Genomic DNA, 99694 nt, shown 5'->3' with positions numbered 1-99694 from the left:
GGCGGCGCCGCCGGTACCGGCCCCCGCGACGCCCACCAGCACCGGGTAGCAGAGCGTGTAGGGCCGCCAGGTCTGCGCGTGCGCCCACAACACCCGGCGCGTCGCCGCCCATCCGCCGCGCATCGCTACCGGTTCCGGTCGACGGACAGGTCGGCGATGGCCAGCATCAGGTCGACAGCCGCCGTGCCGGGCAACCCCGCGATGCTCTCGCGGGCTTCGAGGATCTCGTCCGCCGCGCGCGCCCGGCTCAGGTCCAGGGCCCCGGTGGTGACCAGCAGCTCCCGCATGACCTGGTGCGACTCCGCCGCGGGCATCCGGCCGGAGAGCGCCTCGACGAACTGCCGCCGGTCGGCCTGGTCGGCGGACTGGTAGCCGACCAGCACCGGGAACGTCGGGCGCATGTTGGCGACGTCGCTGGTGGCCGGTTTGCCCGTGGTGGGGGAGGCCGCCAGGTACGGCAGCAGGTCGTCGAAGATCTGGAAGCCCAGGCCGAGGTGCTCGGCGTACTGGGTGGCGGCCTCGACGTGGTCCCGCGTCGCACCGCTGAGGACCGCCCCGGCCCGGCAGGCACCGCGGAACAGCGCGCCGGTCTTGAGCCGCACCATCTCCCGGTAGTCCTCGACCGGGCAGTCCAGGTCGCCGACCAGCCCGGCCTCCCGGACCTGCCCCCGGCAGACGTCCGATCCGGCGGTGGCCAGGACCCGCGCCGCTTCGAGCACCGCCTCCGGTGGCACGGCGGTGCACTCGGCGAGTGTGCTGACCATGTTCAGGATCAGGAAGTCACCCGCCACCAGCGCGTCGGACGTGCCGTAGTGGGCGTGCACGGTGGGGCGGCCCCGGCGCAGCTCGTCGTCGTCGATGATGTCGTCGTGCACCAGCGTCGCCACGTGCAGGTACTCCACGGCCAGCGCGGCGGGGAGCAGGTGGGTGCTGTCGCCTCCGGTGGCCTCCGCCGAGGCGAGCAGCAGCATCGGCCGCAGTAGCTTGCCGGGCGCCAGCAGCGCGTACCCGGCCATCTGCTCGGTCCGCTCGGCGGCCGCCGACCACCGCTTGCGCATCTCGCCGCTGAGCAGCTCGGTCAGTTCGGGGGAGGTGAACCCGGCGCGGGTTTCGGTGTTGGTCATCGTCACGCCCGTTCGCCGGAGGCGGAGTGCTGCACCTGGGCTTCGTCGCCCGGTGGCGCGTCGCCGCGAAGGAAGCGCCGAGCCAGGTCCAGCACGGCATCGTTGGCCTCGCGGGTCCCGACCGTCACCCGGACCCCGGCGCCACCGGCCAGCGCGCGGACCTCGACGCCACCGGCCGCGCAGAACCGCACGAACGCGTCGTTGTCCTCACCGAGCGGCAGCCAGTGGAAGTTGGCGTGGCTCCTGGGCACCGGCAGGCCGAGCTCTCGCAGCTGCGCGTGCACCCGGTCCCGCTCGGCGGCGACCTGCGCGCACTGCTCCCGCATGACCTCCTCGGCCCGCAGCGCGGCGATCGCGGCGTCCTGAGCCACGGTGCTGACCCGGAAGAAGTAGGATCCGGGCTGCAGCTTCGCGACCACCGCCTCGTCGGCGACCAGGTAGCCGACGCGCAGCCCCAGCAGCCCGTGGGACTTGGAGAAGGTGCGCACCACGCACACCCGCGGGTCCGCGCCAGCGAGCCGGATGCCGTTGGCGGTGGCCGACGGGTCGGCGAAGTCGACGTAGGCCTCGTCGATCAGCACCAGGACGTCGTCGGGCAGGCGGTCAAGGAAGGCCCGCAGCTCGTCGTCGCTGACCACGGTCCCGGTCGGGTTGTTCGGGTTGCACAGCAGCACGACCCTGGTCCGCTCGGTGACCGCGTCGGCCATCGCGGGCAGGTCGTGGGAGTGCTCCCGGAGCGCCACCGGCACGGCCTCGGCGCCTGCCGCGCGCACCAGCAGCGGGTACATCTCGAACGACGGCCACGCGTGCACGACCTCCCCGCCGCCCGCGAAGGCGGTGAGGAACTGCTGCAGGAGCGCCCCCGACCCGGGACCGACGAACACCCGCGCGGCATCGACCCCGAGGTGCCCGGCGATGGCCTGCGTCAACCCGGTGGACATCGCGTCGAGCGTCAGGTTGACCCGACCGGCTCCGTCCACAATGGCCTCGCGCACGCCGGGCAGCTGCGCCGAGAAGTTCTCGTTCAGGGACAATTGGTGCCGGGCGGTAGTCACTGGCTGATCTCCGTTCATCACGTGCGCGCGCTCGTGGCCGCGCAGGTAGATCGGGTCCGGCTGCTGGCGCAGCGTTAGGCGAACAGGCTTGACCGCAACGGGGAACGTCGGGATCGCGGGTCAGTGGCGCTCGACGGGTCTGCGGTGGGTGGCGGCGAGCGCGACCGTGTCGAGAGCGGACAACCCGTGGCGTGCGATCTCCAAGTTCACTCCTTCCACCCGGGTGAACCGCCCGGATCCGGGCGCGCGTGCCCGTCCGGTCGATTCGGGGAGGGGTGGCCAATGTCCTGCTGCGGTGCGGGCCAGGGCGGACTCGTCTGGTCGTCGAGGACTTGTGATGGCGATCTTGATTACACCGGGCGGGTGCCACCGTGTCAACGAGTCGGCACCGGCTGGTGCGTGAACGAGCAGAGATGTTTCCCGAGCGACACCGGGGCTCAACAACCTGGAACTGCCCCTGACAGGGTGGGATGCGGCTGCCGGGTGGACGTGGTCCCGCGGGTCGGAGGTGCTCATTTGAGCGCAGGGAAGGGAATCCGGGTCACGCGGTACACGCCGCCCGGGTGGCAGTGGACGATTGGCGTGTTTTCGTCAGGGGCGAAAACACTGGCGGAACAAGGAAATCCGGACATGCGGCCGCGGGTCCGGTGCCGTGCGGAGGCTTGGCCGAGCCGGGGACTGCCGAGTATGGTGGGAAACGCACCAAGATCGATTGCGGCGCGGCGCGGTGCTTCCGGTGATCAGTGGCGTTGCACCGGATCGGTTGCGCCGCCACCCGAGGACGTTCCCCCTTCGGCTGCCGTGCCTCCACGGGCCGCCGAACACCACGACCGGGCTGGAGGAATCCGGATGACGACGGTGCAGGCCGACCCCGACCCGTTCACCGGCGCGCTCGACGCAGCGATCAGCGAAGGGGCGGAGGCGCTGTTCGTCGCTCAACGAGCTGACGGCGTGTTCGACTACAGCGAGGACAACCTGACCTCGACCCTCGGGACGGTCGGCGCGCTGTCCGCACTGCACTACGCCGACCCGGAGGGCAGCGCCGACCTGATCGCCGCGGGCGCGGGGTGGCTCCGGCGCACCCAGAACGACGACGGCGGCTGGGCGATGGTTCCCGGCTTGGCCAGCGAGGCCGGGCCGACGGCGGTCAGCTCGGCCGTGCTGCACCTCGTCGACCCGGAGGGCAGCGCCGAGTCGGTGCGCGCCGGGCGGCGCTGGATGGCCGACTTCGGCGGGTTGGACGCGATCCCGCACCCCGAGGTCGTCGCGTGGTGCCGGCAGTACTACGGGTTCGTGGGCTGGTTGGCCCCGGAGGAGATGCGCCGCTTCCCGCTGGAGGTGGCGCTGTGGCCGGGCCTGTACCGCAAGTTGTTCGACCTGCGCATCCCGATGGCGTTCGCGCTGGGCCTCGGCCAAGCCCGGCACAAGCCCCTCACGCGCTTCCAGCAGGTGCTGGCCCGCTTGGGGGAACCGGGTGCGCTGAAGGCGATCCGGCAGGTCTATGAGCACGAGGGCTCGACCGGGGCCTGGTGCGAGAACGCCTGGGTCACCGGCCTGGTGTGCACCGGCCTGGCCCGCGCGGACCTGGCTCCGGACATGGTCTCCGCCGCGGTCGGCTGGTTCCGCCGGACCATGCACCCCGACGGCTGGTGGCAGACCGGACCGCTCGACGCGGCGTGGACGATGTACGCCGCGCGCGGCCTCGCCGAGGCCGGGTTTGCCGAGGACCCGAGGCTGGCTGCGTCGGTGAGCTTGTTCGTGCGCCTCCAGCAGCACCGCCCGTTCCTCGCGTTCGGGTGCCCACCGGGCTACTGGGGTTGGGCGGGCACCGAGGGCTGGCCCTCGACGCTGGAGACGGGCGAGATCCTGTCCGTGCTCTGCCGCCTGCCCGGTCACGAGCAGGCGAAGGCGATCGAGCGGGGAGTGGACTGGCTGACCCGCGTGCAGGACACCCGCGGTTCCTGGGGGTTGTGCGTGCGCAACACCAAGGTCGCCAACAGCGGGCCGTGCCCGATGACCACGGTGCAGGCCGTCGACGCCCTGCTCGACGCGGGCGTCCGGCCGGATGACCGCCGGGTGCGCCGCGCACTGCGCTGGCTGGCCAAGGCCCAGCTCCCGGACGGTGCCTTCGAATCGGTGTGGTACCGGCACCACACGATGGCCACCGCCGCCGTGCTCGAAACCTTCTCCCGGGTCGGCGAGGCGAACGGCCCGACCGCCCGCCGCGCGAGGGCGTGGTTGGAACGCGCCCGGCTGTCCGACGGTTCGTGGGGCGACGGGCACGGCGCGCCCGCGACCGTCGAGGAGACCGGGTGGGCGATCTCGGGCCTGCTCGCCGCGGGCGCCGACCCGTCCGAGGTGCGCCCCGGGGTCGACTGGCTGCTGGAGCAGCGCAAGCCAGGAGGCGGGTGGCAGGCGGAGAGCGTCCACGAGTACGTGCGCCACGTGAGCCGCTACAGCAATCCGGCGTTCACCCAGGGCATGGCCCTCCGCGCACTCGGGCGCTACCGCGACGCGGTGCGCTGACCCCAGACCAGGGCACTTGGAGGAACGAAGAACCCATGACCGGTCCGACGCAAGAGGATTCCTTCACCGAGCACTACTGGCAGGACCCGCACGCGGCGCTGGCCAGCACGCGCGAGACCTGCCCGGTCCGCGAGGTCGACTTCGAGGGCGGCCGGACCTGGCTGGTCACCCGCTACGCCGACGTGCGCGCGGGGCTCGCCGACGCCCGGCTGGCCAAGGACTGGCGTTCCACGCTGCCCGCCGAGGAGCGAGCGTCCGCCCCACCCGGCCTGCCCGCCCCGATGTCGCACATGCTGACCTCGCTCGACCCGCCGGAGCACACCCGGCTGCGGAGCCTGGTCACCCAAGCGTTCACGGCCCGCCGGATCGCCGAGCTGCGCCCGCGAGTGAAGGCCGTGGCGGAGGAACTGCTGGCGGACCTGCCCGAGGACGAGCCGGTCGACCTGGTGGCGCGCTACGCGATCACGCTTCCGATGGTGGTGATCAGCGAGCTGCTCGGCGTCCCCGAGATCGACCGCGACGAGTTCGCCCGCCTGTCCACCATCCTCATCGACGAATGCCCCGAAGAGGAGCTGCAGCGCGCCTCCGCCCAGATGGCCACCTACCTGGAGGGCCTGGTCGCGGCGAAGCGCGAAGCCCCGGACGCGGCCCTGCTCTCCGCCCTGATCACGGCCTCCGACGAGGGCGACCGGCTCTCCGACCTGGAGATCGTGGCGATGGCGATGCTCCTGCTGATGGCCGGTCACGAGACCACCGCGGTGTTCATCACCAACAGCGTCCGCACCCTGGTGAAAGATGATGCCGCCCGCGAGCGCCTCACCAGACCGGCGGAGGTCCCGTCGCTGATCGAGGAGCTGCTGCGCTGGCTCTCCCCGGCCCTCAACGCCTCGCTGCGCTTCGCCACCGAGGACCTGGAGATAGGTGGCGTCGCGATTCCCCGTGGCGCCTCGGTCATGCTGTCGACGGGAGCGGCCAACCGCGACCCGTCCCGGTTCGAGGACCCGGACGTGCTGAACCCGGACCGCAACACCACAGGCCACCTGGCCTTCGGCTACGGCATCCACCGCTGCCTGGGCGCAGCCCTGGTGCGCCTGGAGGGGGAGGTGGGCCTGTCCGTGCTGTTCCACCGCTTCCCGAACCTCCGAGTCGTGGCGGACCCAGCCGACCTGACCTTCCGCCGCAGCGTCCACGTGCACGCCCCCCGCACCCTCCCGGTACTCCTCGGCCCCCGGGTCGGGGGCTGACCCCAGGCGACTCAGCCCCGGTGAGCGTTCGAATGCGGGCGCACCCATCAAGCGCCGACCAAGACCATCGAACCGGTCCAGACCGGTGAGACGCACACCGTGCGAGCGGCTCGGTTCAAGGTTGCCCCTGAGGAGCCGCTCGCAAGGGCGTTCGCCCAGGTCACCCACCCTGTGGTGATCGCCCGCCCAACCCGAACGCCGAAATCCCGATCTCCATTGCCCACCCCCTCGAAAAGATCTACAATCCCGCAGGTCACCACCCCCAAAAAACCAAGAGCGGTCGCCACAACCTCGCCCGACCACGGGCATAGAAACGTCCTCCCCCTCGATCATGATGTCTGCATGAATGGGAACGTCGCCACAACCTCGCCCGACCACGGGCATAGAAACGTCACTTCTGGCTCCCATGGGTCAACTCGGTGCCGGGGAGTCGCCACAACCTCGCCCGACCACGGGCATAGAAACTCGTCAGCCAACCAGTCCAGCGTCCGGTCGTCCAGCTCGTCGTCGCCACAACCTCGCCCGACCACGGGCATAGAAACATCGGGGATATCCTGGAGATTGCGTCCAGGAAGTACCGTCGCCACAACCTCGCCCGACCACGGGCATAGAAACGATTCGCTGCGGGCGGTGACGTTCTCGGGTTAGTGCACGGGTCGCCACAACCTCGCCCGACCACGGGCATAGAAACCGTCGGGCCACAGGTCGGTCCAGTTGTAGACGTTGCCGTGTCGCCACAACCTCGCCCGACCACGGGCATAGAAACTGGTCGTCTTGTTGGTGTAGCCGTAGTTGTTGGTGGTCCAGGTCGCCACAACCTCGCCCGACCACGGGCATAGAAACGTTGTCGGCGACTTCGAGCACCGAGCAGATCGCCGCGTCGCCACAACCTCGCCCGACCACGGGCATAGAAACCGCACCATCACCGGTTCCTGCTTGCCCGCGTCGAGCTGCAGGTCGCCACAACCTCGCCCGACCACGGGCATAGAAACAACACCACGCTCATAGCCATGTTGCCGAAGCTGTCAGCAGTCGCCACAACCTCGCCCGACCACGGGCATAGAAACTCGGGGCGTTCGTTGCGGTTCCAGGTGTTGTACTGAAGCCAGGTCGCCACAACCTCGCCCGACCACGGGCATAGAAACAGCTGGTGCTGGCAAGCAAGGCGGACCAGGTCAAGGCGCACGTCGCCACAACCTCGCCCGACCACGGGCATAGAAACGACAGCATGTACTCCGCGTCCGTGCTCAGCCCCAGCCGCGTCGCCACAACCTCGCCCGACCACGGGCATAGAAACGACAGCATGTACTCCGCGTCCGTGCTCAGCCCCAGCCGCGTCGCCACAACCTCGCCCGACCACGGGCATAGAAACCAGCTCGTCCTGGTGCTCGTCGACGAAGGCCTCCCGGGCACGTCGCCACAACCTCGCCCGACCACGGGCATAGAAACAGGTGCCAGGCCTGCAGGTAGGTGTCGTGGACGTCGATCGTGCGCGCTGGTCGCCACAACCTCGCCCGCCCACGGGCATAGAAACTTGCTGCTGTTCAGCGTCCGCGTCCGTCTCGGCGGCCTCGGTGGTCGCCACAACCTCGCCCGCCCACGGGCATAGAAACATGGGATGTCCGGCCGAGTGCGACTCAGGTGGTGAGCGTCGCCACAACCTCGCCCGCCCACGGGTATAGAAACGCCCGGACCAGCGCGGATGTCACGCCGTAGTCGCTGGCCAGTCGCCACAACCTCGCCTGACCACGCGCATAGCGCAGACTTGTCGGAACCGTTGGCCATAAGAGGCGAGTGCTCGGTGGGAGCGCTCGCCCGGTCAGTCCGGGAAGGGGTCGTCGACGTGGTCGGCTATGTCGGCGACGGATTCGATGATCTTGGTTGGTTGGTAGGGGAACTGTGTTGCTGTGTCGGCTTTGGAGAGGCCGGAGAGGACGAGGATGGTTTGCATCCCTGATTCCATGCCGCAGCGGATGTCGGTGTCCATGCGGTCGCCGAGCACGATGGTGTGCTCGGAGTGCGCTCCGAGGGCTCGCAGCGCGAAGCGCATCATGAGCGGGTTCGGCTTGCCGACGTAGTACGGCGTCTGCCCGGTCACCCGTTCAACCAGCGCCGCGACCGCCCCCGTCGCGGGCAGTGACCCTTCCCGCCCCGGCCCCTTCTCGTCGGGGTTGGTGGCCAGGAACCGAGCGCCGCCCTCCACGAGCCGGATGGCCGTGGTGATGGCGGCGAAGCTGTACGTTCGGGTCTCGCCGAGCACGACGTAGTCCGGGGCGTCGTCGGTGAGCTGGTAGCCGACGTCGGTCAGCGCCGCGGTCAGCCCGGCCTCGCCGACGACGTAGGCGGTGCCGCCGGGGCGCTGCTGGTCGAGGAACTGCGCGGTGGCCAGCGCCGAAGTCCAAATCGACTCCTCAGGCACGTCCAACCCGCAACCCAGCAACCGAGCCCGCTGGTCGTGCGGGGTCTCAACCGAGTCGTTGGTGAACACAAGGTGCGGAATTCCACGCGACCGCAAAGCGGCCAGGAACTCGCCCGCGCCCTCAACCACGTGCTCCTCGTCCCGCATGAGCACACCATTGAGGTCCATCAAGTAGGTCCAAGGCACCACATCGACCATGACCCCAATGATCCGCCACCCACCCCAAGTCGGCCCACCGATCAGGCTTGTTCGAACAGGTGTGCACCGCGGGCGCCGTCGTCGCCCACTCTCGGTACACTGCCGAGCTCGTAGTGGGCCAACCTGTACGCGCCCAGCGAGCGGCCCGGTTCGAACCAGGCTGTGAGGAGGCGCTCGAAACCGCATTTATGCAGGTCACATGGCCTACAATGATCCCCTGCCGGTTTTGGGGGCCGATATGACGATCTCCATTGCCCAACCGCTCGAAACGATCTATGATTCCGCAGGTCGCAGACCACGAAAAACGAGAGCGGTCGCCACAACCTCGCCCGGCCACGGGCATAGAAACCCGTGGTGTCGGTCAGCTTGACCAGGTCTTTTTCGGTCGCCACAACCTCGCCCGACCACGGGCATAGAAACGTCAAGGTCGTAGTTGAGGTTCACTGGGGGCCCCTCCGGGTCGCCACAACCTCGCCCGACCACGGGCATAGAAACACCGGGGCCGTGTCGAAGACCAGGTCGAGCAGCACGCGGGGGACGTCGCCACAACCTCGCCCGACCACGGGCATAGAAACCTCAACACGACAGACACAGGAGCGTCCTTTCGTCAGGGAGTCGCCACAACCTCGCCCGACCACGGGCATAGAAACCTCGCGGGTGCGGCCGTGACCACCGCCGTCGCCGCGAAGGTCGCCACAACCTCGCCCGACCACGGGCATAGAAACGCCCCGGCGTCCATGCGGATGACCATCGTCGCGTCGAAGTCGCCACAACCTCGCCCGCCCACGGGCATAGAAACCCCGTGCCCGAGTTGCGTTCACGTGCGCATACTCGGAGTGTCGCCACAACCTCGCCCGACCACGGGCATAGAAACGTTCTCAGTTGTGGAACACCTCAGCGGTGACGGTCGGGGGGGTCGCCACAACCTCGCCCGACCACGGGCATAGAAACCTCTCGTCGAGGGCGTTCCAGCATCGGAAGCAGTAGCCGAAGGTCGCCACAACCTCGCCCGACCACGGGCATAGAAACCCCGTGCCCGAGTTGCGTTCACGTGCGCATACTCGGAGTGTCGCCACAACCTCGCCCGACCACGGGCATAGAAACGTTCTCAGTTGTGGAACACCTCAGCGGTGACGGTCGGGGGGGTCGCCACAACCTCGCCCGACCACGGGCATAGAAACCTGTTTCGCCGATTTCTGAAGCTCCGATGTGCTAGCTCGTCGCCACAACCTCGCCCGCCCACGGGCATAGAAACGCCCCGGCGACGGTGCCACGTTGAGAGGAGATACCCTGGGGTCGCCACAACCTCGCCCGCCCACGGGCATAGAAACCCCAACGCGCGTGCACAGCGCCCGTCAATCTAGAAGTCGCCACAACCTCGCCCGCCCACGGGCATAGAAACTTGACGGTCCTGCTCGACTCGGATCCCACTGGGTCCGTCGCCACAACCTCGCCCGCCCACGGGCATAGAAACTTCCTCGTCGTCAGCGGCCTTACGCAGGTTGCCAACCGGTCGCCACAACCTCGCCCGCCCACGGGCATAGAAACCAGCGGTTCCCGATTGCGCTGGTAGAGGCGCTCCAGGTCGCCACAACCTCGCCCGCCCACGGGCATAGAAACAACGCACTTCGGGCCGGGAGCGTCACCTCCCGCCGTTGGTCGAGGCAGCAGTCTCGTAGGTGCCGGTCGCCACAACCTCGCCCGGCCCACGGGCATAGAAACACCGTTTCCCGCACGAAAACATTGTTTCTGACCCGCGTCGCCACAACCTCGCCCGCCCACGGGCATAGAAACCTCAAGGTCGTACTCATCGCACCCAAGGTTGTCAGCGACGTCGCCACAACCTCGCCCGACCACGGGCATAGAAACCACCAGATCCAGATCCGGGCGCACGAGCGTGAGCGTGACGTCGCCACAACCTCGCCCGACCACGGGCATAGAAACTTCGGCGATCGTGTGCGCGGTGAATCCGAGCGCGGACCCAGTCGCAACAACCTCGCCCGACCACGGGCATAGAAACCCGGACACCAGCTCGTCGCTCAGCGGCATCTCCTGCAGTCGCAACAACCTCGCCCGACCACGGGCATAGAAACGACATTTCTTGACCCGCCGCCTCCAGCAGTCGTGTTTGCGGTCGCCACAACCTCGCCCGGCCACGGGCATAGAAACGGCGTGTCCGTAGGCAATGCGGGTGGAGATCAGGTGTCGCCACAACCTCGCCCGGCCACAGGCATAGAAACATGATTGCCTTCGGGATCTAGTGCTCCCGCAGGCCGAACGTTGTCGCCACAACCTCGCCCGACCACGGGCATAGAAACGAGGACGGATTCGACAGGCTCCTGACCGAGTGAGAAGGAATCGCCACAACCTCGTCAACCACGGGCGTAGGACCTGGTTACTTCCGGTGTCGCTGCGCTCGTGGTGCAAGCCGGTCGCCCCAACGGTGCTCGGGTGTGGCGGTTGAAGCGGGATGGTCGTTTCAGGCGGGGTTTCCGTGGTTTTCGTCGTGTAGGCGGAAGGCGACCGCCAGTCGGGCCGCGTAGGTGGTGGGGACCACGATGGTCTCGCACATCGAGGTCGCGTTCTTGTGTTCCAAAGGGGACACTGTCTGGTCGAGGTCGAGGATGTCGATTCCGCGCAGGTGTGGGTCGTCGATGCTGATGAGGTCGTAGCGGTCCGATCGGGTGGGTTCCGGTGCAGGACCGCGCAGTTCTGGCTCGGTCTCCTCGGTGAGCGGGCAGGCATCGCGGACGGCGTCGGCGAATGCCTCGCGGATCACGGGGTGGTCCGGGATCAGGATGTTCGCCGGCAGGTGGTTTCCGGTCTCGCGTTCGGTTGTGGTCAGGCGCATCGCTCGCGCCATCATCTGGGACACGAACAGCGGGGCGACGATGTTCGAGGCGTAGGCAATGGTGGAAATCTGCGGGCAGTCGAAGCCTTCCGTGACCATGCGGACCGTGACGATCCCGCAGGACCGCGGTTCGTCACGGGCAGTGCGGAGTTTGGTGAGGGCGTCGGGTTCGTCGTAGACGACCAGGCGGGCGAAGTCGGTGCCGGTGACCTTGTTCAGCGCGCGTGCCGCGTGACGTGCCACGACGATGGTGGGTGCGACGAAGAGCAACTTCAGGTGCTCTACGTGGTCGAGAGCCTCGATCTGCTTCTCAAGCAACCGCACCGCTTCGGCTGCGAAGCGGTCGATCCACTCCGGAGATTCCAGTACCTGCGGGAGCAGCGCGGTGCGCTCGTGCTCCTCCAGGTCCGCGATCTGCTTGCTGGTGCCCGGAATTCTGTCAGACAGGTCGATGTACTCGGCTTGTCCTCCGTAGCGGTAGAGATCGGGTGCGCGGAGTTCGGTACCGATGAGATCGCGCGTGGACACGGCCCAGTCGTTGAGGGCCTGGAGCCTGGGCGTGCCATTGACGATCACCCGTCGATACCGAACGGTCGAGATGCGGCGGCGCGGGTCGGAGCGGAAGAGGGTTCCGGTCATGTTGAGCACAGCGCCCGCGCGGACCTCGCCCGCGGCGACATCGCCGACCATGCGGCGCACGGCCTTCCCCCACGATGCCTCATTCGCGACGTGGTGGACTTCGTCGAACACCAGCAGGGTCGTCCGCTGCCGCATCCGGGTCGCGTGCACGCGCGCGTAGGTGGGAAGGGATTGGTATGTGACGATCACGCCGACCAGTCCATCGGCCTCGAGCGCACCATCCGTCGGGTGTGGATCTAGGTGAATCCCCAGCCGCGCCAGCTCTGATCGCCACTGCCAGACCAGCGCGGTGTTGGGCACCACGACGATGATTCGCTCGATGAGCCCTGCGTCGAACAGTGCGCGGAACAGCAGTGCGGCGAAGATCGTCTTTCCTGCGCCCGGAGCGGCCTGGAGTGTGGCGGCGCCGTTCCGGAAGGTTCGGTCGGCGATCACGGGCAGCGCGGCGGCCTGCCAGGGCCGGAGCCGGAGGCCGGGGATCGGGGCCGCGTCGCGGTTTCCTAACCGGAGGTTGCACGTCGGGCACCACGCCTCCAGGTTCGGGAGGTCGGTGGCACCGCCGTGTGAATGGGCGATGAGGTGTGCTGCGTGGTAGTCGGGCCCGAGCTCGGCGCCGCACCGCTGACACCGGCCACCTGCCTCTTCGTACAGGTGCGCGCGTTGCTGCCGGTCGGCGCGGCGCTTCGGGTCACGTCCGTAGCTGGACATGAGGTTTTCCTTCTTGCTGGGTGGTTTCACTCGGTGTCGCTGTCGGTTTCACGGGAGGTGTCGTCGAGCTGGTTCTCGGGGTGGGCGTCGCGGTAGTTGCGAATGGTGTCGATGATGCCAAAGACGAACTTGCGGTCCTCCTCGGTGAGTTTCAGTGGGTCGATCTCGACGCCGAGGCTGAGCTTCCCCGCCCCTTCGGCGAGGGTGACGACCTCGGTGGGCCGCGACGTCGACTCGGGTGCGCTCGCCTGTTGCGGGATTCGCGGAGCGCGGGAGCGCCTCGGCCGCGACGGCGGGGCTTGCCGACTGATCTTGTCGGCGTTGCGCTCCCAGTTCTTGCTGACCTGGATCCCGGAGAACTTGACGGCCTGCATGAAGAACCGGATCGCCTTGCGCCGGGTTTCACCGCTCTGGCCGAAGGATTCGCGCCAGGTGTCGAGGAGTTGTTGCGCGGTGGAGTTGAGTGGCAGGTCGAGAACCGGTGCGTAGTGCTTGCGCACGAGCCTTTCGAGCACGGCCGGGCGCGCGTCCTGGTTGTAGACGACTTCGTGGAGCAGTTCCGTGGGAACATCATTCGAGTCGATGAGTCCTGCCTGCCGGAACAGGGCGAGGTAGTTCGACTGCACGGTTCCGGGCATCCAGTTCAGGTAGCTGCGGTCGATGACTGAGGGGAGCTCGTTGTCCTCTGCCATTCGATCGAGGCTGGACATGAACACGTTGAAGGTGAGGTTGTAGGGTGGGACGAAAGTGGTTGTGGTGACGTCGTTGTGCGTGGGCATGATTCCTTCCTCCCTCGCGAGTGAGATTCACACCACCCGCGCTCCCGTTGCGGGCATCGGTTGTCGACGTCCGAGGAACTCGAATCGGCTCGTGTCGTCGGGTTTCCCGAGGTCGACGATCAGAACCCGGTCTGCTGTCGCGTCGATGATCTGGCCGAGCGCCCAGGTCATGTCGGCGATGTCGGCGCGGGTGAGGTCGCACAGGAACACCGAGTACTGAGCCCTGTCGCCGAAGTCCTCCATCCGTTTGGCGACCCGGCGAAGCCGGTGGGGCGATCGGATGTCGTACGCGACCAGGTAGCGGCGTCGAAGCATCGTGATCACCTGCTGGTGAAAGCGGTGTAGTGGGAGATCTCGCGCATCAGGCAGGCTGCGAACAGCCGCGCCTGGATCTCGATGGCGCGTCGATAGGTGACCTGGTACCCGAAGACCGGATGGCGGATCTCGGTCGTCAGGCGGTTTTCGTAGGCATTGATGACCTCGTGTCGACCGGCCGTCGTGAGCGCTACGGAGATCGGGTGGACGTGGAACGTGGCTGGGCGGGCTTGGCGGTTGTTGACCAGGGTCAACGCCGTCGAGTCCGCGACCAGAGGACGGAACTCCTCGGCCAGGTCGAGGACGAGCGCGGGGCGACCGCGACGTGGCTGGTGGTAGCAACCCCAGTACGGGTCCAGGCCGAGCGCGTAGCAGGCGGTCATGACGTCCTTGGCCAGCAGACTGTAGAGGAAGGAGAGCAGGCAGCTCACGGCATCCTCCGGTGGCCTGCGGGTGCGTCCTGAGGCCTGGAACGATGGCCCCGGAAGGCGGTGATCGCTGCGCAACGAACGCGCGAAGCCGGTGAAGTAGGTGCGGGCCGCTGCCCCTTCGATGCCGAGCAGCGTGCTCAGCGTCGGAGCGCGCTGAGCACGGGCAGCATCGGCATCGAGCCGATCGAGAAGATCCTGGTCGTCAAGGTGTGGGTTGCGGCGGAGCATCGTGCGGCAGTTTCGGATCTTCCCGGCGATCATCCGGCGGGCGATGTCCAGTAGTTGGTCCGGTGAACTGGTGAACTGACGTCGGCGGAGCTCGACGTGCTTGCCGAGCGTCGGAACACCGACCACCTTGAGGCTGCCGCGGGTCGAGGTCCACACCAGCGGGCTGCCCTGATCGGCGAGCGCGTGCACGGCCTGGCTCGTGACGGTGACCGGGCCAGAGACGACGAGGTGTAACACCTCTCGAAGCCGGACGCTCATCAGCTTGTCCTGACCTTTGCTGACGACCAAGCGATCACTGCGAACTCCGACGGTGGAGCCCGGTTCTGCGACGTAGACCGGGTCTCGAGCGGGAGCACGAGCCAGCAGGCGTCTGGGTTTCTCCGCGGTCCGGTCTGTGAGCTCGTTGATCTCGTCCGGCATGCAGATCGGGAGCATCGCGCAGAGCGCGCACTTCGAGCTGTGCTGGAGCGGAGGTGGTGGCGTCGGCTGATCAACCAGCATCCGGGCCTCGTAGATGGTGCGGCGCAGTTCGGCCTCGGATTCTGGCGTCCACGGGACACGGACACGTCTGCGAACGGAGTCGTACCAGAGGTAGCCCTCGGCGCAGTCGTAGCCGCGCTGCCGCAGAAGCACGATCTGTGCCATGAGTTGTATGCGGTGGTCCGGCCAGGGAGTCCCATCGGGCCGTGGTGCTCCCTTGCGAACTTCCACGGGACGAACGCGCCCATCGACCGCTTCGACGACGTCGCAGACGGCCGTCAGCTTGGGCTCTGCAGAGGACAGAGCGCAAGAACGGGCCCTCCACCCGTCCGGGGTGATACGGTGAGCAGGTCGCTCCTGTCCGGTGGGAACATCTACGGAGGAGTGGACGTGACGCCCAAGTCTCATCTCCTCGGTGTCCAGTCGGTAGCCTGGGGCATACTGCAGGTGGAACAGGCGTTCGCAGAATCGGAAGTCACCGAGAGCACGAGCACCAAGGGGCAACAGGTCTTCCACACGATCACTTTCTTGCAGCCAGGTCCGGTTTTGCTCCCCGAACAAGCCGCAGGATGCGCCGCAAGCGGCAACTCTGGAAGTCCCCCGATGGTTCTCTCCTCCGCTACCGCAAGTGCCCGGCCGGGATAATCCTGTTGTCTCCGATGGGCCTGAGAATCGTGGTGTACCGGTAGGTGACGGAGACGGAAACCGCGGTCGTCTCACGAAGTGACGTCGGGTTCGCCCAGGTCCGTTGACACGGTGATAAGTCGGCCGTCCTGGGCTCGCCCAGCCCGAGAATTCACTCGTTGCGAGCGGCTCGGTTCGAGGTTGGCCGTGAGGAGGCGCTCGCAACGGTGTTCGCCCAGATCACGCGCCCTGCGGTGATCCATTGTCCGAGCTGGATGCCGAAATCTCGATCTCCATTGCCCAGGCGCGCGAAACGATCTACAATCCCGCAGGTCACCGCCTGCGCGAAACGCAAGCGGTCGCCACAACCTCGCCCGGCCACGGGCATAGAAACCAGCAGGCCTCGCTTCTCCCCCGCTGCTACCGCCTCCGGGTCGCCACAACCTCGCCCGGCCACGGGCATAGAAACTGCAAAACATCTTTGCACAGTTTGCACGGACGCGATAGTCGCCACAACCTCGCCCGGCCACGGGCATAGAAACCGGTCAGCGGACCCGGTGTTGTGTTGCGAGGAGTGCGGGTGGTCGCCACAACCTCGCCCGGCCACGGGCATAGAAACGCCCAGTTCTCCGCGCCGGGCAGGTGCGCGTAGTTCTCGCGGGTCGCCACAACCTCGCCCGGCCACGGGCATAGAAACCGCACCATCACCGGTTCCTGCTTGCCCGCGTCGAGCTGCGTCGCCACAACCTCGCCCGGCCACGGGCATAGAAACGGGAGTTCACCGTTGAGCTTGTCCTCCAGCCACTCCTGTCGCCACAACCTCGCCCGGCCACGGGCATAGAAACATGTGCAGACACCTTCACCTTCGTGGTGCACAACTGGGTAGGTCGCCACAACCTCGCCCGGCCACGGGCATAGAAACTCGGTCACCGCCTGGGCAGGCGGCGTCGGTCCACACGAGTCGCCACAACCTCGCCCGGCCACGGGCATAGAAACCCCCAGATCGGCGTTTCGTCCGGCCGCGAACCCAGACCAGGTCGCCACAACCTCGCCCGGCCCCGGGCATAGAAACCCCAAAACCGAGGCGCCCCGGCGCGAGGGCACCCCGCGCGTGTCGTCACAACCTCGCCCGGCCCCGGGCATAGAAACCTCACGATCGACCACATCAGCGCCCGCTCCACCAGGGCGGTCGCCACAACCTCGCCCGGCCCCGGGCATAGAAACCCCGGTCCGTCCACCGCTTGTAGTCGGCGGGGTTCAGCACGTGTCGCCACAACCTCGCCCGACCACGGGCATAGAAACCAGCGCAGCCCGCTCCGCCTCCAGCTCAGCCGGAGCGTCGCCACAACCTCGCCCGATCGCGGGCATAGAAACGTGGCGGTCATGAGGGCGATCGCCGTGTTGCGGTTCATGGTCGCCACAGCCTCGCCTGGCCGTGGGTATAGGGGTCCGCAGTTTTGGTGGCAAGTGCACCCGAATGGCCTAATGCACGGAAGGGGAACATTTCTCCTGGTCAGGACTCTGGGGGCGTTGGTTGGACGGGTGCCCTTGCGGATTGGGCGGCTCTTTTCCTGGGAAAGTTGGGGAGCTGGTGGGCGGCTCCTGCTAGCTTGATCGGCGGCAGCGAGCGCAGGGTTTGTGGAGGGTGTTGCGTGGGGCGCGCACGGCGCACTTTCCCCTGTTTTGGGGGAAACCGCATGTCAGGGTTTTCGACCACGGCTGGCTCGGGGACGCATTGGGCTGAGCGTGGTCCGCTGGGGGCGGTGTGAGCGATCCCGAGCGCGAGTCCGCTGTGCGGGGCGACTTGGTGATGTTGACCGTCGGCGGGGTGCAGCCGTTCATCAGCGAATCCCGGAAGACCGCCGACGCGGCGGGTGCGAGCACCGTGGTGAGGAAGGTCGTGGCCGCTGCGGCAGCGCGGGTGCGCGACGCCCTCTCCGGGCACGACGAGCCGTATGGCCTGGTCATGCCGCATCCGGATGCGCTGATCGATGATGGTCAGCGCGTGCCCGTCGGGATCAGCAACAAGATCGTGTACCTGGCACCGCTGAACACCGGTGCTGCGGTGGCGGAGGACGCTGTCGAGGAAGCTCATCGCGAATGGTCCTCGCTGGTGGAAGGGACTCACGGGTCCACCCCGCCCACCCCTGGCATGCCCGACCTGGCCTGGGTCAGCGTTGCGGGTGAGATCAGCGGCGATGCGTACCGGGAGCTGTGGTCGGCTGCGGCGCGTGCGCTGGACCAGCGGAAGCGGACTCGGTGGTTCGAGGTCAGCCGGACGACGAGCAGGGCGTTGTGCGCCCAGTCCCCGTTGTTGCCCTCGGTTCCCGTGCCGCGTGGTCCCGGTGCGATGAGCGTGCCCAAGCACGAACGCCGCGAGAAGTTGTCGGCCGCCGGGTGGGTGAAGCGGCACGTGGGGAACACGCTCTACGGGCCAGGCAATCGTTTCCCCGCCACCACGGTCATCGCCTCCAGTTGGTTCCGGGATCAGCTCATCCGGCGGGCGGAGGAAAGCCCGGAGCTGCGTGGCGAGCTCGTTCCGCTGGTGCGGCGGCTGTTGGAGCTGGCTCCGCCGGATGGCGTGAAGCATGCCGGCTTGCCGACTACCGTGCCACCGGACCTGGAAGCGCTGTCGACATCCCTCGGCACGTTGATCAGTCCGGACGCGTGGGAACCACGGGTGCTGCGGGAGGAGTACGGCGACAACGCCCACGAACCAGCATCGGCGGGGCGGAAGCTCGCTTCCCGGATCGGGAAACTCGCGCGTGAGCACGGTGTTCCCAAGATGACGCCGTACTTCGCGATCGTCGTGCAAGACCTGGACCGGCTGGGGAAGAAGCTCGGTGACCTCGGACTGGCGGATCAACGTGCCGCGTCACGGGCGTTGACGAAACTCGGCTCCGCCCAGCGTGAGCTGAGTGCGGCGACTGAGTACCTGGGGGTGCCGGTGTTCGCGGGTGGTGACGACTTCCTGGCCTTCGCCCCGGCGAGAACCGCGTTGTCCTTGGCCGCTGCGGTCCGCGCGCTCACCCATGCCCATCTGCAGAACACGCCCGCGCTGCGCGAGGTGACGGCGTCGACCGCGGTGGTGTTCAGCCACATGACCAGTCCGCTGCGCGAAGCGATCGCCACGGCCCAACGCGCACTCGACCAGACCAAGGACGCCGAAGGCGCAGCCGGCGAGCAGCGCAACGCACTGGGTGTGGTCGTGCTGCGCCGGGGTGGTGAGCGAGCTCGAACCGTTCAGCCGTGGTATCCGGGCGAAGGGCAGAACACCGCCGAGTTGCTGGACGCGATCGCTCCGGATGCCGACTTCTCCGGCAGGCTCGCCAGCCACCTGGAGCGAGATCACGACGAGCTGAACCGGCTCGCCGCGCATTCCCGCGCCGAGGTGCGGGAGACCGCTCATGCCGAGGTGCGTCGGCTGGTCACCAGGCAAGGGGGCTCCGATGCGGTCGCCGACGCCGTGATCAAGCTGGGGGAGCAGGAGCGCCGCGCACCGGGTGAGGCGCCCAGGTTCGACCCGGTGCCGTCGACGTTGGTCGCCCGTTTCCTCGCCCAGGAGTGCCGGTGAAGACGACATGGTTGGCGGTGGAACCGCTGGACACGCTCATGGTGCGCGACGGGCGGGCGTTCGACGCGGGCCAGACCGGACGCGGTGAGGCCGTCGCTCCGCCGCCCTCGACGCTCGGGGGCGTGGTTGGGCACGCGCTCGGTGGGAAGGTGAAGCACCGGATCGTCGGACCTGTCGTGGACGTCGCGGGGCGCCAGCGGTTTCCCGCACCGGCCGACCTGGTCCGCAACGACAACGGGGAGACGGCACGGCTTGACGTCATCGAACGGCCTGCTGGCGTGGTCAGCGACCTCGACGCGAAGCACCGGTTCAGCCACGTCCTCGACGGCGAGGGCAGTCCTGAGCGGAGCTGGATCACCGCCGAGGGCCTGCAAGCCTGGCTGTCGGGTGAGTTCGCCCCGGGTTCCGTGCTGGACTTCGACGACCAGGACGACTACCTGTGCTCGGAACCGTGGACGCAGGAGTCACGGCTCGGGTTGGCGCGGGAGTGGTTCGGCGAACACCGGGACACCGCGGCCGAAGGCATGCTCTACCTCGCGAACCACCTGCGCGTCGAGGACGGCACACGATTCCTCGTGGGCTGCCAGGACGACAAGGCGCTGACCGTGCGCAACGACCTGGCGCCCATCGGTGGGCGGGGACGGCTGGCACACGTGCGGGAACACGGCGGAAACCCGCTCCCCGCTGCCGCGGAGCGGTTCCCGGACGGGCGGCTGACCGCGTACCTGGCGACGCCAGCGCTGCTCAACGACGTCTTCTGGCACCCGCCGGAGGCCCGGCTGTGCGCGGTCGCGCTCACCGGCCCCGCGCCCATCGCCAGTGCGTCGCGACGCGGGAAGTTCGGGGATACGCGGCTGCTGCGCTGGGCGGTGCCCGCAGGAACCGTCTACTACCTGCAGTTCGACAGCGAAGCTGACGCTCGCCGGTGGTCCGGCCAATGGCACGGCACCCTGTTGCCGCCTGGCGCACAGGGAGAAAGCGGCAGCAACGGGGAATCACGCATCGCCACAGCGGGTTTCGGCACCTGCTTGACCGGGAGTTGGTAGTGGAACGACGTTTGTTGGTGCTGTTCGCGGAAACCCCCATCCACGCAGGGGGCAGCGAATCCACCGGGGTTGTGGACCTCCCCATCCAGCGGGAGGCGTCCACGGGCCTGCCCGTGGTGTGGGGGCAGAGCCTCAAGGGCGCGTTGCGCGACGCGGCCCGCGACGCCGGGTGGGACCCGTCGGGCCAGGAGAAGTTGGTCTTCGGCTCCCGGCCACCCGGCACGCCGGGCGACGACGGCCAAGCCGACGACGGCGACGGGACGGGTGAGCTGGTCAAGGGGCATGTGTCGTTCGGCGACGCCCAGCTGCTGCTGTTCCCGGCACCGACCCTGATCAACACCTACGCGTGGGCGACCTCCCCACAGCTGGTTTCGCGACTGATCCGGAAGGCCGCGCTGACCGCGCCCGACACCGATCTCCCGACGCCGCCGCCCAATCCCGGCGGAGGTGCCTTCGGGACGAAGGACTGGGAGGGCGGTCAGCAGGTCATCGGCCCGAACGTGCTTCGCGTGGAGAGGCGCGGTCTGGTCGAGCAGTGGGCTGCGGCACTGGCTAAGTTGAGCTGCCCGGAGAGCGCGGTCTTCGGCTACACCCAGGACAAGCTCTCACGCGACGTCCTCTACGTGGCGGATGGCGTGCTCAGCGAACTGTCGAGCACCGGGACCGACGTCGTGCCCCGGGTCCAGCTGGATCCAGACAAGAAGACGGCGAAGAACCTGTTCTACTCCGAGCACCTGCCGGCCGAGAGCGTCCTCACCGCATTGTTGGCCGGAACGTCGAAGGCGCTCGATTCGCTGACGGAGCTGCTCGACGGCAAGCCGTTGCAGCTCGGTGGCGACGAGACGATCGGCAAGGGCCTGTTCTGGTGCCGGGTCCACGACGCCGCGTCGCTGCGCAACGCCTTCGCCGCCGAGTTTTCGAAGGGGCCGCGCTGATGGTCCAGCGACTCGACCAGGGACTGGCGGTGGCGGCGGCCGACGTTCTCCCGCCGCAGGTGGATCGCGAGCTGTTGACCGTGTTGCGGTCTGTGCCGGTCCTGATCCACAACAACGGCTTGGCCATGGCCGCGACCTACCTGCTGTCCAAGGCCAAACAGGCGAACGCGGACGACCGGTACTGGAAGGTGGCTCACAAGCTGCTGGAGGAAGCGGCAGCGGTGATTCGGCTCGACCTCGAATCCGGTGACCCGCTGAGAGTTCTCGATGCCTTGATCAAGGCGCCCAACGAGAACTACGTGGTCGCGCAGCGTCGAGCGCAGGAGCTCGCGGTGTGGATGAGCCGCATCGGCTCAGCGCGCAAAGCGCCGGGAGACGACTGATGCCCGTTTACACGCGACTCCCCGCCTCGGCGCATGCCCGGGGCCGGGCTGATGGGGTCGACCAGTACCTGCCCGTCAAATGCCCGCGTGGTGGCCCGAACCCTGCGTTGGTGTTCACCGGCATGTGGGTCGGGAACCGCAGCAACGGTGGCACGCTGACGCCGGACCCCGACGGGCAGCTCAAGCACCTCAAGCAGGTCGTCGCCACCTCCGCCGAGCTGGACGACGCGATGTTGCCCGCCGTGCACCAGCGTCGACTCGCGGCCGCGCGCGCCCTGGCGGAGCGGTCCGGGCGCGTGGCGCAAGAGGTCGTGATCAAGCCAATGTGGCGTGTGGTGGTCGGTCACGGTGGGGATGACAACTACGAGATTGGGCTCACCTTCTCCCGCACCTACGGAGTGCCGATCTGGCCCGCGTCGGGGCTGAAGGGCCTCGCCGCGGCGCAGGCCGCCGACCCCGACGATCCTGCCGACACCGAGACCATGGTCAGGCTGTTCGGATCACCACGCCCGGTGGACCCCGACCAGGATGCCGAACAAGGAGGGGTGGTCGTCCTCGACGCGCTGCCCATGACCAAGCCGGATCTGGTCGTCGACGTGCTGACACCGCACCAGGTGCAGTACTACAAGGAGGTCAACGACCCGCACAAGGAGGTCGAGACCCAGCCAGCCGAGTACCACAGCCCGGTGCCGGTCCGGTTCCTGGCGGTGGGCACCACCAGCTTCAGCACCGTGTTGATCGGGAACACGACCGACGTCACCGACTTTCGGAAGTACCTGGAGGAAGGATTGGATGACCGCGGTCTCGGCGGCAAGACGGCGGCGGGTTATGGCTACTGCGAGGTGAAGAACCTGTCGTGACCAGTCGCCTGCACATCGTACCGGTGGGGATCTCACTGCTGAACCGCCTGGAGGGCAAGCCCAAGGGCAGCGGTGGCAGGGGGATCGGGCATCCTGTCCTCCGTGGCGTCCTCGGCAATCGGGATGTCTGGCGCGAGCTGCGGGCCGGGCCAGGGGAGGTCGTCGACGTACCTGACTCCGTCCTCGGCGCCGACCATGCGGCGGCGCGGCTGGCGCTGGAGGCCCTCGAACCGAAGGTGTGTGCGGAATGGTACGCGCTGGACCGGTACGCGGAGCAGTTCCCGGAAGCGGGGCAGGACACCTGGGTGTTCGTGGGCTCGGACACCGAAGAGGGATCACGCGCTGCCGTTCTCACCGCCCTTGGGCACTCCTACCGGCAGGAGGGCGTCCCAGTCCGCTACGTGGACGACCCGCACACCGCGGACGGTTTCCCGCTGCAGCCCGGCGGGTGTCACGTCGTCCGGATTCCCGGTCTGGACCTGTCATCCCGGGAGGGACTGCCCGAGGAGACGTGGTTGGGCCTCGGCGGTCTTGGCGGTCTGGTCGTGCGATACGCGCGTCAGCTGGAGCAACCGTCCTCGACCCCGCTACTCAACATCGTGTTCCACTTGTCCGGCGGGTACAAGGCAATGTTGCCGTACTACCTGACGATGGCCGAAGCGGTTCGCACCACTGTCCTGAAGAAGCAGTTGGTGCTGGTCGAAGCATTCTGCCTGTACGAGCAGAGCACGAACCTCGTCGCGCTGCCGGTCGCGCACTTCACGGGTGAGCTGCTCGAGCGGATCGAGAAGCTGGCCCGAGCCAGCCGCGGCGGTGAGGTCGACATCGACCCCCGAACGGTCAACGGCCTGGTGGGCTTGTACCTGTACGAGGAGCTGCGCGGTGGGCGGCGCGGCCTGACTCCGGCGGGCAAGATCATTGCGAGGACGTTGTGGGAGACGTGAGTGTGCTCGCGGAGCTGCTCCGTGAGTACGAGAACGCTGCTCTGGTACTGGACGATGCTCGGCGTTCGCCCGTCCGGCGGCCAGGGGACCTGAAGGATTGCGAGCTCACCGGGCAAATCGCCGACGAGATCGGCAACGCGCTCCGTAACCCCACGCTCATCGACGGCTATGGACGTGCGGATGCGGCGGAGAAGTACCGGTTGCTGGCCGATCTAGCTTCCCTGGTGGAGAAGTACCCGACCGAGCAGTTCCCCGTGCGGTTGCGCGCCCTGGCAGTGCGGTTCCGATTCCTGGTGTGGACCCTGCCGTTCCGGCTCCCCGACACGGGCATGGGAGCTGAGTTGTTCCAGGACCCCTCGGATGTCCTCCAGCAGAAACTCGACCGGTCTGATGCGTTGGAGCGGGCGCGCAACGCCAGGCAGGAGTGGTTGGTGTGCCTCGCCGCAGCCGACAACGACCCGTGGTTGTCGGACCTGCGCGCACACGCCCTGAAGAAGTTCGATGAGGAACACCTCTGGCTGACGGAACAGTGGCCGAAGCGACGGGGATCCGGGCCGTTGTCGCTCCACTCCACGGACCCCGGCGCCCCCGGATTCAAAGCTGATCACCGGGAGGTCGCTGGCCGAGTCGTCGAGCTGCACTGGTTGCCGATCAGTGACGTCCGCTCGGCGGCCCGCGCTTTCGGTCCGGGGCGTCTACTGGTCCAGCTCATCCCGTGGGTACCGGTTGGGTGCGCGCTGGTCGCAGCGGCGGCACTGTTCTGGCCGGATGTGGACGGGGAACGGTGGGTAGTCGGCTTGCTCCTGAGCGGTCTGCTCATCGGCGCGCTGTTGCTGCCGTCTGGCTGGGACGCGCTGCTGCTGTTGCGGCTTCCCGCGACGGTGGCTGCTGGCACTGCGGCTGTGCTGGCCCTGACGCCGAGGTGGTGGGCGTCGCCGAACGGGTGGAAGTCGGCGGTTGTCGTCGCCGCCGCGGCGCTGCTCTACCTGGTGCTGGAATCCCGATTGCACAATGAGCAACGGTGGCCAGCGGTGCGCCGTGGGTTCCTGGTCGGGATCACCGGGCTCTCGTACAGCTTCCTGATCAGCTTCGTGGTGCTGGGCTTCGTCGCTCCAGCGGTCGCTGAACACGGCGAGTGCTTGAGCGGTCTGTGGAACCAACCCGCGTGGCAGCCCCGGCACCTGACCCCCGAGTGCACAAAAGCACTCGGCATGTGGCCAGATACGCAGGTGAGCGGTGAAGCAGCGGCACCAGCGGGAGCGTTGCTGGTCCTGACCGGGTGGTCGTTCGCCATCGGGACCGCGCTCCAGTTGCTGTGGGACGACCAGCCGGTGACCGCACCGCTTGGTCGGCTCCATCGTCGAGGAGGATCGTCGTGACCAAGTGGACCACGTTCGAGCTGCAGGTCGTCACACCGCTGTTCAGCGGCGACGACCAGACGAGCCCGGAGTCGCTCATCCGCGTACCGTCGATTCGTGGCGCGCTCCGGTACTGGTTCCGTGCGGTCGCCACAGGTCACGGCGTCGAAGACCTGTCCACATTGGCCAAGCAGGAGTCAGAGGTCTTCGGCGACACGCACAATCCCTCGCCGATCCGGATGCGGGTGAGCCGTCAGCCCCCAGTCAAGGGCAAGCGCCAACCAGGCTGGACCAATTTGCGCGGTGGTCGGGGAAACGGCCTGCGCTACCTGCTTGGTCAAGGACTCTGGAAGAATGGAACGGGACTGCTCCGGCCTTTCGTCGCACCGGGCGGGAAGTTCGATCTGGGGGTCCGCCTGTCCGACGATGAGCAGGTCAACAGTCGATTCCTGCTCGCGATGTGGGCTTGGTTGAACTACGGCGGACTCGGTTCCCGTGTCCGACGCGGATTCGGCCAGCTGCAGTGCGTCAAGGTCGCGAACCTGACGGGAGATCCGCTGATCAAGGCTATGGCCGAACAGCGTGACTGGAACGTTCTCGGTGAAGTTGCCATCCCTTCCGAGCTGCGGGATGAGCATCGAACCGGGTGGTCGACATGGCTGCGGGAGGCGGCGGCCCGCAGTGACGCGATGCCTGAACGCCCCATGCTTGCTCCGAAGTGGTGGGGTGGCGTCCTGCTCGAGGAGCGCTGCCAGACCTGGGCGGAGGCGTTGGACCTGGCCGGGCAGATGTGGCGTGACTTTCGCTTGGGGCCAAAGAACAAATCAGCAAGAGTGCCAGCGGTGTGCACGCCAGAATGGGCGGACTTCTTCAACAAGAAGCGCAACGACTATCCGATCGGGGCACTCGGGTTGCCTGTCGGGTACTACGCGAAGGGTGGCGGTCGAGTCCGCAGCGGAACGGTATCTGCTGAGGACGAAGGTGGGGAACAGCTTCGGCGTGCATCACCGGTGTGGCTGCGGCCGGTGCGGCTCCCGACGAGTGAGTGGGGCATCTTCACGCACATCTTCTACGCCCGGCTGTTGCCCAAGAACGCCAGGCTGGTGGGCAAAGGTGTTGCGGGGAACCACCAACTCGACCTGCCCTCTGTCGAGTTGGCCGAGTCGCAGTGGGATCACTGGCTGGATGGTGAACGCCGATTGGACAGCTAGAAGACTGAGGCAACCGAAGGGGGAGGACTCCAGTGCCAGCCGCGATCACGATCACACTCGAGGCGTCTGAGCGCATCCGGGCTTACCCGGCCAGGTTGCACGGGGCGTTGTGCAAGATGCTGGAAGATCCTGACGGGGACCACCGGCGACAGCACAAGCCGTTCGCCGCAGGCCCGTTGCAGGTGAACGAGGACGGCGCGCGCTGGCGCGTCGGTTGGCTCGGGCAGGGAGCACCGGCCAGGCTGCCTGAGAGCATCCGGTTCGGCGACGTGACGTGCGCGGTCCGAGGAGTGCAGCTCGAGAGCCTGGGGTATGCGGAACTGGCCCAGGCGAAACCTGCCCGGCATGCGCAGTTCGAGACGCTCAGTCCGCTGTACTTCTCCCGGGACGGACGCGACCACCCGCTGCCGGATCCGTCGTCGATCGTGAGGAGCCTCGCGCAGCGCTGGAACGCGCATGCCCCTGCCGAGTTCACCATCCCCGATGACGTCTTCCGCGCGCTTTCGGGCCGGGTCATCCTCCACGAGATGGACGGAAGAACCATCCGCACGCCGGTGTCGGTGACCATGAAGCAGATCGGGTTCTCCGGGACGTTCCGCATCGGGCTGACCAGAACGGCCGACCAGGCGACGACCACCCTGTTCGCCGCACTCATGCAGTACGCGACGATGTCCGGAATCGGAGCCCAAACGACATACGGCTTCGGCGCAGTGGAGCTGACCGAAATCGCTCCTTGACGTCCGCCTCCCCATCGACTCGGATCCGGCGCTCACCTCCTGCGAGCACCCCGGTGGAAGCTTGCCCCTGAGGAACCGCTCGCAACGCTATTTGCCCAGGTCAAGGGGGTCGGACTGATCCATTCTCGCCGCAACGACCCAAGATGTCGATCTCCGTTGCACAGGCGCTCGAAACCGGCTACAGTCCCGCAGGTCAGCGGCCCTCTCGGAAGACAGCGGTCGCCACAACCTCGCCCGCCCACGGGCATAGAAACACGAAGGTGACGGGGGACTGCGTGCGGTTGATCATCGAACGTCGCCACAACCTCGCCCGCCCACGGGCATAGAAACCTGGAGATCGAGGTGCACCGCCAGCAGGAAGCCGCTGACGCGTCGCCACAACCTCGCCCGCCCACGGGCATAGAAACCCGAAGTAGATGTCGCTGTCGTCGTCGATCAACTCGACGAAGTCGCCACAACCTCGCCCGCCCACGGGCATAGAAACTTCGCTTCTGCGGTCTGCTTGGCGCCCGGCCCCTCTTCGTCGCCACAACCTCGCCCGCCAACGGGCATAGAAACCCGAGAGGAGGTCGATGCCGGGGCCGACGGGGTGGGGTCGCCACAACCTCGCCCGCCCGCGGGAATAGGAACCCGACGCGCACCGCGCTGTGGTCGGAGCAGGTCTTGGTGTGCACGCGGCTCAGGGCGGTGACGAGCACGACAAGGATGGCGTCCAGGGGCAACACGGAGGTCAGTGGGGCAGTCCGCAAGCCGCGACACCTGCTCCGGCGTGGACGACACACCCGACCAGCCCGGTCGGAGAGCGACCTTCGCCAAGGTGGCCGTGGTCAACGGGCTCAGGTGAACGCCCTCTGCTCCATCGCCAACGGCTGGCTTGGATTCCGCACTGCCCCGCAGCTCAGGTGCTGAAGGGCAGTGCGGTGGCTGCCGCAGTCCTTAGTGGTCTGGGTGCTGAACGACTGTTGCGAGGGCTTCTTCGAGGGTTGTGGGGCCGGTGAGAATTGGGCCTGCTCCGGGTTCCACTCCGAGTCTGCCCGCGTTGAAGCTGTCGTACATGTCGGTGAGGAGGCGGGCTGCGTCGGGGCTGCAGCCCGAGATGCCGGTCATCTGGTCGTGCCATTCCTCGCGGGGAACCTCGACCGCCGTGACCGGTCGGTTGAGCAGGGTGGCCAGCACCTCGGCGATGTTGTTGGGGGTGTACTCGCGCGGGGCGGAGATGAACCTGGTTCGCGGGGCGTCCGGTGGGTCGGTGAGGGCGTCGGCGATCGCCGCGCCGACGTCGACCGCCGAGACCATGCGGTGCTGGCGGTCGAGGGGGACCAGGAAGCTGGGGACGACGCCGTGCTCGCGGGCGGGGTGGAGCGCGTAGCGGAAGTTCTCCATGAACAAGGGGCAGCGCACGACCGTGACCGGCAAACCCGTTGCTCGCAGGGCCACTTCGAACGCCCGCGTGGTGAGGATCAACCCGGTGCCCTCCGGGAGCTCCGAGCCTTCCGCGGACAGGGCCACGACGCGCGGTGGCCTGGCGATCTCCAGGGCGCGGACGATCTTGGCGATCTGCTGGTCGTAGGTGGCCAGGACGTCCGCGGAGTCGTAGTACGTCGGCAGCATGACGAACGCGCTGTCCACATCGGTCCAGGCCTTGACCAGCGTCTCGACGTCGTCGATGTCCGCGACCGCCAGTTCGCAGCCCCGTTCCTCGAGATCTCGGGCGCGGCTGGTGTCGCGGACCAGCGCGCGCACCGGGAGGCCCCGCCTGCGCAGCTCGGCCGCCACCTGTCCGCCGACCAGACCGGTCGCTCCGAGCAGTGCGTGCATTCCATCGTCCTCTCGATGTCGACCGGACCGGCCGACGTGGTCGTGTCCGAAGGGGGTTCCGCGCGTCGGCGCAGGCTCAGCCGTCCAGCGCGGCGAGGACCTCGGCGTAGGTCGGCGCGGTGGAGGCCACCTGCTCGCCCGCCTCCGAGTGCTCCGTGATGGCCTGGATCCGCTCGTACACCTCGGTGGTGTCGATGGTCCTGGTCAGCATGCTCACGTAGCGGCGGGCGGCCAGGCCCAGCTCGGGGTCGTGCTCCTCCGCGTCGATCATCATGAACGGGTTCGGCGGCAGGTCCACCAGCAGCTCCTGCCACGACTCGCCCTTGACCGCAGCGCGCCACAGCGACGTGCGGGCCACGTCCTGGGCCACCACGTCGTCGAACCAGGGGCGGACGAACTCCACCTGCTCCTGCGTGGTGCGCACGTTGAGCTCGGCCAGGTCGTCGCCCGCCGCGGTGAAGGTCTCGGCGAGCCGCACCGCGTGGGCCAGGACCGAGGCCAGGCCGCGGCCGAACGTCGGGTCCGCCAGGCACACCCGGTCACCGATCGGGAAGTAGCCCTTCGGGGCGTCGGACTTGAGGGTGCGCAGCACGTTGCGCAGCCCCGGCATCGGGACCACCTCGCTGATCGGCGTGGCGATGCCGTCGGCGAACCACGGCTCGAACCTGTCGAACAGCGCCACCACCCGGTCGAAGGCCTCCGGATCCCGCAGCTTCTTCAGCGCGTCGTCCTCCGGCAGGCGGCCGATGTCGATGGCGAACACCCCGCAGTCGTGGGCGAACAGCGCCGCGCCGTAGCCGAGCCCGTCGACGACGGTGACCGAACCGTGCTGCAGCGGCGGCCGCTGCGCGCCCTCACGCAGCGCGTAGAAGCGGCTGTTGTAGACCTTGCCGCACTCGGCTTCCGACAGCGTCTCCAGGTACTGCTGGCCGACCTTGGAACGCCCACCCGTGGCGTCGATGATGGCGTCGAAGTTCACCACTCCCGAGGGAGTGCGCACTCCGGTCAGCACACCGTCCACCGGCTCGGCGAGCTGCGCAGACACCTCCGAGTGGATCTTGACCCGGTCCTCCTTGGCCAGCGCCCGGTGCAGCGCCCACTCCAGCGTGTTGCGCCGGGCCGCCATCATCACCAAGTCCTCGTCACCGGGTTCGGCCGGCCCTCCGATCCCGCCGAACGGCAGCTCGTCCACGCCGTGGTCGTGCATGTCCTGCAGCACGTCGGGCAGGTTCTCCCGCAGCAGGCGGCGGAACAGGCCCAGGTAAACGTGCGGGTGGTGGGACTGCGGTGCGCCCGGGCGCGACCAGCCCTGCACGTCGGCCAGGTCGGCGGGTGGGGGAGCGTCGCGCTCGAAGACTTCCACCTCGTACCCGCGGCGGGCGAGCAGGATCGCGCTGCTCAACCCGCCGACACCGCCACCGACGATCCCGATGCGTGCTGTAGCCATTGGTGCTCCTCGTGTGCTGTCCGGCCGTCCGGGTTGCGGTGCGCGGCCGGTGGGGAAGGGAACGCGGTTCGTGCGCGAGAGGTCAGGCGTCGACGGGGTTGTCCGCCGGATCCCACTCGACGCGCAAATGGCGCGGCCCGTGGAAGGACGCGTTGTGCAGGTAGCCGAAGTCCTGGCCCTCGACCAGCCGCATGTGCGGCAGCCGGCGGGTGAGTTCCTCGAGGATGATCCGCATCTCCAGCCGGGCCAGCGGGGCGCCGATGCAGGCGTGCGCGCCCATCCCGAAGGAGAGGTGGCGCTTGGCGTTCGGCCGGTGGATGTCGAGCTCCTGCGGGTTGTCGAAGACGGTCTCGTCGTGGTTGCCCGATCCGATCACCAGCAGCACGCGGCTGCCCGCGGGGATGGTGACGCCGTCGACCTCGACGTCCACCAATGCCTTGCGCCGCCAGCACAGCACCGAGGCGCGGAAGCGCAGGCACTCCTCGACCGCGTTCGGGATCAGCGCCGGGTCCGCGCACAGCTCCGCCCACGAATCCCGCTGGGTCAGCAGGAAGCGCAGCGCGTTCGCGGTGGCGTTGGTGGTCGTCTCGTGGGCGGCGACCAGGCCGCTCATCATCATGTTCTGCAGGTGGTTGTCGTCGACCAGCTCCGGGTCGTCGCGGTGCACGTCGATGGCGGTGGGCACCCAGCCCTGGCCGCCCTCGCGCTTGAGCCGGTCCACCAGCTGCCCGGACAGCCGCCACCACTGGCCGACCTGGTCGGCGATCTCGACCTGGTGCTCCTCGGTCGGCTTGCCCCAGGTGAACATGCCCATCTTGATGGTGTAGTGCCGGGCCCGGTCGATGTCCTCGTCCGGCACCCCGCACACCAGCAGGCCGACGATCGCCGGGACCTCCCACAGCAGGTCGTCGACGAGGTCGGCGCTGCCGCGGGTGGCGAACGCGTCGACGTAGCTGGTGACCAGCTCCCGGATGCGGGGTTCGAGCTTGGCCACCTCCTCGGCGGCCAGCGGCGGGGCGAGGCGCTTGCGGCGCCGCATGTGCACCGGTTCGTCCTCGTTGACCAGCACCGGGCCGGGTGCGAAGTCGTACTCGGCCAGCCGTGCGCGGGCCTTCTCGCCCAGCGGCGTGATCGGCTCCAGCGCGTTGGCGGCCGAGAACCGCTTGGTGTCGCGGAAGAACTCCTTGACGTCGCGGTAGCGGGTCACCACCCAGTGGTCCAGCTCCGGGCTGTAGAAGACCGGTTCCCGCTCGCGCGCCGCGGCGAGCACCGCGGCCGGGTTCTCCTGGTAGGCGTCCCCGAACGGGTCGAACTCCGCTGCTATCCGCGAGACTGGGCAGCCGGCGCTGGCACGGCTTGGATCCACGTGTAGCTCCTTGTCCCCAGGTGAAGAGATCCGGGTGGTCGAACGCGCCCGGAGGAGTCCGCGTGCTGGGGTCACGACCAGATCACGCGGCCCGTTCACCCTGCCGAGTGAACGGGCTGACTGTCAAGAACGGGATTGGAAGTTGTCTGGACCGCTGGAAGCGGTGATCTCCTTGTTGACTACCGCGAGAAGGCGCGCCTAGGCTCCTGGTTGTTGATGAGCCGCTGCGGGACTGATTCCAGCACCCGCGCCGACTGGTGTTCCGCTCTTTTGGGAATCACTTGCCGGTGATCGCGGAAAACATCGTTGCTGATGAGCAGTGGCAGACGATCACGCCTTTGACCTGGGAACATCGTGCTCTGCTCGCGTCGGTAACACTCCTTGTGAGGCTTTCTGGGGGTTTTACGTCCTATGTTGGTGGATCGGCGAAACTTGCTACTGGGCGGTTAAAGATGGATTAGTCCGTTCGGACGACGTGAAGGCGTGTGCGGTGCTGGTGCGCCGAGAGCGTCGGGCGTCGTCCCGGTCGTTGAAATGCGAACTGGTAATAGTGTGAATCGCGCGTGCCCGCAGCAATGGCGCGGATTCCAGTCCGCAGACGTGTCAAGGGGCGTGGCCACCGCGGTTCTTGACGTTGGGGAGTTGACACGCAGACAGGCCCGGGCGACCTGGCCGGAGGAGAGACTCAAGTGCGGGAACCGAACCAGCCGAGCGCTCCGGGGGCGCACGGCGACCGAATTCTGCCCAGCTTCGCCGAGGCGGTGGAGTACGCCGACCAGCAGGTGCGGGCGATCGCGCTGGACGACCTGCGCGCCGCGGGCGTGTACCGCACGCCCCTGGAGTACTACCTCGTCGGCACCTACCCGCCGTTGAAGTTCCTGCACGACATCGACGAGCACGAGGTGTTCCGGGACGTCACCAGCCGCCAGAACATCTACCTGCACATCCCGTTCTGCGAGCAGTACTGCACGTTCTGCCACTTCTACAAGGAGATCAACGCCGCCGACTCCTGGGTGGAGCGCTACGTGGGGGCGCTGCTGGACGACATCTCCGCGGTGCAGCAGCGGGTCTCGGCCGAGTCGCCGGAGGGACTCAACGCCTCGTCGATCTACTTCGGCGGCGGCACGCCCTCCTACCTGAAGGCACCGCAGATCACCCGGCTGTTCGAGCACCTGTGGAAGAACGTCCGCACCCGGCCGGACACCGAGATCACCTTCGAGCTGCACCCCGGGGTGGTGCGCCAGCCCGACTACGAGGACCGGCTGGACGCCATCGCCGCGGGCGGGGTCAACCGCTGGGTCTTCGGCATCCAGTCGATGGACGAGGACGTGCTGACCAAGCTCAACCGCGGGCACGGCCGGGCCGAGGTCTACCGGTTGCTGGAGCTGCTGGACCAGCGCGACATCCGCAACCTCAACGTCGACCTGATCTTCGGGCTGCCGCTGCAGGACCTGCGCAACTGGTACGACACGCTCACCGAGCTGATGGCCGCCGGGATCGAGAAGTTCAACATCTTCCCGCTGATGTTCAAGCGGTCCGACCCGATCACCCGCCAGTACATGCGCAATCCGGAGCTGTTCCCGGACGCCGCGGACCGGCTGCGCATGCACTACATGGCCGAGCACGTGCTCAGCGCCGCCGGGTTCGTGCGCGGACCGGTCTTCTACTACGCCAAGGGCAAGGTGCACTCCCAACAGCAGCAGAACAAGTTCGACTCCATCGAGGAGGAGAACCTGGTCGGGCTCGGGGTGAGCAGCTTCGGCTACGTCGGCGGCACCCAGTACTACAACGTCTGCGAGAACCAGCAGTATCTGGAGGCCATCGGCGCCGGCAAGGCCCCGGTGTGGCGGGGTTACACGCTGCCTGCGGAGGAGCGGGTGCGCCGCGCCGTCATGTTCGGCATCCGCTCCGGCGGCGTGGACTTCGACGAGCTGGAGAAGCGCTACGGCATCGACGCGGCCGAGCTGTTCGCCCCCGAGGTCGGCAGGCTGCGCGACCTCGGCCTGGTCACGGTGGACGGGGCGCGGATGAACCTGACCGACCTGGGCTGCACCTTCGTCGACGGCATCGGCTACCTGTTCGCCAGCGAGGAGGTCACCTCGCACGTCGCCGAGGCCAACGAGCTGATCGTCTCACCCTCGCAGGACCCGGTGGACCGCTACGACTACTCGCCGATCGGCCGGCTCGACCTGCCGGGCGGGATCGCCGACCGCTACCGGGACGGGGCCCGCTCATGACCGCGGTCAGCGCCCCGCCGATCGAGCAGTGGCAGGACGTCGTGCCGTACCTGCTGGCCGTCGACCAGGGCTGGCACAACCTGGCGACGGGCATGCCGCTGGAGCTGCCCGCGATGTCGGAGGCCGTGCGCGAGGCCTTCCGCGCCGCGGTGGCGGACCCGAGCTTCACCCGCCGCGTCACCCGGTACCACGGCGTGCACGGCGACGCCGACCTGCGCGAGCAGCTCGCGAGCCGCTACGCCGAGCGGTTCTCGCTGCCGTTGTCGGGGGCGAACGTGCTGATCACGCCGGGTGCGCAGGCCGCCTTCCACTACGTCTCGGAGTTGATGGCCGACCGGGGCCGCAAGGTCGTGCTGTTCGGGCCGGAGTACCCCGGGTACCTCACGCACCGCGACGTCGCCTACGACATGGTGCCGTCGGAGGTGGTGCGCGAGGGCGACGACGAGTTCCGCTACGTGCCGCCGCGCGGGGCGCTGAGCAGCGATGTCGGTGCGGTCGTGGTCTCGCGGCCGAGCAACCCCGCCGGGAACGTGATCTCGGACGAGGCGTTGGCCGAGCTGGCCCGGGAGTGCGCCGAAGTCGGTGCGCTGCTGGTGGTCGACAACGCTTACGCCCCGGTGGTCCCGGGGTTGGCCTTCCGCGAGCTCGGCATGCCCTGGGCCGACAACGTGGTCCTGGTGCAGAGCTTCTCGAAGGCAGCGCTGGCCGGGGAGCGGCTGGGCTTCGTGCTCGCCCCGGAACCGCTGATCGAGCTGTTCGGCGGGTTCCAGGCACAGGTCGCCACGTTCCCGCCGCAGCTGGTGCAGCTGGCCGTTCTGATCCTGCTGCGCGACGACCGGTTCCTCGACCTGTGCCACCGCGAGCTGCGCGAGAGCTACCGGCAGCGCCACCAGCTCATCCGCGAGGTTCTGGACGAGCGGATGCGGGTGCCGTTCTGGCTGCACGCCTCCGACGGCGGCCAGTTCCGCTGGCTGCACCTGCCGGAGCTCAGGACCTCCACCTCGGAGCTGTTCCACGAGCTGAAGGACCGCGGGGTGCTCATCGCCCCGTCCGCCCCGTTCTACCTGCCGCACCTGCACGGCGAGCCGCATGCGCGCCGGTCGGTGCGCATTGGGGTGACGGCCACGCACGCCGAGATCGAGCACGGGTTGGGGATCCTCGCGGAGGTGGTCAATGCCGGGCGGTGAGCGCAAGCGGGTCGTGGACCGCATCGTCGAGCACCTCGACGCTGCTGGTGTGCGGCACGTCTTCGGCGTGCACGGGGCCAACGTCGAGGATCTCTACGACGCGATCGCCCGCGGATCCGGGCGTGTGGCGGGCGTCGTCGGCAAGCACGAGTTCTCCGCCGGGGCGATGGCCGAGGGCTACCACCGGGCCAGCAACCGCCTCGCGGTGGTCGCGGCGACTTCCGGTGGTGGGGCGCTCAACCTCGTCCCGGCGCTCGGCGAGGCCTACGCGTCCGGGGTGCCGCTGCTCGCGCTGATCGGACAGCCGCCGTCGTCGCTGGAGGGACGCGGTGCGTTCCAGGACCAGAGCGGGCTCAACGGCTCGCTGAACGGTCCGGCGCTGTTCGCCGCGGTGTCGCGGTTCTGCGCTCGGGTGGACAAGCCGGACGAGATCGCCGACCTGCTGCCGCGCGCGATCCGCACCGCCGAACGCGAGCGGGGGCCTGCGGTCCTGCTCCTGCCGAAGGACGTCCAGCAGGCGTGGACCGAGGCGGAGCTGGTGGACCTGCCAGCGGAGGAGGACGAACCCGGCGAACTCGACGGGCGGGTCCTGCGGGCGCTGGAAGCAGCGCGCAGCAGCGGGCCGACGTTGGTCGTGGCGGGCTCGGGCGTGGTGCGCGCGGACGCGCGCGCGGAGCTGGCGAGCTTGGCCGCGAGCCTGGGCGCGTGGGTGGCGGTGGAACCGGACGCCAAGGACGTCTTCGACAACCACGACCCGCGGTTCGTCGGGGTCGCCGGGGCGAACGGGCACCCCAGCGTGCGGCACTGCCTGGACCGCGCGCGGACCCTCGTCCTGGTGGGAACCCGGTTTCCGCAGGTGGCGCGGGCGGGGCTGGAAGCTTCGCTGGCGGGCAAGGCGATCGTCTGCTTCGACCGGCACGCTCCCCACGTCGGTGACGAGGTGCCGCTGGAAACCGGTGAGCTGCGCGCGAGCCTGCGGTTGGCCGCGCAGCGGCTGCCCGGCCAGCCACCGGCGACCCCGCCGCACGACGGGCTGGACCACCTGCCGCACGAGCGGACCGAAGGCGACCGGATCGCCCTGCGCGAAGTCGTCGGGACGATCGCCGAGGCGGTGCCCGAGGACGCGGTCGTGGTCTCCGACGCGGGCAACACCGGGTGCGGCGTGCTGCACTTCCTCCCGGCGCCCGCCCGCGGCCGGTACCTGCTCGCGCTGGGCATGGGCGGCATGGGCTTCAGCTTCGGTGCCGGGCTCGGCGCGGCGTTCGCCACCGGGCGGCGCACCTTCGTGCTGGCCGGGGACGGCTCGTTCTACATGCACGGCATGGAGGTGCACACCGCGGTCGAGCACGACCTGCCGGTCACCTTCGTGATCTTCAACAACAACTCGCACGCGGCCTGCAAGTCGCGCGAGGAGCTGTTCTACGACGCCGACAACACCTACAACGCCTTCCGGCCCAGCGACATCGGCGCGGGGATCGCCGCGATGTTCCCGTCCATCCGGGCGCGGACCGTCCGCACCCTCGAGGAGCTGCGGGCCTTCCTGGCCGACAGCACCGCCACCACCGGTCCTTCGCTGGTGTCGATCGAGATGCGCTCCGACGAGATGCCGCCCTACCTGCCGTTCGTGCCGACCGAAGACTGAACCGAGAGGACATCGCCGAAGTGAGGGTTCCCGACGAAGAACTGGCCGCGATCCCGGGGCTGGCCCGCTGCGAGACCCAGTCCATGGCCGAGATCGTTGAGCAGGCGGTGAAGGCGACCAAGGACACCTACCCGCACGAGGAGGTCTACGGGGACTACTGCACCCTGCACACCTACGTCGACTGCCCGCCCCGCGACGTGTTCAACTACCTGGCCGACGTGCACAGCCAGGAGGAGTACACCTTCAGCGTGCGCGGCCTGGAACCGGTCGACGACACCGGGCTGCACGTGGGCTGGGACCGGGTGGACGAGATGACCCGGATCTTCGTGCGCATCGAGTCCAACCCGGACGCGATGACCATCGACTACCACGCCGCCTGGGACCAGGGCGAGGACCTGTGGATGATCTACCTTTTCCGCGTCCTGCCCGCCGAGCTGGTGCTCAGGAAGCCGGGGTCGGTGGTGATGATGACCAACTGCCACCACCCGTACTACGCGGAGAACCCCTACCCGGAGAAGTCGCCCGGCCCGGACCGTAGGTGGGTGGGCGAGCTGTGGCGGTACTTCAACGCCGGGCACCGCATCGAGATGGACAACGCCAAGGCCATCCTCGAACACCGGCACCGCAACGGCATCCCGATCGTGCCGGGGGTGGCGCGGTGAAGCCGGTCAGCCTCATCGACGTCGCCAGCTACGAGCCCCCGAACCAGGTGGGCCGCGAGTACTTCGAGCAGTACGCCCGGCCGGACGACCCGCTGCTGCGCAACCCGATGTTCCGGTCCCCGCGGTACCGCCGGTACGCCTCGCGGGAGCAGACCGGGGCCGACCTCATCGAGCAGGCCGCGCACGTGCTGGCCGACCGGCACGGCACCGACGTGCTCCGCGACATCGACGTCCTGATCACCTACAACGCCCTGCCGGACGTGCCCTTCCTGGGCTCCGGCGCGGAAGTGGCCCGGCGCATCGGGGCGCAGCCGGAGTCCATCGTGGACCTCCACAACGGACACTGCGTGGTGTTCCCGCACATGCTGGACCTGGCGCGCAAGATGCTCCAGGAGCAGGGGGCTCGCACGGCGCTGCTGTGCGTGTCGCAGAACGCGGGCAGGATCTTCACCCAGCCCGGCGTGCGGACCTCCGCACACGCGTCGGTGCCGGGGGACGGTTCGGCGGTGGCGCTGGTGGCGGCTTCGGCGGAGTCGCCGATCCTGGCCACGAAGGTGCAGCACCACCCGGAGTTCGCGCCGGACGTCAACATCACCCTCGCCGACGGCCGGTTGTACTGGGAGCCGGGCACCGCGGAGATGGACGTCGGGTTCGACAACACCAAGGCGCAGAACGTCATCGAGCGCGGCACCAAGATCGTGCCCGAGGTGGTCCGCGAGGTGCTCGGCCGCACCGGGCACGAGGTGGCCGACATCGACCTGCTGGTCACCAACCAGCCGAACCGGCTGCTGCTGCGGAACTGGTCGCGGGACCTGGGTCTGGACCCGGCCAAGCACTTCGACACCTTCGACTCCTACGGCAACCTCTTCGGCGCGGGCGTGCCGGTCAGCCTCGACCACGCGCTGCGGTCCGGCCGGGTCGCCCCCGGCTCGCTGGTGGTGCTCGCCGGGTTCGCCGGGGCGGGGGAGATGTCGGCGTGCGCCGCGATCAAGTGGCAGGACGGGCGGAGTTGAGCGCGCGCCGCGGGCGACCGGTGTCCGGGCGCGGAGGAATCGAACGTTGTTGGGAAGCGGGGAGAAGCCGATGAGCGGCGAGACCAAGACCTCTGCGGAGAGCACGGCGCTGGCGCTGCTGGCTGAGGTGCTCTACGTGCCGGTGGACCAGATCGATGTGACGACCAGCTTCACGGAGCTGGGCCTGGACTCCATCCTCGCGGTCGAGTACATCGCGATGATCAAGTCCGAGCTCGGGGTCGCGGAGACCGTCGAATCCCTCTACGAGCACGGCACCCCGGAGGCGTTCGTCAAGCACGTCGCCGCCGGCGCCTAGGGGATGTCGTGCTGACCAGGGATGACGTCTTCGCGGTGGTGCGCCGGAACATCCTGTCGGTGCGCTCGGACATCGATCCGGCCGAGATCTGCGAGGACCGCAGCATGACCGACCTGGGTTGCGACTCGCTGGACCGGATGGACGTGGTCGTCGGGTCGCTCGACGAGATCGGGCTGGAGCTGCAGGCGGAGGCCTTCGCCGGGGTGCAGGACATCGGCGGGCTGGTCGACGTGCTGCTGGACAGGGCAAGCCAACGGTGACCGGGCGGGCCGCCCGTGCGAACGCGGCGGCCCGCCCTGCGGGAAGCACGGGGATGGGGCGGATGAACGTCGGAAACGCGCGTCGGGTGGGCATCGACGCGGTGGGCGCGTACTGCGGCAGCGCATACCTGGAGACCGAGGACCTGTTCGCCGCTCGCGGCCTGGACCCGGCGCGGCTCGGCAACCTGGGACTGCGGCGCAAGAGCGTGGCCGCACCGGGGGAGGACGTCGTGGCACTGGCGGCCACCGCCGCCCGGCCGGTAGTCGACGCGCTCACCGACGCCGAGCGCCGCAGCATCCGGTCGCTGGTGGTGGCAACCGAGTCGCCGCTGGACCTGTCGAAGGCAGCGAGCACGCACGTGCACCGGCTGCTCGACCTGCCGCGGCAGTCCCGGTTGTTCGAGGTCAAGCAGGCCTGCCACGGTGGTGTCGCGGCCTTGCAGCTGGCGGCGTCGGTGGTGTCCGCCGAGCCGGGCAGCCGGGCGCTGGTGATCGCCTCGGACACGCCGGTGCCGACCCGCGGCTCCTACATGGAGCCCGCGCAGGGGGCCGCGGCGGTGGCGGTGCTGGTCGCGGAGGAGCCCCGGATCGTCGAGCTGGAGCTGGGCACCTCCGGCTGCTACGGCTACGAGACGCCGGACTTCTTCCGCCCGGCACCGGACGTCGACGTGATGGACACCGACCTGTCCCTGATGGCTTACCTGGACTGCCTGCTGGGCGCCTTCGCCGACCACTCCGAGCGCAAACCGGGGGTGGACTTCGTCCGCTCCTACGACCTGCTGGCGATGCACACGCCGTTCCCGGGGATGGTCCGCGGCGCGCACCGCACCGGTGTGCGCAAGCTGTCCGACCTGGGCCGGGATCGCGAGCAGGAAGATTTCGAGCGCCGGGTCGCGCCGTCGCTGCGGTTCCCCGAGCAGGTCGGCAACATCTACTCCGGCACCACGCTGTTGGCGTTGATCAGCGCCATCGCTGGTGCGCCGACCGATGAGCGGCTGCCGGTGGGGGTGTTCAGCTACGGGTCGGGTTGCGCCTCGGAGTTCATCGCGGCCGAAGTGGTGCCCGGAGCGCGGCAGCTGGTCGCCGGGACCGGGCTGGAGCGCGAACTCGCGGGCCGCACCCGGCTGACCGTCGAAGCCTATGACGCGGCCGTGGACCGGGCCGTGGGGTTCGGTGTGCAGGACGCCGAGGTAGGCGGTGCGGAGCTGGCGAGCTGGGGGACCGGTGGGCGTCCGCGGGCGGTGCTGACCTCGGTTTCGGGCTACCGCAGGGAGTACCGATGGCTCCAGTGACCGTGCAGGTCAGCGGCGCGTGCGCGAAGCTGCGGTTGTGCCGACCGGAAGCGGGCAACGCGTTGCGCGGTGACGTGGTGGGTGGTCTCCTCGACGGGCTGCGTGCCGCCGAGCAGGCCCCTGGTTGCCGGGCGGTGGTGCTGGAGGCCGACGGCGACTTCTGCTCCGGCATCGACCTGTCCGTGGTGGAGTCGGCGGGGTCCTGGACCGCGGCGGACAACAAGGCGCTGTGGGAACTGCTGTCCGGCCTGGTGAACAGCCCGTTGGTGACCGTCGCGCTGGTGACCGGTCGCGCGACCGGCGGTGGCGTGGGGCTGGCCAGCAGCTGCGACTTCGTGCTCGCCGCCCCGGGCGCTCGCTTCCGGCTCACCGAACTGCTGCTCGGCCTGGTCCCCGCGCTGATCACCCCGTTCGTCTCCGCGCGGATCGGGACCCGGCAGGTGTTCCGCAGCTCGGTCCTGGCCGCGGAGATCGACGCGGCCGAAGCGCACGCGCTCGGCCTGGTCGACGAAGTGACCGACCAGCCGGAGGAGGCGTTGCGGCGGGTCCTGCGCGCGCTGCGGCGCATGCCGAGACCTGAGGCGGTCGGCGACCTGAAGTCCTGCCACCGGATCCTCGATCCGCTGCCGGAGGACTACTCCGACCACGCGCACCGCATGTTCGAGCGAGCGGCCACAGATCCGCGCGTGCGCTCCCGGGTGCGGCGGTTGCGCGAGGAGGGATTGCTGTGAGCGACCTCGTGGCGGTCGAGACCGACGGGCGCGTCGCGGTGGTCACGGTGGCCGACTCCCAGGGTGGCAACGCGATCTCCGCAGCCCTGGTCGAGGCGGTCCCGGCCGCGCTGGCGGCGGCGGTGGCCGATCCGGAGGTGCACGTGGTCGTCGCGGCGGGGCTGCCCACCGTCTTCGCCGCGGGTGCCAGCCGGGAGTACCTGCTCACCGACGAGCGCGCCGACGTCGAACCGTTCGTCCGGGCCTTCCCGCGCTGCCCGCTGCCGGTGGTGGCGGCGATGCAGGGCCACGCCATCGGCGGCGGGCTCAGCTTCGGCTTGTACGCCGACGTGCCGGTGCTCTCCGAGCGCTCCCGCTACGCGGCGAACTTTCTGAACTACGGCCTGGTCCCGGAGTACGGCACGACCTGGCTGCTGCCCAACCGCCTCGGGCACACCCTCGGCACCGAGATGCTGCTGACCGCGCGCGGCTACGCGGGCGCGGAGCTGCGCGCCCGCTCTGCGCCGGTGCAGGTCGTGCCCCACGAGTCGGTGCTCGACACCGCACTGGAGCTCGCCCACGGCATGGCGCGGGCGCCGCGATACGCCTTGGAGCTGATGAAGGGCCAGTTCGCCGAGCAGGTGCTGGCTGCCGGGGACGCCGCGATCGCGGTCGAGGTCGGCCGCCACGAGCAGGCCTGGGCCGCTGCCGACTTCCGGCGACTGGTCGAGCAGCGGTACGGACGAGCGGAGGAGATAGTCCGGTGACCAAGAACGCGCAGTTGGCCCCGCTGGCGATCGTGGGGATGTCCTGCCGGGTGCCCGGTGGCGACGACGTCGACGAGTTCTGGCAGACGCTGCTGGCCGGGCGCCCCATGATGGGGCCGGTCCCCGCCGAGCGCCTCGTCGGCTACCAGGCCGAGGTCGCCGGGGACGGCGGGCTGGTGGCCGCCCTGGTGTCCGATGTGGGCACCTTCGACGCGGACTTCTTCGACGTGGTCGGGCGGATGGCGGTGTGGATGGACCCGCAGCAGCGGCTGCTGCTGGAGACCACCTGGCGCGCGCTGGAGTCGGCGGGCATCGCGCCGAGCAGCCTGCGCGGCCAGGAGGTCGGGGTGTTCGTCGGGTCGTCCACCAGTGACTTCCGAGACGGGATGATCAGCACAGGCGTGCTGGACCGCTACTCGCTGACCGGCAGCATCGCCGCCTACCTGTCGAACCGGATCTCGAACTTCTTCGACCTGCGCGGCCCCAGCATCACGGTGGACACCGCCTGCTCCAGCGGCCTGAGCGCGCTGGCCCTGGCGGCCTCCGGGCTGCGAGCAGGCGACTTCGACACGGCCATCGTCGGTGGCTCCAACGTCTACGCCTCGGGTTGGCTCACCGGAGCGTTGGCGCACATGGGCGCGCTGTCGCCGACGGGAACCTGCCGCCCGTTCTCCGACGAGGCCAACGGGTACGTGCGCGGGGAAGGCGTGCTGTGCTTCGTGGTCAAGCGGCTCGACGACGCGCTGGAAGCCGGTGACCCGGTGCTGACGATCATCCGTGGCGCGGCGGCCAACCACGACGGTCGGGCGGGCGGGCTGGTCAAGACCGACAGCGGCTCGCAGGCCCGGTTGCTGCGCCGCGCGCTGGCGCAGGGCGGCGTGGCACCCGCCTCGCTGGGCTACCTCGAAGCCCACGCCCCTGGCACGAAGCTGGACGTGGAGGAGCTCAACGGGCTGCGCGAGGTGGTCAGCGCGGACCGGCCAGCGCGCTTCGCCGGTCCAGGCGGGCGGCTGTGGATCGGGACGGTGAAGGCCGTCATCGGTCACCTGGAAGGAGCGGCGGGCACGGCGAGCCTGGCCAAGGCGGTGCTGGTGCTGCGGAACGGGGCGATTCCCAGCGCTGCCGGGATCCTCGGCATGGGCGGGGACCTGGAGATCCACGACCAACCGGAGGAAGTGGCGCTCGGCAGCGTGCCGTGGCCGGCGGGCGGTGCTCCCCGTCGGTTGGGGGTGAGCTCGTTCGGCATCGGGGGATCGAACGCCCACGTGGTGCTGGAGGAGCCACCCGCGGTGGACGCGGTGGACGGCTCCTGGGACGCGACGTCGATAGTGTTCCCGCTCAGCGGCACCGACGACGACGCGCTGCGCCGGGTGGCCACCAGGCTCGCCGACTTCGCAGCCGGGCCGGAGGCCCCGGAACCGGCCGCCACCGCCTGGACGCTGCAGACCGGCCGCGACCACCTCACCGCCCGCGCAGTGGTGCGGGCGAGTACGAACGAGGAGCTGCGCACCGAACTGCTGCGGATCGCCGAAGGTGTCGGTGCACCAGGGGAAACCGACCCGCGTGTTCGGAAATGGCTGGATGGGGGGTCGATCGACTGGTCAACGCTGTGGCGGAAGCCGCCGCGGCACCGGGTCCGGCTGCCCGGCTACCCGTTCCGGCGTACGCCCTACGGCATCGCGCCGAAACCTCGCCGGGGCGTCCGCTGATGCGCGAAGTGCTGATCACGGGCGCTAGCGTGCTCAACTCCGTCGCCGAGGACCTCGACGGGTTCACCGCCGCGCTGCGGGACGGCCGGAGCGGGGTGTGCGCGGTCGACCTGCCCGCCGAGTCCAGGGTGGGAGCCGCCGCGCTGCTCGACGGGTTCTCCGTCGAAGCCTGGGCGCAGCGCCACCTGCCTGACGCGGCGGACCAGCTGATCCGTGCGACCCGGCGGTCCGCCCTGCCCGGCCAGACCGCCGCATGCGTCGCCGAGGCGGCGCTGCGCTCGGCCGGTCTCGACGACCGGGGCAACACCGCGTTGATCGTGGCCGGGAACAACCTCGCGCTCGGCTACCACGCCGAAGCGCTGCGCGGGTTCCACGACCGCCCGAGCAGCCTGCGGCCCTCGCACGTTCTCACGCACCTGGACACCGACGTCGTCGGCACGGTCAGCCAGGCGACTGGTGTCGCGGGGGAGGGCTGGACAGCTGGCGCGGCCTCGGCCAGCGGCACCGTCGCCGCAATCCTCGGTGCCCGCCTGGTCGCCTCCGGTGAGGTCGACTCGTGCCTGGTGGTCGCCCCGGTGACGGAGCTGTCTGCTGCCGAACTCCGGGCCTTCCGCGACAGCGGCGCGATGGCGGCACCGGATGACGAGCTCGCGCCGTGGCAGCTCTGCCGCCCGTTCGACGTGCAGCGACGCGGCTTCGTGCACGGCCAGGGGGCGGCGGCAATCGTGCTCGAAAGCCGCGCCCGGGTGCGGCCGTTGGCCGCGATCGCGGGCTGGGGCCAACGCCTCGACGCCCGCCGCGGCACCGACCCGGACCCGACCGGCCAGGCCGCCGCACTGCGCGCCGCGCTGGCCTCAGCCCAGGTGCGGCCGGACGAGGTCGACTACGTCAACGCCCACGGCACCGGCTCACCGGCCGGTGACACAGCGGAGGCGCACGCCCTCAGTGCAGTCTTCGGCTCCACACCCCTGGTCAACTCCACCAAACCGCTGGTCGGGCACTGCCTGACCGCAGCGGGGCTGCAGGAGCTGATCGCCACCGCGCTGCAACTGCGCGGCGGTTTCGCCCACGCCAACCCGAACCTGCGCGAGCCCATCGACACCACCCTGTCCCTGGTGGGCCGCGCCAGCAGGACGGCACCGATCCGGCTGGCGGTGTCGCACAGCGTCGCCTTCAGCGGGATCAACGCCGCGATCGTCCTGCGCAGCTGACCAGAACCCGTCACACCATGGAGGTCGAGTGAACAACAACGAGGCGGAGCCCCCGAAGGGCTTGCTGCACGTGCCCGCCGACGAGGGCGAGTCGGTGTGGATCGGCGCGGACATCTACACGCTGAAGGCGACCGGGAAGAGCACCGGAGGTTCGCTGAGCCTGATGGAGGTCTCGGTCCCGCCGGGCGACGGCCCACCCCCGCACATCCATTCCAACGAGGACGAGGGGATCTACGTCCTGGCCGGTGACCTGGAGTTCTTCTCCGGCGAGCAGTCCTTCATGGCCGGACCGGGGGATTTCATCTTCATCCCGCGGGGAACGGTGCACAGCCTCCGCAACACCGGTGTCCACCCGGGCAGGACCCTGACGATGTACACCCCGGGCGGCATGGACCGCTACTTCGCGGGAGTGGGCGACCAAGCCCGCCCCGGCGTCCCCCCGCAGCCGATGTCCGAGGAGCAACTGCACCGAGCGATGACCCTGGCCCCCCAGCACGGGCTCGAAGTCCAACTACCCCCACCAGCCTGACCGACCCGCAGCGAGGGCGCACCGAGCACCGGTGCGCCCTCACCCTCCCCGGCTGCTCGGACCAGGTCACCTGTGTGCCCAGCCATGACTTGGCCGCTGTGCTGGGGGCAGTTCCTCGCGCAGCTCGGCGACCACACACGTGCCCACCGAGTGCGGGAAATCATCAACGACCTCAAGGAGATCCGCGACAGCGGTCGGCCCCGCCACTCGACGCTCCGGGAACCGCGATGTCCTGTTCGGGCAGACACCTCGCACCTGAGTCTGGGAAATCTCCACGAGCTCGTGGGGACAGCAGAGGCCCGCCGGACAGCCCAGCCGCGCTCGTCCTTCCAGTCGAAAAACGGGCGTGGAGGGGTGCGGTGGCCGAACGATTGTGCATTATGTCCCTCCAAGGGAGATCGCTGGCGACGTTGGATGGGGGCGGTTCGTGAGCGGGTTCGGCTTAGGTCTGGTGCAAGACCACATGCCCCGCACGTCCCCACCTCCCCGCTCAGCTGCCCACGCGACGGTGCGGCTCGCGCGTTGAGCTGCTCCGCGAGGAACCTCGGCACACCGTGATCACGTCAGAGACCGAACTACCCCTGGGGGATGTGCGATGTCTGCGTCAGCAAGCGGAAACAGCGGTACCAGATCGATGTCGACCCTGCTCCTGCTGTTCGGCGCGGCAGTGGTGCTGGTGTCCTCGACCATCGGGTTCATCAACGCGTTCACCATGGACTCGTCGATGCCCGGGATGCCCATGGAGATGCCCCGGTCGGCGGCGTCGGACCCGCTGATGGGGATGCCGATCTCGCACATGCCCGAGATGTTCGTCGCCGGCATCGGTCTCGTCATCGTCGTCATCGGTGCGGTCGGGCGTGGTCGGGAGGCGAGTCCGGCGTCCGGGTCGGCGCGCGGCCGGATCCTGATCGGGACGATCGGCACCGCAGCGCTGACCATCGACATCAGCAAGACCTCCACGCTCGGCTTCGTCATCCCCGGCATGCGCGAGGAGTACGGCCTCGCCGCGGGAACCGCCTCGCTGCTCGCCGTCGCCGGGCTGACCGGAACCGCGACGGGCGCGGTGCTCTTCGGCGTGATGGCCGACCGGATCGGTCGGCGCAGTGCCTACCTGATCTCGACGTTGGGGTTCACCGCGACCAGCATGTGCGGGTCGATGCCGACCTTCGCCGGGAACATCGTGATGTGCGGGCTGATGGGTGTCGCGGTCGGTGGTCTCGCGCCGCTGCTGATCACGCTGCTCACCGAGGCCATCGGTGGGCGCACCCGGGGTTCGGTGGTGGTGGCGCTGTCGGTGGTGGCCACGGCGGTCGGCTACCTCGTGGCGGCCGGGTCGGCGCTGTGGTTGGAACCGATCTTCGGGTGGCGGGTGCTGTGGCTCATCGGCGCGCCGACCGGGCTCGTACTGGTGCTGCTGACCCCGCTGATCCCGAACTGGAACGCCGACCGGGCCCCGGCCACCGAGGCGGACCCGGCCCGGCCGCGCAACGTCCGGACGCTGTCGGCCGGGTTGCAGCGCGCGTACGCCCTGCTGATCGGCGTGCTCACCTTCGGCCTGACGACCTGGGTGCCGAGCCTCGCCCGGGCCGGGGGAGTGCCGGTGAGCACGGCGAACCTGCTGCTGACGGTCGCCGCGGTCGCCATGGTGCCCTGCGCCCTGCTGTTCATGCTCGGCTACCGCAAGTTCGGTCCGGTCGCGGTGGCGGTCGGGTTGGCGGCCGCGACAGCGGTGCTGCTGCTGGCGCTGACCGGCTCCGGCGCAGTGTCGGCGGGGAGCTGGGTCAGTGCGCTCGCCCTGGTGGCGGCGTTGTTCTCGGTGAACACGATGGCCGCGGTCTTCCTGCCGATCGCTGCGGACCTCTCCGACTCGGCGGGCCGCGGCCGCGCCACCGGCACGGTGTCGTTGTACAACCGCATCGGCGGGCTGTGCGGTCCGCTGCTGCTGGCGGGCCTGGTCTCTTCGGCCTCGGACGTGCTGGTGGCGGTGTCGATCCTAGCGCTGCTGTGCGCGGGCACGGCCTGGTACATCGGCCGACGGCACCGCGAGGCCAAGCTCGTCACCGAGTCGGGGTGAAACCCCCGCTGCTGGACGGCACCAATCCCGATTGGCACCGAAAACCGATGCGGACTCCCGAAGCCTGCCACTCCGGGTCGTCCCCATGCCCACGCGGTTGCACTGAGCTGATCTCAGTGGAACCGCACCAACGCACCACCGGCGTGTCGGGCACGCGACACGCCGGTGGTGCGCAGTTTCAATTGAAACTGCGTTCGTTCCTCACTCACGTTCGAGGTTTCAATGGAAACTGCGGACTCGGCATCACCCCCAGCTACAGTTTCAGTTGAAACTGTGGTCCCGTCACCCCCAGCCACAGTTTCAGTTGAAACTGTGGTTCTCGTGGGTAGCCTCGGTCGGAGTCCGGAACGGGCGCTGGTCAGGGGGACTGCATGGCTTGCCACAGGCGGACTGCGACTTGCAGTGCTGGGGCGGTTCGGCTGTCGGTGATGTCGTGGCCCAGCGCCTCGGAGATCTTGTCCAGCCGGTGGTAGAGGGTTTGGCGTTGCAGGTGGAGGCGCTGGGCGGTGGCAGTCTTGTTCGAGGCGCAGTCGAAGAACGCGACGAGCGTGTCGAGCAGGCGCCTCGAGGTCTCGGCCCGCTGGTCCAGAAGGCCGCCGAGCTGCTCGGCCACGAAGTCGCGGAGGACGTCGTGGGCGTCAAGCTGGTGCACGAGTCGTTGGACGGCGACGGCGTTCGCGTCGATGACCGGACCCACTTCGTGGCGCAGCAGGAGGCATCGGCGTGCCTCGACGAGGCTGTGCCGGACGTGGTCGGGTTCGCGCGCGAGAGGGCCCACCGCGACGGTGCCGTCCACCGCGGCGGCGTGTTCGCGGAGGTCCTCGATGAGCTGGTGCCGCGCCTCCTCCGGTGCGTCACCCGGCAACGCCACGACGGAGATCCGCTCGTCAGCTCGGACCCGGCTCAGCGCCGCGCGTCCCCGGCGGCGGATCGCTTGGTCCACCGCTCTGAACTGCCCACCGGGGGTGGTGACGACGCAGACGTGGGCGCGAGCGCCACCGAGCGCGGTGGCTCCGAGGAGTTCGGTCGAGGTCTGCGGTGCGGTGTCGGTTCGTTCCAGTGCTTGGAAGTACGCGTGGGCAGCGGTGTCCTGCGGGCCGGTCGGGTGGGACCGCTGCAGTGCCAGGGCGAAGGACGGTGGCGCTCGGTCGAGCGCTGCTTCCAGGAGGTCCGTGTCGGTCGCCGGGCACGGTTCGATCCGCAGCGTTGCCGACACGATCCCGTGCACGGCGATCGGTGCCTCGTACCCGGCGGTCGCGTCCGGCGCGTCCGCCGGGCTCACGGCCAGGACCTGGCCCGCCGGGTCCTGCACTGACACCTGTGCGTTCAGCCGAGCAGCCAAGACGTTCACCAGCGCGTGCAGGTCGCTGCCCGAGGTCAGCTGCTCCGAGAGCTCGTCGGACAGGGAGTCGGCCAAGCGGAGCCGGGAGACCGATGCGTTGATCAGCAACCCGTTGACGCCCTCGGCCACTTCGACGAACGGGACCCGTCGGCGCAGCTGCACGAGCGCGAAGTCCCGCCGCCTGGCCTCGTCCACCAGGGCGGTGGGCAGCTCGTCCGGCGCCTCCACCGCGACGGAGGTGACGCCGTGCTCGACGAGCTGCTGGATGTAGCGGCGCTGCCGCTCGTCCGGCGCGGCGGTGAGCACCATCCCGGCGGTGAGCACGAGTTCCCCGCCGCGCAGCAGGTGCGCCAGCTCGACGACCTCGCTGGAGTGCACCCACCTGACCGGCCGTGAACTGTCCCCGGCGAGCAGGACCGGGGCTGCCGGGCGGAGGCTGGGGTGGCGGAGGACCTCGGCGAGCGCGATCGGCATGTGACGTTCCGTCCAGTCGGCCCGGGGATTTGCCGTGCAGAACGTACCTTGTTCCGAGTGGTGCGCGCCACAAGTATGGCTGGATCGACATCGGCCATGCGGAGGCGCTCATGACGGCAGTCCCACCGAGCAGCAGTGCGCACCAGGACGTGGAGCACGTGCTGCAGCCCATCCCGGAGGCGGCGCGGACCACCGCCGTGTCCGGGCAGTTCTGGATCTGGGCGGGTGCCAACATCGCCCCGATCAACTGGGTGCTCGGCGCCCTGGGGATCAAGCTCGGCCTGGGCTTGGCCGACGCGGTGCTGGTGCTGGTGGCCGGGAACCTGGTCGGGATGGCGCTGTTCGGGCTGTTCGTCCTGCTCGGGCAGCGCACCGGCGCCACCGGGATGGTGCTGTCCCGCGCGGCTTTCGGGCGTCGCGGCAACTACCTGCCCGCCACGATCCAGGCGGCGCTGGCGGTCGGGTGGTGCGCGGTGAACACCTGGATCATCCTCGACCTGGTGATGGCGCTGCTGGGCGAGCTCGGCCTGGTCGACCCGTCCGCGCCCAACCACGCCGCCAAGATCGCGGTCGCCGCGGTGATCATGGCGGTGCAGGTGGTGATCTCCTGGATCGGCTACCGGGCCATCGCGGCGTTCGAGAAATGGACGGTGCCGCCGACCATCGTGGTGCTGGTCGGGATGTCGGTGGTGGCCTGGACCAAGCTGGACATCGACTGGTCCTACGCGGGCCCACCGGGAGAGCTGCTGCACGGCTGGGACCGGTTCGCGGCGATGACCGGGGTGATGACGGCGATCGGCATCGGCTGGGGCATCACCTGGTTCACCTACGCGGCGGACTACTCCCGGTTCGTGAGCCGGTCGGTCTCGCGCCGGAAGCTGTACCTGGCCAGCACCCTCGGGCAGTTCCTGCCCGTGGTGTGGTTGGGCGTGCTCGGCGCTTCGCTGGCCACCAAGAACGGCCAGGCTGACCCGGGCGCGCTGATCGTCAGCGCCTACGGTTCGCTGGCCGTGCCGGTGCTGTTCCTGGTGGTGCACGGGCCGATCGCGACGAACATCCTCAACATCTACACCTTCGGCGTCGCGGCGCAGGCGCTGGACCTGCGGGCCTCGCGCCGGGTCCTGAGCGTCGTGGTGGGGGTTTTCGCGATGGTGTGCGTGACCTTCTTCATCTACCAGGGCGATTTCGCGACCGTGCTGGACTCCTGGCTGGTCTCGCTGGTGGCGTGGGTGGCCGCGTGGGGCGCGATCATGCTGGTGCACTTCTACTGGATCGAGCGCCGCACCACCGATGTGCAGCGGTTGTTCGACCCGGTCGGGACGTCCCGCCTGCGCGACGTCAACCCGGCGGCGCTGGTCTCCTTCGGCGCCGGGATCGTCGCGACGTGGCTGTTCATGCACGGCGTCCTCGACGTCTTCCGGGGGCCGGTGGCCAGCGCGCTGGGCGGGGTCGACCTGTCCTGGCTGGCGGGCGGCCTCGTGGCGGCGGCCGGGTACGCGGTGCTGGGTTCGCGCGCCCACCGCGCGCAGGTCGATCCGATCGTGGAGCACAACGAGCAGAGGAGCGTGAAGTGACCGAACTGGACAGCGTCGGGTTCCCTTGGCCGGACGGCTACCGCGCGGCGAGCGCGTTCACCTTCGACGTGGATGCCGAATCATGCGTGCTCGCGCACGATCCCAGCGCGGCGGACCGGATGTCGCTGATGGGGCACCAGTCCTACGGGCCGCGGGTGGGGGTGCCGCGGCTGCTCCGGTTGCTGGCGCGGCAGGAGGTGCGGGCGACGTTCTTCGTCCCGGGCTTCACCGCGGACTGCTACCCGGAGGTGGTCAAGTCCATCGTGGACCACGGCCACGAGATCGCCCACCACGGCTACCTGCACGAGCCCATGCGCGGCATCAGCGCGGAGCGGGAAGCCGAGTACCTGGACCGCGGCCTGGACGCGTTGGACCGGGCGGCCGGGGTGCGGCCGGTCGGGTACCGGGCGCCGTGGTGGGAGACGAACTGGCACACGCCGCGGCTGCTCGCCGAGCGCGGCTTCAGCTACGACTCCAGCCTGCTCGACGACGACGTCCCGTACCGGGTCGAGACCACCGTGCCGGGGTCGCCGTCGCTGGTCGAGATCCCGGTGGACTGGGCGCTTGACGACTGGGAGCAGTACGCCTTCTACCCGGGCTGGACGGGCAGCGGGGTGATCGAGAGCCCGCGGAAGGTGCTGGAGATGTGGTGGTGCGAGGCCCGGGCGCGGCATGCCGAGAACGGCTGTTTCGTGCTGACCAACCACCCGTTCCTGTCCGGGCGACCGGCGAAGGCGCACGCGCTGGAGGAGCTGATCGAGCAGGTCAAGGACCTGGACGGCATGTGGGTGACGACCCTGCGGGAGATCGCTGAGCACGCCGAGCAGGTGTGCGGGCCCGGCCGGGTCCACCAGCGACCGGAGCTGCCGCAGCGGTGACGGAGCGGGTACCCCTCGGGGTACCCGCTACGCCTTCGGGGCGCCGAGCCGCTCGGAGATGTCCGCGGCGGTGGCCCGGACGACCCCGGCCAGCTGGTGCTGCAAAGGTTCCGACACCCGGAAGCTCGGCGCGGACAGCAGGACGGCGGCGATCGCCTGGCCGCGGTGGTCGCGGACCGGGGCGCTGATGCCGACCTCCTCCACGGAGGTCTCCCCGGCGTTGATGGCGAAGCCGTCCGCCCGCACCTGGGCCAGCCGGTCCAGGTAGCGCTGCACCGCGTGCTCGTCGTCGTGCACCCCGCCCAGCAGCCGCCGGTCCAGCAGGTCGCGCACCCGCGCGGTCGGCATCTCGGCGAGGAAGACCTGCACCGACGAGCTCGCCGACGTCGAGTAGCGGGTGCCGATCGGCGTGGTGTGCTTGACCTGCTTCGGGCTGGGCACCTGCTCGACCGACACCGACTCGTTGCCGCTCCACACCACCAGGGCGCTGGTCTCCTCGGTGCGCGCGGTCAGCGCCTCCAGCGCCGGGTAGGCGATGCGCCGCACGTCCAGGTCGGCCAGCAGCGGCCCGGCGAGCCCGATCAGGCCCAGGCCGAGCCGGAACCGGGCGCTCTCCGGGTCGCGGACGACCAGGTCCATCTGCTCCAGCTGGGCGAGGATGCGCGACACCGTGCTCTTGTGCAGGTTGACCCGCCGGGAGATCTCGGTGACGCCCAGCGCTGGCTCGCCGACGGAGAAGGCGCGCAACACGCTGATGCCGTTCTGCAGCACCGAAGGCGCGCTCTTGGGGTTCTGGTCGTCGGTGGTGCCGGACATGGTGGGAGCTCCTTCATGCCGATGGTGCCGGTGCGGACCACTGGCCCACACCGGCACCCGAGGTGGTGCTCAGCTGCTGATGATGTTGTGCTCGGGACCGTACGGGAACTTCGTGATGTTCTCGGCACCGTCCTCGGTCACCACGAGGATGTCATGCTCGCGGTACCCACCGGCCCCGGACTGGCCCTCCGGGATGGTGATCATCGGTTCCATGGACACCACCATGCCGGGCTCCAGCACCGTGTCGATGTCCTCCCGCAGCTCCAGCCCGGCCTCGCGGCCGTAGTAGTGCGAGAGCACGCCGAAGGAGTGGCCGTAGCCGAATGTCCGGTGCTGCAGCAACCCTTCGGCCGCGTAGATCTCGTTGAGCTCGTGGGCGATCTCGCCGCACACCGCACCGGGGCGGATCAGTTCGAGGCCGCGTTCGTGCACCGCGGTGTTCACCCGCCAGTAGCGCAGGTGGTCGGCGGTCGGCTCGCCGTAGAACAGGGTGCGCTCCAGGGCCGTGTAGTAGCCGGCGATCATGGGGAAGCAGTTCAGGCTCAGGATGTCGCCGTCGCGCACCTGGCGGCTGGTCGCCCAGTTGTGCGCGCCGTCGGTGTTGACCCCGGACTGGAACCAGACCCAGGTGTCGCGGAGCTCGGCGTGCGGGAAGGTGCGGGCGATCTCCCGGACCATGGCCTGGGTCCCGGCCAGCGCCACCTCGTACTCCGGCACGCCTTCGGTGACCGCCTCGACCACCGCGGCCCCGCCCAGGTCGGCGATCCGGGCGCCGTGCTTGATCAGCTCGATCTCCTCGGCGGACTTGACCATCCGCTGGCGCATGGTCGCCGCGGCGATGTCGACCAGGGAGAAGCCGGGCAGCGCGTCGGCGAGCTGTGCCCGCAGCGCCGGCGGGATGTGGTCGTCCTCCACGCCGAGCTTGCCGGACTTGACGCCGGAGCGCTCGAGCACGGTGCTGATGGCGTGCAGGTAGTTGTCGCGCTGCCAGTCGGTGTAGACGATGTTGTCGCCGAAGCTGCGCCGCCACGGCTGCCCGGCGTCGATGTTCGCCGAGACGGTGACGTGGGCGTCCTCGGTCACCACCAGGGCGTAGTTGCGGCCGAACGCGGTGTAGAGGAAGTCGCTGTAGTAGTTGATGTTGTGGTAGCTGGTGAACACGACCGCGTCCACGCCGTCCTCGGCCATCTGCTTGCGCAGCGCGGTCACCCGGCGGCTCATCTCCGCGTCGGAGAACGTCGGCCGAACTCGCTCGCCGTTGTGGATCTCCTTGAGCCGTTCGAGCGTCATCGGGCACATCCTTTCTCGTTGGTGTCCTGCGGAAGGGCTTCCGCGGCGGGGCTGCGGCGGGCGGCCAGCATCGCCGCGGCGGCGGCGATCCCGGCTGCGGCCAGGTACCAGGCGGGTGCGATCTCGGTGCCGCTGAGCTGGATCAGCGCGGTGGCCACGAACGGCGCGGTCCCGCCGAAGAGCGCGTTCGCGGTGTTGAAGCTGAAGGCGAAGCCGCTGTAGCGCACGTGGGTGGGGAACAGCTCCGCGAGGTAGGACGGCAGCGTGCCGTCGTTCATGGTGAGCAGGACGCCGAGCGCGAGCTGGATGAGCGTGATGCCGACCAGCCCGCTGGCGCCCAGCAGCAGGAACAGCGGGACCGCCAGCAGTGCGAACAGCACGCCGCACGCCGCGAGCATCACCGGGCGGCCGACCGAGTCGGACAACCGGCCCATCACGGGGACCGAGCCGATGTAGCCGAGCAGGGCGATGGTGGTGACGACGAAGGAGGTGGTCTCCGCCAGGTGCAGCTGGGTGGACAGGTAGGTCGGCATGTAGCTGAGCAGCATGTAGAAGCCGACCGCGTTCAGGCAGGTCGCGCAGAAGGCGATGACGATCGCCCGCTTGTTGGCGGCGAAGGTCTCCCGCAGTGGGGCGGACGCGACGGACTCCTGGTCGGCGAGCTCCCGGAACTCGGGGGTGTCCTCCAGCTTTACCCGGATGTAGCGGCCGATGATGCCGAGCGGCGCGGCCAGCAGGAACGGGACGCGCCAGCCCCACGAGTCCATCGCCTCCGGCGGCAGCAGCGAGGTCAGCAGCGCGACGAGCAGTGAGCCCAGCAGCAGCCCGGTGGCGGTGCTGGCGGGCACGACGCTGGTGTAGAGGCCGCGGCGGTTGCGCGGGGCGTACTCGAACAGGAACGCCGAGGCCCCCGCGTACTCACCGGCGGCCGAGAATCCCTGCACGACGCGCACCAGCAACAGCAGCACCGGGGCGAGCAGACCCACTTGGTCGTGGGTCGGGAGCAGCGCGATCGCGAAGGTCGCGGCGGACATGATGAGCACCGAGAGCGACAGCGCGGCGCGCCGTCCGAACCGGTCGCCGAACTGCCCCCAGAAGATGCCGCCGAGCGGGCGGACCAGGAACGACAGCGCGAACACGCCGAAGGTCGCCAGCAGGGACGCGGTGGGGGAGCTGGTGGGGAAGAAGTTCCGGGCGATGGTGGTCGCGAGGTAGCCGTAGGCGGCGTAGTCGAACCACTCGACGCAGTTCCCGATGAAGCAGGCCGTCACGACCCGGCGGATCGTGCCGGGGCCGGTGCGGTCGGTGCTGTGGTTGCTGGAGGTCATCGCGCCCATTCCTGGGTGGGTCGTGCCGCCCTGGCTGGGAAGCCCTGGTCGGCGTTTCGGGCAGGGGCTCGGCTGGTCGGATCAGCCGCGGGACAACCGTATGAGAGGTGCAACCGCGTTGCGGTGAACGAAACGTAAAAGTGCGTGTGTCCGCTGTCAACCCTGAGTGGCACACAGAATTCTGTGCCACTGAAAGCCGATAAGGCTGGTCCCGTAGCGGCGAAACAGGGCGAGTCGAATCGGTCAAAGCAACACTGTTGCATCCACTCGAACGATGATGCATGCTTTCCGGCATCTCCCGTTCCCCGCTCCTGGCCCGCCGACGTGCACCTGGCGACCTGCGTGCCCCGCGCGTCGAAGCCTGGCCACCGGGCACCCGAACCTGGACGGAGGCCGCTGATGGCACCGCGAACCCCGGGAGCCGACCTCCCCGAACACCCAGACTGGTTGTGGCGCGCACCCGACCCGAAGCCGTCCTACGACGTGGTGGTCGTCGGTGCCGGTGGGCACGGCCTGGCCACCGCCTACTACCTGGCGAAGAACCACGGCATCACCAACGTCGCGGTGCTGGAGCGCGGGTGGCTGGCGGGCGGGAACATGGCCCGCAACACCACGATCATCCGCTCCAACTACCTCTGGGACGAGAGCGCCGGGCTCTACGAGCACGCCCTGAAGCTGTGGGAGGGCTTGGAGGAGGAACTGGAGTACCCGCTGCTGTTCAGCCAGCGCGGGGTGCTCAACCTGGCGCACTCGCTGCAGGACGTGCGCGACAGCGTGCGGCGGGTCAACGCCAACAGGCTCAACGGCATCGACGCGGAGTTCCTGGACCCCGCGCAGGTCGCGGAGATCTGCCCGGTCCTCAACACCTCGCCGGACCTCCGCTACCCGGTGCTGGGCGCCACGTACCAGCCCCGCGCCGGTATCGCCAAGCACGACCACGTCGCCTGGGGGTTCGCCCGCGCCGCCGACCGGATGGGGGTGGACCTCGTCCAGGGCTGCGAGGTCACCGGGTTCGACGTGGTGGGCGACCGGGTGGTCGGGGTGCGGACCAACCGCGGTCCGATCCGGGCGGGCAAGGTGGCGCTGGCCGCCGCCGGGCACACCTCGGTGCTGGCCGACACCCTGGGGCTGCGGCTGCCGCTGCAGAGCCACCCGCTGCAAGCGCTCGTCTCCGAGCTGCTGGAACCCGTACACCCCACCGTGGTGATGTCCAACGCCGTGCACGTCTACGTATCCCAGGCGCACAAGGGCGAACTCGTGCTCGGCGCCGGGATCGACTCCTACAACTCCTACGCGCAACGGGGCGCGTTCCACGTCATCGAGCGCCAGATGTCCGCTGCCGTCGAGTTGTTCCCCGTGTTCGCCCGCGCGCACGTGCTGCGCACCTGGGGCGGCACCGTTGACGTCACCCCGGACGCCTCGGCCATCATGGGGCTGACCCCTGTCGACGGGCTGTACGTCAACTGCGGTTGGGGCACCGGCGGTTTCAAGGCGACCCCGGGAGCGGGCTGGTGCTACGCGCACACCATCGCCCACGACCAGCCGCACCCGCTCAACGCGCCCTTCACGCTCGAACGCTTCACCACCGGTGCCCTCGTGGACGAGCACGGCGCCGCTGGTGTCGCGCACTGAAGAGCCAACCGAACGCCATTCGGGAGAAAGTCCTCAGGAGTACACGATGATGCTCATCCCCTGCCCGTGGTGCGGGCCGCGCGACGAGAACGAGTTCCACTACGGCGGCCAGGCGCACGTCCACTACCCGGACGACCCCGCAGCGGTGTCCGATGAGGACTGGGGCCGCTACCTGTTCTTCCGCAGCAACCCCAAGGGGCCGTTCGCCGAGCGCTGGGCGCACGTGTCCGGGTGTCGGCGCTGGTTCACCGTGCTGCGCGACACCGCCACCAACGAGATCCACCGCCGGAACCACGAGGAGGTCGCCCGGTGAACGCGCAGCGGCTACCAGCAGGAGGTCGGGTGGACCGCTCGCGTCCGCTGAGCTTTCACTTCGACGGGGTGCGGTACCAGGGCTTCGCCGGTGACACGCTCGCCTCGGCGTTGCTCGCCAACGGCATCCACCAGGTCGGCACCAGCATCAAGCACGGCCGCCCACGCGGCATCGTGGCCGCCGGGGTGGCGGAGCCCAACGCGCTGGTGCAGGTCGAGGAGCCCTTCCCGGAGCCGATGCTGCCCGCCACCACCTTGCAGCTCTCGGACGGGCTGCGGGCGTTGGGCCTGTGCGGGCAGGGCCGGTTGGCCGCGGAAGCGGACCCCGCCCGCTACGACACCATGCACGCGCACTGCGACGTGCTCGTGGTCGGTGCGGGACCGGCGGGGCTGGCCGCAGCGAACCAGGCGGCGCGCACCGGGGCCAGGGTGATCGTGGCCGACGCCGACGTGGAGTTCGGTGGGAGCCTGCTCGGTGCTTCCGCGGAGCTCGACGGTGGACCTGCGCTGGACTGGGTGCACCGGGTGACCGAGGAGCTCCGCGGCTGCGAGGACGTGCGGCTGCTCCCGAGCACCACGGTCCTCGGGCTGTACGAGGACAACTACGTCGTGGCAGTGCAGAAGCGGGGCGAGTGGACCGGCCCGGTGTCCCGCCAGCGGGTCTGGCGCATCCGAGCACGCGAGATCGTGCTGGCCACCGGCGCCCACGAACGTCCGCTCGTGTTCGCCGACAACGACCGGCCGGGCACGATGCTGGCGGGTGCCGCGCAGACCTACCTCAACCGCTACGGGGTGCTGGCGGGTCGCCGAGCGGTGGTGTTCACCACCAACGACAGCGCCTACGCCGCGGCGATCGACCTCCACGACGTTGGGGTCGAAATCGCCTGTGTCGCGGAGATCCGCGGGACCGCACCGGAGCACTGGGCAGCGCGGTGCGCCGAGCGCGGCATCCCTGTCGCGGCAGGCCACGCGGTCGTGGGTACGAGCGGGACGGAGCACGTGACCGCTGCCCACCTCGCCGCAGTCGGTGAAGTGACCCCGCACCGCCGCGAGGAGTGCGACCTGCTGCTGGTCTCCGGTGGCTGGAACCCCGCAGTGCACCTGCACAGCCAAGCCCGGGCCGGGCTGCGGTTCGACGCTGACCTTGGTGCGTTCGTCCCGGTCAGGACGAGCAAACCGGTGCGGACGGTTGGTGCCGCAGCGGGACTGCTGACCACTCACGAATGCCTGGCAGACGGTGCCGAAGCCGCATCCGCGGCCTGTGCGCGTTTGGGCGTGGCAGCGGAACCGGCGCCGTTGCCGCGCACCCGCCCCGTCCCGGTCGAACCGGGCCAGCCGACCTGGAGCGTTCCCGGTGCGGCGGGGTGGGACCGCCACTACGTCGACCTGGCCCGGGACGCCACCGTGGCCGACGTCCGGCGCGCGACCGGTGCGGGCATGCGCTCGGTGGAGCACGTCAAGCGCTACACCACGATCGGCACCGGCCACGACCAGGGCAAGACCTCGGGAACGCTGGCCACCGGGGTCATCGCCGAGATCCTCGGCGTGGACCTCGCCGAGCTCGGCACCACGACCTTCCGCGCGCCGTTCAGCCCGGTGGCGTTCGCCGCGCTGGCGGGCCGCGAACGGGGCGACCTCTACGACCCGGTGCGGGTGACGGCGATCCACGACTGGCACGTGGCGCAGGGCGCTCCGTTCGAGGACGTCGGCCAGTGGAAGCGCCCCTGGTACTACCCGCGCCCGGGCGAGGACATGGAGACCGCCGTGCTCCGCGAGTGCCGCGCGGTGCGCGAGGGCGTCGGCATCCAGGACGTGTCCACACTGGGCAAGATCGACGTGCAGGGGCCGGACGCGGCGGAGTTCCTCGACCGCGTCTACACCAACATGATGAGCACCCTCAAGGTCGGCCGGATCCGCTACGGCCTGATGTGCGGGGCCGACGGCATGGTCTTCGACGACGGCACGGTCACCCGGGTGTCCGCGGACCGGTACCTGGTCACCACCACCAGCGGGGGAGCGGCGGCCGTGCTGGAGTGGTTGGAGGAGTGGCTGCAGACCGAGTGGCCGGACCTGCGGGTGCACCTGACCTCGGTCACCGAGCAGTGGGCCACCGTCGCGCTGGTCGGGCCGAGGTCCCGCGCCGTGCTGGCCCGCGTGGCACCCGAGTTGGCCGTGGACAACGACAGCTTCCCGTTCATGTCCTGGCGGGACGGCGAGGTGGCGGGGTTGCGGGCGCGGGTGTGCCGGATCAGCTTCTCCGGTGAGCTCGCCTACGAGATCAACGTGCCCCGCTGGCACGGCCTCGCGCTGTGGGAAGCGCTGATCGCCGCGGGCGAGCCCGACGGCATCACCCCGTACGGGACCGAGACCATGCACGTCCTGCGCGCCGAGAAGGGGTTCCCGATCGTCGGGCAGGACACCGACGGCACGGTCACCCCGCACGACCTCGGGATGAGCTGGGCGGTGTCGAAGAAGAAGGCCGACTTCATCGGCAAGCGCTCCTTCTCCCGGCCCGACACCGCACGGGAAAACCGCAAGCAGCTGGTCGGCCTGCTGCCCCGGGACCCGGACCTGGTGCTGGAGGAAGGCGCCCAGCTGGTCGCTGGCCCGGAGCTCCCCGAACCGCCGGTGCCGGTGCTGGGCCACGTCACCTCCAGCTACCGCAGCGCCGTGCTGGGGCGCGGATTCGCCCTGGCGCTGCTGGAAAACGGGCGGGACCGCATCGGCGAGCACGTCCACAGCACGGTCGGTGACCAGTTGGTCCCGGTCGAGGTGACCGGGCCGGTGTTCTACGACGAGGAAGGATCCCGCCGCGATGGCTGACACCGAGGCACGCACCCCGCTGGCTGAACGGGTGCTCCCGACGACCGACCTGGTGCGGATCGCGGAGGTCCCGTTCGCAGCGCAGGTGGGACTGCGCGTCGATCCGGGGAGCCCCGCCGCGGAGCGGGTCGCGACCGCCATCGGCGCGGGGCTGCCGGAGCCCGGCGGCGTGGTGGCGGTCCGCGACCTGGTGGTGCTGTGGTTGGGGCCCGACGAGTGGCTGGTCACCGGTCCAGCGGGGGCGCAGGACCGGATCGAGCGGACGCTCAACTCCGCGCTCGGCGGCGGTTTCGGCGCTGTGGTGGACCTGTCCGCGCACCGCACGACCATCGAGGTCTCGGGCGAGCGCGCTCGCGACCTGCTCAGCACCGGGTGCGCGCTGGACCTGCACCCGCGCGCATTCCCCGCTGGGCGGTGCGCCTCGACGCTCCTGGCGCGGGCGCAGGTCGTCCTCGTGTGCCGGGACGCCCGGGCCCCGAGGTACTGGGTGCTGGTGCGGGCGTCCTTCGCTCGCTACCTGGCCGACTGGCTGGAGGACGCGGCCGCCGAGCACGTCCGGGTCAGCAACGCGCGGACGTGATCACCGGCGGCTGTCGACCGGGTCGCTGGTCAGGTCGGTGGTGTGGGTTTCGCGCATGAACCACACGCACCCGGCGCAGATCAGGGCGATCAGCACGAGGTACGCCGAGATCGGCAGGGACGATCCGGTCGACGCGATCAGCTGGGTGGCCAGGATGGGGCTGAGGCCGCCGCCGACGATGCTGCTGGCGTTGTAGGCGACGGAGGAACCGGTGTAGCGGTACCGGGTCGCGAACAGCTCGGGCAGGAACGCGCCCATCGGGGCGAACAGCGCGGCGAAGGAGAGCATCCCGACCGACATGCCGAGGGCGACGAGCAGCGGGTTGCCGGTGTTGATCAGGGCGAACAGCGGGAACGCCCACACCACCGCCAACCCCGCGGCACCCAGGCACACCCGGCGGCGGCCGACCCGGTCGGAGAGCACCGCGAAGGCCGGGGTGGCCACCCCCATCACCGCCGCGGCGACCATGGCGCAGACGATCAGCATGTCCTTGTCCAGGTCCAGCACCTCGGTGCCGTAGGAGAGCGAGAACGTGGTGATCGTGTAGAACAACGTGTGCGCGAGGATGAACGAGCAGGTGGCCAGCAGCAGGGTGCGGGGCTGGTGCTTGAAGACCTCGACGATCGGGGCCTTGGACTTCTCGTGCGCCCGCATGGCTTCCTCGAACACCGGGGTCTCGGCGATCTTCATCCGGACGTAGTAGCCGACCACGAGCAGCAGCGCGCTGGCCAGGAAGGGGACCCGCCATCCCCACGACTCGAACGCTGAGTCCGAGAGCGTCCCGCCGAGGATCAGGAACGCCGTGCCCGCGACGACGAACCCGACCGCCGGTCCGACCTGCGGGAAGCTCGACCACAGCCCGCGGCGGCCCGCCGGGGCGTACTCGGTCGCCAGCAGGACCGCGCCACCCCACTCGCCACCGAGCCCGAAGCCCTGCAGGAACCGGCACAGCACCAGCAGCACCGGAGCGCCGATGCCGATCGTCTCGTAGGTGGGCAGCAAGCCGATCGCGACCGTCCCGGTGCCCATCGTCAGCAGGGAGACGATGAGCATCGCCTTGCGCCCGATCCGGTCGCCGAAGTGCCCGAACACCACCGCGCCCACCGGGCGGGCCACGAAGCCGACGCCGAACGTGGCGAACGCGGCCAGCGTCCCGGCGAGTGCGGAGAACGTCGGGAAGAACAGGTGGCCGAGGACGAGCGCGGCAGCCGTGCCGTAGATGTAGAAGTCGTAGAACTCGATGGCGGTGCCGATGAAGGTGGCGGCCGCGATTCGCGATCTCGGCACCGCGGCCGGCGGTGCGGCGGTGGTGGACATGGCTGCTCCTTCGTCCGGTCGAGCCGCGGCTGGGCGGTGCCGCTCCTGCTGGCCTGGGCTCCGGCGCCCCGTGGCCCAGGTGTCCAGGGAGTATGTTCCGGCGCCCTGCGCGTCACGACCTCCGCGTGTCGAAGCCTCGCCCGGCGCCTTCCTCCCGTTGTAGGAAACGGCAGGTCGTGGTGCTCAGACCGGATCGTCGAGCATGGCCAGCAGCCGCACGCCGAGGTGCAGGGCCAAGCGGTTGCCACCGTCGCTGAGGCTGAGCCCGGTGATCTGCTCGATCTGGTGCAACCGGTAGTACAGCGAGGTCCGGTGGATGTGCAGCGCGCGAGCCGCATCCGGCCCGGAGCCAGCGTGGTCCAGGTAGACCTCGAGGGTGCGCACCAGCCGCCCGTGCGGGTCGTGGGCGAGGAGCTCCTCGAGCGCTGCCGGGAGCAGCCGTGGGGTGAGCCGGCCCTCCGGGATCTCCAGCAACGTCGCGTGCACGCCGAGGTCCTCCCAGAACACGACGTCGGCCGCACCTGGCAGCACTCGCGCGCCGCGGGCCGCTGTGGTCGCTTGGTCCTGCGAGATCCACGCTTCGGCCAGCGCGCCGGTGGTGGTCCCGATCCCGACGACGCAGTGCGCCGACTCGCCGAGGACATCGCGGACCTGCTTGGCGACGGTCGCGCCCTGCTCCCGCAGGTGTTCCTTCGCCGCCGGTGCGCTCTGCAGCAGGAAACCGCGGTTCCCCTTGACAGCTGAGGCGAATTCGGCGAAGCGGTTGCGCGCGACGGCTTCGAGCGCCACCCGGAGGGCCACCTCGACCTGGGCCTCTTCCCTTCCCGGCGCGAGGACCTCGGCCACGCTCACGGTTGCGTGGTGCCCGCCGCGCAGCCACCCCTGCCCGTCCAGCGCCCGCAACGCGGCCGCCCGCTGCTCGGCCGTTCCGCAGAGCAGTTCGCGCACAGCGGCTTCCCTGGCCACGCGTTCGGCGTCCTCGGCGACGAAGTCCCGGTACAGCAACGCCGCCATCGCCGCAGCGGAGTCCTCGATGGCTTCGAAGTCGGCTTCGGCCAGTGAGTCCGGGTCGATCACCATCAGCAGGCCGAGGAGCTCGCCGCGGCACCGGATCGGTCGGCACAGGCGGGCCCGCATGTGCAGGTCCGGGCGGGCCGGGATGACGCCGGGCCCGGTCCAGCCGGTGACGCCTTGCGCCAGGATGTGCCCGATGACCGCGCTGCCACCCTCGCGTTGCAGCACCGCGTGGACGCGCACCTCGTCCTCGTCACCGAAGTGCCTGCTCGCGCACCAGAGGTGGACCGACGGGTCGTTGATCGCGACCGACCGGCCGAGCTCCTCGGCCAGCGCGTCGACCATCCGCTGCAGATCGCTACCGCTCATGTCCAGTGCGTGCGGGCACGCGGTCCGCACTGCTCCTCTCCGATGTCGTGAGCGCTCCTCGCGGAGGGCGTTGACTGGGCATTTTCTACAGCGGGAGGTAGATCGGCGGCAAGATCTCGACGACGCGTGGTGTCGGCGGGGCGGTGCTGGTGCGAATACTCGGGCCACCAGGGGAGCACGAGGAGGTGGGCCATGGGCAGCCGACTGGCCGGGGAGGTCGCGCTCGTCTTCGGCGCTGGTTCCAGCGGCGCGGGGATGAGCAACGGCAAGGCCGCAGCGCTGACCTTCGCGCGCGAAGGAGCCCTGGTGGCCGCGATCGACGTCAACCCGGCGGAAGCTGACCGCACCGCCAGCGCGATCCGCGAGGAAGGCGGCACCGCGGTCGCGGTCGAAGCCGACATCACCTCCGAGGAGCAGGTCGTCGCCGCGGTCCGCGACGCCGAACGGCAGCTGGGCACGCCTTCGGTCCTGCACAACAACGTGGGGTTGGCGCTCACCGGTGACCTCGCCGACCTCGACCTGCGGAGCTGGCAGCAGGCCTTCTCGGTCAACGTGACCGGAGCGTTCCTGGCCTGCAAGCACGTGCTGCCCCGCATGGTCGGGGCAGGCCGGGGCGCGGTCGTCAACGTCTCCTCGATCGCGGCCATCCGCGACACCGGCTACCCCTACCCCAGCTACAGCGCGGCCAAAGCCGCGGTCAACCAGCTCACCGTCGCGCTGGCCCTACGGCACGCGGCCGACGGCATCCGGGTCAACGCGGTGGTCCCCGGCCTGATCGACACGCCTCTGGTGGCCCAGCAGGTGATCTCAGGGGCCGCCGATGCGCGAGCCGCACTCGACGCGCGGAACGCCGCCAGCCCCACCGGCCGGGTCGGCACGCCGTGGGACGTCGCGTCGGCTGCGCTCTTCCTCGCCTCCGACGAAGCCGCTTACGTCAACGGGGTGTGCCTCCCCGTCGACGGCGGGCTCTCCATGAGGTGCGGCTGAGCCCGCTGGTCCGTCCGCAAGCCCAACTGATCGGAGGCCCCGTGAACCTGCACCGACTGCTGCTGGAGCGGACCCGGAAGTCCGGGCCGATCAAGGTCGGCGTCATCGGGGCGGGCAAGTTCGCCTCGATGTTCCTCACCCAGGCACTGCAGGTACCGGGCTTGCACGTGGTGGGTGTCGCCGACCTCAGCCCGGACCGCGCCCGCGCCGCGCTCGCCCGGACCGGCTGGCCGCCCGAGCGCTACGCCGCCACCTCCTTCGCCGAAGCGGTGCGCACCGGCGGCACGCACGTCACCGACAGCGCGGACGACCTCATCGACGTCCCCGGCCTCGAAGTGGTCCTGGAGATCACCGGCGACCCGATCGCCGGCACCCACCACGCGGTGCGCGCCATCGACGCCGGTCGGCACGTCGTCATGGTCAACGTCGAGGCGGACTGCCTGGTCGGCCCGGTGCTCGCCGAACGCGCCCGCCGGGCGGGCGTCGTCCACACCATGGCCTACGGCGACCAGCCCGCCCTGATCTGCGAGCTCGTCGACTGGTGCCGCACGGTCGGCTTCGACGTGGTCGCGGCGGGCAAGGGCACCAAGTACCTACCGGAGTACACCAGCTCGACCCCGGACACGGTCTGGGACCACTACGGCTTCACCGCCGAGCAGCTGGCCAGCGGCGACTACAACCCCAGGATGTTCAACTCGTTCCTCGACGGCACCAAGTCGGCCATCGAGATGGCCGCCGTCGCCAACGGCACGGGTCTCCAACCGCAGGACGAGGGCCTGCTGTTCCCGCCGGTCGGGGCCGACGACCTGGCCACCGCGCTGCGACCAGCGGAGCTGGGCGGTTCGCTGACCCGGCGCGGCACCGTCGAGGTGGTCTCCAGCCTGCAGCGCGACGGGTCCGCGGTCGACCTCGACCTGCGCTGGGGGGTCTACGTCACCTTCGAGGCCCGCACCGACTACGCGGTCCAGTGCTTCGCCGAGTACGGCGTGCGAACCGACCCCACCGGCCGCTACGGGGCGCTGTACCGGCCGTACCACATGATCGGTCTCGAACTGGGTGTCTCCATCGCCTCCGCGGTGCTGCGCGGCGAGCCCACCGGGACACCCGACGCGTTCCGCGGCGACGTCGTCGCAATCGCCAAGCGCGACCTGAAGGCCGGTGAGGTGCTCGACGGAGAAGGCGGCTTCATGGTCCACGGCAAGCTCGTGCCCGCCCACGCCTCGCTGGCCGCTGGCGCACTGCCGATCGGATTGGCGCACGGCTGCCGACTGGCGCGCGACGTGCCCGCGGGTGCGACCCTCAGCTGGTCGGACGCCGATCTCGACGAGTCCGTGCTCGCGGTGCAGCTGCGCCGTGAACTCCAGGGGAGCTGACCTGCTGCTGGCCGACGCCAGCAGCAGGTCAGCGAGCCCGCTAGTTCGTCGTGGTGAGCCCCCGGGCGAGGTCCGGCCCGACCGCCTCCGGGTCCCGCTCGGCGGGGTCGCCGTAGCCGCCCCCACCACCGGATTCGCACCGCAGGACATCGCCCTTGCGCACCCGCAGGCTGTTGGCCTTGAGCATTTCCTGGGCGTGCTCGGTGCCGGGGTTGAGCACGACGCGTGGTGGGGCGCCCGCTTCACCGCCGAAGAGCCCCCAGGCGGGCGTGACTGAGCGTTCCCACCACAGCGAGAGGTCCTGGTCGGCTTCCATCACGTACTCCCGCACGACGCCGTCGCCGCCGCGCCACCTCCCGGCGCCGCCGGAATCCGGGCGGATGTGGTACTTGGTGACGCGCACGGGGTAGAGCGTTTCGAGGACCTCGATCGGCAGGTCGCACAGCGATCCGTTGACGTTGTTGATCAGCGCTGTCTCGCCGTCGCCGCCGTGCCACGCCCCCCAGCCGCCGACGGTGGCTTCCAGGGTGACGAAGGGCTCGCCGGTGCGCGGGTTGTTCCCGGCGAACTGCACGATCATCGAGTCGCCGTAGCTGGCCGCCGCGACCGCACCGGGCATGGCGGGGGCGAGGGCCTTGACGATGAGGTCGATGAGCATGCCGAGGCTGGAGTAGTAGTACTGGCAGGCGGCCGGTTCGCGGGCCCCGAGCATGGAGCCCTCGCGGACCTCGACGTGCAGCGGCGCGAACGAGCCACCGTTGAGGCTCACCGACGGCGAGATCAGTAGCTTGTAGCCGACCCGCGCCGCCGAGACCGCCTGCGCCCGCCCGCAGTTGACCGGCCCGGTGGTCTGGTCGGCGCAGTCGGTCAGGTCGATCGTCATGCGCTCACCGTCCACTGTGATCCGAACGGTGACCTCGAGCGGCGTGTCGAGGTCGATGGCGTCGTTGTCCAGGAATCCGGTGGCCTCGTAGGTCCCGTCGGGGATGGCCGCCAGGCGCTCGCGCTCGAGCCGCTCGGTCTGGGCGAAGATCTCCCGCCGGGCCTCGTCGATCGTCGCCGCGCCGTACCGCGCGAACAGCTCGCCCAAGCGCTTCACCCCCATGCGGGCGCAGGCGACCTGCGCGCGCATGTCGCCGAGCGTCACGTAGGGGAAGCGGACGTTGGTCTCGATGAGGCGCAGGACGTCGGCGCACTCCTCGCCCGCGGCCACGATCCGGGTCGGCCCCATCCGCAGGCCTTCCTGGTAGATGGTGGTCGAGTCCATCGAACCACCCGGGTCCTTCGAACCCATGTCGATCCAGTGGGCGCGCGAGGCGGCGAACCCGACCAGCTCGTCCTGCACGAAGATCGGCGCGTACACCGTGCAGTCGTTGAGGTGGGTGCCGCCGATGTAGGAGTCGTTGAGCACCCAGACGTCGCCGGGCCGCCACACCTCGGGGCCGAACTCGGCCTCGGTGCGCCGGGAGCACTCCTCCAGGTTGCCGAGGAAGATCGGCAGCCCGGAGGACTGGCCCAGCACCCGGTGCTCGCGGTCGAGCAGGGCGACCGCGCAGTCCTTGCCCTCGTAGATCGTCGGTGTGTACGAGGACCGGATCAGGGTCGTGTTCATGTCCGTCGCGGCCTGGATCAGCGCCGAGCGGATGATCTCGGTGGTGACCGGGCTGATCGTCATGCCAATGCCTCCGCATCCGGCCGGGGGGCCAGGGTGATGGTCAGGAACTCGTTGTCGTCGACCCGCAGTTCGGCGTCCGGGGGGACCACGGTGGTCGAGGTCTCCTCGTGCACGATGGCCGGACCCGGCAGCCGCGTGCCGACCGGCAGCGCCGAGCGCGCGACGATCGTCGTGGGCAGCGGCCTGCCGTCGAACACGACGTCGCGGACGACGGGGTCGGCCGGGGCGGGCGCGGCCGCACCGACGTCCGCGGTGGTCCGCTCCACCCGGCCGTGGCCGGTGGTCCGGATCGTGACGAACTGGACCGGGGCGCCCGGGGTCGCGTGCCCGTAGCGCGCGTGGTGCGCTTCCGCGAAGCGCTGCTCCAAGGTGCCGACGAAGGCGGGATCGGCCACGTCGTCGGTGTCCTGGATCGGCACCGGGAGCGTGTAGTCCTGGCTCTCGTAGCGCATGTCGATGCTGTGGCTGACGGAGCGCTTGTCCTCGCTGATGCCCTGCTCGGTCAGGGCGTCGACGGCCTGGCCGCGCAGCGTGTCCAAAGCCGTTGCCAGCGCGCCGGTGTCCAGGGTCTGGCTGGTGGCGAAGAACTGCATGGTGAAGTCGCGCCGCACGTCGGATTCGAGCATGCCCCACGCGGAGAACGCGCCGGGGAACCGGGGCACGACCACCTCCGAGACCCCGATCTCCCGCGCGATGAACGCCGCGTGCATGGGCCCGGCCCCGCCGAAGGCGAGCAGCGCGAACTGCCCGGGCTCGCGGCCGTGCTCCACGGTCAGCGTGCGGATCGCCTGCGCCATCTTGGCGTTGCCCACGTCGCAGATGCCGGAGGCGAGCTCCACGGGGTCCATGCCCAGCTCGGTCGCCAGCTCGGCCACGGCGCGGTGGGCGGCGTCGAGGTCGAGCCGCATCCCGCCACCGGCGAACGAGTCCGGGTCGACCCGGCCGAGGACGCAGTTGGCGTCGGTGACCGTGGCCTGCGTGCCCCCGCGCCCGTAGCAGGCCGGGCCGGGAACCGCTCCCGCGGATTCCGGGCCTACGCGCAGCCCGCCGCCCTCCGCGTAGGCCAGCGACCCGCCTCCCGCGCCGATCGTGTGCAGGTTCACCAGCGGCATCAGCAGCGGGAAGCCCTCGCACGTCCCGTCCGGTGACACGTCCGGTTCGTGGTCCATGACCAGCGAGACGTCGAACGAGGTGCCGCCCATGTCGATGCAGATGACGTTCGGCCTGCCGAGCAGCTTGCTGACCGCGACCCCGCCCATCGTGCCGCCGACGGGGCCGGAGAGCAGCGTCTGCAGCGGGTGGGTGCGGGCGAAGTCGGCGTTGACCAGCCCGCCGGAGGACTGCATGACGTGCACCGGGACGTGCAGGCCGTGGTCGGCGAAGCGGGCTTCGATCTTGTCCAGGTAGCGGTGCACCGACGGCCCGGTGTAGGCCTCCACGACCGTCGTGGACATCCGCTCGTACTCGCGCCACTCGGGCGCCACCTCGTGCGAGAGCACGACCAGCACCTCGTCGCCGAGCTCCTCGCGCAGGACCTGGCCCGCGCGGCGCTCGTGCTCGCCGTTGAGGTAGGCGAACAGGAAGCACACGGCGACGGCGTCGAAGCCCTCCTCGCGCACCCGCTTGGCCGCGAACCGGACCGCGTCCTCGTCCAGCGGTTCCAGCTCCTGGCCCGCCGCGTCGAAGCGGCCGCCGACCTCGGCGATGGCTTCGCGCGCCACGAGCGGGGCCGGTTTGCGGTAGTGCAGGTCGAACAGGCGCTCCCGGTTGCCGCGGGCGATCTGGTAGACGTCGCCGATCCCGCGCGTGGTCAGGATCAGCACGTTCGCGCCCCGCCGCTCCAGCAGCGCGTTGAGCCCCTGCGTCGTGCCGTGCACGAAGAACCCGATCTCGGCGAAGGGGAGCTCGAAGCCGGCGAGCGCGTCGAACACCCCCCGAGCGAGGTCGTCGGGCGTGGTCAGCACCTTGCCCGCCCGCACCTGCCGGGAACCCCCGTCGAAGGTGACGACGTCGGTGAAGGTGCCGCCGATGTCCATGGCGACCCGGTATGTCATGGAGAACTCCTTGTCGTAGCACCAGGGTCAGGTCAGTTGAGGGCGCGTCCCTCGGTCTCCGGGAGGGGCAGGACGGCGATCAGCGCGAGGACCAGGAAGGCGCTGATCGAACCGATGGTGATCGAGGACGCCACGCCGAGGTCCATCAGCGATCCGATGACGGGCACCGAGATGGTGTTGGCCAGCAGGATGGCCGAGGTGGACCACGAGTAGCCGAGGCCGCGCAGGCTGGTCGGCAGGATCTCCCCGGACCAGGTGTTCCAGATGCCCCACGCGCCGAGCGAGAAGAAGGCCAGCACGAGATTGCCCGCGTACATCTGGGTCTCCCCGGTGGCGAGGCCGAACAGCGCACCGCCCGCGGCCGAGGCGAAGACGAACGCCAGGAAGACCTTCTTGCGGCCGAACCGACGGGTCAGCACCGCCGCGAGCAGGTACCCGGGGATCGAGACCAACTGGGTGATCGCGACGAACCACAGCGCGTCGGAGACGCTGAGCCCCTTGCCCTGCAACAGGACCGGCAGCCAGGTCTGCAGTCCCCAGTAGCCCCAGCTGAAGGTGAACGAGACGACGAGCAGCAGCAGGAACTGGCGCCGGACCCGCGCTCCGAACAGGCTGCGCACGTCGCCACTCCGGCCGTCCTCGTCGACCGCGAACCGGGTGCCCTCGGCCACCGGGCTGCCCAGCCACCGCAGCACCCGCGTGGCCTCGGCGTGCCGTTGCTGCTTGGCGAGCCAGTACGGCGATTCCGGAACCCACCGCAGGACCGCGAACGCCCAGAGCCCGGCGAGCGCGGCCACGACCGCGACCGCGCGCCAGCTCACCACGCCCAGCGTCTGGCTGACACCGATGCACAGCAGCGTGCCGATCGGGAACCCGATCGACAGCGCGACCGCGCCCTGGCCACGCCACCGGGTCGGCAGCAGCTCCAGGAAGTACGGGAACGTCACGGTGTAGACCCCGGCGAAGGCGACCCCGGAGAGGAAGCGCAGCACCAGGAAGGCCCAGTACACGGGGGAGAACGCCGCGAGCAGCGCCAGCACCGCGTACAGCAGCAGGCTGAGCACCGCCACCTTGCGGCGCCCGAGCCGGTCGATGAACGCGCCCCACATCAGTGCGCCGGGCACCATCCCGAACGCCACGGCGGACAGGGCCAACCCGAGCTGGGCGTCGCTGATGCCGAGTTCGGTGGCGATCCCGTCCGAGACGTAGACCAAGCCGACCTGCTCCCACGCCTCGACGACGAAGGTGACGAACAGGACCGAACCGGCGACGAGGTGCGCCCGGCCCAGCGGCATCTCGTCGAAGACCTGGCCGACTGTTCTCCGCGCGGTGGACCGGTCGGCCTCAGCCGGGCCCGGGTCGCGTGATGAGGGAGTCATGACGCCTCCGGTCATCGAAACGTTTTGATGATTCGTGACATGAAACGCGCGCGGTCGACCGGTGTCAAGGGTCAGCCGGACCGGGGCGGGCACGACGACTGCCCGGTACCGGACACGGGTGCGCGATACTGGGCAGGTCAGCCGGGTGATCGAAGGGAGCGGACATCGGTGAACGGCAGCACCGCCCGCCGTGCCACGATTCGTGACGTCGCCGAGCAGGCCAAGGTCTCGATCAGCACCGTCTCGCACGCGTTCTCCGGGAGCCGCCCGATCTCCCAGGCGACCAAGGACCGCGTCTTCCGCGCCGCCGCCGAACTCGGCTACGACGCGAACCCGAGCGCTCGGTCCCTGCGCACCGGGCGCTCGGGCATCGTCGGACTGGTCCTGCGGCCCCGGTTCGCGCTCAGCGGCACCCCGGACCGCGCCGAGACCTTCAACCGGCTGGTGGGCTCGGTCGCCACCGAGATGCTGCGCCGCAAGGTCGGCCTGATCCACGTGCCCGACCTCCACGACCCGTCGGTGTCCAGCGTGCCGATGGACGGCTGCATCGTCGCCCACCCGTACGGCGCCGACGAGGCGCTGGCCGAGCTGCGCCACCGGGGCCTACCGGTGGTCACCATCGAGGAGGACCCGGACCAGCCCGAGTTCACCTGGGCGGTCCGGCTCGACTACACCACCGTGGTCACCGCCCTGCTGGACCACCTCCGCGACCAAGGTGCGAGCAGCACCGCGTTGCTGACCGGGACCGAGGGCAACGCGTGGAACCGGCGCAGCCAGCAGACCTACCTCGCCTGGTGCGAGCGGCACGGCCACGCGGCGCGCACCGAGCTGCTCAGCGAAGGGCTCGGCATCGACGACGCCGCCGCGGTGATCCGACCACTGCTGGCCAGCTCCGAGCGCCCGGATGCGGTCGTGGTCGCGACCAGCGACTTCGCCGCGCTCACCGCGGAGATCGCTGCGGACCAGGGCCTCCGCGTGCCCGGCGACCTCATGATCGCCGCGTTGACCGACACCGAGCACTCGCGCAGCGCCATCCCCCCGATCACCGCGATGGACCTCAACCACGAGCTCCTGGCCGAGGAAGCCGTCGAGCTCATGCTCGCCAGGCTCGCCGGAGCACAGACCCCGGCCGAACCCGTGGTCATCGCGCCGACCCTCCGGGTCCGCGCCTCGACGCAACGCTCCGGGGAGGCTGGCTAGCGCGGCCGGAGCTCCCGCTCCGACGTCAGCACGGTGACGATGTGCTGGCGCTTCTCCTCGAGCTCGCGCGGCTCGCCGATCACCGACACGACGCTGACCAGTCGTCCGTCCTGGCGGATCCCCATCGCGATCCCGGCGGCGTCCTGCGAGATGCGCGGCATGACGCACAGGTCGGTGCCGAGAATTTTCGGCCGCTGGGCCAGGAAGGCAGAGACCAGGTCGGGCTGGTCGGAGTGCGCGGCGAGGTGCTCCCAGAGCTGGGCGCGCTCCATCGAGGCCAGGTGGACCCATCCCGCCGCGTTCTCCAGCAGTGGCCGTTCCAGGAGGTCCTCGGCGAGGTGCCCGAACCTGGGGTCGTCGGAGAGGTGGTCGATGTAGTAGCCGACCTCGCCAATCCGGACGGACAGCACCACGCTCAGCCGGACCTGCTCGTGCACCCGCGCCAGCAGCGAGCGCGAGACCCCGGGGAGCAGCTCCCGTCCGGCCCGCCGGTTCAGCAGGTACGTCGTCCGGCCCAGGAAGTAGCGGCGCTTGGCCTGGTCCGCGTACCCGTTGTGGACGAGCCCGCGCACGATGCCCTGGGTCGTGGTCAGCGGCGCTGCCGCTGCCTGGGCCAGCTCGGACAACGTGCAGCCGCCGGGCGTCCTGGCCAGGTGGTCGAGGATCGCCGCCATGCGGTCGATGGTGCGGTGCGACTGCCGCGTGTCCTCCCCGGGACTCATTTCGCGATCCTAACTACGAGTATGCGTAGTTGCCAATGACCGCCGCTGCGCCCGCGGTTGGGGGATCGTGCGGTGCCTGCCTACCGTCGCTGCGACCACTGGTGCGGCGAAGGGGCTGGAGCTGATGACAACAGGACCTCTCTCGGGTTTGCGCGTCGTCGACCTCACTACCGTGATCATGGGGCCGATGGCGACCTCGCTCCTCGGCGACCTGGGGGCGGAGGTCGTCAAGGTCGAGTCGCCCGCTGGTGACATCAACCGGCGGATGGGCCGGGTGCTCAGCGGTGACCAGAGCGAGCTCTCGCTCAACCTGAACAGGAACAAGCGCAGCGCCGTCCTCGACCTCAAGTCGGAGTCCGGCCGCGATGCGCTGCTCGAACTCGTCCGCGGCGCCGACGCGTTCGTCACCAACATGCGCCCAGCCAGCCTCGCCCGCCTGGGCATCACGCCCAGCCGCCTGCGCGAGCTCAACCCCGAGCTGGTCTTCGTCACCGCGCAGGGTTACGCCTCCGACTCCGACCAGGCCGACGCCCCGGCCTACGACGACATCGTGCAGGCGGCATCGGGTTTCGCCGGGCTGTCGCTGCACGTCGACGGCGCGCAGGGCGAACCGGCGTTCGCCCCGTACGTCGCGGGCGACAAGATCACCGCGCTGTACATCGTGATCGGCTTGCTCGCCGGGGTCCACCAGCGCGAGGTGACGGGACGGGGTAGCGAAGTCGAAGTGCCGATGGTCGACACCCTGATGAGCTTCAACCTGGTCGAAAACCTCGCCGGGCTGACCGCACTGGCGCAGCCAGGCGGGTTCGGGTGGGCCCGGACCACGGCTGGCCGCCGCGCCCTCTACCGCGCTGCCGACGCCTGGATCACCGTCCTGCCCTACACGGACCGGAACTGGGCGGACTTCTTCGGACTCCTCGGCCGGACCGACCTGGCCGACGACGAGCGGTTCGCGACGCTGGCCTCGCGCACCGCCCACATGCCGGAGCTGATCGACACCATCTCCCCGGAGATCGCGCGGCGCACGGCCGCGGCGTGGTTGGCCGACTGCGCGGCGCTCGACGTCCCGGCGGCCCTGGTCAAGGACCCGGCCGAGGTCATCTCCGACGAGTACGCGTGGGCGAGCGGGGTCCTCAAGCTCGCGGAGCACCCGACCGTCGGCCAGTACCGGCGCATGACGACCCCGATCCGCTTCGACGGCACCGCACCCGACCCAGGTCTCCCCGCCCCGGCCCTGCCCACGTCCCGCACCGAGCAGACGAGCCGTCGCCACCGCCAGGAACGGCACCGCGACCTGGGGAGTGTCACTGCTGTTCGTCGCCCTGTGCATCTTCGCCGCCAGCACCGTGCGGGCGAAGAAGTCCGCCACGACAACCACGAGCACGATCCGGGAGACCGTCTGATGGCCATCGACATCACCGACAACGGCAAGGTCCGCACCATCTCCACCAACCGCCCAGCCAAGGCCAACGCGCTGCTGGCAGCCGACGTCGTGGCGCTGGAGCAGGCAGTCCTCGGGGCTGCCGAGGACTGCCGGGTGCTGGTCTTCGCGGGCACCGGCGGCCGGAACTTCTCGGCCGGGATGGACCTGGGCACGTTCCAGGGCGCATCCGAATCCGAGGCCCGCGGCATCATCGCCAGCATCGGCTCGCTGCTACGCACCATCCGCCACGCACCGCAGCTGTCCATCGTGGCGCTGGAAGGGGCGTGCATCGGGGCCGCGTTCGAACTGGCCCTCGCCGCCGACCTGCGGGTCGCGCACCCGGCGGCGCTGGTCGGGCTCCCGGAGGTCAAGCTCGGCATCCCGTCGGTGGTCGACGCGGCGCTGCTGCACCACTACGTCGGGCTCGCCACGGCCAAGGAGATGCTGTTGACGGGTGAACCGCGAACCATCGAGGAACTGGCGCACACCGGTCTGGCGAACAGGGTCGTCGAGCGCGAGGAAGTGGTCCCGGTGGCCCAGGAGTGGGCGGCGGAACTGGCGTCCCTGCCCGCCCTGGCCGTCCGGGAACAGCGAGCGTTGATCGACGAGTGGCTCAACGTGTCCCTGCAGAACGCGGTGGACCAGTCGATCACCACCTTCGCCCGGATGTTCCGAACCTCCGAAACCTCCAACAACATCACCAGCTACACGGCAAACCGGAAGACCACGCCGTAGCGCAGCCCGGATCCGGGCTCCGCCCCGGGACCATCGAGCTCGCTGCCCGGTGCCCGAGGTCTGCGCCGGGATCCGGCACTTTCCGGTCAGCCGCGCCGTGGTGGTCGATCCGGCACTGGGGTGGAGTTGGCGGACGCCAGCCCGGTGGGGCACCGGGCGGCGGAGCCCTCGTTCCGCACCGGGACCGGTCTCTTCGGCGGGGTCAGCTGGGGTCGCGGGTGGCGGCGACGCGGGGGTCGTCGAGGAGGAAGGTGACGAAGGCCTGGAGGTAGTCGGGGAGCGGTTCTGCCTCCCGGGTCACCAGGTGGAGTTCTCGGCGGGCCCAGGGGTCGGGGAGGGCGAGGCCGGCGATGCGCATGTCCCGGAGTTCCTTCTCGGCGACGCTGCGGGGGACCAGGGCGATGCCGACACCTGCTTCGACGAGTCGGAGCACTGCGGCGAAGTCGTGGCCGTGCACGCGGACGTTGAGGTGCGCCCCGGCCTGCCGGGAGGTCTCCTGGAGGAAGTGGAAGTTGCTGCTGCCGCGGCTCATGCAGACGAAGTCGAAGTCGAGCGCCGCGGCGAAGTCGACCCGGTCGGACTGCGCGAGGGGGTGGCCGAGCGGGGTGACGATGATGAGGTCCTCCTGCGCGTACCGCACGATCCGGGTGTCGGCGCCCGCCGAGGCGGAACCGGCGAAGACGCCGACGTCGATCACCCGGTCGGCCACCCCGGCGACGATGGTGCCGCTCGGGCGTTCCTCGAGGTCGATGTTGATGTCGGGGTTGGCGAGGAGGAAGCGGCTGACGCTGGGCAGGATGAACCCGTTGAGCGAGCTGCTGTTGGCCCACATGCGGATGTTGCCGCGCAGGCCCGCCGAGAAGCGGGCGATGTCGGCCTGCATGCGGGTGATGCCCGCGAGGACCTCGCGGACGTGGTCCAGGAGCGCCTCCCCGGCGGGCGTGAGGCGCATACCGCGCGGGCTCCGGGTGAACAGCTCGACGCCCATGGAGTGCTCGAGGTTCTTGAGCCGGTAGCTGGCCGACGAGGCCGTGATGTACATGGCCGCAGCACCGCCGGAGAGGTTCTGGGCCTCGGCGATCGCGTGGAACAACCGCAGGTCGGTGAGGTCGTAGCGCATGGGAACTCCCGCCCTGCCCCCGAGCAGCGGGGGCTTTCCGGCGGGCGGGAGCTTACCAGGCAACACGGTCAGCGGGTGCGTTCGAGGAAGGTCCGCATGTAGCCCTGCGGTTCCCCCGTGGTGAACGCCGCGCCGAACTCGGCGACGCTGGCGGTGACGGCCTCGGCGACCGTCTGCCCCTCCCACTCGCGCAGCAGGCGCTTCTGCTGGCGGAGCACCTTCGGACCGAAGCTGGCGAAGCGGGCGGTGTGCTCGTCGACGCGGGCGTCGAGTTCCTCCAGCGGGGCGGTCTCGTCGACCAGACCCCAGCTCAGCGCGGTGCGGGCGTTGACCGACTCGCCGGTCAGCATCAGCCAGGACGCGCGGGCGGCGCCGATCAGCCGGGGCATCAGGGCCGCGTGGATGACTGAGGGGATGCCGACGGCGACCTCGGGCATCCCGAATCGGGCGGTGTCGCTGCTGATCCGCATGTCGCACGCCACCGCCAGCTCCAGCCCGCCGCCGAGGACCCATCCCGGGATGCGGCAGATCACGGGGACGGGGAACAGGCGGACGGCTTCGCACAGGCGGCGCAACCGGTCGATGAACACCTGGGCCGACGACGGGTCGAGACCGGCCATCTCGTGGATGTCGGCGCCCGCGACGAACGCCTTGTCCCCGGTGCCGCGCAGGACCAGGGCTCGCAGGTCCTCGCGGTCGGCGAGCGCGGTGAGCGCGGTGGTGAGGTCGGTGATCACGGGGGTCGACAGGACGTTCACCGACTTGGCGTTCGTGATCGTCAGCGTGGCGATCCCGGACGCGTCGACGTGGGCAGTGGCGTGCGGGAGGTCGGTGTGGTGGTGGCCGGTCATGCCCTGTCCTCCAGAGTGGCGCCGATGACGCCTTCGCGGATGAGGTGCTCGATCTGCTCGTCGGTGAGCCCGGTCTCGGTCAGCACCTGCCTCGTGTGCTCGCCGACGCCCGGCGGCGGCAGGGGGTTGGGCCCGGACTGGACCAGCGGGTTGCGCACCACGGGGATGGTCCCGGCGACCGGGTGCTGGGTGTCGACCAGCATGCTGCGGTGGACCACCTGCTCGTCGGCGAAGACCTCGGCGAGGTCGTTGATCGGGCCCCAGGGCACCCCGGCGTCGTCGAGGGTGCGCGCCCAGTCCGCGCGCGTTCGACCGAGCATCACCTCGGCCACCACCGGGCGGAGCGCCCCGATGTTGCGCAGCCGGGCGGAGTTTGTCGCGAACCGCGGGTCCGCGGCGAGGCCGTCGAGCCCGGCGGCAGCGCAGAACCGGGCGAACTGCCCGTCGTTGCCGATCGCCAGGATCAGGTGGCCGTCGGAGCAGGCGAAGACGTCGTACGGCGCGCAGTTCGGGTGCGCGGTGCCGATCCGCTCCGGTGGGCGTCCGGAGACGAGGTAGTTGGCGGCCTGGTTGGCGTTGAGGGCCACGGCCACGTCCAGGAGCGCGACGTCGACCTGCTGCCCGAGCCCGGTCGCGGCGCGCTTCACCAGGGCAGCCAGCACCGCGGTCGTGGCGTACATGCCGGTCATCACGTCCACGACGGCCACGCCGGTCCGGATCGGCCCGGCGCCCGGCTCGCCGTCGGGACGACCGGTGTAGCTCATCAGGCCACCCATGCCCTGGAACACGTAGTCGTAGCCGGGTTTTCCCGCCATCGGCCCGGTCGGCCCGAAGCCGGTGATCGAGACGAACACCAGCCCCGGGTTCTCGGCTGCCAGGTCGGCGTAGCCGAGGCCGTGGCGCTCCAGGGTGCCCGCCCGGTAGTTCTCCACCACGACGTCGGCATCCGCGGCGAGGCGGCGGATGAGATCACGGCCCTGCGGGGTCGAGAAGTCCACCGCGATCGACCGCTTCCCCCGGTTGCAGGCCACGAAGTAGGCGGAGAAGCCGTCCCCGGGGTCGGTGCCCGCCACGTACGGCGGCCCCCACCCGCGGGTGTCATCGCCACCGGCGACCTTCTCGACCTTGATCACGTCGGCGCCGAGGTCCGCCAGGTTCTGCGCGCACCAGGGGCCCGCGAGGATCCTCGAGAGGTCGAGCACCTTGGTGCCGCGAAGCGCGTCGTCCAGCATCCATCCACCCATCACTTGCTGATTTTCCAGCAGGCTAGGGTGATTCGGCTCCGCCGGACCAGTCGAAACTGGCGAACGCGGGCTTCGCGAACATCGAAGCCGTTGCCGCGCCCGGTCAGCATTCGAGAACTTCGAACGGCGGGTTCGTGCCTCTCGACTGGAACGAGCCGCCTCCGGCTGCTTAGGCTGCCGAACCCGAAGGCAGGTCAGCGTCCTCCTCCCTGCTTCCCCCGCGCGGACCCCGTTTCGCCCGGGCTCCTCCGGAGATGAAAGAGCATCACCGATGATCCACTTCCTGGCTGTCGCACTGCTGGTCGCGGCTTTCGTGCTCACCACCGCCCTGGGGCTCAACCTCGGCGCGCTCGCGCTGGTCTGCACGTTGGTCGTCGGCGTCCTGGTGCTCCACCTCCCCGTCGACGAGCTACTGGGGGAGTTCCCCGGCGACGTGTTCGTCATCCTCGTGGGCACCACCTACCTGTTCACCATCGCCCGGCGCAACGGCACGATCGACCACCTGATCAACCGGCTCATCGCCCTGGTCGGGGCCCGCCCGGCAGTCGTCATGTGGATCGTCTTCGCGATCACCGGCCTGCTCGCGGCCCTCGGTTCGGTCTTCGCGGTGGCGATGATCGCCCCGGTGGCGCTGGCCCTGGCGACGCGCTACCGGATCTCGCACGTCGTGATGGGCCTGCTGGTCGTGCACGGCTGGGGCGCCGGTGTCCTCTCCCCGATCAGCGTGTTCGGCGTCATCGTGAACTCGGTCCTCGGACGGGCCGGGATCACCGGGAGCCCCGCGCAGGTCTTCCTGGTCAGCGCGCTCGCCAACACCCTCGTCGCGGTGGTCGTGTTCGCGATCTGGTTGTCGCGCAGGGGGTCCGGCCCCGCTGGCTCGATCATCGACGGCGTCACGCACCACGCGGCACCGGAGGAGGAGGGCCAGCGTCCGAGGTTCATCCACGCAGCGACCCTCGCCGCGCTGGGCGCGCTCGTCGTCGCAGTGGTCGGGTTCGGGGCCCACGTCGGTTTGACCGCGTTCGCTTGTGCCTTCGTGCTCGCGCTGCTGCAGCCGCAGGTATCCAAGGTCGCGCTCAGCGAGGTGCCCTGGGGTGTGGTCCTGCTGGTCTGCGGTGTGTTCACCTACGTCGCCCTGCTCGAGCGCATCGGCACCGTCGACGCCGTCGCCGAGTTCATCACAGCCTCGTCCACGCCGACGCTCGCCGTGCTCATCGCCTGCTACGTCGGGTCGATCGTCTCCGCGTTCGCCTCGTCCACCGGGATCATCTCGGCGATCATCCCGCTCATCCTGCCCGTGCTCGCGGTTTCCGACCTCAACCCGGCGACCGTCGCCGCGGCACTGGCCGTCGCGATGACGATCGTCGACGTCAGCCCGCTGTCGACCAACGGTGCCCTGGTCGTGGCCAACGCTCCGGCCGAGCAGCGCGACACCCTGTTCCGGAGCCTGCTCCTCTACGGTTTGGCGATGGCCGCCGTGGCACCACTGCTCCTCTGGGGCGCGGTCGTGGTAATCCCGGGTTGACCCAGCCGAGGGCTTGGGAGTCTCATTGGGAACTGGTCTGCGAGGCCTCAATCGGGTGCAGTCGGACTACTGTCCTACTTGGACTTCCTCGGCAGCTGCCGTGACCGGCTCGGGTCGGTCACGCGCGCGTAGGCCTGACCGGCGCGGAACCCGCGCCGGTCAGGCGCCGGTCAGTTCTGCCCAGGCCCGCCCGGGGCCCTGCCGTCGAGGAGGCGGGCGATCTCGTCCTGGTCGTAGCCCAGCGATTCGAGGACTTCCCGGGTGTGCTGACCGAGGGTGGGCGGTGCGGTGCGCGGGCGGGGACGCTGCCCGTCGAAGGTGACCGGCAGGGCGATCTGCTCCAACTCCCCGACGACCGGGTGCTCGACGCTGTCGACCATCCCCAGCGCCGTGGTCTGCGGGCAGCGGTACACCTCGGCGAGCGTGCGGACCGGTGCGACCGGGACACCGTGCTGCTTGAGCAGGTCCGACCAGTGCGCGGAGCTGTTCGCGCGCAACGCTCGAGCGACCACGCGGTTGACCTCCTCGCGGTGGTCGACGCGGTCCGCGTTGGTGGCGTAGTCGGGGTGCTCGGCGAGTTCGGGGCGGTTCAGGGCCGTGCACAGCGCCCGCCACTGCGCGTTGTTGCCCACCGCGATGACCAGGTGCCCGTCCGCGGTGGGGTAGGCCTGGTAGGGCACCAGGCTGGGGTGCCCGGAACCGAGGCGCGGCGGGTTCTGGCCGGTGGCGAAGTAACCGGTCGCGAAGCTCGCGTGGAAGGCCAGCTGCGACTCGTACAACGAGGTCGAGACGTACTTTCCCCGTCCCGTGCGGGCGCGTTCCACGAGGGCGGCGAGGACCCCGGTCAAGCCCCACATCGCGGCACCGAGGTCGCCGAAGGCGAACCCGGCCTTGACCGGCGGGCCGTCGGGCTCCCCGGTCAGCGACATCAACCCGGCGGCGGCCTGCACCACCATGTCGTAACCGGGTTCGTCGCGCAGCGGTCCGGACTCGCCGTAGGCCGAGATGTGCAGGGCGACCAGTTGCGGGTGCCGCTCGACCAACTGCGGTCCGTGGAAGGCGCGCGCCAGCGAACTGCCCGGCCGGAAGTTGTCGATGACGACGTCGCTGCGCTCCAGCAGCCGGTCGACGACGTCCCGGCCCGCCTCGGTGGTGAGGTCCAGGGTGATCGACCGCTTGTTCCGGTTGACGGCGAGGTTGTAGGTGGCGTCCGGGCCGTTGAACGGCGGACCCCACTTGCGGGTGGGGTCGCCGCCGTCGGGGTGCTCGACCTTGACCACCTCGGCGCCCATGTCGGACAGCGCTTGGCTGACGTAGGGCCCGGCGAGGATCTTCGACAGGTCCAGGACGCGGATCCCGGCCAGCGGGGCGGTGGCGTTCACCGGACCACCTCCGGGTCGCCGCCGTCGACGATGGCCGGGAGCGCGTCGAGCGCGGCGGTCGGGATCTCCTCGGGGGTGAACAGCCGCTGCAGGAACGCCTCGGCGACCAGGGCCTTGCGGCGGCCGTAGCCCTCCTTCGCCTCCCAGGCGGCCTGTTCCACGAGCACGGTGGCCATCACGGCCTGGCAGAGCGCCTCGGTGTAGTCGCCTGCGGCCATCTCCTGCTCGGCCCGGCCGCGCTCCAACAACCACTCCCCCCGGGCGCGCAGGTCCCGCCAGTGCTCGGAAAGCCGTTCCACCAGGGGAACTTCAGCCTCTGCACCGGTCAGTCGCTCCCGGTAGGTGTCGGCGAGGACGCGGTGCGCGCCCTGCAGGCGCATGCAGCGCAGCACGTCGAGGGCGACGACGTTGGAGGCGCCTTCCCAGATGGAACCGAGCTGGGCATCGCGCACCAGTCGCGGGTTGACCCAGTCCTCGATGTAGCCGTTGCCGCCCCGGACCTCCATGGCCTCCGAGGTGACCCAGCGGCCGCGCTTGCACACCGAGTACTTCGCCATCGGGGTGAGCACGCGAGCGGTGGTGCGGGCCGCCTCGTCGTCGCCGTCGCCCTTCTCCAGCTGGTCACCGATCTCCAGCACCACGCCCAACGCGGCTTCGACGTCCAGTTGCAGGCCCAGCAGGGTGCGCCGCATCAGCGGCTGGTCGAACAGGGACCTGCCGAACACGATCCGCTGCCGCGCGTGGGTGACCGCCTCGTGGACCGAGCGGCGCATCAGCGCGGTGGAGCGCATGACGTTGGAGACGCGGGAGTGGTTGACCATCTCCAGCATCTGCTGGATGCCGCGGGTGAGGTCCCCGACCGGCTGGGCGTAGGCGTTGTCGAGGGTGACCTCGCCGCTGGCCATGGAGCGGGTGCCGAGCTTGTCCTTGAGCCGGTCGACCCGGTAGCTGTTGCGGGTTCCGTCGGGGCGCACCCGCGGGAGCAGGAACATGCCCAGTCCCCGGGTGCCCTCGCCCTGTCCGGGGACCTGGGCGAGGGTGAGGATGATGTCGGCGGTGACGTTGGAGCAGAACCACTTCCGGCCGGTGAGAGTCCAGTGGGTGCCGTGGTCGGTGGCCACCGTCGCGGTCCGCGCGAGGTCGGTGCCGCCGTCGACCTCCGTCATGAACATCGCACCGGTGGCGTGCTGCTCGGGGTCGGTGGAGGTGAGCGCCTCGATCTCGGCGCGGAAGGTCGTCGGGTCGAACATGCTCAGCACCCGGGCGGCCGAGTCGGTCATGTTGATCGGGCAGCCCAGGCCGTACTCGGCCTGGGAGAACAGGTAGGACAACGCGTACTTGACGACGTGGGGTGCCGGTCGCGACCAGCCGAGCACGCCCCGGTGAGAGAGCGCGGCGAGGGCGAAGCGGCAGAACCCGATCTCCACCAGCTGCTGGTAGGCGGGGTGGAAGACGACCTCGTCCACCCGGTCACCACTCGGCGAGAACGCCCGCAGGGCAGGCGGGTTGGTCTCCGCGGCCGCGGCGAGCCGGTCCAGCTCCCCGGCGGCGAGCGCGCCGAGCTCGGTGAGCACGGGTTCGACGCGGGCCCGGTCGTCCGGGGCCAGGTAGCGGTCCAGCAGCGGACGCAGCGCTGGATCCAGGTCGGCGAAGTTCATGCCGGTTGCCTCCACTTCCGAGGTGGTGTCAGCGCGCCGGGGCGGGCGCGGCAGCGGGTCGTGGTGCGGTGACGGTGATCCGGCGCAGCAGTGGCACCACGGCCGCCAGGGTGATCACGACGTAGAGCAGGCCGAGCCCGACGACGGACCAGATCGTCCCGGTGGTGGTGAGCAGCAGCTGGCAGAAGAACGGCGCGGTGCCGGAGAACACCGTGGCGCAGAGCTGGTAGGACAGCGAGATCCCGGTGTAGCGGACTTCGGTGGGGAAGGCGGCGGAGAGCACGCCCGCCATGACCGCGTAGTACATCGCGTGCGGGACGGTGGCCAGCGCCATGCCGATGGTGGCCCACCAGAACGACCCGGTGTGCACCAGCGCGAACAGCAGCGGCAGGAAGATGACCTCGGGCAGCAGCATCAGGAACACCGCGCGCCGCAGGTCGATCCGACTGCCCAGCACGGCGCCGAACGGCTGCCCGACGACCTGCACGGCCAGCGAGATCGACACGATCACCAGGAACGTCGTGCGGTCGAACAGCGGGGCGTCGCCGGTGGTGGCCCAGGACAGCGCGAAGGTGCTCTTGACGTAGGTGAGAGCGACCCCGGCGATGCAGGCGCAGGTGCCGAGGGCCAGCAGCCCCGGGTACCGGGTCAGCACGACCTTCGCGGGCAGCCCGGTGTCCTTCTTCTGCTCCAGCAGCCGGGTCATCTCCGGGGTTTCGGCGAGCCGGAGCCGGATGAGCAGGCCCACGACCATCAGCACGGCGGAGGCCAGGAACGGCACCCGCCACCCCCACCCGAGGAAGGCCGCGTCGGGCAGCTGCGCGACGGCGAGGAACGCCAGCGTCGCCAGCAGGTTGCCGACGGGGGAGCCCTGCTGGGCGAAGGCCCCGTAGAGCAGCTTCTTGCCGGGCGGGGCGTACTCGGTGGCGATGAGCACCGCGCCGCCCCACTCGCCGCCGACCGCCACGCCCTGCACCATCCGCAGGACGACGAGCAGGACCGGTGCGGCGACGCCGATCTGTGCGTAGCCGGGCAGCAACCCGATGGCCACGGTGGCCAGGCCCATCATCGTCAGGGTCACGACCAGCGCGGACTTGCGGCCGTGCTTGTCGCCGAAGTGCCCGAAGATCAACCCGCCGAGCGGCCGGGCCAGGAACCCGACCCAGAACGTGCCGAACGCGGCGAGGGTGCCGACGGCGGCGGGGGCACCGGCGAAGAAGACCTTCCCGAAGACGAGGGCCGCCGCGGAGCCGTAGATGTAGAAGTCGAACCACTCGAGGGTGGTCCCGGCGAAGGCGCTGATACCGGCGCGGCGGGCGTCCCGGCTCATCTTCGCCGGTGTCGGCGGGTGTTCGGCCATGGCGTGCTCCTCCCTGAGCGCTGCCTCCACGTCATCGCGCGCCCGGCGGGCGGCGAGTGACGGGGACCACCATGACACCCCGGATTAGGAATGGTCCAAGACCAATTCGACGCTCCGGTGAGTCGTCTCCCGACCTAGTCCTCCGGTGTCGGCAGGACCTGCTCGGCGAGCTCCAGCACCGCACGCAGGACGGCGGACTCGTCGCCCTGCCGCCACACGAGGGAGACCGGCAGCACCGGGGCGGGGCCGCTCAGCGGCACGAAGGTCACGTGGTCGAGCCGGATGCTCCTCGCCGCCTCGACCACGAGCGCGACGCCGACGCCCGCGCCGACCATGGCCAGCAGGCTGAAGGAGTCCGGGGCCTCCTGCGTCACGGTGGGCATGAAACCCGCGTCGAGGCAGGACCTGGCGAACAGCTCGCGCACCTCGGAGCCGCGCCCGGCCGGGAACGCGACGAACCGCTCCTCGGCGAGTTCGGCGAGGGCGATCTCGGACCGGTCGGCCAGCGGGTGCACATCGGCGAGGGCGACCATCAGCCGGTCCCGCCGCACCAGCCTGGAGGCGAGCCCGCGCGTGCTGGAGACGGTGGCGAACCCGAGGTCGAGGCTGCCCTCGGCGATCCGCCCGGTGGTCTCGCCCGAGTACCACGGACCGCGCAACGCCATCTCCACGCCCGGCAGCTCCGCGGCGACGGCACGGGTCAGCACCGGCAGGGTGACGGCGCTGCTCGCGCCCGCGAACCCCAGGGACACCGCCCCGACCTCGCCGCGCCCGGCGGCCCGGGCGGCACGTCGCGCGACCGCGGCGGCGGCCAGCGCGTCGCGGGCTGGTCCGAGGAAGGTGCGACCGGCCGCGGTCAACTGCACCGACCGCGTGTTGCGCTCGAACAGCGCCACGCCGAGGTCCTTCTCCAGCGCGCGGATCTGCTGGCTCAGCGGCGGCTGCGACATGTGCAGGCGGGCGGCGGCGCGACCGAAGTGGAGCTCCTCGGCCACGGCGACGAACCCGGCGAGGTGTCTCAGTTCCATCGCGACTCCCTGCGCGGCCTCGGCGATCTCCGTTCCAGATTACTGGCCGGGCCACTTTTCCGGTCCGCGACCTGATCGCCGGGCGCCAGGGCGTGCCGCCAGGTCAGTCGGACCTCTCCCGGTCGGGGTCCGCCCAACGCCCCCGGACCTGGCTGATGTGGTCGCGCATCACGGCCTCGACAGCTCCCTGGTCGCGCGACTCGATGGCGTCGACGATGGCGTGGTGCTCACGCGCGACGTCGACGAGCTCACCGCGTTCCAGCAGTGCCGCCAAGCCGAAGAGGCGGGTGTGGGCGCGCAGGTCGGAGACGAGGTTGGACATGCGCGGGTTGTTGGCGTAGGAGAGCAGGCGCAGGTGGAAGACGCGGTCGGCTTCGGTGTAGTCGACCAGGTCACCGGCCTCGGCGCCGTCCACGATGTGCTGCGCGAGCTCCCGCAGCTCGGCGAAGTCCTCCTCCGGGATTACCGACGTGATCCCGCTGACCGCGGGCGGTTCGATCAGCAGCCGGATCTCGGTGATCTGGTCCAGGTCGTCCTCGCTGACCTCGGTGACCCGGAAACCCTTGTTGGGGACGATCTCCACGAGGTCCTCGCGGACCAGGTCGAGCATCGCCTCCCGGACCGGGGTGGCCGAGACGCCGAACCGGGCGCCGAGCGAGGGCGCCGAGTACACGACACCGGGTTCCATCTCGCCGGAGATGATCGCCGCTCGCAGGGCCCGCCCGACGCGGTCGCGCAGGCTGACCTTCTCCATCTGAACCAGGCTCGGAGCCACCACAACCTCCCCAATCCGTCCCCGTCCATGGTATGTGACGTGGTACTACGGTTGCCGTTCGCCCGGTTCGCCGGAGTGCGGGAGGCCCGCGAGCTGCTCGAGCGCGACGGGTGCGGTGAAGGACTGCTTGGCGGTGGGCCGCAGGTCGTCGGCGGTCAGCTCGCGCCCCTCCTGCGCGGCCGCGAGCTTCGCGGTGGCGTAGCCGCACACCCGGCCCTGGCACCAGCCCATCCCGGGGCGGGCCAGCAGCTTGACGGTCCGGGCGTCGCCGGCGCCGAGCTCGTCCCGGGCGGCGCACACCTGCCCGAAGCTGACCTCCTCGCAGCGGCAGACGGTGGTGCCGGGGCGCAGCCACTCGTGCCAGCGGTGCGGCACCGGGTGGGCGGCGTGCATCGCGGTGGCGAAGCGGCGGTGGCGGTCGATGCGCTTCCACAGCACCTGGACCCGCGGCTGCGACACCGGCTGCCCCTGGTCCCGCGCGGCGGTGAGCCCGGCGAGCTCGCCCTCGGCGACCGCCAGGAGCGCGCCGCCGACACCGGTGGCCTCCCCGGCCGCGTAGACGCCGGGCGCGGTGGTCCGTTGCTCGGAGTCGACCACCGCGACCAGCGACTCGTCGACGTCCTTGCGGGTCGCGGCACCGGTCGCCGTGACGAGCTCCAGCGACGGCGTGAAGCCCCAGCCGAGCGCCACCAGGTCCACCTGGACGTCGCAGACGCGGCGGCGCACGCGGCCCTGGCGGTCCAACCTGGACAGCTCCACTGAGCGGACCGCGTCGGTGCCGTGGATGGCGGTGACCGCCGTGCGCTGGCGGTAGGGGATGCGGTGGCGGAGCAGCGACGCGGCGTGATCCAGGGCTTCCCGAGCCTTCGCGGGCACCGCGGCCGCGGCGAGCGGGTGCCGGGCCCAGCCGGTGACCGACCCGGCCTCGCACACCGCGACGACCTCCGCGCCCGCCGCCGCGAGCCCGGTGGCCACCGGGAGCAGGAACGGGCCCGTCCCGGCCACGACCGCGCGGCGGCCCGCCAGCGTGCGGTGCCCCTTGAGCAGGGCTTGGACCCCTCCGGCGGCCATCACCCCGGGCAGGTCCCACCCCGGGATCGGCAGCTGCCGGTCGTAGCCGCCGGGGCACAGGATGAGCGCGTCGGCGGTGACCGACTGCTGCTGCTCGTCGTCGACGCACGCGGCCTCGGCGTAGGACGTGGTCAGGTGCAGGGTGCGCGAGGAGCCGGTGCGCTCGACGAACCAGACCTGGTGGCGCGGCAGGTGGGTGATGCGGCCATCGCGGGAGAAACGGTGCAGCAGGGAGCGCAGGTTGCTGAACAGCGACCAGTCGTGGTGGCCGAGGGATTCCTCGCCGCGGGGCGCGTTCTCGTCGGGGTGGCGCCAGTACTGGCCCCCGGGTTGCTCACCCGCGTCGACGAGCACGACCGAGCGGTTGTGCTCGGCGGCGGTGACAGCGGCGGCCAGCCCGGCGGGTCCGGCACCCACCACGGCGATGTCAAAGTGGTTCTCAAGCATCGGTGTCGTCTCCCGTGGTGCAGGGGCCTTCGCCGGGTGCGGTGCTGCGCAACGTCATGCCGGGCTGGGCGGGGACCAGGCACGCCCGCTGGTTGGGCACGCCGTTGACCGTGATCAGGCAGTCGTAGCAGACGCCGATCCCGCAGAACAGGCCGCGCGGGCGCTGGTGGACGCGGGTGGTGCGCCAGGAGCGGATCCCCGCACCGGCCAGGACTGATCCGACGCTCTGCCCGGGGACCGCGGGCAGCGGGCGGCCGTCGAAGACGATCTCGAAGTGCTCCGGCGCGGCCGGTTCGTGCTGGGACTGGGCGGGTTTCACGATGCCTCCGCGAGGTCGAAGCGCTCGGGCGCGAACGGTGCGAGGTCGAGGTCGGGCTGCTCGCCGGTCAGCTGCTGGACGAGCAGCTTCGCCGAGCCCACCGAGAGCCCGATCCCGGCGCCCTCGTGCCCGGCCGCGTGCCACAGGCCGGGCGCGCGCGGGTCGTGGCCGATCACCGGCAGGTGGTCGGCGCAGTACGGGCGGAACCCGGAGTAGTTGCGCATGATCTTCGTCCTGGCCAGCGCCGGGTACAGGTCCAGTGCCTTCGCCGCGATCTGGCGCAGCGCGGGCAGCGAGGTGGTGGTGTCGAAGCCGACCCGCTCCCGCGAGGACCCGATCAGGATGGTGCCCGCCCGGGTGCCCTCGATGACGGTGGAGGTTTGCAACCCCTCGTCGGAGGAGGTGGTGCTGGCTACGTAGTCGCCGGAGTAGACCTTGTGGAACACCGTCTTCGGCAGCGGCTCGGTGATCAGCACGAACCCGCGCCGCGGCATGATCGGCACCGCCACCCCGGCCAGCTGGGCGATGTCCCCGGCCCAGGTCCCGGCCGCGTTGATGACGTGGTCGGCGTGGATCTCGCCGCCGCTGGTGACGACCCCGGTGACCCGGTCACCGTCCCGCAGCAGCCCGGTGACCTCGGTGCGGGTCCAGACCCGCGCGCCCCGCTCGCGGGCGAGGCGGACCAGGTGCGCGGCCATGAGCATCGGCTGGACCTGGCAGTCCTGGGGGTAGAACGCGGCCGCGGCCAGGCCGTCGGTGATGTGCGGTTCGTAGTCGTGGATTCGGTCGGCGGGCACGTCGGTGACCTCGATCCCGGCGGCGCGCTGGCGCTGGGCGAGCCCGGCGAGGTTCTGCGCACCGGTCTCGGTGGCGGCCACGATCAGCCCGCCCTTGCGCTCGAACTCCCACAGGTGGTTGTGCGGGGCGAGGTCGGTGCGCCAGACCTGGTTCGAGTACAGCGCCAGGTCGAGCTCGTGCCCGGCTTCCTTGTCCGAGACCAGCAGGTTGCCCTCGCAGGCGCTGGTGGTCCCGCTGGAGATCTGGCCGCGTTCGACGACGTGGACGCGCAGGCCCCGCTCGGTGGCGAAGTGGGCGCACGCGGCGCCGAGGGCGCCTGCGCCGATGACGACGACGTCAGCCGCATGGGCCATCGCTGCCTCCGTTGCTCGGTTCGGGTGGGGTGCGCGTCAGAGCTCGAAGCCCGCCGGGAACGGGTCGGACGGGTCGAGCATGTACTGCGCCGTGCCGGTGATCCAGGCCCGCCCGGTGATCGTCGGGACGACCGCGGGGCGACCACCCACCTCGGTCTGCTCGACGAGCCGACCGACGAACGTGGTGCCGATGAAGGACTCGTTGGTGAAGTCGGTGCCGAGGGCGAGTTCGCCGCGGGCGTGTAGCTGCGCCATCCGCGCGCTGGTGCCGGTGCCGCACGGCGAGCGGTCGAACCAGCCCGGGTGGATGGCCATCGCGTGCCGCGAGTGCTGGGCGGTCGAACCGGGCGCCTTGAGGTAGACGTGGTGGCAGCCGGAGATGTCGGGCCGCTCGGGGTGCACCGGGCGGGCCTGCTCGTTGACCGCCGACATGATCGCCAGCCCGGCGTCGAGGAGCTGCTGCTTGGCTGAGCGCTCGAAGGGAAGCCCCAGGTCGGCCAGGTCGACGATGGCGTAGAAGTTGCCGCCGAAGGCGATGTCGCAGACCACCGCGCCGAAGCCGGACACCTCGACCTCCTGGTCCAGCGCGTGGCTGAAGGAGGGGACGTTTTTGATCGTCACCGACTCGGCGTGCCCGTCGCGGACCGCGACGTCGGCCACCACGAGCCCGGCCGGGGTGTCCAGGCGGACCCGGGTGACCGGTTCGGTCACCGGCACCATCCCGGACTCGACCAGGACGGTGGCGGTGCCGATGGTGCCGTGCCCGCACATCGGCAGCAGCCCGGAGACCTCGATGAACAGCACGCCCCAGTCCGCGTCCGGGCGGGTCGGGGGCTGCAGGATCGACCCGGACATCGAGGCGTGCCCGCGGGGTTCGCACATCAGCAGGGTGCGCAGGTCGTCGTTGTTCTCGATGAACCACTGCCGCCGCTCGGCCATCGTCGCCCCGGGCAGGACGCCGACGCCGCCGGTGATGACGCGGGTGGGCATGCCCTCGGTGTGGGAATCCACGGCGTGCAGGACTCGAGTGGTCCTCATCGACCGCTCCTCTCGGCTGCGGGCCCGGACCGGGCCAGGTGGGGGTGTCAGTTCTCCAGCGCGCCGTCGACCCGGCGGGGCACGGGTGCGGTCGGCGTGTCGGACAGCTCATCAGGCAGCAGGTGCTGGGGGAAGTTCTGGTACGCCACTGGTCGCAGGAAGCGGGTGATCGCGGCGGTGCCGACCGAGGTCGTCGCCGGGGCCGTCGTGGCGGGGTAGGGGCCGCCGTGCTGCTGGGCGTGGGTCACTGACACCCCGGTGGGCCACTGGTTCCACAGCAGGCGCCCGGCCTTGCCGACCAGGGCCCGCGCCAGGTCCGCGGCCACGACGTCGGTCTCCTCGGCGACCAGCGTCGCGGTGAGCTGCCCGTCGAGGGCCTCGGCGACCCGGACCAGGTCCTGCTCCTCGTCGTAGGTCACCACCAGCGAGGTCGGGCCGAAGCACTCGGTGAGCAGCCCGTCGAGGTCGGCGAGCAGGGTGGTGACGTCGGTGCTGAGCAGGGTCGGGGTCGGCGCGTCACCTTCCGGGGTCGCCCCCGCGCGCAGGACCTCGACGCCCGGTTTGGAGCTCAGCGCTTCGCGCGTTGCGCGGTGGCCCGCGGCGATGCGGTCGTTGAGCAGCGGGGCGGACTGCGTCAACTCGGCGGCGCGCAAGGCATCGGTGACCGCAGCTGAATCCGGGACGAGCAACACCCCGGGCTTGGTGCAGAACTGCCCCGCGCCGAGGGTGAAGGAACTGACGAACTCCGCGGCGATCTCAGCACCACGAGCCGCATCGGCGGCACGCGTCACGAAGACCGGGTTGACGCTGCCCAGCTCGCCGAAGAACGGGATCGGCTCCGGTCGGGAGCTGGCGATGTCGAACAGGGCGCGCCCGCCGGTGATGGAGCCGGTGAAGGCCCCGGCCTTGACCAGCGGGTGTGACAGGGCGGCGCGACCGGCTTCGTCACCCCAGACGAGGTCGAAGACCCCGGGCGGGAAACCCCCGCGCGCCAGCGCTGCGCGCACCACGGCACCGGTGGTCGCGGACAGGTCCGGGTGCCCGGGATGGGCCTTGAGGACGACCGGGCAGCCCGCGGCCAGCGCGGAGGCGGTGTCGCCGCCGGCGACCCTGAAGGCGAACGGGAAGTTGCTGGCCGCGAAGACCACGACCGGTCCGACCGGGACCTGCCAGCGGCGCAGGTCCGGGCGCGGTGCACCCATCGGCCACTCGGGGTCGGCGCGGTCGATCCGCGCGTCGAGGTAGCCGCCCTCACGGACCGCCTCGGCGAACAGCCGGAGCTGGAAGGTGGTGCGCTTGAGCTCACCGGTCAACCGGCCCTCGGCGAGGTGCGTCTCGCGCTGCGCGGTCGGGACCAGCACCGGCGCGGCGGCGTCGAGCGCGTCGGCGATCGCGTCCAGCGCGCGGCTGCGCGTGGCGCGGTCGGTGTTCGCCCATACCGGAGCCGCTTCGGCGGCGGCCGTGACGATCCGGTCGGCTTCCGCCGCGGTGGTCGGCTCGGCCGGGGCGGTGATCGGGTGCGTCAGGTCCGTCTCGGGGGTCGTCATGCGGTGGTGCCTTCCGTGGGGGTGCGCGGTGGTCGGGGTCGGGGTGGGACGGCGGCCACCGCCCCACCCCGGGTGCTCACTTGTAGCCCTTGGCCAGGACTGCCTCGGTGTCGGCGGTGACCTTCGCGGCGATCTCCGGGGTCAGCGGCGAGCGCGGCGGGCGGCACCTGCCGCCCTTGCGCCCGGCCACGTCCATCGACAGCTTGATGGCCTGCACGAACTCGGTCTTGGAGTCCCAGCGCAGCAACCGGTGCAGGTCGCGGTAGATCGGCAGCGCCTTGCCGATGTCGGCCGGGTTGCCGGAGGTGGCCAGGCTGTAGAGTTCGAGGCTGGCCGTGGGCAGGGCGTTGGGGTAGCCCGCGATCCAGCCCACCGCACCGGCCAGGCCGAGTTCCAGCAGCACGTCGTCGGTGCCGATCAGCAGGTCCAGCTCGGGGGCCAGCTCCTGGATCTCGTAGGCGCGCCGCACGTCGCCGGTGAACTCCTTGACGCCGACGATGTGGCCCTCGGCGTGCAGCTCGGCCAGCAGCGCGGGGGAGAGGTCGATCTTGGTGTCGTAGGGGTTGTTGTAGGCGACGATCGGGATGCCGACCTCCGCCGCGATCCGGTAGTGCTCCAGGATCGCCTCGCGCTCGGCGCGGTAGACGTTCGGCGGCAGCATCAGCACCGAGTGCGCGCCCGCCTCGGCGGCCTGCTCGACCCAGCGCCGGGTCTCCAGCGCGCCGTAGGCGGCGACACCGGGCATCACGTGGAAGCCCTCGGGCGCCGCCTCGACCGCGGTGGTGACCACGCGGGCCCGCTCCTCGTCGGTCAGCGTCTGGTACTCGCCCAGCGATCCGTTCGGCGTGATGCCGTGCATGCCGTTCGCCGCGAGCCACTGGACGTGCTCGGCGAAGCCGTCGTAGTCGACCGACAGGTCGTCGTTGAACTGCAGGGCCGAGGCGACGTGGATGCCGTGCCAGGGCTTGAGCTGCTCGCTCATCGAGCCTCCGCTTCATTCAGGGGGAAGGTGCGACGGCGGTAGTATGTGACATTGCACAGGCCCTGACAAGGCCCCACCGTGGCGCGTCAGGGTCGAATCCTCCGCCCGCTCCGGCCTTCTCGGAGCGATTTCAATGGAAACCGGACGTCTGATCTCCATTGAGGCGATCTCAGTAAGCGCCCCGACGCATCACCGGTTACAGTTTCAGTTGAAACTGTAACCGTCCTCATCCCTCCGGCGACGCGTCGCCACTCTTGCGCACCCGCAGTGAAGGCACCCTTCACCGGCCGGAGAAGGATGTCCTTCATCGCGTGACCGGCACTGGGGGCCGGTGGAAGCGGTTCTGGCGCTCACCTGGGGTTACAGTTTCAGTTGAAACTGTGAATCGTCCGGCGACTCGCCTGTGCGGGTCCGGTGAGATCACCACGTTGAAATCGCGGTCTCCGCGGGTCGTGGCCGCCTCTGCGAGAGCCTCGACGACCGGCGCGTTTGCCGGTGCCCGTGTCGTGCTTGTTCGTGGCGGGGGCTAGACGGGGTGTCTGTGCAATGTTATATGTCACACCCCACGTTCGCCGTCTCAACGAGGAGGACCTCGCGAATGGACGTGTTGACTCAGATCAACGACTGGCTCTGGGCCCCACTGGTCGTGCTGGTGCTGGGGTTCGGGCTGGTGCTGACCGTGGTGACGCGGTGCCTGCAGGTCCGGCTGCTGCCCGAGATGGTTCGCCAGATCGTCCGGGGGGAGAAGTCCGAGGAGGGGATCTCCTCGTTCCAAGCGCTGTCGCTGACGCTGTCGAGCCGGATCGGCGTGGGCAACATCGCCGGTGTCGCGACCGCGATCGCCGCGGGCGGTCCGGGGGCGTTGTTCTGGATGGCGGTGATGGCCTTCCTCGGCGGCGCAACCGCTTTCGTGGAATCCACCCTCGCCCAGGTCTACAAGCGCCGGATCGACGGGCAGTTCCGCGGCGGGTTGCCCTACTACATCGAGAAGGGCCTCGGGCTGCGCAAGGTCGCGGTGGTGGCGGCGTCGGTCGCCGCGCTGCTCTACGCGGTGCTGGCGCCCGGGATCCAGTCCAACGCCATCTCCAGCAGCTTCGAGTCCGCGCTGGGCGTCGACCCGTTGGTCACCGGCCTGGTAATCACCGGTGCGCTGGCGCTCATCATCATCGGCGGGCGGCAGCGCATCGTGAAGTTCGTCGAGGTCATCGTGCCGTTCATGGCCGGTCTCTACATCCTCGCCGCCGTGGTCGTGCTGGCCTCCAACGCCACCGCGCTGCCCGCCGCGGTGGGGCTCGTGCTCTCCAGCGCGTTCGGCGCCCACTCCGTGTTCGGCGGGATCCTGGGTTCGGCGATCGCGTGGGGTGTGCGGCGCGCGTTGTTCTCCAACGTCGCCGGAGTTGGTGAGGGCACCTACGGTTCGGCCGCGGCCCAGGTCTCCCACCCCGCCAAGCAGGGGCTCGTGCAGTCCTTCTCGATCTACATCGACACGCTGTTCATCTGCATGGCCACCGGCCTGATGATCATCGTGACCGGTGCCTACAACGTCGAGCCCGCGGGTGGTCCCGCGCTGGCCACGAACCTGCCCGGCACCGAAGCGGGTCCGGCCTACACCCAGGCGGCGATGGACTCGGTGTTCTCCGGGACGGGTGGGCCGTTCGTCGCGGTGGCGATCGCGCTGTTCGCCTTCTCGACGCTGGTGGCCTTCTACTACATCAGCGAGACGAACCTGACCTACGTGCTCGACCGGACCCCGGCCGCGGGTACCGCGGTGCTCAAGGTGCTGCTGCTCGGAATGACGTTCTGGGGTGCGGTGCAGTCCGCCGACCTGATCTGGGCGATCGGCGACGTCGGCTACGCCGCCCTGGCCTGGGTCAACATGCTGTGCCTGCTGTTCCTCGCCAAACCGGCCCTGCGGGTCCTGCGCGACTTCGACGCCCAGCGGCGGCGTGGCCAGGAGCCGACCTTCGACCCCGCCTCGATCGGGCTGACCGGCGTCGAGTGCTGGGGGCCCGAGGCGGAGCGGGCCGCGCGCGCTGTCGAGGACCGGGACCGCTCGTGAGGTCCTCGGCCTGACCGGTCCGCCCGCCGGAGGTGATCAGCGAGGACGTAGGGGTGATCACCTCCACCGGCGGTGGGTGGCTGCGGTTGCCCGCTACTCCGCGGAGTCGTCCAGCGCGTCCGCTTCGGATGAGTAGCCACCGTCGAGAGCGTCCGCTTCGGAGGAGTAGCCACCGTCGAGAGCGTCCGCATCGACGCACATGTTGGGTTCGGTGGAGTAGTCGCCGTCGTCGAACGTGTCTGGCTCGGTGGAGTAGTCGCCGTCGTCGTACGTGTCTGGCTCGGTGGAGTAGTCGCCGTCGTCGAACGTGTCAGGTTCGGCGGAGTAGCCGCCCTCGAGCGTGTCTGGTTCGGCGGAGAATCCGCCGTCGTAGGTGCTCGGTTCGGTGGAGTAGTCGTCGTCGAGCGTCGCGTTCGGGTCGACGGACATGTTGGGTTCGGCGGAGTAGCCGCCGTCCCACGCGTCCCCGTCCGCCGACATCCCGCCTGCCTCGTCGGTGCCGGGCAGGCACACGCCACCGCCGTCCTCGTCGAGGGTGGTTCCCGGCGCTCCCGCGTCGGCGGGGTCCGGGGTGGGCGGGAGGTCCTCCTCGCCCACCACCTCCATGCCGCGGGCGTAATCAACACCGTCGCCGAGGATGCCGCCGACCCCTTCGCCGACCGCGCCACCGGCCCACCCCCCGGCGGGTCCGAGCTCCGAGCCCGCCGTACCCCCGAGGGCGCTGCCGAGCACCTCTCCCGCGTGCCGTCCCGCGTGCTCGTCGGTGAAGTCGCCTTCGTGCACGGGGCCCGGGAACGGGACGCCGCTGTCGTTCGGTAGTCCAGGATTCGCCTTCGGTCCCACGTTCTGCACGGGAACCTCCTTCCCGCCCGCCGAGCTGGACGTGTCCGGCCCGGCGGGATCCGCCGGGGTCACCCGGTCAGCTCGAGATCACCCAGCATCCCTTCACAAGTGCGGATGAGAACCTGGGCAGCCGACACCGACTGCCGGAGGCTGGCCGGGTTCTCCGCGCGGCGCTGCCACCGGGCCAGCGCTTCCTGCGCGGCGTGCTGGACAGCGCCCGCGTCGGCGTCCGGTGCCAGCCCGAGGCGGCGGGCCGTGGTGACCCCGGAGCTGCCCAGCAGGCGCTCGGCGTCCACGACTTCCTCCTCGGTCAGTCCGGCGGGGTCCTGCCGCAGGGAGTTGAGCAGCCGGAGCTCAGCGATCTCGTGAGCGCCAGCCCACACCCGCTCCACTTCAGCCGACAGTTGCTTGTTTCCCTCCAACGGCATCTGCCGCAGCACGGAACCCAGCGCCTGCAGCGCGGACCGGGCCTTCAGCACCTCGGCGCGGGCGGCGAACTGGGTGCCCAGTGCCGCGACCAGCTGCCGCAGCCCGGAGTGCTCGATGAGCATCGCGGCCAGCTGCGCGGAGCTCGTGCACTTGCCGGACCGGATCAGCTCGATGCCCAGCCGCAGGCCGTACAGGCCGAGGCGCCTGAGCAGGTCGCTGCGCCACTCGGCGTTGATCGCGGCGGGGCAGTCCAGCTTGATGAAGCGGTCCACCGACACCAGCGTGGGGGCCAGGGCATCAGCCGGGGCCTTGGCCAGCAGGTCCAGCGCGTGGTACTCCTGCTCGCGCAGGGTGCGCCCGGTGTAGGCGAGCAGACCGGTCACGGGCAGCACCGTCTGGCACAGCCGACGCACCTGCTCGCTCCTGCGGTAGGTGTCGGCCACGCGTGCCGCGCTGGCCATCGAATCCATCTTGCCCGCGCCGATCTCGTCGGCGCGCGAGAGCACGCCCACCGCGTTGACCGGTGTCGGCTGCACGATGTCGTCGTCGTGGAACGCCTCCAGCAACCGGATGTCCTCGTTGTGCGCGTAGCGCATCAGGTACAGCACCGCGTCGGCGGGCGTGACCCGGCCGTCGGCTGGGGTCAGGAAGTCCTGGGCCCGCTCGGAGATGTCCGTCGACACCGAGCCGATCCCGGGGGTGTCGATGAGCATGAAGTTGCGCAGCGCGGTGGACGGCCACTCCACCACCAGCCGCTCCACCTCCGCCGCCCGGGCGCCACCGAGGTCGATCTCGAGGGCGCGGCTGTCCGGGCGGGTGTACCGGACCTGGCGCGGCTCGCCCTGCTTGGGCTGCAGCAGCACACGACATCCCGCACCGTGCTGGAACCAGGTGATGATGCGGGTGCACTCGCCAGCGTCCGTGGCCGCCAGCTCCTCGCCGATCAGCGCGTTGAGCAGGGTGGACTTGCCCGCCTTGACCTTGCCCGCGATGGCCACCCGCAGCGGTTGGCGCACCCGCACCGCGAGGGTCTTCACCGACGGCTCGGCCGGAGTGCCCGCGTAGGCCGTTGCCGCGGACCGGATGACCTGGTCAACCTGCTGGATGAGCGACGAGTTGTTCATCACGAACCCCGCCTCCACTTGCCCTGAAGAGTGCTTCGGACTTCTTTCGCAGCGCCGCCACGGACTTGCGCGCCTGCTCGATCTCGGGCAGGCGGCGCTCCCGCTGGGCCTTGTCGGCCTGCAGCGACTTCTTCGCCGCCGCCACCGACTGGGCCGCCGCGTTCTGCAGCTCCGCGGCCCGCGCGGAGTAGCCCTGCCGCATCTCGCGCTGCATCCGGCGGATGGTGTCCTTGGAGTCCTTGGCGATGTGGAACTTCAGGTCCTCGACGTACTGGTTCACCGCAGCCTTGGCCTTCTGGCGGCGTTCCTGCACGTCGTGCTTGGCCCCGGCGCGCAGTCCGCCGACGCCGCTGAGGACGCCGAAGGCCATCGACACCGGGTTCATCCCGGACATCAGCGCCACCCGGCCCACCGTCTTGAACAGCAGCATGCCGGTGCGGACCCCCTTGGTCTTCAGGCTGGCCTTGACGATCTCGACGTCCTCGGTCGCCTCCTCCAGCTGCTTGATCAGCTCCGTGGGGGCTTCGGCGCGCACCTCGACCTCGGTGCCCTGCTGGGCCTCGGCGAACTGCTCGGCCACCGACTTGCCGAGCTCGGTGACGCGCTGCTGGAGCAGCTTGTAGTTCTCCACCACCTCCGCGGTCAGCCTGCGCCGCATCCACGACTGGATGTCGTCCCAGGTCTTCGCGGGGTCCCCCTCGTTGATCGCCTTGCTGGCCTCCCTGGTGAGGTCCCGGAACCGCCGCCGCATGTCGAAGTCCACGTCGGACGAGATGTTGCCGAAGCCGTCGCCGAGGGTCTGCTGCCAGCGGGACCCGGCGGCGCGCAGGGACTGCGCCTTCCGGCCCGCCTCCTGCAGCTCGGCGACGAGCTCCTTGCCGTGCTCGGGGCTGGCCAACGCCTGCTGCCGCGTCTTGAGCACCTGGTCGACCTGGTCCAGCACGTCGCGGAAGTTCGCGGTCACCGCGGTGAGGGTGAGCACCTCGACGTTGGCGACCACCTTCTGCCCGAGGTAGGCGAGCAGCGGCACGCAGCCCGACTCCGCGAACAGCTGCTTGTCGCGCTTGAGCGCGGCCTGGGCCTGCAGCGCGGTGGCCACCGGGAACACCGGGACGTCCAGCCCCGCGGCGCGCAGGTGCGCCTTGTCCTGCTCCACGATTCCCCGCCACTGCGGGTAGAGGTCGATCTTCGTCACCGCGCAGACCACGCTCGGGCAGAGGTTCTTCGCGGACTTGATCAGCTCGATCTCGGTGGCGGTGAGCTCCTGCGCGGCGTCCGTGGTGAACACCAGGGCGTCAGCTGCGGACAGCACCCCGTAGGTCGGTGCGTCGGTGTTCTCGCTCAGCCCGCCGACCGGGGTGTCCACGAAGGTCACGCCCTGGGACAGCAGCTGGTTCGGGATGCCCACGTCCACCCACAGCAGCTTGCCGCCCTTGGCGTTCGGCGGTGCCTCGGTGACCTGCCTGGGCACCTCCCGCAGCGGCACGGTGACCCGGCTGGACTCCTGCTGGCCGTTGCCGGTCGGTACGTGGGCCAACGTGACCGTCGGTTTCTCGGCGTGGTGGATCGACATCGGCACGGCGGTGGACGAGGTGTCCACCACCGGGCAGATCGGCACGTTGACCAGTGCGTTGACCAGTGAGCTCTTGCCCTTCTTGAACTCGCCGACCACCACGATGCGGATCAACCGCTTCTTCCGGTCGGCGAGGTGCTTGCGGTCCGCGTCCAGCCGCCGGACCAGGTCCTTGCGCCCGCACTTCTCGGCGAGCTTGCAGCCCGCTGCCAGGACGGCCGCGACGCCGTCCACCCAGTGCGTGCCCCGCTCGGAGGGATTGGGTTGCTGCGATGGCTCTGTCATTGCCGCCACCTGACCCCGTTACGTCGATGTCCACTGCTCATTGGTCAGAACCCGAAGAAGTCGCCGATGGCGCTGCCCACGTCCTCCAAGGCGCCGCCGACGTCGTCGACCACGTCGGACACCGTGTCCGCGGCGTCCTCGAACACCTCGCCCGCCACTTCACCGGCACCGCTGAAGGCGTCGCCGACGTCGCTGACCGTGTCCCAACCGAAGTCCCAGACGTCGGTGATCTCGTCGTCGAACCCGAAGTCGGTGACGATGTCCCACGCGAAGTCGCCCACCGCGTCGGCCGCGTCGTCGATGGCGTCGTCGACACCGGCGTCGCCGACCCACTCGCCGAACTCGCTGCCGAGCCAGCCGCCAGCTGCCGCGCCCAGCGGCCCCAGGAAGACCCCGCCGATGGTCGCGCCCGCGACCCCGCCGATCGCCGCGCCGTAGTCGCCCTCGAGGAGGTTCTCGACGCCGGAGGCGATGCCGCCGACCCCGATCGCGCCGCCGCCCAGGTCGACCGCGGTGCTCAGCATGCCGCCCCAGTCACCGCTGAAGACGTCGGTCGCCACGTCCACGTACTCCCCGACGCCGAGCGCATCGGCCGCGACACCAACGGCCTCGCCCGCCACGCCCTCCCAGTCGCCGTTGAGCACGTCCCCGGCCACCTCGCCGACTGGGCCGAGGTCGTCGATGCCGAGCTCCTGCGCGGCATCACCGATCAGACCACCCCAGTTGCCCTCGTAGAGGTCGGTGGCCGCCTGGCCGTAGTCACCGAGTCCCAGTCCGCTGGCCACGTTGTCAGCCAGCCCGCCGAAGTCCCCGCTCAGCAGGCCGCCCGCGACCTCGCCGAGCCCGGAGTCGCCGATCGTCGGCGTCAGCGAACCGGCCAGCTCGCCCCAGTCGCCGCCGAGCAGGTCGTCGGCGACCGCGGTGAAGTCGTCGAACGCCATCCCGGGGAGGGTTTCGTCGGCGAAGCAGACCCAGTCGGTGGTGGTGAACGCATCACCGGCTGCCTCCAGCACGGCACCGGCAGCTGCGGAAGTGGCGTCGACCGGGCCACCCAGCGCGTCCAGGCCGCCCACCGCGCTGTCGGGGAGGACGGTTTCGGTGAGCACCGACGGGTTCGAGAACGGGTCACCCAGCGCCCAGGGCAGGGAGGTCGCGCCCGAGCTCCAGGGCTCGGCGTCCCAGCCCCCGGTGCCCCAGCACCCGGTGTACCACCCGCTGTCGGAGTACTCGGACAGGTCCAGTGCTGTGTCCGTGCGCCACTCGGACACGTCGAGCTGGTCCCCGAATGGGCCCGGGTCGACGATGGCGGAGTAGTCGTCCTGCTCGCCCATCCCGGCAGTCGACTCGGGCGCCTGGGTGTCCCACATGTTCTCGCCGCCGAAGTACCCGGTTGGGCCTGCGACGCCGCGGGCGTCGAGGTCCTGCAGCCTGCTGATCTCGTCCTGGCTCAGGTCCTGCGCACCCGCTGCCGAACCCGCGTCTGGCGCGATCGAGTAGTCCGGTTGTTCGTAGTCGGTGTGGGGTTCGAGGGTTTCGTGGGTGGGTTCGTTGGGTGTGAGGTCGTCCCAGGTGTCGTGTGTGGGTTGTTCGTAGTCGGTGTGGGGTTCGAGGGTTTCGTGGGTGGGTTCGTTGGGTGTGAGGTCGTCCCAGGTGTCGTGTGTGGGTTGTTCGTAGTCG

General features: G+C 70.0%; 74 protein-coding genes, 1 pseudogene and 5 CRISPR repeat arrays. Of the genes and pseudogenes, 37 read left to right on the top strand and 38 right to left on the bottom strand.

What is annotated here, in order from left to right; genetic code table 11:
• Positions 1-125 precede the first annotated feature (125 nt).
• Together ABT324_RS09655 and ABT324_RS09650 are read right to left on the bottom strand one after the other, a co-directional pair.
• Entirely contained in the window at positions 126-1124 is a 999-nt protein-coding gene (locus ABT324_RS09655; RefSeq protein WP_351174414.1) for a polyprenyl synthetase family protein, read from the bottom strand.
• A 2-nt stretch (positions 1125-1126) separates the two neighbouring features.
• A complete protein-coding gene (locus tag ABT324_RS09650; protein WP_351174412.1) occupies positions 1127-2179 on the bottom strand; it encodes an aminotransferase class I/II-fold pyridoxal phosphate-dependent enzyme in 1053 nt (350 codons plus the stop codon).
• 849 nt (positions 2180-3028) lie between these two features.
• Between ABT324_RS09650 and ABT324_RS09645 the strand changes: the two genes are divergently transcribed.
• Both ABT324_RS09645 and ABT324_RS09640 read left to right on the top strand, forming a co-directional pair.
• Positions 3029-4705, top strand: a complete 1677-nt coding sequence (locus ABT324_RS09645; protein WP_351174410.1) for a prenyltransferase/squalene oxidase repeat-containing protein — start codon at positions 3029-3031, stop codon at positions 4703-4705.
• A gap of 35 nt (positions 4706-4740) precedes the next feature.
• On the top strand, positions 4741-5949 hold the full coding sequence (locus tag ABT324_RS09640) for a cytochrome P450 family protein (protein ID WP_351174408.1): 1209 nt from the start codon (positions 4741-4743) through the stop codon (positions 5947-5949).
• Positions 5950-6228: 279 nt separating this feature from the next.
• Positions 6229-7711: a CRISPR direct-repeat array (repeat unit 36 nt; unit sequence GTCGCCACAACCTCGCCCGACCACGGGCATAGAAAC).
• 57 nt (positions 7712-7768) lie between these two features.
• On the opposite strand, the gene ABT324_RS09635 is transcribed toward ABT324_RS09640, so the two are convergent.
• The 5 genes from ABT324_RS09635 to cas4g/cas1g form a co-directional block, all read right to left on the bottom strand.
• The gene (locus ABT324_RS09635; RefSeq protein WP_351174406.1) at positions 7769-8566 is read right to left on the bottom strand and encodes an HAD-IIA family hydrolase; all 798 of its coding nucleotides are present in this window, start codon (positions 8564-8566) and stop codon (positions 7769-7771) included.
• Between the two features lie 312 nt (positions 8567-8878).
• A CRISPR array of direct repeats spans positions 8879-10186; the repeat unit is 36 nt; unit sequence GTCGCCACAACCTCGCCCGACCACGGGCATAGAAAC.
• Between the two features lie 137 nt (positions 10187-10323).
• A CRISPR array of direct repeats spans positions 10324-10884; the repeat unit is 36 nt; unit sequence GTCGCCACAACCTCGCCCGACCACGGGCATAGAAAC.
• 161 nt (positions 10885-11045) lie between these two features.
• Positions 11046-12764: a DEAD/DEAH box helicase family protein gene (locus ABT324_RS09630; protein ID WP_351174404.1), complete on the bottom strand. Its 1719-nt coding sequence runs from the start codon at positions 12762-12764 to the stop codon at positions 11046-11048.
• 26 nt (positions 12765-12790) lie between these two features.
• Entirely contained in the window at positions 12791-13543 is a 753-nt protein-coding gene (locus ABT324_RS09625; protein ID WP_351174402.1) for a hypothetical protein, read from the bottom strand.
• A gap of 27 nt (positions 13544-13570) precedes the next feature.
• The gene (gene cas2, locus ABT324_RS09620; protein WP_351174400.1) at positions 13571-13858 is read right to left on the bottom strand and encodes a CRISPR-associated endonuclease Cas2; all 288 of its coding nucleotides are present in this window, start codon (positions 13856-13858) and stop codon (positions 13571-13573) included.
• A 5-nt stretch (positions 13859-13863) separates the two neighbouring features.
• Entirely contained in the window at positions 13864-15513 is a 1650-nt protein-coding gene (cas4g/cas1g, locus tag ABT324_RS09615; protein ID WP_351174399.1) for a CRISPR-associated endonuclease Cas4g/Cas1g, read from the bottom strand.
• Positions 15514-15979: 466 nt separating this feature from the next.
• Positions 15980-16995: direct repeats of the CRISPR family, unit length 36 nt; unit sequence GTCGCCACAACCTCGCCCGGCCACGGGCATAGAAAC.
• Positions 16996-17542: 547 nt separating this feature from the next.
• Between cas4g/cas1g and ABT324_RS09610 the strand changes: the two genes are divergently transcribed.
• From ABT324_RS09610 to cas6, 9 genes are read left to right on the top strand one after another with little or no spacing between them, the layout of a single operon-like run.
• Positions 17543-19195, top strand: a complete 1653-nt coding sequence (locus ABT324_RS09610; protein ID WP_351174397.1) for a Cas10/Cmr2 second palm domain-containing protein — start codon at positions 17543-17545, stop codon at positions 19193-19195.
• Complete coding sequence (locus ABT324_RS09605) at positions 19192-20241, top strand: type III-B CRISPR module-associated Cmr3 family protein (RefSeq protein WP_351174395.1); 1050 nt, start codon at positions 19192-19194, stop codon at positions 20239-20241. The genes ABT324_RS09610 and ABT324_RS09605 overlap by 4 nt, the downstream gene beginning before the upstream one ends.
• Positions 20241-21176 (top strand): type III-B CRISPR module RAMP protein Cmr4, encoded by a 936-nt coding sequence (gene cmr4 / locus ABT324_RS09600; RefSeq protein WP_351174393.1) that lies wholly within the window; start codon positions 20241-20243, stop codon positions 21174-21176. The genes ABT324_RS09605 and cmr4 overlap by 1 nt, the downstream gene beginning before the upstream one ends.
• A complete protein-coding gene (locus ABT324_RS09595) occupies positions 21176-21559 on the top strand; it encodes a type III-B CRISPR module-associated protein Cmr5 (RefSeq protein ID WP_351174391.1) in 384 nt (127 codons plus the stop codon). Before cmr4 ends, ABT324_RS09595 begins: the two co-directional genes overlap by 1 nt.
• Positions 21559-22419 (top strand): type III-B CRISPR module RAMP protein Cmr6, encoded by an 861-nt coding sequence (gene cmr6 / locus ABT324_RS09590; RefSeq protein ID WP_351174389.1) that lies wholly within the window; start codon positions 21559-21561, stop codon positions 22417-22419. The genes ABT324_RS09595 and cmr6 overlap by 1 nt, the downstream gene beginning before the upstream one ends.
• Positions 22416-23363, top strand: coding sequence for a hypothetical protein (locus ABT324_RS09585; protein ID WP_351174387.1), 948 nt, complete (start codon positions 22416-22418; stop codon positions 23361-23363). The genes cmr6 and ABT324_RS09585 overlap by 4 nt, the downstream gene beginning before the upstream one ends.
• 2 nt (positions 23364-23365) lie before the next feature.
• The gene (locus ABT324_RS09580; RefSeq protein WP_351174385.1) at positions 23366-24742 is read left to right on the top strand and encodes a hypothetical protein; all 1377 of its coding nucleotides are present in this window, start codon (positions 23366-23368) and stop codon (positions 24740-24742) included.
• The gene (gene cmr1, locus ABT324_RS09575) at positions 24739-25932 is read left to right on the top strand and encodes a type III-B CRISPR module RAMP protein Cmr1 (RefSeq protein ID WP_351174383.1); all 1194 of its coding nucleotides are present in this window, start codon (positions 24739-24741) and stop codon (positions 25930-25932) included. Before ABT324_RS09580 ends, cmr1 begins: the two co-directional genes overlap by 4 nt.
• A gap of 32 nt (positions 25933-25964) precedes the next feature.
• Entirely contained in the window at positions 25965-26669 is a 705-nt protein-coding gene (gene cas6, locus ABT324_RS09570) for a CRISPR system precrRNA processing endoribonuclease RAMP protein Cas6 (RefSeq protein WP_351174381.1), read from the top strand.
• A gap of 218 nt (positions 26670-26887) precedes the next feature.
• A CRISPR array of direct repeats spans positions 26888-27299; the repeat unit is 36 nt; unit sequence GTCGCCACAACCTCGCCCGCCCACGGGCATAGAAAC.
• A 306-nt stretch (positions 27300-27605) separates the two neighbouring features.
• Here the strand turns inward: cas6 and ABT324_RS09565 are convergent.
• From ABT324_RS09565 to ABT324_RS09555, 3 genes are all read right to left on the bottom strand, one after another.
• Positions 27606-28487 carry an NmrA family NAD(P)-binding protein gene (locus ABT324_RS09565; protein WP_351174379.1) on the bottom strand — a complete coding sequence of 294 codons (882 nt, stop codon included), beginning with the start codon at positions 28485-28487 and terminating at the stop codon, positions 27606-27608.
• Between the two features lie 76 nt (positions 28488-28563).
• Positions 28564-29934: an NAD(P)-binding protein gene (locus ABT324_RS09560; RefSeq protein WP_351174377.1), complete on the bottom strand. Its 1371-nt coding sequence runs from the start codon at positions 29932-29934 to the stop codon at positions 28564-28566.
• 82 nt (positions 29935-30016) lie between these two features.
• Positions 30017-31300, bottom strand: coding sequence for a cytochrome P450 (locus tag ABT324_RS09555; RefSeq protein ID WP_351174375.1), 1284 nt, complete (start codon positions 31298-31300; stop codon positions 30017-30019).
• 689 nt (positions 31301-31989) lie between these two features.
• Here ABT324_RS09555 and ABT324_RS09550 point away from each other — a divergent pair.
• The 14 genes from ABT324_RS09550 (at position 31990) to ABT324_RS09485 (ending at position 46909) form a co-directional block, all read left to right on the top strand.
• Positions 31990-33537, top strand: a complete 1548-nt coding sequence (locus tag ABT324_RS09550) for a coproporphyrinogen-III oxidase family protein (protein ID WP_351174373.1) — start codon at positions 31990-31992, stop codon at positions 33535-33537.
• On the top strand, positions 33534-34724 hold the full coding sequence (locus ABT324_RS09545) for a valine--pyruvate transaminase (RefSeq protein ID WP_351174371.1): 1191 nt from the start codon (positions 33534-33536) through the stop codon (positions 34722-34724). The genes ABT324_RS09550 and ABT324_RS09545 overlap by 4 nt, the downstream gene beginning before the upstream one ends.
• Positions 34711-36366, top strand: a complete 1656-nt coding sequence (locus ABT324_RS09540) for a thiamine pyrophosphate-binding protein (RefSeq protein ID WP_351174369.1) — start codon at positions 34711-34713, stop codon at positions 36364-36366. The genes ABT324_RS09545 and ABT324_RS09540 overlap by 14 nt, the downstream gene beginning before the upstream one ends.
• A gap of 20 nt (positions 36367-36386) precedes the next feature.
• Positions 36387-37028 (top strand): SRPBCC family protein, encoded by a 642-nt coding sequence (locus ABT324_RS09535; RefSeq protein ID WP_351174367.1) that lies wholly within the window; start codon positions 36387-36389, stop codon positions 37026-37028.
• Complete coding sequence (locus ABT324_RS09530) at positions 37025-38041, top strand: 3-oxoacyl-ACP synthase III family protein (protein WP_351174365.1); 1017 nt, start codon at positions 37025-37027, stop codon at positions 38039-38041. The genes ABT324_RS09535 and ABT324_RS09530 overlap by 4 nt, the downstream gene beginning before the upstream one ends.
• 70 nt (positions 38042-38111) lie before the next feature.
• Positions 38112-38357, top strand: coding sequence for an acyl carrier protein (locus ABT324_RS09525; RefSeq protein WP_351174363.1), 246 nt, complete (start codon positions 38112-38114; stop codon positions 38355-38357).
• 8 nt (positions 38358-38365) lie between these two features.
• On the top strand, positions 38366-38617 hold the full coding sequence (locus ABT324_RS09520) for a phosphopantetheine-binding protein (protein WP_351174361.1): 252 nt from the start codon (positions 38366-38368) through the stop codon (positions 38615-38617).
• 62 nt (positions 38618-38679) lie between these two features.
• Positions 38680-39909, top strand: coding sequence for a hydroxymethylglutaryl-CoA synthase family protein (locus ABT324_RS09515; protein ID WP_351174359.1), 1230 nt, complete (start codon positions 38680-38682; stop codon positions 39907-39909).
• The gene (locus tag ABT324_RS09510) at positions 39897-40640 is read left to right on the top strand and encodes an enoyl-CoA hydratase/isomerase family protein (RefSeq protein ID WP_351174357.1); all 744 of its coding nucleotides are present in this window, start codon (positions 39897-39899) and stop codon (positions 40638-40640) included. Before ABT324_RS09515 ends, ABT324_RS09510 begins: the two co-directional genes overlap by 13 nt.
• Positions 40637-41386, top strand: a complete 750-nt coding sequence (locus ABT324_RS09505) for a polyketide synthase (RefSeq protein WP_351174355.1) — start codon at positions 40637-40639, stop codon at positions 41384-41386. Before ABT324_RS09510 ends, ABT324_RS09505 begins: the two co-directional genes overlap by 4 nt.
• Positions 41383-43095 (top strand): polyketide synthase, encoded by a 1713-nt coding sequence (locus ABT324_RS09500; protein WP_351174353.1) that lies wholly within the window; start codon positions 41383-41385, stop codon positions 43093-43095. Before ABT324_RS09505 ends, ABT324_RS09500 begins: the two co-directional genes overlap by 4 nt.
• Positions 43095-44306 carry a beta-ketoacyl synthase N-terminal-like domain-containing protein gene (locus ABT324_RS09495; protein ID WP_351174351.1) on the top strand — a complete coding sequence of 404 codons (1212 nt, stop codon included), beginning with the start codon at positions 43095-43097 and terminating at the stop codon, positions 44304-44306. The genes ABT324_RS09500 and ABT324_RS09495 overlap by 1 nt, the downstream gene beginning before the upstream one ends.
• A 28-nt stretch (positions 44307-44334) precedes the next feature.
• The gene (locus ABT324_RS09490; RefSeq protein WP_351174349.1) at positions 44335-44835 is read left to right on the top strand and encodes a quercetin 2,3-dioxygenase; all 501 of its coding nucleotides are present in this window, start codon (positions 44335-44337) and stop codon (positions 44833-44835) included.
• Positions 44836-45469: 634 nt separating this feature from the next.
• Positions 45470-46909, top strand: a complete 1440-nt coding sequence (locus ABT324_RS09485) for an MFS transporter (protein WP_351174347.1) — start codon at positions 45470-45472, stop codon at positions 46907-46909.
• A gap of 358 nt (positions 46910-47267) precedes the next feature.
• Here the strand turns inward: ABT324_RS09485 and ABT324_RS09480 are convergent, their stop codons facing one another.
• A complete protein-coding gene (locus tag ABT324_RS09480) occupies positions 47268-48725 on the bottom strand; it encodes a PucR family transcriptional regulator (RefSeq protein WP_351174345.1) in 1458 nt (485 codons plus the stop codon).
• Positions 48726-48835: 110 nt separating this feature from the next.
• Between ABT324_RS09480 and ABT324_RS09475 the strand changes: the two genes are divergently transcribed.
• Positions 48836-50299, top strand: coding sequence for a purine-cytosine permease family protein (locus ABT324_RS09475; protein ID WP_351174344.1), 1464 nt, complete (start codon positions 48836-48838; stop codon positions 50297-50299).
• Positions 50296-51177 carry a polysaccharide deacetylase family protein gene (locus tag ABT324_RS09470; protein ID WP_351174342.1) on the top strand — a complete coding sequence of 294 codons (882 nt, stop codon included), beginning with the start codon at positions 50296-50298 and terminating at the stop codon, positions 51175-51177. The genes ABT324_RS09475 and ABT324_RS09470 overlap by 4 nt, the downstream gene beginning before the upstream one ends.
• Before the next feature lie 27 nt (positions 51178-51204).
• Here the strand turns inward: ABT324_RS09470 and ABT324_RS09465 are convergent, their stop codons facing one another.
• The 3 genes from ABT324_RS09465 to ABT324_RS09455 form a co-directional block, all read right to left on the bottom strand.
• Complete coding sequence (locus ABT324_RS09465) at positions 51205-51993, bottom strand: IclR family transcriptional regulator (protein ID WP_351174340.1); 789 nt, start codon at positions 51991-51993, stop codon at positions 51205-51207.
• 69 nt (positions 51994-52062) lie between these two features.
• Entirely contained in the window at positions 52063-53283 is a 1221-nt protein-coding gene (locus ABT324_RS09460; RefSeq protein ID WP_351174338.1) for a M24 family metallopeptidase, read from the bottom strand.
• A complete protein-coding gene (locus ABT324_RS09455; protein ID WP_351174336.1) occupies positions 53280-54611 on the bottom strand; it encodes an MFS transporter in 1332 nt (443 codons plus the stop codon). Before ABT324_RS09455 ends, ABT324_RS09460 begins: the two co-directional genes overlap by 4 nt.
• 399 nt (positions 54612-55010) lie before the next feature.
• Here ABT324_RS09455 and ABT324_RS09450 point away from each other — a divergent pair, with 399 nt between their 5' ends.
• From ABT324_RS09450 to ABT324_RS09435, 4 genes are read left to right on the top strand one after another with little or no spacing between them, the layout of a single operon-like run.
• Entirely contained in the window at positions 55011-56243 is a 1233-nt protein-coding gene (locus ABT324_RS09450; RefSeq protein WP_351174334.1) for a sarcosine oxidase subunit beta family protein, read from the top strand.
• A gap of 46 nt (positions 56244-56289) precedes the next feature.
• A complete protein-coding gene (locus tag ABT324_RS09445; protein WP_351174332.1) occupies positions 56290-56556 on the top strand; it encodes a sarcosine oxidase subunit delta in 267 nt (88 codons plus the stop codon).
• A gap of 29 nt (positions 56557-56585) precedes the next feature.
• Positions 56586-59378, top strand: a complete 2793-nt coding sequence (locus ABT324_RS09440; RefSeq protein WP_351174330.1) for a 2Fe-2S iron-sulfur cluster-binding protein — start codon at positions 56586-56588, stop codon at positions 59376-59378.
• Positions 59371-59958 (top strand): sarcosine oxidase subunit gamma, encoded by a 588-nt coding sequence (locus tag ABT324_RS09435; RefSeq protein WP_351174328.1) that lies wholly within the window; start codon positions 59371-59373, stop codon positions 59956-59958. The genes ABT324_RS09440 and ABT324_RS09435 overlap by 8 nt, the downstream gene beginning before the upstream one ends.
• On the opposite strand, the gene ABT324_RS09430 is transcribed toward ABT324_RS09435, so the two are convergent.
• Together ABT324_RS09430 and ABT324_RS09425 are read right to left on the bottom strand one after the other, a co-directional pair.
• Positions 59959-61275 carry an MFS transporter gene (locus tag ABT324_RS09430; protein WP_351174326.1) on the bottom strand — a complete coding sequence of 439 codons (1317 nt, stop codon included), beginning with the start codon at positions 61273-61275 and terminating at the stop codon, positions 59959-59961. It lies immediately after the preceding gene.
• Between the two features lie 183 nt (positions 61276-61458).
• Positions 61459-62658, bottom strand: coding sequence for a PucR family transcriptional regulator (locus ABT324_RS09425; protein ID WP_351174324.1), 1200 nt, complete (start codon positions 62656-62658; stop codon positions 61459-61461).
• Positions 62659-62850: 192 nt separating this feature from the next.
• Here ABT324_RS09425 and ABT324_RS09420 point away from each other — a divergent pair, with 192 nt between their 5' ends.
• Together ABT324_RS09420 and ABT324_RS09415 are read left to right on the top strand one after the other, a co-directional pair.
• The gene (locus tag ABT324_RS09420) at positions 62851-63645 is read left to right on the top strand and encodes an SDR family NAD(P)-dependent oxidoreductase (RefSeq protein ID WP_351174322.1); all 795 of its coding nucleotides are present in this window, start codon (positions 62851-62853) and stop codon (positions 63643-63645) included.
• 41 nt (positions 63646-63686) lie between these two features.
• Entirely contained in the window at positions 63687-65018 is a 1332-nt protein-coding gene (locus ABT324_RS09415) for an NAD(P)H-dependent oxidoreductase (protein WP_351174320.1), read from the top strand.
• A 40-nt stretch (positions 65019-65058) separates the two neighbouring features.
• Here the strand turns inward: ABT324_RS09415 and ABT324_RS09410 are convergent, their stop codons facing one another.
• From ABT324_RS09410 to ABT324_RS09400, 3 genes are read right to left on the bottom strand one after another with little or no spacing between them, the layout of a single operon-like run.
• Positions 65059-66693, bottom strand: coding sequence for a hydantoinase B/oxoprolinase family protein (locus tag ABT324_RS09410; protein ID WP_351174318.1), 1635 nt, complete (start codon positions 66691-66693; stop codon positions 65059-65061).
• Positions 66690-68747, bottom strand: coding sequence for a hydantoinase/oxoprolinase family protein (locus ABT324_RS09405; RefSeq protein ID WP_351174316.1), 2058 nt, complete (start codon positions 68745-68747; stop codon positions 66690-66692). Before ABT324_RS09405 ends, ABT324_RS09410 begins: the two co-directional genes overlap by 4 nt.
• A 32-nt stretch (positions 68748-68779) precedes the next feature.
• Positions 68780-70126 carry an MFS transporter gene (locus ABT324_RS09400; RefSeq protein WP_351174314.1) on the bottom strand — a complete coding sequence of 449 codons (1347 nt, stop codon included), beginning with the start codon at positions 70124-70126 and terminating at the stop codon, positions 68780-68782.
• 168 nt (positions 70127-70294) lie between these two features.
• On the opposite strand from ABT324_RS09400, the gene ABT324_RS09395 reads away from it, so the two are divergent.
• Positions 70295-71326, top strand: coding sequence for a LacI family DNA-binding transcriptional regulator (locus ABT324_RS09395; RefSeq protein WP_351174312.1), 1032 nt, complete (start codon positions 70295-70297; stop codon positions 71324-71326).
• On the opposite strand, the gene ABT324_RS09390 is transcribed toward ABT324_RS09395, so the two are convergent.
• Positions 71323-72048: a helix-turn-helix domain-containing protein gene (locus ABT324_RS09390; RefSeq protein ID WP_351174310.1), complete on the bottom strand. Its 726-nt coding sequence runs from the start codon at positions 72046-72048 to the stop codon at positions 71323-71325. The genes ABT324_RS09395 and ABT324_RS09390 overlap by 4 nt on opposite strands.
• Before the next feature lie 124 nt (positions 72049-72172).
• Between ABT324_RS09390 and ABT324_RS09385 the strand changes: the two genes are divergently transcribed.
• Complete coding sequence (locus tag ABT324_RS09385) at positions 72173-74206, top strand: CoA transferase (protein ID WP_351174308.1); 2034 nt, start codon at positions 72173-72175, stop codon at positions 74204-74206.
• A 202-nt stretch (positions 74207-74408) separates the two neighbouring features.
• Here ABT324_RS09385 and ABT324_RS09380 read toward each other — a convergent pair whose 3' ends face one another.
• The 3 genes from ABT324_RS09380 to ABT324_RS09370 form a co-directional block, all read right to left on the bottom strand.
• A complete protein-coding gene (locus tag ABT324_RS09380; protein ID WP_351174306.1) occupies positions 74409-75326 on the bottom strand; it encodes a LysR family transcriptional regulator in 918 nt (305 codons plus the stop codon).
• Positions 75327-75394: 68 nt separating this feature from the next.
• A complete protein-coding gene (locus tag ABT324_RS09375; protein ID WP_351174304.1) occupies positions 75395-76177 on the bottom strand; it encodes an enoyl-CoA hydratase in 783 nt (260 codons plus the stop codon).
• Positions 76174-77409, bottom strand: a complete 1236-nt coding sequence (locus ABT324_RS09370; RefSeq protein WP_351174302.1) for a CaiB/BaiF CoA transferase family protein — start codon at positions 77407-77409, stop codon at positions 76174-76176. The genes ABT324_RS09375 and ABT324_RS09370 overlap by 4 nt, the downstream gene beginning before the upstream one ends.
• Before the next feature lie 283 nt (positions 77410-77692).
• Here ABT324_RS09370 and ABT324_RS09365 point away from each other — a divergent pair, with 283 nt between their 5' ends.
• Positions 77693-78946 carry an SLC13 family permease gene (locus ABT324_RS09365; protein WP_351174300.1) on the top strand — a complete coding sequence of 418 codons (1254 nt, stop codon included), beginning with the start codon at positions 77693-77695 and terminating at the stop codon, positions 78944-78946.
• Between the two features lie 170 nt (positions 78947-79116).
• Here ABT324_RS09365 and ABT324_RS09360 read toward each other — a convergent pair whose 3' ends face one another.
• The 11 genes from ABT324_RS09360 to ABT324_RS09310 all read right to left on the bottom strand — a co-directional run bounded on the left by ABT324_RS09360 (position 79117) and on the right by ABT324_RS09310 (position 91704).
• Entirely contained in the window at positions 79117-80328 is a 1212-nt protein-coding gene (locus ABT324_RS09360; protein WP_351174298.1) for a CaiB/BaiF CoA transferase family protein, read from the bottom strand.
• A complete protein-coding gene (locus ABT324_RS09355) occupies positions 80325-81986 on the bottom strand; it encodes an acyl-CoA dehydrogenase family protein (RefSeq protein ID WP_351174296.1) in 1662 nt (553 codons plus the stop codon). Before ABT324_RS09355 ends, ABT324_RS09360 begins: the two co-directional genes overlap by 4 nt.
• Before the next feature lie 28 nt (positions 81987-82014).
• Positions 82015-83346 carry an MFS transporter gene (locus tag ABT324_RS09350; RefSeq protein WP_351174294.1) on the bottom strand — a complete coding sequence of 444 codons (1332 nt, stop codon included), beginning with the start codon at positions 83344-83346 and terminating at the stop codon, positions 82015-82017.
• A 134-nt stretch (positions 83347-83480) separates the two neighbouring features.
• Entirely contained in the window at positions 83481-84374 is an 894-nt protein-coding gene (locus ABT324_RS09345) for a LysR family transcriptional regulator (protein ID WP_351174292.1), read from the bottom strand.
• 103 nt (positions 84375-84477) lie between these two features.
• On the bottom strand, positions 84478-85128 hold the full coding sequence (locus tag ABT324_RS09340) for a GntR family transcriptional regulator (protein WP_351174290.1): 651 nt from the start codon (positions 85126-85128) through the stop codon (positions 84478-84480).
• 66 nt (positions 85129-85194) lie between these two features.
• Positions 85195-86667: an FAD/NAD(P)-dependent oxidoreductase gene (locus ABT324_RS09335; protein ID WP_351174288.1), complete on the bottom strand. Its 1473-nt coding sequence runs from the start codon at positions 86665-86667 to the stop codon at positions 85195-85197.
• Complete coding sequence (locus ABT324_RS09330) at positions 86660-86986, bottom strand: (2Fe-2S)-binding protein (RefSeq protein ID WP_351174286.1); 327 nt, start codon at positions 86984-86986, stop codon at positions 86660-86662. The genes ABT324_RS09335 and ABT324_RS09330 overlap by 8 nt, the downstream gene beginning before the upstream one ends.
• On the bottom strand, positions 86983-88137 hold the full coding sequence (locus ABT324_RS09325) for an NAD(P)/FAD-dependent oxidoreductase (protein WP_351174284.1): 1155 nt from the start codon (positions 88135-88137) through the stop codon (positions 86983-86985). Before ABT324_RS09325 ends, ABT324_RS09330 begins: the two co-directional genes overlap by 4 nt.
• Positions 88138-88173: 36 nt before the next feature.
• The gene (locus tag ABT324_RS09320; RefSeq protein ID WP_351174281.1) at positions 88174-89175 is read right to left on the bottom strand and encodes a proline racemase family protein; all 1002 of its coding nucleotides are present in this window, start codon (positions 89173-89175) and stop codon (positions 88174-88176) included.
• A gap of 47 nt (positions 89176-89222) precedes the next feature.
• The gene (locus tag ABT324_RS09315) at positions 89223-90722 is read right to left on the bottom strand and encodes an aldehyde dehydrogenase (NADP(+)) (RefSeq protein ID WP_351174278.1); all 1500 of its coding nucleotides are present in this window, start codon (positions 90720-90722) and stop codon (positions 89223-89225) included.
• Between the two features lie 76 nt (positions 90723-90798).
• Complete coding sequence (locus ABT324_RS09310; protein ID WP_351174275.1) at positions 90799-91704, bottom strand: dihydrodipicolinate synthase family protein; 906 nt, start codon at positions 91702-91704, stop codon at positions 90799-90801.
• A gap of 598 nt (positions 91705-92302) precedes the next feature.
• Here ABT324_RS09310 and ABT324_RS09305 point away from each other — a divergent pair.
• Positions 92303-93763 carry an alanine/glycine:cation symporter family protein gene (locus tag ABT324_RS09305; protein WP_351174272.1) on the top strand — a complete coding sequence of 487 codons (1461 nt, stop codon included), beginning with the start codon at positions 92303-92305 and terminating at the stop codon, positions 93761-93763.
• Positions 93764-93856: 93 nt separating this feature from the next.
• Here ABT324_RS09305 and ABT324_RS09300 read toward each other — a convergent pair whose 3' ends face one another.
• From ABT324_RS09300 to ABT324_RS09285, 4 genes and pseudogenes are all read right to left on the bottom strand, one after another.
• The gene (locus tag ABT324_RS09300; RefSeq protein ID WP_351174269.1) at positions 93857-94615 is read right to left on the bottom strand and encodes a hypothetical protein; all 759 of its coding nucleotides are present in this window, start codon (positions 94613-94615) and stop codon (positions 93857-93859) included.
• Between the two features lie 59 nt (positions 94616-94674).
• Positions 94675-96159, bottom strand: a complete 1485-nt coding sequence (locus ABT324_RS09295) for a dynamin family protein (protein ID WP_351174266.1) — start codon at positions 96157-96159, stop codon at positions 94675-94677.
• A complete protein-coding gene (locus ABT324_RS09290; protein WP_351174263.1) occupies positions 96128-98017 on the bottom strand; it encodes a dynamin family protein in 1890 nt (629 codons plus the stop codon). Before ABT324_RS09290 ends, ABT324_RS09295 begins: the two co-directional genes overlap by 32 nt.
• Positions 98018-98061: 44 nt before the next feature.
• Positions 98062-99694: pseudogene (locus ABT324_RS09285) on the bottom strand (hypothetical protein); the annotation flags it as partial.

Source organism: Saccharopolyspora sp. NPDC000359 (assembly GCF_040300525.1).
Lineage (GTDB): Bacteria > Actinomycetota > Actinomycetes > Mycobacteriales > Pseudonocardiaceae > Saccharopolyspora.
This window is presented reverse-complemented; position numbering and strand designations above follow the sequence as displayed.

Excerpts from the sequence above, each read along its gene's own strand:
- ABT324_RS09655 (WP_351174414.1), bottom strand. The coding sequence starts at position 1,124 with ATGACCAACACCGAAACCCGCGCCGGGTTCACCTCCCCCGAACTGACC.
- ABT324_RS09645 (WP_351174410.1), top strand. The coding sequence starts at position 3,029 with ATGACGACGGTGCAGGCCGACCCCGACCCGTTCACCGGCGCGCTCGAC.
- ABT324_RS09640 (WP_351174408.1), top strand. The coding sequence starts at position 4,741 with ATGACCGGTCCGACGCAAGAGGATTCCTTCACCGAGCACTACTGGCAG.
- ABT324_RS09635 (WP_351174406.1), bottom strand. The coding sequence starts at position 8,566 with ATGGTCGATGTGGTGCCTTGGACCTACTTGATGGACCTCAATGGTGTG.
- ABT324_RS09630 (WP_351174404.1), bottom strand. The coding sequence starts at position 12,764 with ATGTCCAGCTACGGACGTGACCCGAAGCGCCGCGCCGACCGGCAGCAA.
- ABT324_RS09625 (WP_351174402.1), bottom strand. The coding sequence starts at position 13,543 with ATGCCCACGCACAACGACGTCACCACAACCACTTTCGTCCCACCCTAC.
- cas2 (WP_351174400.1), bottom strand. The coding sequence starts at position 13,858 with ATGCTTCGACGCCGCTACCTGGTCGCGTACGACATCCGATCGCCCCAC.
- ABT324_RS09595 (WP_351174391.1), top strand. The coding sequence starts at position 21,176 with ATGGTCCAGCGACTCGACCAGGGACTGGCGGTGGCGGCGGCCGACGTT.
- cmr6 (WP_351174389.1), top strand. The coding sequence starts at position 21,559 with ATGCCCGTTTACACGCGACTCCCCGCCTCGGCGCATGCCCGGGGCCGG.
- ABT324_RS09565 (WP_351174379.1), bottom strand. The coding sequence starts at position 28,487 with ATGCACGCACTGCTCGGAGCGACCGGTCTGGTCGGCGGACAGGTGGCG.
- ABT324_RS09560 (WP_351174377.1), bottom strand. The coding sequence starts at position 29,934 with ATGGCTACAGCACGCATCGGGATCGTCGGTGGCGGTGTCGGCGGGTTG.
- ABT324_RS09545 (WP_351174371.1), top strand. The coding sequence starts at position 33,534 with ATGACCGCGGTCAGCGCCCCGCCGATCGAGCAGTGGCAGGACGTCGTG.
- ABT324_RS09540 (WP_351174369.1), top strand. The coding sequence starts at position 34,711 with ATGCCGGGCGGTGAGCGCAAGCGGGTCGTGGACCGCATCGTCGAGCAC.
- ABT324_RS09525 (WP_351174363.1), top strand. The coding sequence starts at position 38,112 with ATGAGCGGCGAGACCAAGACCTCTGCGGAGAGCACGGCGCTGGCGCTG.
- ABT324_RS09515 (WP_351174359.1), top strand. The coding sequence starts at position 38,680 with ATGAACGTCGGAAACGCGCGTCGGGTGGGCATCGACGCGGTGGGCGCG.
- ABT324_RS09510 (WP_351174357.1), top strand. The coding sequence starts at position 39,897 with ATGGCTCCAGTGACCGTGCAGGTCAGCGGCGCGTGCGCGAAGCTGCGG.
- ABT324_RS09495 (WP_351174351.1), top strand. The coding sequence starts at position 43,095 with ATGCGCGAAGTGCTGATCACGGGCGCTAGCGTGCTCAACTCCGTCGCC.
- ABT324_RS09485 (WP_351174347.1), top strand. The coding sequence starts at position 45,470 with ATGTCGACCCTGCTCCTGCTGTTCGGCGCGGCAGTGGTGCTGGTGTCC.
- ABT324_RS09480 (WP_351174345.1), bottom strand. The coding sequence starts at position 48,725 with ATGCCGATCGCGCTCGCCGAGGTCCTCCGCCACCCCAGCCTCCGCCCG.
- ABT324_RS09475 (WP_351174344.1), top strand. The coding sequence starts at position 48,836 with ATGACGGCAGTCCCACCGAGCAGCAGTGCGCACCAGGACGTGGAGCAC.
- ABT324_RS09465 (WP_351174340.1), bottom strand. The coding sequence starts at position 51,993 with ATGTCCGGCACCACCGACGACCAGAACCCCAAGAGCGCGCCTTCGGTG.
- ABT324_RS09460 (WP_351174338.1), bottom strand. The coding sequence starts at position 53,283 with ATGACGCTCGAACGGCTCAAGGAGATCCACAACGGCGAGCGAGTTCGG.
- ABT324_RS09455 (WP_351174336.1), bottom strand. The coding sequence starts at position 54,611 with ATGACCTCCAGCAACCACAGCACCGACCGCACCGGCCCCGGCACGATC.
- ABT324_RS09450 (WP_351174334.1), top strand. The coding sequence starts at position 55,011 with ATGGCACCGCGAACCCCGGGAGCCGACCTCCCCGAACACCCAGACTGG.
- ABT324_RS09445 (WP_351174332.1), top strand. The coding sequence starts at position 56,290 with ATGATGCTCATCCCCTGCCCGTGGTGCGGGCCGCGCGACGAGAACGAG.
- ABT324_RS09435 (WP_351174328.1), top strand. The coding sequence starts at position 59,371 with ATGGCTGACACCGAGGCACGCACCCCGCTGGCTGAACGGGTGCTCCCG.
- ABT324_RS09430 (WP_351174326.1), bottom strand. The coding sequence starts at position 61,275 with ATGTCCACCACCGCCGCACCGCCGGCCGCGGTGCCGAGATCGCGAATC.
- ABT324_RS09425 (WP_351174324.1), bottom strand. The coding sequence starts at position 62,658 with ATGAGCGGTAGCGATCTGCAGCGGATGGTCGACGCGCTGGCCGAGGAG.
- ABT324_RS09420 (WP_351174322.1), top strand. The coding sequence starts at position 62,851 with ATGGGCAGCCGACTGGCCGGGGAGGTCGCGCTCGTCTTCGGCGCTGGT.
- ABT324_RS09410 (WP_351174318.1), bottom strand. The coding sequence starts at position 66,693 with ATGACGATCAGCCCGGTCACCACCGAGATCATCCGCTCGGCGCTGATC.
- ABT324_RS09405 (WP_351174316.1), bottom strand. The coding sequence starts at position 68,747 with ATGACATACCGGGTCGCCATGGACATCGGCGGCACCTTCACCGACGTC.
- ABT324_RS09400 (WP_351174314.1), bottom strand. The coding sequence starts at position 70,126 with ATGACTCCCTCATCACGCGACCCGGGCCCGGCTGAGGCCGACCGGTCC.
- ABT324_RS09390 (WP_351174310.1), bottom strand. The coding sequence starts at position 72,048 with ATGAGTCCCGGGGAGGACACGCGGCAGTCGCACCGCACCATCGACCGC.
- ABT324_RS09385 (WP_351174308.1), top strand. The coding sequence starts at position 72,173 with ATGACAACAGGACCTCTCTCGGGTTTGCGCGTCGTCGACCTCACTACC.
- ABT324_RS09380 (WP_351174306.1), bottom strand. The coding sequence starts at position 75,326 with ATGCGCTACGACCTCACCGACCTGCGGTTGTTCCACGCGATCGCCGAG.
- ABT324_RS09375 (WP_351174304.1), bottom strand. The coding sequence starts at position 76,177 with ATGACCGGCCACCACCACACCGACCTCCCGCACGCCACTGCCCACGTC.
- ABT324_RS09370 (WP_351174302.1), bottom strand. The coding sequence starts at position 77,409 with ATGCTGGACGACGCGCTTCGCGGCACCAAGGTGCTCGACCTCTCGAGG.
- ABT324_RS09365 (WP_351174300.1), top strand. The coding sequence starts at position 77,693 with ATGATCCACTTCCTGGCTGTCGCACTGCTGGTCGCGGCTTTCGTGCTC.
- ABT324_RS09355 (WP_351174296.1), bottom strand. The coding sequence starts at position 81,986 with ATGAACTTCGCCGACCTGGATCCAGCGCTGCGTCCGCTGCTGGACCGC.
- ABT324_RS09350 (WP_351174294.1), bottom strand. The coding sequence starts at position 83,346 with ATGGCCGAACACCCGCCGACACCGGCGAAGATGAGCCGGGACGCCCGC.
- ABT324_RS09345 (WP_351174292.1), bottom strand. The coding sequence starts at position 84,374 with ATGGAACTGAGACACCTCGCCGGGTTCGTCGCCGTGGCCGAGGAGCTC.
- ABT324_RS09340 (WP_351174290.1), bottom strand. The coding sequence starts at position 85,128 with ATGGAGAAGGTCAGCCTGCGCGACCGCGTCGGGCGGGCCCTGCGAGCG.
- ABT324_RS09335 (WP_351174288.1), bottom strand. The coding sequence starts at position 86,667 with ATGCTTGAGAACCACTTTGACATCGCCGTGGTGGGTGCCGGACCCGCC.
- ABT324_RS09325 (WP_351174284.1), bottom strand. The coding sequence starts at position 88,137 with ATGGCCCATGCGGCTGACGTCGTCGTCATCGGCGCAGGCGCCCTCGGC.
- ABT324_RS09320 (WP_351174281.1), bottom strand. The coding sequence starts at position 89,175 with ATGAGGACCACTCGAGTCCTGCACGCCGTGGATTCCCACACCGAGGGC.
- ABT324_RS09315 (WP_351174278.1), bottom strand. The coding sequence starts at position 90,722 with ATGACGACCCCCGAGACGGACCTGACGCACCCGATCACCGCCCCGGCC.
- ABT324_RS09310 (WP_351174275.1), bottom strand. The coding sequence starts at position 91,704 with ATGAGCGAGCAGCTCAAGCCCTGGCACGGCATCCACGTCGCCTCGGCC.
- ABT324_RS09305 (WP_351174272.1), top strand. The coding sequence starts at position 92,303 with ATGGACGTGTTGACTCAGATCAACGACTGGCTCTGGGCCCCACTGGTC.
- ABT324_RS09295 (WP_351174266.1), bottom strand. The coding sequence starts at position 96,159 with ATGAACAACTCGTCGCTCATCCAGCAGGTTGACCAGGTCATCCGGTCC.
- ABT324_RS09290 (WP_351174263.1), bottom strand. The coding sequence starts at position 98,017 with ATGACAGAGCCATCGCAGCAACCCAATCCCTCCGAGCGGGGCACGCAC.